The 113865-nt window shown below is 72.9% G+C and carries 109 protein-coding genes and 1 riboswitch (2 of these 110 cut by a window edge); of the genes, 55 read left to right on the forward strand and 54 right to left on the reverse strand.

Annotated features, from left to right (window positions below; genetic code table 11):
• From E4622_RS06690 to E4622_RS06715, 6 genes are all read left to right on the forward strand, one after another.
• Nucleotides 1–952, forward strand: the 3' portion of a protein-coding gene (locus E4622_RS06690) for a lysine 5,6-aminomutase subunit alpha (RefSeq protein WP_134739239.1). Its footprint begins 623 nt before the window's first position; the window shows 952 of its 1575 coding nt (coding positions 624–1575); its start codon lies beyond the left edge, outside the window; it ends in the stop codon at nt 950–952.
• On the forward strand, nt 949–1752 hold the full coding sequence (locus E4622_RS06695; RefSeq protein ID WP_245155910.1) for an OAM dimerization domain-containing protein: 804 nt from the start codon (nt 949–951) through the stop codon (nt 1750–1752). The genes E4622_RS06690 and E4622_RS06695 overlap by 4 nt, the downstream gene beginning before the upstream one ends.
• The gene (locus E4622_RS06700) at nt 1752–2147 is read left to right on the forward strand and encodes a hotdog domain-containing protein (protein WP_134739240.1); all 396 of its coding nucleotides are present in this window, start codon (nt 1752–1754) and stop codon (nt 2145–2147) included. The genes E4622_RS06695 and E4622_RS06700 overlap by 1 nt, the downstream gene beginning before the upstream one ends.
• Before the next feature lie 404 nt (nt 2148–2551).
• Nucleotides 2552–4090: an apolipoprotein N-acyltransferase gene (lnt, locus tag E4622_RS06705; RefSeq protein WP_134739241.1), complete on the forward strand. Its 1539-nt coding sequence runs from the start codon at nt 2552–2554 to the stop codon at nt 4088–4090.
• Nucleotides 4087–4857 carry a polyprenol monophosphomannose synthase gene (locus E4622_RS06710; RefSeq protein WP_209021799.1) on the forward strand — a complete coding sequence of 257 codons (771 nt, stop codon included), beginning with the start codon at nt 4087–4089 and terminating at the stop codon, nt 4855–4857. Before lnt ends, E4622_RS06710 begins: the two co-directional genes overlap by 4 nt.
• Nucleotides 4854–5363, forward strand: a complete 510-nt coding sequence (locus tag E4622_RS06715; RefSeq protein WP_134739242.1) for an FxsA family protein — start codon at nt 4854–4856, stop codon at nt 5361–5363. The genes E4622_RS06710 and E4622_RS06715 overlap by 4 nt, the downstream gene beginning before the upstream one ends.
• Before the next feature lie 106 nt (nt 5364–5469).
• Here E4622_RS06715 and E4622_RS06720 read toward each other — a convergent pair whose 3' ends face one another.
• The 3 genes from E4622_RS06720 to E4622_RS06730 all read right to left on the reverse strand — a co-directional run bounded on the left by E4622_RS06720 (nt 5470) and on the right by E4622_RS06730 (nt 8354).
• Complete coding sequence (locus E4622_RS06720; protein ID WP_134739243.1) at nt 5470–5856, reverse strand: RNA polymerase-binding protein RbpA; 387 nt, start codon at nt 5854–5856, stop codon at nt 5470–5472.
• Between the two features lie 297 nt (nt 5857–6153).
• Nucleotides 6154–7545, reverse strand: a complete 1392-nt coding sequence (locus E4622_RS06725; protein WP_134739244.1) for an MFS transporter — start codon at nt 7543–7545, stop codon at nt 6154–6156.
• Nucleotides 7542–8354 (reverse strand): glycerophosphodiester phosphodiesterase, encoded by an 813-nt coding sequence (locus E4622_RS06730; protein WP_134739245.1) that lies wholly within the window; start codon nt 8352–8354, stop codon nt 7542–7544. The genes E4622_RS06725 and E4622_RS06730 overlap by 4 nt, the downstream gene beginning before the upstream one ends.
• 191 nt (nt 8355–8545) lie before the next feature.
• On the opposite strand from E4622_RS06730, the gene E4622_RS06735 reads away from it, so the two are divergent.
• The gene (locus E4622_RS06735; RefSeq protein ID WP_167735988.1) at nt 8546–8800 is read left to right on the forward strand and encodes a zf-TFIIB domain-containing protein; all 255 of its coding nucleotides are present in this window, start codon (nt 8546–8548) and stop codon (nt 8798–8800) included.
• A 120-nt stretch (nt 8801–8920) separates the two neighbouring features.
• On the opposite strand, the gene E4622_RS06740 is transcribed toward E4622_RS06735, so the two are convergent.
• The gene (locus E4622_RS06740) at nt 8921–10447 is read right to left on the reverse strand and encodes a UDP-N-acetylglucosamine 1-carboxyvinyltransferase (RefSeq protein ID WP_134739247.1); all 1527 of its coding nucleotides are present in this window, start codon (nt 10445–10447) and stop codon (nt 8921–8923) included.
• Between the two features lie 104 nt (nt 10448–10551).
• Between E4622_RS06740 and E4622_RS06745 the strand changes: the two genes are divergently transcribed.
• Together E4622_RS06745 and E4622_RS06750 are read left to right on the forward strand one after the other, a co-directional pair.
• The gene (locus tag E4622_RS06745; protein ID WP_134739248.1) at nt 10552–11568 is read left to right on the forward strand and encodes a zinc-dependent alcohol dehydrogenase family protein; all 1017 of its coding nucleotides are present in this window, start codon (nt 10552–10554) and stop codon (nt 11566–11568) included.
• A 52-nt stretch (nt 11569–11620) separates the two neighbouring features.
• Complete coding sequence (locus tag E4622_RS06750; protein ID WP_134739249.1) at nt 11621–11878, forward strand: DUF3072 domain-containing protein; 258 nt, start codon at nt 11621–11623, stop codon at nt 11876–11878.
• A 4-nt stretch (nt 11879–11882) separates the two neighbouring features.
• On the opposite strand, the gene E4622_RS06755 is transcribed toward E4622_RS06750, so the two are convergent.
• Nucleotides 11883–12335: a VanZ family protein gene (locus tag E4622_RS06755; protein ID WP_134739250.1), complete on the reverse strand. Its 453-nt coding sequence runs from the start codon at nt 12333–12335 to the stop codon at nt 11883–11885.
• Nucleotides 12336–12508: 173 nt separating this feature from the next.
• Between E4622_RS06755 and E4622_RS06760 the strand changes: the two genes are divergently transcribed.
• A complete protein-coding gene (locus E4622_RS06760) occupies nt 12509–14866 on the forward strand; it encodes an excinuclease ABC subunit UvrA (protein ID WP_134739251.1) in 2358 nt (785 codons plus the stop codon).
• A gap of 87 nt (nt 14867–14953) precedes the next feature.
• Here the strand turns inward: E4622_RS06760 and E4622_RS06765 are convergent, their stop codons facing one another.
• The gene (locus E4622_RS06765) at nt 14954–15673 is read right to left on the reverse strand and encodes a VOC family protein (RefSeq protein ID WP_134739252.1); all 720 of its coding nucleotides are present in this window, start codon (nt 15671–15673) and stop codon (nt 14954–14956) included.
• Between the two features lie 214 nt (nt 15674–15887).
• Between E4622_RS06765 and E4622_RS06770 the strand changes: the two genes are divergently transcribed.
• From E4622_RS06770 to E4622_RS06800, 7 genes are all read left to right on the forward strand, one after another.
• Nucleotides 15888–16916 (forward strand): LacI family DNA-binding transcriptional regulator, encoded by a 1029-nt coding sequence (locus tag E4622_RS06770; protein WP_209021800.1) that lies wholly within the window; start codon nt 15888–15890, stop codon nt 16914–16916.
• Nucleotides 16917–16989: 73 nt separating this feature from the next.
• On the forward strand, nt 16990–18270 hold the full coding sequence (locus E4622_RS06775; RefSeq protein WP_134739254.1) for an extracellular solute-binding protein: 1281 nt from the start codon (nt 16990–16992) through the stop codon (nt 18268–18270).
• Between the two features lie 10 nt (nt 18271–18280).
• A complete protein-coding gene (locus E4622_RS06780) occupies nt 18281–19216 on the forward strand; it encodes a sugar ABC transporter permease (protein WP_245155911.1) in 936 nt (311 codons plus the stop codon).
• A 1-nt stretch (nt 19217) separates the two neighbouring features.
• Entirely contained in the window at nt 19218–20132 is a 915-nt protein-coding gene (locus tag E4622_RS06785; RefSeq protein WP_167735989.1) for a carbohydrate ABC transporter permease, read from the forward strand.
• Nucleotides 20133–20161: 29 nt separating this feature from the next.
• Nucleotides 20162–22264: a hypothetical protein gene (locus E4622_RS06790; protein ID WP_134739255.1), complete on the forward strand. Its 2103-nt coding sequence runs from the start codon at nt 20162–20164 to the stop codon at nt 22262–22264.
• Between the two features lie 33 nt (nt 22265–22297).
• Nucleotides 22298–23284 (forward strand): glycoside hydrolase family 130 protein, encoded by a 987-nt coding sequence (locus tag E4622_RS06795; RefSeq protein WP_134739256.1) that lies wholly within the window; start codon nt 22298–22300, stop codon nt 23282–23284.
• Nucleotides 23285–23325: 41 nt separating this feature from the next.
• On the forward strand, nt 23326–23892 hold the full coding sequence (locus tag E4622_RS06800) for a hypothetical protein (protein WP_134739257.1): 567 nt from the start codon (nt 23326–23328) through the stop codon (nt 23890–23892).
• A 21-nt stretch (nt 23893–23913) separates the two neighbouring features.
• Here the strand turns inward: E4622_RS06800 and E4622_RS06805 are convergent, their stop codons facing one another.
• The 3 genes from E4622_RS06805 to E4622_RS06815 all read right to left on the reverse strand — a co-directional run bounded on the left by E4622_RS06805 (nt 23914) and on the right by E4622_RS06815 (nt 26541).
• Entirely contained in the window at nt 23914–24660 is a 747-nt protein-coding gene (locus tag E4622_RS06805; RefSeq protein ID WP_134739258.1) for a DinB family protein, read from the reverse strand.
• Nucleotides 24661–24703: 43 nt separating this feature from the next.
• The gene (locus E4622_RS06810; protein ID WP_134739259.1) at nt 24704–25552 is read right to left on the reverse strand and encodes a class I SAM-dependent methyltransferase; all 849 of its coding nucleotides are present in this window, start codon (nt 25550–25552) and stop codon (nt 24704–24706) included.
• Nucleotides 25553–25692: 140 nt separating this feature from the next.
• Nucleotides 25693–26541, reverse strand: coding sequence for an alpha/beta hydrolase (locus E4622_RS06815; protein ID WP_134739260.1), 849 nt, complete (start codon nt 26539–26541; stop codon nt 25693–25695).
• Nucleotides 26542–26680: 139 nt separating this feature from the next.
• Between E4622_RS06815 and E4622_RS06820 the strand changes: the two genes are divergently transcribed.
• Both E4622_RS06820 and E4622_RS06825 read left to right on the forward strand, forming a co-directional pair.
• Nucleotides 26681–28948: a helix-turn-helix domain-containing protein gene (locus tag E4622_RS06820; protein WP_167735990.1), complete on the forward strand. Its 2268-nt coding sequence runs from the start codon at nt 26681–26683 to the stop codon at nt 28946–28948.
• Nucleotides 28949–28957: 9 nt separating this feature from the next.
• Complete coding sequence (locus tag E4622_RS06825) at nt 28958–29719, forward strand: hypothetical protein (RefSeq protein WP_134739262.1); 762 nt, start codon at nt 28958–28960, stop codon at nt 29717–29719.
• Between the two features lie 6 nt (nt 29720–29725).
• On the opposite strand, the gene E4622_RS06830 is transcribed toward E4622_RS06825, so the two are convergent.
• A complete protein-coding gene (locus tag E4622_RS06830; RefSeq protein WP_134739263.1) occupies nt 29726–31765 on the reverse strand; it encodes a galactose oxidase-like domain-containing protein in 2040 nt (679 codons plus the stop codon).
• A 286-nt stretch (nt 31766–32051) separates the two neighbouring features.
• Between E4622_RS06830 and E4622_RS06835 the strand changes: the two genes are divergently transcribed.
• Nucleotides 32052–33152, forward strand: coding sequence for an endonuclease/exonuclease/phosphatase family protein (locus tag E4622_RS06835; RefSeq protein ID WP_134739264.1), 1101 nt, complete (start codon nt 32052–32054; stop codon nt 33150–33152).
• On the opposite strand, the gene E4622_RS06840 is transcribed toward E4622_RS06835, so the two are convergent.
• Genes E4622_RS06840 through E4622_RS06880 form a run of 9 tightly spaced genes read right to left on the reverse strand, consistent with a single transcriptional unit; the run spans nt 33082 to nt 41204 of the window.
• Nucleotides 33082–33942 (reverse strand): phosphatase PAP2 family protein, encoded by an 861-nt coding sequence (locus tag E4622_RS06840; protein ID WP_134739265.1) that lies wholly within the window; start codon nt 33940–33942, stop codon nt 33082–33084. The genes E4622_RS06835 and E4622_RS06840 overlap by 71 nt on opposite strands.
• Complete coding sequence (locus tag E4622_RS06845) at nt 33939–34424, reverse strand: hypothetical protein (RefSeq protein ID WP_134739266.1); 486 nt, start codon at nt 34422–34424, stop codon at nt 33939–33941. The genes E4622_RS06840 and E4622_RS06845 overlap by 4 nt, the downstream gene beginning before the upstream one ends.
• Nucleotides 34424–35578: a glycosyltransferase gene (locus E4622_RS06850; protein ID WP_167735991.1), complete on the reverse strand. Its 1155-nt coding sequence runs from the start codon at nt 35576–35578 to the stop codon at nt 34424–34426. Before E4622_RS06850 ends, E4622_RS06845 begins: the two co-directional genes overlap by 1 nt.
• The gene (locus E4622_RS06855) at nt 35575–36960 is read right to left on the reverse strand and encodes a cytochrome P450 (RefSeq protein WP_134739268.1); all 1386 of its coding nucleotides are present in this window, start codon (nt 36958–36960) and stop codon (nt 35575–35577) included. The genes E4622_RS06850 and E4622_RS06855 overlap by 4 nt, the downstream gene beginning before the upstream one ends.
• Nucleotides 36957–37289 (reverse strand): lycopene cyclase domain-containing protein, encoded by a 333-nt coding sequence (locus E4622_RS06860; protein WP_134739269.1) that lies wholly within the window; start codon nt 37287–37289, stop codon nt 36957–36959. Before E4622_RS06860 ends, E4622_RS06855 begins: the two co-directional genes overlap by 4 nt.
• Nucleotides 37286–37639: a lycopene cyclase domain-containing protein gene (locus tag E4622_RS06865; RefSeq protein ID WP_209021801.1), complete on the reverse strand. Its 354-nt coding sequence runs from the start codon at nt 37637–37639 to the stop codon at nt 37286–37288. The genes E4622_RS06860 and E4622_RS06865 overlap by 4 nt, the downstream gene beginning before the upstream one ends.
• A 39-nt stretch (nt 37640–37678) precedes the next feature.
• The gene (gene crtI, locus E4622_RS06870; protein WP_134739270.1) at nt 37679–39289 is read right to left on the reverse strand and encodes a phytoene desaturase family protein; all 1611 of its coding nucleotides are present in this window, start codon (nt 39287–39289) and stop codon (nt 37679–37681) included.
• Nucleotides 39286–40164, reverse strand: a complete 879-nt coding sequence (locus E4622_RS06875; RefSeq protein ID WP_134739271.1) for a squalene/phytoene synthase family protein — start codon at nt 40162–40164, stop codon at nt 39286–39288. The genes crtI and E4622_RS06875 overlap by 4 nt, the downstream gene beginning before the upstream one ends.
• Nucleotides 40161–41204, reverse strand: a complete 1044-nt coding sequence (locus E4622_RS06880) for a polyprenyl synthetase family protein (RefSeq protein ID WP_134739272.1) — start codon at nt 41202–41204, stop codon at nt 40161–40163. The genes E4622_RS06875 and E4622_RS06880 overlap by 4 nt, the downstream gene beginning before the upstream one ends.
• Nucleotides 41205–41284: 80 nt before the next feature.
• On the opposite strand from E4622_RS06880, the gene E4622_RS06885 reads away from it, so the two are divergent.
• Nucleotides 41285–42139 carry a DICT sensory domain-containing protein gene (locus E4622_RS06885; protein ID WP_167735992.1) on the forward strand — a complete coding sequence of 285 codons (855 nt, stop codon included), beginning with the start codon at nt 41285–41287 and terminating at the stop codon, nt 42137–42139.
• Nucleotides 42140–42256: 117 nt separating this feature from the next.
• Nucleotides 42257–42601: a hypothetical protein gene (locus E4622_RS06890; protein WP_134739274.1), complete on the forward strand. Its 345-nt coding sequence runs from the start codon at nt 42257–42259 to the stop codon at nt 42599–42601.
• A 152-nt stretch (nt 42602–42753) separates the two neighbouring features.
• Here the strand turns inward: E4622_RS06890 and E4622_RS06895 are convergent, their stop codons facing one another.
• The 3 genes from E4622_RS06895 to E4622_RS22675 all read right to left on the reverse strand — a co-directional run bounded on the left by E4622_RS06895 (nt 42754) and on the right by E4622_RS22675 (nt 44984).
• Complete coding sequence (locus E4622_RS06895) at nt 42754–43599, reverse strand: hypothetical protein (protein ID WP_134739275.1); 846 nt, start codon at nt 43597–43599, stop codon at nt 42754–42756.
• A 226-nt stretch (nt 43600–43825) separates the two neighbouring features.
• On the reverse strand, nt 43826–44446 hold the full coding sequence (locus E4622_RS06900; protein WP_134739276.1) for a hypothetical protein: 621 nt from the start codon (nt 44444–44446) through the stop codon (nt 43826–43828).
• A gap of 367 nt (nt 44447–44813) precedes the next feature.
• Nucleotides 44814–44984 (reverse strand): hypothetical protein, encoded by a 171-nt coding sequence (locus E4622_RS22675; RefSeq protein WP_167735993.1) that lies wholly within the window; start codon nt 44982–44984, stop codon nt 44814–44816.
• A 334-nt stretch (nt 44985–45318) separates the two neighbouring features.
• Here E4622_RS22675 and E4622_RS06905 point away from each other — a divergent pair, with 334 nt between their 5' ends.
• Nucleotides 45319–45699 carry a DUF6281 family protein gene (locus tag E4622_RS06905; RefSeq protein ID WP_134739277.1) on the forward strand — a complete coding sequence of 127 codons (381 nt, stop codon included), beginning with the start codon at nt 45319–45321 and terminating at the stop codon, nt 45697–45699.
• 153 nt (nt 45700–45852) lie between these two features.
• On the opposite strand, the gene E4622_RS06910 is transcribed toward E4622_RS06905, so the two are convergent.
• The 5 genes from E4622_RS06910 to E4622_RS06930 all read right to left on the reverse strand — a co-directional run bounded on the left by E4622_RS06910 (nt 45853) and on the right by E4622_RS06930 (nt 51584).
• Entirely contained in the window at nt 45853–46302 is a 450-nt protein-coding gene (locus E4622_RS06910) for a hypothetical protein (protein WP_134739278.1), read from the reverse strand.
• 96 nt (nt 46303–46398) lie between these two features.
• The gene (locus E4622_RS06915; RefSeq protein ID WP_134739279.1) at nt 46399–48522 is read right to left on the reverse strand and encodes a BTAD domain-containing putative transcriptional regulator; all 2124 of its coding nucleotides are present in this window, start codon (nt 48520–48522) and stop codon (nt 46399–46401) included.
• A 52-nt stretch (nt 48523–48574) separates the two neighbouring features.
• Entirely contained in the window at nt 48575–49936 is a 1362-nt protein-coding gene (gene chrA / locus E4622_RS06920) for a chromate efflux transporter (RefSeq protein WP_134739280.1), read from the reverse strand.
• Between the two features lie 22 nt (nt 49937–49958).
• Entirely contained in the window at nt 49959–50711 is a 753-nt protein-coding gene (locus E4622_RS06925) for a sortase (protein WP_245155912.1), read from the reverse strand.
• Nucleotides 50712–50714: 3 nt separating this feature from the next.
• The gene (locus E4622_RS06930) at nt 50715–51584 is read right to left on the reverse strand and encodes an LLM class F420-dependent oxidoreductase (RefSeq protein WP_134739281.1); all 870 of its coding nucleotides are present in this window, start codon (nt 51582–51584) and stop codon (nt 50715–50717) included.
• Between the two features lie 75 nt (nt 51585–51659).
• Between E4622_RS06930 and E4622_RS06935 the strand changes: the two genes are divergently transcribed.
• Nucleotides 51660–52346, forward strand: coding sequence for a peptidylprolyl isomerase (locus E4622_RS06935; RefSeq protein ID WP_134739282.1), 687 nt, complete (start codon nt 51660–51662; stop codon nt 52344–52346).
• Nucleotides 52347–52445: 99 nt separating this feature from the next.
• Here the strand turns inward: E4622_RS06935 and E4622_RS06940 are convergent, their stop codons facing one another.
• From E4622_RS06940 to E4622_RS22680, 3 genes are read right to left on the reverse strand one after another with little or no spacing between them, the layout of a single operon-like run.
• Complete coding sequence (locus E4622_RS06940; protein WP_134739283.1) at nt 52446–53333, reverse strand: oxidoreductase; 888 nt, start codon at nt 53331–53333, stop codon at nt 52446–52448.
• Entirely contained in the window at nt 53333–53800 is a 468-nt protein-coding gene (locus E4622_RS06945) for an OsmC family protein (protein ID WP_134739284.1), read from the reverse strand. Before E4622_RS06945 ends, E4622_RS06940 begins: the two co-directional genes overlap by 1 nt.
• 55 nt (nt 53801–53855) lie before the next feature.
• Nucleotides 53856–54005: a hypothetical protein gene (locus tag E4622_RS22680; RefSeq protein WP_167735994.1), complete on the reverse strand. Its 150-nt coding sequence runs from the start codon at nt 54003–54005 to the stop codon at nt 53856–53858.
• Nucleotides 54006–54188: 183 nt separating this feature from the next.
• Here E4622_RS22680 and E4622_RS06950 point away from each other — a divergent pair, with 183 nt between their 5' ends.
• Nucleotides 54189–55184: an NADP-dependent oxidoreductase gene (locus E4622_RS06950; protein ID WP_134739285.1), complete on the forward strand. Its 996-nt coding sequence runs from the start codon at nt 54189–54191 to the stop codon at nt 55182–55184.
• A gap of 182 nt (nt 55185–55366) precedes the next feature.
• On the opposite strand, the gene E4622_RS06955 is transcribed toward E4622_RS06950, so the two are convergent.
• Complete coding sequence (locus tag E4622_RS06955; protein ID WP_134739286.1) at nt 55367–57133, reverse strand: SpoIVB peptidase S55 domain-containing protein; 1767 nt, start codon at nt 57131–57133, stop codon at nt 55367–55369.
• Nucleotides 57134–57279: 146 nt separating this feature from the next.
• On the opposite strand from E4622_RS06955, the gene pepN reads away from it, so the two are divergent.
• The 4 genes from pepN (at nt 57280) to E4622_RS06975 (ending at nt 64678) form a co-directional block, all read left to right on the forward strand.
• Complete coding sequence (gene pepN, locus E4622_RS06960; protein ID WP_134739287.1) at nt 57280–59739, forward strand: aminopeptidase N; 2460 nt, start codon at nt 57280–57282, stop codon at nt 59737–59739.
• Nucleotides 59740–59741: 2 nt separating this feature from the next.
• On the forward strand, nt 59742–60587 hold the full coding sequence (locus tag E4622_RS06965; RefSeq protein WP_134739288.1) for a formate dehydrogenase accessory sulfurtransferase FdhD: 846 nt from the start codon (nt 59742–59744) through the stop codon (nt 60585–60587).
• Between the two features lie 69 nt (nt 60588–60656).
• Complete coding sequence (locus tag E4622_RS06970) at nt 60657–61826, forward strand: exonuclease SbcCD subunit D (RefSeq protein ID WP_134739289.1); 1170 nt, start codon at nt 60657–60659, stop codon at nt 61824–61826.
• The gene (locus E4622_RS06975) at nt 61826–64678 is read left to right on the forward strand and encodes an SMC family ATPase (RefSeq protein WP_134739290.1); all 2853 of its coding nucleotides are present in this window, start codon (nt 61826–61828) and stop codon (nt 64676–64678) included. Before E4622_RS06970 ends, E4622_RS06975 begins: the two co-directional genes overlap by 1 nt.
• An 85-nt stretch (nt 64679–64763) precedes the next feature.
• Here the strand turns inward: E4622_RS06975 and E4622_RS06980 are convergent, their stop codons facing one another.
• Nucleotides 64764–65240 (reverse strand): pyridoxamine 5'-phosphate oxidase family protein, encoded by a 477-nt coding sequence (locus E4622_RS06980; RefSeq protein WP_134739291.1) that lies wholly within the window; start codon nt 65238–65240, stop codon nt 64764–64766.
• A gap of 96 nt (nt 65241–65336) precedes the next feature.
• Here E4622_RS06980 and E4622_RS06985 point away from each other — a divergent pair, with 96 nt between their 5' ends.
• The 6 genes from E4622_RS06985 (at nt 65337) to E4622_RS07015 (ending at nt 70699) form a co-directional block, all read left to right on the forward strand.
• Nucleotides 65337–66875: a TldD/PmbA family protein gene (locus E4622_RS06985; protein WP_134739292.1), complete on the forward strand. Its 1539-nt coding sequence runs from the start codon at nt 65337–65339 to the stop codon at nt 66873–66875.
• A complete protein-coding gene (locus E4622_RS06990) occupies nt 66875–68269 on the forward strand; it encodes a TldD/PmbA family protein (RefSeq protein ID WP_134739293.1) in 1395 nt (464 codons plus the stop codon). The genes E4622_RS06985 and E4622_RS06990 overlap by 1 nt, the downstream gene beginning before the upstream one ends.
• Before the next feature lie 95 nt (nt 68270–68364).
• Nucleotides 68365–69099, forward strand: coding sequence for a hypothetical protein (locus tag E4622_RS06995; protein WP_134739294.1), 735 nt, complete (start codon nt 68365–68367; stop codon nt 69097–69099).
• 47 nt (nt 69100–69146) lie between these two features.
• Nucleotides 69147–69707 (forward strand): hypothetical protein, encoded by a 561-nt coding sequence (locus E4622_RS22685; protein WP_167735995.1) that lies wholly within the window; start codon nt 69147–69149, stop codon nt 69705–69707.
• Complete coding sequence (locus tag E4622_RS07010; protein WP_134739296.1) at nt 69704–70081, forward strand: hypothetical protein; 378 nt, start codon at nt 69704–69706, stop codon at nt 70079–70081. The genes E4622_RS22685 and E4622_RS07010 overlap by 4 nt, the downstream gene beginning before the upstream one ends.
• 69 nt (nt 70082–70150) lie before the next feature.
• Nucleotides 70151–70699, forward strand: coding sequence for a hypothetical protein (locus E4622_RS07015; protein ID WP_134739297.1), 549 nt, complete (start codon nt 70151–70153; stop codon nt 70697–70699).
• On the opposite strand, the gene E4622_RS07020 is transcribed toward E4622_RS07015, so the two are convergent.
• From E4622_RS07020 to E4622_RS07080, 13 genes are all read right to left on the reverse strand, one after another.
• Entirely contained in the window at nt 70689–71939 is a 1251-nt protein-coding gene (locus tag E4622_RS07020; RefSeq protein ID WP_134739298.1) for a serine hydrolase domain-containing protein, read from the reverse strand. The genes E4622_RS07015 and E4622_RS07020 overlap by 11 nt on opposite strands.
• A complete protein-coding gene (gene gcvP, locus E4622_RS07025) occupies nt 71936–74803 on the reverse strand; it encodes an aminomethyl-transferring glycine dehydrogenase (RefSeq protein WP_134739299.1) in 2868 nt (955 codons plus the stop codon). Before gcvP ends, E4622_RS07020 begins: the two co-directional genes overlap by 4 nt.
• Before the next feature lie 86 nt (nt 74804–74889).
• A riboswitch (glycine riboswitch) is annotated at nt 74890–75024 on the reverse strand.
• A gap of 246 nt (nt 75025–75270) precedes the next feature.
• Nucleotides 75271–75870, reverse strand: a complete 600-nt coding sequence (locus tag E4622_RS07030) for a MerR family transcriptional regulator (protein ID WP_134739300.1) — start codon at nt 75868–75870, stop codon at nt 75271–75273.
• A gap of 174 nt (nt 75871–76044) precedes the next feature.
• Nucleotides 76045–76521: a bifunctional nuclease family protein gene (locus E4622_RS07035; protein WP_134739301.1), complete on the reverse strand. Its 477-nt coding sequence runs from the start codon at nt 76519–76521 to the stop codon at nt 76045–76047.
• A 62-nt stretch (nt 76522–76583) separates the two neighbouring features.
• Entirely contained in the window at nt 76584–77282 is a 699-nt protein-coding gene (locus E4622_RS07040) for a MerR family transcriptional regulator (protein ID WP_245155913.1), read from the reverse strand.
• A 53-nt stretch (nt 77283–77335) separates the two neighbouring features.
• The gene (locus tag E4622_RS07045) at nt 77336–77884 is read right to left on the reverse strand and encodes an FHA domain-containing protein (RefSeq protein WP_134739302.1); all 549 of its coding nucleotides are present in this window, start codon (nt 77882–77884) and stop codon (nt 77336–77338) included.
• A gap of 124 nt (nt 77885–78008) precedes the next feature.
• A complete protein-coding gene (gene gcvH / locus E4622_RS07050; protein WP_134739303.1) occupies nt 78009–78395 on the reverse strand; it encodes a glycine cleavage system protein GcvH in 387 nt (128 codons plus the stop codon).
• A gap of 63 nt (nt 78396–78458) precedes the next feature.
• Nucleotides 78459–79196, reverse strand: a complete 738-nt coding sequence (locus E4622_RS07055) for a DUF881 domain-containing protein (protein ID WP_134739304.1) — start codon at nt 79194–79196, stop codon at nt 78459–78461.
• Entirely contained in the window at nt 79189–79521 is a 333-nt protein-coding gene (locus tag E4622_RS07060) for a small basic family protein (protein ID WP_134739305.1), read from the reverse strand. The genes E4622_RS07055 and E4622_RS07060 overlap by 8 nt, the downstream gene beginning before the upstream one ends.
• Nucleotides 79518–80405: a DUF881 domain-containing protein gene (locus E4622_RS07065; RefSeq protein ID WP_134739306.1), complete on the reverse strand. Its 888-nt coding sequence runs from the start codon at nt 80403–80405 to the stop codon at nt 79518–79520. The genes E4622_RS07060 and E4622_RS07065 overlap by 4 nt, the downstream gene beginning before the upstream one ends.
• On the reverse strand, nt 80398–81012 hold the full coding sequence (locus tag E4622_RS07070; protein ID WP_134739307.1) for a CDP-alcohol phosphatidyltransferase family protein: 615 nt from the start codon (nt 81010–81012) through the stop codon (nt 80398–80400). The genes E4622_RS07065 and E4622_RS07070 overlap by 8 nt, the downstream gene beginning before the upstream one ends.
• Before the next feature lie 73 nt (nt 81013–81085).
• Entirely contained in the window at nt 81086–82171 is a 1086-nt protein-coding gene (locus tag E4622_RS07075; RefSeq protein ID WP_134739308.1) for a hemolysin family protein, read from the reverse strand.
• Nucleotides 82168–83523: a hemolysin family protein gene (locus tag E4622_RS07080; RefSeq protein ID WP_134739309.1), complete on the reverse strand. Its 1356-nt coding sequence runs from the start codon at nt 83521–83523 to the stop codon at nt 82168–82170. Before E4622_RS07080 ends, E4622_RS07075 begins: the two co-directional genes overlap by 4 nt.
• Before the next feature lie 237 nt (nt 83524–83760).
• Between E4622_RS07080 and E4622_RS07085 the strand changes: the two genes are divergently transcribed.
• The 3 genes from E4622_RS07085 to E4622_RS07095 are packed head-to-tail and all read left to right on the forward strand — an operon-like array spanning nt 83761 to nt 87657.
• On the forward strand, nt 83761–85335 hold the full coding sequence (locus E4622_RS07085; RefSeq protein WP_134739310.1) for a DUF1800 domain-containing protein: 1575 nt from the start codon (nt 83761–83763) through the stop codon (nt 85333–85335).
• 7 nt (nt 85336–85342) lie between these two features.
• Nucleotides 85343–86593, forward strand: coding sequence for a DUF1501 domain-containing protein (locus E4622_RS07090; protein ID WP_134739311.1), 1251 nt, complete (start codon nt 85343–85345; stop codon nt 86591–86593).
• 8 nt (nt 86594–86601) lie between these two features.
• Entirely contained in the window at nt 86602–87657 is a 1056-nt protein-coding gene (locus tag E4622_RS07095) for a dihydrodipicolinate reductase (RefSeq protein ID WP_134739312.1), read from the forward strand.
• Nucleotides 87658–87775: 118 nt separating this feature from the next.
• On the opposite strand, the gene E4622_RS07100 is transcribed toward E4622_RS07095, so the two are convergent.
• Complete coding sequence (locus E4622_RS07100; RefSeq protein WP_134739313.1) at nt 87776–88234, reverse strand: GAF domain-containing protein; 459 nt, start codon at nt 88232–88234, stop codon at nt 87776–87778.
• Nucleotides 88235–88305: 71 nt separating this feature from the next.
• Here E4622_RS07100 and E4622_RS07105 point away from each other — a divergent pair, with 71 nt between their 5' ends.
• Both E4622_RS07105 and E4622_RS07110 read left to right on the forward strand, forming a co-directional pair.
• The gene (locus E4622_RS07105; RefSeq protein WP_134739314.1) at nt 88306–88683 is read left to right on the forward strand and encodes a nuclear transport factor 2 family protein; all 378 of its coding nucleotides are present in this window, start codon (nt 88306–88308) and stop codon (nt 88681–88683) included.
• On the forward strand, nt 88680–89384 hold the full coding sequence (locus tag E4622_RS07110) for a hypothetical protein (RefSeq protein WP_134739315.1): 705 nt from the start codon (nt 88680–88682) through the stop codon (nt 89382–89384). Before E4622_RS07105 ends, E4622_RS07110 begins: the two co-directional genes overlap by 4 nt.
• 27 nt (nt 89385–89411) lie before the next feature.
• Here E4622_RS07110 and E4622_RS07115 read toward each other — a convergent pair whose 3' ends face one another.
• The 6 genes from E4622_RS07115 to E4622_RS07140 all read right to left on the reverse strand — a co-directional run bounded on the left by E4622_RS07115 (nt 89412) and on the right by E4622_RS07140 (nt 94230).
• The gene (locus E4622_RS07115; RefSeq protein WP_134739316.1) at nt 89412–89651 is read right to left on the reverse strand and encodes a hypothetical protein; all 240 of its coding nucleotides are present in this window, start codon (nt 89649–89651) and stop codon (nt 89412–89414) included.
• Nucleotides 89652–89660: 9 nt separating this feature from the next.
• A complete protein-coding gene (locus E4622_RS07120) occupies nt 89661–90290 on the reverse strand; it encodes a 3-oxoacid CoA-transferase subunit B (RefSeq protein ID WP_134739317.1) in 630 nt (209 codons plus the stop codon).
• Complete coding sequence (locus E4622_RS07125; protein ID WP_134739318.1) at nt 90287–90952, reverse strand: 3-oxoacid CoA-transferase subunit A; 666 nt, start codon at nt 90950–90952, stop codon at nt 90287–90289. The genes E4622_RS07120 and E4622_RS07125 overlap by 4 nt, the downstream gene beginning before the upstream one ends.
• Nucleotides 90949–92130, reverse strand: coding sequence for a thiolase family protein (locus E4622_RS07130; protein WP_134739319.1), 1182 nt, complete (start codon nt 92128–92130; stop codon nt 90949–90951). Before E4622_RS07130 ends, E4622_RS07125 begins: the two co-directional genes overlap by 4 nt.
• Nucleotides 92131–92195: 65 nt before the next feature.
• Entirely contained in the window at nt 92196–92972 is a 777-nt protein-coding gene (locus E4622_RS07135) for an IclR family transcriptional regulator C-terminal domain-containing protein (RefSeq protein WP_134739320.1), read from the reverse strand.
• A 64-nt stretch (nt 92973–93036) separates the two neighbouring features.
• The gene (locus E4622_RS07140) at nt 93037–94230 is read right to left on the reverse strand and encodes an alpha/beta fold hydrolase (protein ID WP_134739321.1); all 1194 of its coding nucleotides are present in this window, start codon (nt 94228–94230) and stop codon (nt 93037–93039) included.
• A 232-nt stretch (nt 94231–94462) separates the two neighbouring features.
• Between E4622_RS07140 and E4622_RS07145 the strand changes: the two genes are divergently transcribed.
• From E4622_RS07145 to E4622_RS07185, 10 genes are all read left to right on the forward strand, one after another.
• Nucleotides 94463–97402 (forward strand): response regulator, encoded by a 2940-nt coding sequence (locus E4622_RS07145; RefSeq protein ID WP_134739322.1) that lies wholly within the window; start codon nt 94463–94465, stop codon nt 97400–97402.
• A gap of 151 nt (nt 97403–97553) precedes the next feature.
• Entirely contained in the window at nt 97554–97799 is a 246-nt protein-coding gene (locus E4622_RS07150) for a hypothetical protein (protein ID WP_134739323.1), read from the forward strand.
• A gap of 2 nt (nt 97800–97801) precedes the next feature.
• Nucleotides 97802–98932: a cupin domain-containing protein gene (locus tag E4622_RS07155; protein WP_245155914.1), complete on the forward strand. Its 1131-nt coding sequence runs from the start codon at nt 97802–97804 to the stop codon at nt 98930–98932.
• Complete coding sequence (locus tag E4622_RS07160) at nt 98929–99837, forward strand: sucrase ferredoxin (RefSeq protein WP_134739325.1); 909 nt, start codon at nt 98929–98931, stop codon at nt 99835–99837. Before E4622_RS07155 ends, E4622_RS07160 begins: the two co-directional genes overlap by 4 nt.
• A 58-nt stretch (nt 99838–99895) precedes the next feature.
• Nucleotides 99896–100963 (forward strand): 3-oxoacyl-[acyl-carrier-protein] synthase III C-terminal domain-containing protein, encoded by a 1068-nt coding sequence (locus E4622_RS07165; protein WP_134739326.1) that lies wholly within the window; start codon nt 99896–99898, stop codon nt 100961–100963.
• Entirely contained in the window at nt 100960–101496 is a 537-nt protein-coding gene (locus E4622_RS07170; RefSeq protein WP_134739327.1) for an isoprenylcysteine carboxyl methyltransferase family protein, read from the forward strand. The genes E4622_RS07165 and E4622_RS07170 overlap by 4 nt, the downstream gene beginning before the upstream one ends.
• Complete coding sequence (locus E4622_RS22690; RefSeq protein ID WP_167735996.1) at nt 101489–102511, forward strand: NAD(P)/FAD-dependent oxidoreductase; 1023 nt, start codon at nt 101489–101491, stop codon at nt 102509–102511. Before E4622_RS07170 ends, E4622_RS22690 begins: the two co-directional genes overlap by 8 nt.
• Nucleotides 102508–103092 carry an isopentenyl-diphosphate Delta-isomerase gene (gene idi, locus E4622_RS07175; protein WP_134739460.1) on the forward strand — a complete coding sequence of 195 codons (585 nt, stop codon included), beginning with the start codon at nt 102508–102510 and terminating at the stop codon, nt 103090–103092. Before E4622_RS22690 ends, idi begins: the two co-directional genes overlap by 4 nt.
• Complete coding sequence (locus tag E4622_RS07180) at nt 103089–103868, forward strand: UbiA family prenyltransferase (protein WP_134739328.1); 780 nt, start codon at nt 103089–103091, stop codon at nt 103866–103868. Before idi ends, E4622_RS07180 begins: the two co-directional genes overlap by 4 nt.
• A gap of 35 nt (nt 103869–103903) precedes the next feature.
• Nucleotides 103904–104566, forward strand: coding sequence for an HAD family hydrolase (locus E4622_RS07185; RefSeq protein ID WP_134739329.1), 663 nt, complete (start codon nt 103904–103906; stop codon nt 104564–104566).
• Between the two features lie 11 nt (nt 104567–104577).
• Here the strand turns inward: E4622_RS07185 and E4622_RS07190 are convergent, their stop codons facing one another.
• Nucleotides 104578–106179 (reverse strand): phospholipase D-like domain-containing protein, encoded by a 1602-nt coding sequence (locus E4622_RS07190; RefSeq protein ID WP_245155915.1) that lies wholly within the window; start codon nt 106177–106179, stop codon nt 104578–104580.
• Between the two features lie 67 nt (nt 106180–106246).
• On the opposite strand from E4622_RS07190, the gene E4622_RS07195 reads away from it, so the two are divergent.
• The 5 genes from E4622_RS07195 (at nt 106247) to E4622_RS07215 (ending at nt 112192) form a co-directional block, all read left to right on the forward strand.
• The gene (locus E4622_RS07195; protein ID WP_134739331.1) at nt 106247–107386 is read left to right on the forward strand and encodes a glutamate--cysteine ligase; all 1140 of its coding nucleotides are present in this window, start codon (nt 106247–106249) and stop codon (nt 107384–107386) included.
• An 80-nt stretch (nt 107387–107466) separates the two neighbouring features.
• Nucleotides 107467–108480: an SGNH/GDSL hydrolase family protein gene (locus tag E4622_RS07200; RefSeq protein WP_134739332.1), complete on the forward strand. Its 1014-nt coding sequence runs from the start codon at nt 107467–107469 to the stop codon at nt 108478–108480.
• A gap of 345 nt (nt 108481–108825) precedes the next feature.
• Complete coding sequence (locus E4622_RS07205; RefSeq protein WP_134739333.1) at nt 108826–109755, forward strand: MBL fold metallo-hydrolase; 930 nt, start codon at nt 108826–108828, stop codon at nt 109753–109755.
• Between the two features lie 98 nt (nt 109756–109853).
• Nucleotides 109854–111305, forward strand: coding sequence for an SDR family oxidoreductase (locus E4622_RS07210; RefSeq protein WP_134739334.1), 1452 nt, complete (start codon nt 109854–109856; stop codon nt 111303–111305).
• Between the two features lie 53 nt (nt 111306–111358).
• Nucleotides 111359–112192, forward strand: a complete 834-nt coding sequence (locus E4622_RS07215) for a hypothetical protein (RefSeq protein WP_134739335.1) — start codon at nt 111359–111361, stop codon at nt 112190–112192.
• 7 nt (nt 112193–112199) lie between these two features.
• Here the strand turns inward: E4622_RS07215 and E4622_RS07220 are convergent, their stop codons facing one another.
• Nucleotides 112200–113865 carry the 3' portion of a GAF domain-containing sensor histidine kinase gene (locus tag E4622_RS07220; protein ID WP_134739336.1) on the reverse strand. The gene runs 65 nt beyond the window's last position, so 1666 of the gene's 1731 nt are visible here — the last part of the coding sequence; its start codon lies beyond the right edge, outside the window — the gene reads right to left on this strand; the stop codon is at nt 112200–112202.

Below are 113865 nucleotides of genomic sequence, written 5' to 3' on the forward strand. Positions count from 1 at the left end.
CTTCGCCGGCACCTACGCCACGCAGGAGAACTTCCGCCTGATGCGCGCGGCGCTCGACCAGTCCGGCAAGGAGCTGGGACGCTACATCCGGCTGACCAACTACGCCTCGGGGCTGTGCATGCCCGAGATCGCGGCGCTCGCCGGCATGGAGCGCCTCGACATGATGCTCAACGACTCGATGTACGGGATCCTCTTCCGCGACATCAACCCGGTCCGTACCTTCGTCGACCAGCGCTTCAGCCGCCAGGTCCACGCCCGCGCCGGCATCATCATCAACACCGGCGAGGACAACTACCTCACCACCGCCGACGCGATCGAGGCCGCCCACACGGTCACGACCAGCCAGCTGCTCAACGAGTACTTCGCCAAGGAGGCCGGGCTCGAGGACTGGCAGCTGGGGCTGGGCCACGCCTTCGAGATCGACCCCGAGGTGCCCGACTCCTTCCGCATGGAGCTCGCCCACGCCCTGCTGGCGCGCGAGCTCTTCCCCGACGCGCCGCTGAAGTGGATGCCGCCGACGCGCCACATGACCGGCGACGTGTTCCGCGGCTACCTCCTCGACGGGTTCTTCAACCTGGTCGGTGCCCTCACCGGGCAGGGGATCCTGCTGGTCGGCATGATGACCGAGGCCGTCGTCACGCCCTGGATCTCCGACCGTGACCTGGCGCTGCAGAACGTCCGCTACGTCATGAACGCCGCCGGCGAGCTGCACCGCGACTTCCGCCCCGAGCCGGACGGGTTCATCGTCACCCGCGCCAACCAGGTGCTGGGGGAGTCGCTGGAGCTGATGGGCCGCATCCTCGAGCACGAGCACGGGCTGCTCGACGCGATCGCCGACGGCACCTTCGGGCTGATGAAGCGCCCCGCCGACGCCGGTCGCGGCCTCGACGGCGTCGCCAAGAAGTCCAGCGTCTACTACAACCCGGCGTCCGAGATCCTGGAGGAAGCGTGAGCGAGCCCGTGCCTACCGCTGGTTTCGAGACAGGCGCTAGCGCGCCTTCCTCAACCACCGGCGAGATCGTGCGGCCCTACGGCGACACCACGGGCGACGGGATGGTGCAGATCAGCTTCACGCTGCCGATTCCACACTCCAAGGTCGCCGAGGGCGCGGCGGCGCAGCTGGCCAACAAGATGGGCATGGACCCCGCGCTCGTGGTGCACGCCAAGCCCATGGGACCCGGCTTCACCTTCTTCGTCGTCTACGGCCGGGTCCACCACCTCGTCGACACCAGCAAGGTCGTGGTCGTCGAGCGCGACTACCCGTTGCTCACGCCCAAGGAGGCCAACGCCGCGATCAAGCGCGCGCTGCGCCGCCGGCTCACCGTTGTCGGCGCCTGCATCGGCACGGACGCCCACACCGTCGGCATCGACGCGATCCTCAACATCAAGGGCTTCGCCGGCGAGAAGGGCCTGGAGTACTACCGCGAGCTCAAGGTGGTCAACCTCGGCGCGCAGGTCTCCGTGCCGCAGCTGGTCGAGCGGGCCCGGGCCGAGAAGGCCGACGCCGTCCTGGTCTCCCAGGTCGTCACCCAGCGCGACGCCCACTTGCTCAACACCCGCGAGATGTCGGCGGCGTTCCGCGAGTCCTACCCCTCCGACCGGCGCCCGCTGCTGATCGTGGGCGGCCCCCGCTTCGACGAGGCGATGGCCGGCGAGCTCGGCGTGGACCGGGTGTTCAGCCGCGGCACGACGCCCGGCGAGGTGGCCTCCTACCTCGTCCACCAGCTCACCACCCAGCGGAAGGCCTCCTGATGACCGAGTCCCACGACGACCGGGTGGGCACCCGCGTGGTGCACCGTCGCTACGTCCCGTACTCCCACGCCCACTACGCCGGCAACCTCGTCGACGGCGCCTACAGCCTCGGCCTGTTCGGCGACGTGGCCACCGACATGTGCATCCGCACCGACGGCGACGAGGGCCTGTTCGCCTCCTACACCGACGTCCAGTTCCGCGCGCCCGTGCGCGCCGGCGACGTGCTGGAGGTGACCTGCGAGCTGGTGCGCGCCGGCACCCGGTCGCGCGTCATGGACTTCGCCGTCCACGTCGTGGCCCGCGGCGCGGCCACCCTGGACAACCCGGGCGCCGCCGAGGTGCTGGTCCCGCCGGTCGTCGCCACCACGGCCACCGGCACGGTCGTCGTCCCCTGACCGGCGTGCCGCCGCACGACACGCCGTGCGCCGGTGAATTTTGCACAAGTTCTGCCGCGCGTGGTCGTCACTCCTGACCTGCGAATTCTCGCGTTCCCGCAGGTCACAGGCCGCTTGACACCTACCGGCTCCGGAGCCAGAGTCGCTGCGTCCGCCCACGCAGTCGTGGCCGGCGTACCGACGTCCGAGTGGCCGGGTCGGAGGGTGAAGGCGCCACTCACCTGTCCGACGTGGTTCGCGGAGGTCGGTACGCCCCTACGAGGGCGGACCCGGAAGGGCCCCTCGCCCCCTAGACAACGTCCTGGCCCCGGCAGCCGGTCGTGACGGGGACGGCCGACGGGGCCGGGGGCCCCTCCGGACCTGCTCGGCGGCGGCGCCTCGGGGGACCCGGTAGTTTTCACCCTGTGCTGCAGCGGACCCTCCTTGCGCTGGCCGCCGGCCTGCTGCTCTCCGTGGCGTTCGAGCCCGTGGCCTGGCCCGTCGTCGTCCCGGTGGCCGTGGCCGGCTTCGTCCTGAGCACCCGCGGGCTGCTGGCCCGCTCGGGGTGGGTGCCGGGCCTGGCCTTCGGCGTCGCCTTCTACTTCACCCACATCTGGTGGATGCGCGACTCCATCGGCCCCGACGCCTGGGCGGCGCTGTCGGGCATCGAGGCGCTCTTCTACGGCGCCCTCGGCTCCGTGACGGCGGTGCTGCACCGCCGGCGCCTGTGGCCGCTGTGGGCGGCGTGCGCCTGGGTGAGCATGGAGGTGGTCCGCAGCGGGTGGCCCTTCAGCGGCATGCCGTGGGGCCGGCTGTCGTTCGCGGTCGTCGACACCCCGGTGGCACCCGCGCTGGCCTACGTCGGCGCGGTCGGGGTCAGCCTGCTGCTGGCGGCCCTGGGCTGCCTGCTCGCGTGGACCGTCCAGGCCCCCGGGCGCACCCGGCTCGCCGCCGGCGGCGCGGCCGTCGGGCTGCTGGCGCTGACGCTGCTGCCCGCGCTCGCGCCGTACGAGCTGGAGCGCTCGGGCTCGGCGACCGTGGCCGCGGTGCAGGGCGACGTGCCCGGGCCCGGCAACGACATCCTCTACGACTTCGAGCAGGTCACCCAGAACCACGTCGACGCGACCGTCGACCTCGCCGAGCAGGTCGCCTCCGGGGCCGCGCCCCAGCCGGACTTCGTGCTGTGGCCGGAGAACTCCACCGCGAGCGACCCGTTCTCCGACGCCACGGTCAACGCCGGCATCCGGGAGGCGACCACCGCGATCGGGGTGCCGGTCGTGGTCGGCGGCATCGTCGACGCCGGGCCCGACCACGTGCTCAACCAGGGCATCGTGTGGGACCCCGAGACCGGGGCGGGGGAGCGCTACACCAAGCGGCACCCGGTGCCGTACGGCGAGTACATCCCCTTCCGCAAGTACCTCTCCGGCACGTTCGGCAAGCTGGCGATGATCCCGCGCGACATGCTCAGCGGCACCCGCGTGACCCCCCTGGACGTGGCCGGCATCCGCATCGCGGACTCCATCTGCTTCGACATCGCCTACGACGACGGCATCTACGACCAGGTGACGCGCGGCGCGGAGCTCCTCACGGTGCAGACGAGCAACGCCAGCTTCATCTTCACCGACCAGATCGACCAGCAGTTCGCGATGACGCGGCTGCGCGCGGTCGAGACCGGCAAGTGGCTCGTGGTGGCGTCCACCAACGGGATCTCCGGGATCATCTCGCCCGACGGTGACGTCGTGGCCACCGCCGACCCGCGCACCAGGGCGGTGCTGCTGGAGGAGGTCGGCCTCATGGACGGCGTCACCCCCGGGGTGCGCCTGGCGCCGTGGATCTCGCGGGCGTGCGCGGTGCTGACCGTGGTGGGCGTCCTCCTGGGCCGGCTCCCGTATCGTCGGAGGCCCAGCACCGCGGGCGCCCTGCCCGCGCCGGTCGAGCCCACCAGGGACGAGGTACTGACATGAGCGTCGACGACCTCGGACGCGTCGTGATGGTCGTGCCGACCTACAACGAGGCCGACAACCTGCCCTGGATCATCCAGCGGCTGCGCCGCGCGCAGCCGGACGTGGACGTGCTCGTGGTCGACGACCGCTCCCCGGACGGCACCGGCGAGATCGCGGACGCCCTCGCCGCGCAGGACCCGCAGGTGCGCGTGCTCCACCGCGCCACCAAGGCGGGCCTGGGGGCGGCGTACGTCGAGGGCTTCGGATGGGCCCTCGAGCAGGGCTACGACGTCATCGGCGAGATGGACGCCGACGGCTCGCACCAGCCCGAGCAGCTGCACCGGCTGCTGGCGGCGCTGCGCGAGGCGGACCTGGTCGTGGGCGCCCGGTGGATCCCGGGGGGGTCGGTGGTCAACTGGCCGTGGACGCGCCAGGCGCTCTCGCGCGGCGGCAACCTCTACGTCCGGCTGCTGCTGGGCATCCCCGTGCGCGACGCGACGTCGGGCTTCCGGCTCTTCCGGCGCAGCACCCTGGAGAAGATCGACCTCCGCGCGGTGCGCTCCACCGGCTACGTCTTCCAGACCGACCTCGTGACGCGGGCCCTGCACGCCGGCCTGACCGTGCGCGAGGTGCCCATCGAGTTCGTGGAGCGGGTGCGCGGTGACTCCAAGATGACCGGCGACGTGGCACGGGAGTCCCTGCTGCGGATCACGCAGTGGGGTGTGGCCGAGCGGACCCAGCAGGTACGCCGTGCCGTGCGGCGTCGTCCTCGGGGGGCGGGCCGATGAGCCCGCAGCGCCGCCGCGGCCTCGGCGGGCTGCTGGTCCTGGCGCTGGTCGTCGTGCCGCTGCTCGAGATCTTCGTCCTGATCCAGGTGGGGCAGGTCATCGGCCCGTGGTGGACGATCCTGCTGCTCGTCGTGGACAGCATCATCGGCGGCTGGCTGATCCGGCGTGAGGGCGCGCGCGCCTGGAGGTCGCTGAACGCCGCGATCGGGAGCGGCAAGATGCCCGCCCGCGAGCTCGCCGACGGGGCGTTGATCCTCATCGGCGGGACCCTGATGCTCAGCCCCGGCTTCGTGACGGACCTCCTCGGCATCCTGCTGATCCTGCCCGTGACCCGCCCCGCGTTCCGCCGGCTGCTCACCACCTTCGCCACCCGCCGGGTCGTCGTGGCGACCACGCGCCGGGCCGCCACGCGCGGCACGGGTGCCGGTCCGCAGGGACCGGGGGCGCCCGGCGGAGCGGGCGGTGACGTCGTCCAGGGTGACGTCGTCGACGACCCGCCCCGCTGACTCACCCCGCTGGGCTCGCCTCGTGGTGTGGCCGGTGCGGACGGCGGCGTACATGAAACGCCCCGACCCGGCAGTGCCGGATCGGGGCGTCACGTGCGTCGAGCCGTCAGGCCGTGGCCTTGCGCTTCTTCGCGTTGGCGCGGTGGAGATGGGCAGGGCCGATCTCGCCTCCGCGCAGCAGGTCCAGGCGCTCCTTGAGGATGTCCTCGAGCTCCTTCTCGGAACGACGCTCGAGGAGCATGTCCCAGTGGGTGCGCGCCGGCTTCTCGGCCTTCTCGACCTTCTCGATGCCGTCGGTGCTGAGCCCCTCGGCGCCGCAACGCGGGCACTCCCAGATAGCCGGCACGTCGGCCTCGACCGACATGGTGATCTCGAACACGTGCCCCTGAGGGCACCGGTAACCGACCTGCTGCCGGGCAGCGAACTCGATCCCGCGCTCGTCCTCGAAGCTCTGGCCTCCGAGCCGTGCGCCACGCAGTGTGCGCTCCGCCATTGAGGCACCTCCAAACTAGTGTTTCCCCCGTGGAATTTCTTATGGGCCTTATACCCACTACGCAGGCCGGTGAATCCCGGTCTGGACCGTGGGGGGTCGGGTCCGTATCTGTTCAACGTTAGCGAGGGGCCCAAAGATTCCGGCAATTGCCGCCGACCCCGCCTCGCTCCGCCGGGGGCGCTGTCACGTCTCCTGGGGGCCTGAACCCTTGCGGTTTGGTCACCAACCGCACGTTCGGGAGCCTCGAACCTGCGGTCTGTGACCAAACCGCAAGGGGTGTGAGCCGAGCCGAGGGGCTCAGACCACCTGCGGGACGACGTTGCCGGCGTCCTCGATGCCGCGGCGCGGGTCGACGCGGTAGAGCAGGGCGCCGCCGACGACGAAGAACAAGATGAGCGCGAAGATCGCCGGCCGGTAGGAGTCGGTGACCTGGTGGACCACACCGAACACCAGCGTGCCCAGCCAGCTCGTGCCGCGCTCGCAGGCCTGGTAGAGCGAGAAGTACTCCGCCTCCCTCCCGCGGGGGATGAGCTGGCTGAAGAAGGAGCGCGACAGCGCCTGGGTGCCGCCGAGCACGATGCCGATCCCCACGGCCAACCCGAGGAACATCGCGAGGTTCTTCTCGGGGATGAAGTAGCCGACGGTCACGATGACCATCCAGATCACGAGGCCGACCAGGATGATCTTGCGGCTGCCGCTGCGCGCGGCGAGCCTGCCGAAGAGCAGAGCGCCGAAGAAGGCCACGAACTGCACCAGGAGGATCGTCGCGATGAGCACCGAGGTGCCGAAGCCGAGCTCCTTGTCGCCGTAGATCGACGCCGAGGCGATGACGGTCTGGATGCCGTCGTTGTAGAAGAGGTAGGCCAGCAGGAAGGTCAGCGTCATCGGATAGTTGCGCATGTCCTTCAACGTGGCGCCCAGCTGCCCGAAGCTCTGCCGCACCAGCCCGCCCGGCTCGCGCTCGACGGCCACCGGCTCGCGGTTGCGGATGACGCGGTAGGGGATGAAGGTGAACGCCGCCCACCAGATCGCCGCGGAGAGCATGCTGACCCGCACGGCCATGCCGGTGCTCATGCCCAGGGAGTCGTGCAGGGTCACGACGGCGAGGTTGACGGCCAGCAGCAGCCCGCCGCCGAGGTAGCCCATCGCCCAGCCGCGCGACGACACGCGGTCGCGCTCGTCGGGCTCGGCGATCTGGCACAGGATCGCGTCGTAGACGACCAGCGACGAGCCCAGGCAGATGTTGGCGATGAAGAGCAGCAGCACCCCGAGCTGCCAGTTGTCGCCGGCGACGAAGAACATGCAGCCGGCCGCCAGGCTGCCGGCCCAGGCGAAGCCCGCCATGATGTTCTTCTTCTTGGCCGACCGGTCCGCCATCGCGCCCACGATCGGCAGCAGCAGGGCCGAGAAGATGGTCGCGACCGTGACGACGTAGAAGACCAGCGAGCCCGGCGAGATCCCCAGGCCGAGGACCTGCAGGTTGTCGGTGCACTTCAGGCCCTTGTCCTCGTCGGTGACGAAGCCGCAGGCGGCCTGCTCGGCGACCGAGGTGAGGTACGGCGCGAAGAGGACCGTGGCGATCGTGGTGACGTAGGCGCTGTTGGCCCAGTCGTACCAGTACCAGGCCCTCTGCTCCCGGGCGCGGTTGAGCGGTCCGAGATCGGCGACACCGCTGGTCTGGGTCGTCATGTGGTCTCCCTCCATTGGCCGCGCTGCTGGAGCACGGTCTTGAGCAGATCGGTGCGGTCGGTGAAGAGGCCGTCGACGCCGCGGTCGAGCAGCTCGGTCATCTCGGCGGGGGCGTCGACGGTCCAGACGTGGACGTGCCGCCCGGCGGCGTGCGCGCGGCGTACGAGCCCGCGGGTGGCGATGACCACCCGACGCCGACGGTGCGGGATCTGCAGGGCGGCCACGCGGCGGCGGGTCAGCAGGTGCGCGAGACGGCCGCTGGGCAGCAGGCGGAACGCCACGACCTCGAACGGGTGCGCCGAGGTGGGCACCCGGCCGTGGGTCAGCTTGCGGAAGTGCTGCAGCCGGCGCGCCTTGAAGGAGCCCACGAGGACGCGGTCCCAGGCGTCGTGCGCCGCGACGAAGTCGGCCAGCGCCGGCACGGCCGCGTCGGACTTGAGGTCGATGTTGAACCGCGCGTGCGGAAACTCCTCGAACAGCATCTCCAGCGTCGGGACCTGCTCACGACCGCCGACCAGTGCCTGGCGTACCTCCTCGTACGTCGCCGAGGCGACGCTGCCCGTGCGGTCGGTGACCCGGTCGAGCACGTCGTCGTGGAAGGCCAGGAGCACGCCGTCGCGGGTGAGGTGCACGTCGGTCTCGAGGTAGTCGTAGCCGAGCGCGACGGCGTGCCGGAAGGCCGCGGCGGTGTTCTCCAGGCCCTCGATCTCCGGGTGGTAGACCCCGCCCCGGTGCGCGAACGCCAGCACGGACCCTGGCTGCGCCTGGACCTCGTCGAGGAAGGCGAACCCCGTCAGCGGTGACGTCACGGGGTGCAGTATCCACCTCGCGGCTGCAATTTCGTGGCGGCTCGTGAGACCTGGTCGAGATCGCCTCCCGGCGGCCTCGCGTCCCCGCTGTCGGAGGGGCCTTCCGCGGCAGGTGTCTGGACCGGTGCGAGGGCCGCGGCGCGCGTCCGCCACCGTCGTGCGTGGAGGTCTACGGTCGGAGGATGGAGTCCATGAGCTGTCCTCGTTGCGGCGCCGACATGGTGTCGCGTGCGCTCGGCGGCGGTGAGGTGAGCCAGTGCCCCGAGGGGCACGGCGTCTTCCTGTCGCGCCTCGACCTCGGTGCGCTCACCGAGGCCGAGCTCGACTGGCACCGGCACGCCGGCCAGCACACCGCGCCCCTGCCGCGGATCACCGCCGACATGACCGAGGCGCCGCCGACCACGCGCGCGCCTGCCCGGGCCTGGGTCGAGACCCTCTTCGACTGAGCCTGGGCTCGTCACCCCTGCGGTTTGGTCACCAACCGCACGTTCGAGGCGCTCAGACGTGCGGTCTGTGACCAAACCGCAGGGGTCGCCGACCGACGGCCGGCGACCCTGCGGCCGACGTCAGATGTCGCGGAACGTCTCGATGGAGGCACCCAGCTGGTTGAGGCGCTCGGCGAGGTCCTCGTAGCCGCGGTGGATGACGTAGGTGCCGCGCAGGACCGAGGTGCCGCGCGAGGCCAGCATCGCGAGCAGGACGACCACCGCCGGCCGCAGGGCGGGCGGGCACATGAGCTCGGCGCCGGTCCAGTGCGTCGGGCCCTCGATCATCACGCGGTGCGGGTCGAGCAGCTGGACGTGCCCACCGAGCTTGTTGAGGTCGGTGAGGTAGATCGCCCGGTTGTCGTAGACCCAGTCGTGGAGGTAGGTCTGCCCCTCGGCCGTGGCCGCGATGACCGCGAAGAACGGCAGGTTGTCGATGTTGAGGCCGGGGAACGGCATCGGGTGGATCTTGTCCAGCGGCGCGTGCAGGTCCGAGGGACGGGTGGTCAGGTCGACCAGGCGCGTGGCGCCGTTGGCGGCGACGTACTCCTCGGTGCGGTCGTAGCTCAGCCCCATCTCCTCCAGCAGCGCCAGCTCGATCTCGAGGAACTCGATGGGCACCCGGCGGATCGTGATCGACGACTTGGTGACGATCGCGGCCGCGAGCAGCGACATCGCCTCGATCGGGTCCTCGCTGGGGGAGTAGTCCACGTCCACGTCGATCACCTCCTTGCCGGTGACGGTGAGCGTCGTGGTGCCGATGCCCGCAACCTCGACGCCGAGGCGCTGGAGGTAGAAGCACAGGTCCTGGACCATGTAGTTGGACGAGGCGTTGCGGATGATCGTCGTGCCGGGGTGCAGCGCGGCGGCCATCAGCGCGTTCTCGGTGACGGTGTCGCCGCGCTCGGTGAGCACGATCGGCCGCCCCGGCTCGATCGCCCGGTTGACCTGCGCGTGGTAGGAGCCCTCGGTCGCCTTGACCTCGAGACCGAAGGGCCGCAGCGCCGACATGTGGGGCTCGACGGTGCGGGTGCCGAGGTTGCAGCCGCCGGCGTAGGGCAGGTCGAAGGCGTCCGAGCGGTGCAGCAGGGGGCCCAGGAACATGATGATCGAGCGCGTACGGCGGGCAGCCTCCTCGTCGATGTGGCCCAGGTCGAGCTCCTTGGGCGGGACGATCTCGAGGTCGTTCTGGTCGTTGAGCCACTTGGTCTGCACGCCGAGGCTGTTGAGCACTTCGAGCAGGCGGTTGACCTCCTCGATGCGCGCGACCTTGCGCAGCGTGGTGCGCCCGCGGTTGAGCAGGGTCGCGCACAGGAGGGCGACGCCGGCGTTCTTGGAGGTCTTGACGTCGATGGAGCCCGAGAGCGTCGTGGGACCCGTGACCCGCAGGTGGGTGGGTCCGGCGCCGAGCGCGACGATCTCGGAGTCGAGGGCCTCGCCGATGCGGGCCAGCATCTCCAGGGAGAGGTTCTGGTGGCCCTTCTCGATCCGGTTGATCGCGCTCTGGCTGGTGTTGAGCAGCGAGGCGAGCTGGTGCTGGGTGAGTCCGCGGTGCTTGCGCGCGTCGCGGATCAGGTGACCGATCCGGCCCTTGTAGTCCAATGCCATATCTTCACGGTAACTCACATGTGAGATAAGGCAAACACGCTGGCCGCGGGCGCGTCGCGCCGCCCCAGCGGGGCCGCGGCGGCACGGGTGGGAGGATGGATCGCATGCGCGCCACCACCCTCCACGGCCCCGGTGACATCCGCGTCTCCGAGGTGCCCGACCCGGTCCTGCAGAGCCCCACCGACGCCATCGTCAAGGTCACCGCCGGCTGCGTCTGCGGCTCGGACCTGTGGCCCTACCGGGGCGAGAGCGACTTCGAGGCTGGCAGCACGATCGGGCACGAGTGCCTCGGCGTGGTGGAGGAGGTCGGCTCCGAGGTGACGTCGTTCCGGCCGGGGGACCACGTGATCGTGCCGTTCTGCCACTGCGACAACACCTGCGCCCACTGCGTCGCCGGAGTCCAGTCCGCGTGCACCAACCTGGGCATGACGACCAGCGGGCAGGGCGAGTACGCCCTGGTGACCCAGGCCGAGGGCAGCCTGGTCAAGCTCGACGGCGCCCCCGACCCCGCGCTGGTGCCCTCCCTGCTCGCGCTCTCCGACGTCATGCCGACCGGCTGGCACGCCGCGGTCGCGGCCGGCGTCCCGGAGGGCGGCACGGTCGTCGTCGTCGGCGACGGCGCCGTGGGCCTCTGCGGGGTGCTCGCTGCCTCCGTCATGGGCGCGGAGAAGGTCATCGCGATGTCGCGACACGAGTCGCGCCAGCAGATCGCGACGGCCTTCGGCGCCACCCACCTGGTCGCGGCACGCGGCCGTGAGGGGGCCGCCGAGGTCAAGGAGATCACCGGCGGCATCGGCGCCGACGCCGTCCTCGAGTGCGTCGGCACCGGGGAGGCGATGGGCACCGCCTTCGCCGTGGCGCGACCCGGCTCGACCGTCGGCTTCGTGGGCGTGCCCCACGGGGTGGAGCTTCCGGTGGGGCGGATGTTCCAGAAGAACGTCGGACTGCGCGGCGGCATGGCCCCCGTGCGCCGCTACCTGCCCGAGCTGCTCGACCACGTCCTCGCGGGGCGGATGGACCCGGGCCGGGTCTTCGACCTCACGCTGCCGCTCGACCAGGCCGCCGAGGCCTACCGCGCCATGGACGAGCGGCGGGCGATCAAGGTGCTCCTCGAGCCCTGACCGGCGCCGGATCGGCACTTGACCTGTCGGCACCGCGCGCTACGGTGGGACCATGACTGATTCGAACACACATTCGACCGCGGCCGCCGAGCCCGGCGAGACCGACGTCCTGGGCGGCGACTCCGGCAACACCACCGAGAAGGACCCCTCCGACTGGGTCACCGGCGACGAGCCGATGACCGGTGCGCAGCGCAGCTACCTCGACAAGCTGGCGCGCGACGCGGGGGAGACGCTGACCGCCGACCTCACCAAGGCCGAGGCCTCCGAGCAGATCGACCGCCTCCAGGACGAGACCGACCAGACGTCGTAGGTCCTCAGCGAGCCGTGGCCGGCACCCTGCGGCGTCGTCGTCGCCGCAGGGTGGCGGGCGCCGTCAGCACGAGCGCCACGGCGATGCCGATGAGGCCGCCGACGGTGTTGGCGAGCAGGTCCCGGTCGTCGGAGACGCGGCCGGGGATCTGCCGCTGCGCGGTCTCGATGGCGACGGTCAGCGCGAAGGAGCCGATCCCGGCCAGCCACCACTGCCCGGCGCCGAGGAGCAGCAGCAGGAACATCCCGATCGGCACGAACAGCGCGATGTTGGCCAGGAACTCCAGGCGGGCGTAGTCGACCGACTCGGCGTACCCGCGGCGGTGCAGTGCGTCGAGGGCGCGGAGGATCAGCTGCTCGTCGTCGGCGCCGATGGGCTGCGGGGTGAGCGTCAGCCACGCGACGAACGCGAGGTAGCCGCCGGTCAGCAGGCTCAGGAACGGGTGTCGGTGCAGCATCCCGCCAGTGTGCCGGTCCGGGCGCAGAACGCCGTGCTCCTGCGCGCGCCACTCGGCGGGGCGGATGTCACACTCCGCCGCGCTCAGCCGTCGGCGATGAGGACGACCGGCGAGGGCGGTCAACAGCCCTAGTCTGGGCGCCGCGCCCCGGAGAGCACCACGGATGGAGACCCATGAGCACGCACCCCGCCGACCGCCACCACCTGATCCGAGTCCAGGGAGCCCGCGTCAACAACCTGCGCGACGTCAGCGTCGAGATCCCCAAGCGGCGCCTCACGGTGTTCACCGGAGTCTCGGGGTCCGGGAAGAGCTCGCTGGTGTTCGCGACGATCGCCGCGGAGTCGCAGCGGATGATCAACGAGACCTACAGCGCGTTCGTGCAGGGCTTCATGCCCTCGCTGTCGCGTCCGGAGGTGGACCTGCTCGAGGGCCTCACCACCGCGATCATCGTCGACCAGGAGCGCATGGGCGCCAACCCGCGCTCCACCGTGGGGACGGCCACCGACGCCCATGCGATGCTGCGGATCCTGTTCAGCCGCCTCGGCACGCCGTACGTCGGACCGCCCACGGCGTTCTCCTTCAACGTGCCCACCCGCAAGGCCAGCGGGGTCATGTCGACCGACAAGGGCGGCCGGGTCGAGAAGAGCGTGGTCAAGGACGCGGTCTACCTCGGCGGCATGTGCCCGCGCTGCGAGGGCATGGGCAACGTCAGCGACATCGACCTGACCGCGCTCTACGACGAGACGAAGTCGCTGAGCGAGGGGGCGTTGACGATCCCGGGGTACTCCATGGACGGCTGGTACGGCCGGCTCTTCGAGGGCGTCGGACTGCCGATGGACAAGCCCCTCGCGTCATTCAGCAAGAAGCAGCTCGACACGATGCTCCACGCCGAGCCGACCAAGATCAAGGTCGAGGGCATCAACCTGACCTTCGAGGGGATCATCCCCAAGATCCAGAAGTCGATGCTGTCCAAGGACCCCGAGGCGATGCAGCCCCACGTACGCCGGTTCGTCGAGCGGGCGGTCGCCTTCCAGACCTGTCCCGAGTGCGAGGGCACGCGGCTGACGAAGGAGGCGCTCGGCTCGCGCATCGGCGGTCGCAACATCGCCGAGCTGAGCCGGATGCAGATCAGCGACCTGGCCGCGTGGGTCCGCGAGCTGGACGAGCCGTCCGTGGCGCCGCTGCTGCAGGGCCTGCGCCACCTGCTCGACTCGTTCACCGACATCGGTCTGGGCTACCTCTCGCTGGACCGACCCGCGGGGACGCTGTCCGGGGGAGAGGCGCAGCGCACCAAGATGATCCGCCACCTCGGGTCCTCGCTCACCGACGTCACCTACGTCTTCGACGAGCCCACCATCGGCCTGCACCCCCATGACATCGAGCGGATGAACCAGCTGCTGCTGCAGCTGCGCGACAAGGGCAACACCGTGCTGGTGGTCGAGCACAAGCCCGAGACGATCGCGATCGCCGACCACGTCGTCGACCTGGGACCGGGGGCCGGCTCCGGTGGCGGCGAGGTGTGCTTCGAGGGCACCGTGGAGGCCCTGCGCGGCAGCGACACGATCACCGGGCGGCACCTGGACGACCGGGCGACGCTCAAGGAGGTCGTCCGCGAGCCGTCGGGCTCGCTCGAGGTGCGGGGCGCGGCCACCCACAACCTGCGCGACGTCGACGTCGACGTGCCGCTCGGGGTGCTGTGCGTCGTCACCGGGGTGGCTGGCTCGGGGAAGAGCTCGCTCATCCACGGCTCCGTGGCCGGCCGCGAAGGCGTGGTGGTGATCGACCAGGGCGCGATCCGCGGCTCGCGGCGCAGCAACCCGGCGACGTACACGGGACTGCTGGAGCCGATCCGCAAGGCCTTCGCCAAGGCCAACGGCGTCAAGCCGGCGCTGTTCAGCTCCAACTCGGAGGGCGCGTGCCCCACGTGCAACGGCGCGGGGGTGATCTTCACCGAGCTGGGCGTCATGGCGACGGTCGAGTCGCCGTGCGAGGAGTGCGAGGGCCGGCGCTTCCAGGCGGCCGTGCTGGAGTACACGCTGGGTGGGCGGAACATCGCCGAGGTGCTGGCGATGTCGGTGACCGAGGCGGAGGCCTTCTTCGCCGACGGCGAGGCCCGGACGCCGGCCGCCCACAAGGTCCTGGAGCGCCTCGAGGACGTCGGTCTGGGCTACCTCAGCCTCGGCCAGCCCCTCAACACGCTCTCCGGCGGCGAGCGTCAGCGCCTCAAGCTGGCCACGCAGATGGCGGAGAAGGGCGACGTCTACGTCCTCGACGAGCCCACCACCGGCCTGCACCTCGCCGATGTCCAGAACCTGCTCGGCCTGCTCGACCGGCTGGTCGACTCCGGCCGGTCGGTGATCGTCATCGAGCACCACCAGGCGGTCATGGCCCACGCCGACTGGATCATCGACCTCGGCCCCGGCGCCGGCCACGACGGCGGCACCGTCGTCTTCGAGGGCACCCCCGCCGCCCTCGTCGCGGCCCGCTCGACGCTCACCGGCGAGCACCTGGCGGCGTACGTCGGCGGGTGACGGACGTTGCGGTTTGGTCACCAACCGCAGGTTCGCGGGCCTTCGGCGTGCGGTCTGTGACCAAACCGCAGGGGGTTGGGCCTCCGCCTAGGCGGAGGCGAGGACGCAGAGCTCGTTGCCGTCGGGGTCGGCCAGGACTACCCAGTCGACGTCGCCCTGGCCGATGTCGGCGTGGGTGGCGCCCAGAGAGAGCAGGCGCTCGACCTCCGCCTGCTGGTCGCCGTCGGCTGCCACGAGGTCGAAGTGGAGCCGGTTCTTGCCCATCTTGGTGCGCACCGGAGGGCCGCCCCAGGTGATCTTGGTTCCGCCGCGGGGCGACTGGATGGCGGTCTCCTCGTCCTGATCCCACACCAGCGGCCACCCAAGCGCCTGGCTCCAGAAGTAGCCGACCTGCTGGGTGCCGTCGCTGGAGATCGCGCCGATGAACCCGCAGCCGGCGAGGAAGTTGTTGCCCGGCTCGATCACGTCGAACTCGTTGCCCTCGGGGTCCGCGAGCACCACGTGCGTGGCGTCCGGCCCCTGCCCGATGTCGAGGCGGCGCGCGCCCAGGGCCAGCGCGCGCCCGACCGTCTCCTCCTGCTGCTCCAGCGACGTGCTGGTCAGGTCGAAGTGCATCTGGTTGGGCAGGGTCTTGGGCTCCTGGGTGCGCAGGAGCTGCAGTCGGAACCCCGCATCGTCAGGTGGCGTGAGGCTGACCAGGTCGGGGGAGGAGTGGCCGGTCTCCCACCCCAGGAGCCCGGCCCAGAACCGCCCGAGCGCCTGCGGGTCCAGTGCGTCGATCGAGAGTGCCGCCAGCCGCGCCGTCATGTCGTTGCTCCCATCCGGAGCCTGACTGGCTCCTGCCCGAGGGCGGACCGTCGCCGCCCCGAGGTGAGCCGCGAACCCTGCGGTTTGGTCACAGACCGCACGTTCGGAGGCCCGAGACGTGCGGTTGGTGACCAAACCACACGTCGACGGGAGACGGCAAAGGAATTGATGTGACCCTTGACACTCCCACCACTAAACCGGTTTAGTGACGAGCGTGACACGGCCGACGATCAACGACGTGGCCCGCGCGGCGGGGGTGTCGAAGGGTGCGGTGTCGTTCGCGTTCAACAACCGCCCGGGGATCGCGCCGGACACCCGCGACCGGATCCTGGAGACCGCCCGGTCGATGGGGTGGACGCCGAGCTCACGGGCCCGGGCGCTGTCGGTGTCGCGGTCGCTCGCGCTCGGCCTGGTCATCGCGCGGCCGCCCGAGACGCTGCGGTCCGACCCCTTCTTCCCGTCGTTCATCGCCGGGGTGGAGAGCGTGCTGGCCGAGGCCGGCTACGCGCTGCTGCTGCAGATCGTGCCCGCCGACGACGCCGGGCACGCGTCCTACCGGCGGCTGGCCGAGCAGGGGAGGGTCGACGGTGTCCTGCTCACCGATCTCCACGTCGACGACGACCGCCCGGCCCTGCTGGCCGAGGTGGGCCTGCCCGCGGTGATCGTCGGTCCCGACCTGGGTGAGGCGTTCTGGCCCGCGGTCGGGGTGGACGACGGCCCGGGCATCACCGCGGTCGTCGAGCACCTGGTGGGGCTGGGGCACACCAGCATCGCCCACGTCGGGGGCCCGTCGGCGATGGTGCACGGTCGCTCGCGGCGTACGGCGTGGGCCGCGGCGCTGGAGGCGGCCGGGCTCGAGCCGGGCCCGTTCGTGGAGGCCGACTTCTCCGCCGAGGCCGGGGCGAGCGCCACCACGCACCTGCTCGACCTCGCCGAGCCACCGACCGCGGTCGTCTACGCCAACGACCTGATGGCGATGGCCGGCCTCGCCGTGGCCGTCGCGCGGGGGGTCGACGTGCCCGGACAGCTGTCCATCGCCGGGTACGACGACACCGAGCTCGCGGCGCACCTCCAGCCGCCGCTCACCACGGTCACCACCGACGTCATCGGCTGGGGCCGGGCGGCCGCGACCCGGCTGCTCGACCTGGTCGAGCAGCGGCAGTCCGCGGACGTCCGCCTGGATCCGCCGCGCCTCGTCGTCCGGGGCTCCACCGGCCCCGCGCCCGCTCGACCCACCACCTGATCTCGCACCACGACACGCACCACCTCACGCACAGCCACCGCGCCGCGACAGCGACGCACTGATGGGAGACACCATGAGAACGAAGGCAATGGCAGCCGCGCTCGGCGCGCTGGCGCTCACGGTCGCGGCCTGCGGCGGCGACGGAGGCGGCTCCGGCGGGGCCGAGGACCACGGCGAGATCAAGGTCTGGCTCTCCAACAACCCCGAGGAGATCGCCTGGGGCCAGGCCATGGTCAAGGCCTGGAACGCCGACCACCCCGACGAGAAGATCACCGCCCAGGAGATCCCCGCGGGTCAGAGCTCCGAGGAGGTCATCGGCGCCGCGATCACCGCCGGCAACGCCCCCTGCCTGGTGTTCAACACCTCGCCGGCGGCCGTGCCGCAGTTCCAGAAGCAGGGCGGGCTCGTGTCGCTGGGGCAGTTCGACGGCGGCACCGACTACGTCGAGGAGCGCTCCGGCGACGTGGCGGAGCAGTACCAGTCGCCCGACGGGGAGTACTACCAGATCCCGTGGAAGGCCAACCCGGTCATGATCTTCTACAACAAGGACCTGATGAAGAAGGCCGGCGTCGACCCGGAGAACCCGCCGCTGGCGACGTACGACGAGTTCCTCGCCACCAGCAAGAAGATCGTCGACAGCAAGGCTGCGCAGGCGGCGATCTGGCCGGCGCCCACCAGCGAGTTCTTCCAGTCCTGGTTCGACTTCTACCCGCTCTACGCCGCCGAGACCGGCGGCACCCAGCTGGTCGAGGACGAGAAGGCGACGTTCGACTCCGACGAGGGCAAGGCCGTCGCCGACTTCTGGGCCACGATGTACAGCGAGGGCTACGCCCAGCAGGAGCCGTACAACGGTGACTCCTTCGCCGACGGGAAGGCCGCGATGTCGATCGTCGGCCCCTGGGCGATCGCCGTCTACGGTGACTCGGTCAACTGGGGCGCGGTGCCCGTGCCGACCTCCCAGGGCACGCCGGCCGAGGAGACCTACACCTTCTCCGACGCCAAGAACATCGCCCTCTACTCCGCCTGCGAGAACCAGGGCACGGCCTTCGACGTCCTGAAGTTCGCGACCAGCGAGGAGCAGGACGGCGCGCTGCTGGAGACCACCGGCCAGATGCCGATGCGCGAGGACCTGGCCGGCACCTACCCCGAGTACTTCGAGTCGCACCCCGAGTACGCCGTCTTCGCCGACCAGGCGTCGCGCACGGTCGAGGTGCCCAACGTGCCCAACTCGATCGAGATCTGGCAGGCCTTCCGTGACGCCTACAGCTCCTCGGTGATCTTCGGCGAGGAGTCCGTCGACGACGCCGTCGGCGCGGCGTCCGACGACGTCACCGAGCTCGCCGGCCAGGGCTGAGGCGGGCCGGGTGAGCACGCTGCAGGCGCCGCGGAGCACGGCGCGGACGCGGAAGGGGGCACCCGCGTGGGTGACGGCCGTCGTGGGCCGTCACCCGGTGGGGATGCTGCTGTCCGCGCCGTACGCCGTCTTCCTCGCGCTCGTGTTCGCCTGGCCGCTCGGCTTCGCGGTCTGGATCAGCTTCCACGACTACTTCTTCGCGGCGCCCGGGGCCCAGGTGGACCGGCCGTTCGTGGGGCTCGACAACTACCGCACGGTCCTGGCGGACCCGGACGTGCGGGAGTCGATGGTCAACGTCGGGGTCTTCCTCGTCATCAACGTCCCGCTCACGGTCGTGCTGTCCCTGGTGCTGGCCACCGCGCTCAACGGCGCGATCCGCGGCCGGACGTTTCTGCGGGTGGCCTACTACGTCCCCTACGTCACCGCCAGCGTGGCGCTCGTGGCCGTGTGGCTGTTCCTCTTCAGCGACGGCGGCATGGTCAACCAGATCCTGGGCCCGCTCGCGCCGGACCCGTCCTGGCTGGTCAACAGCACGCTGGCGATGCCGGTGATCGCGCTGTTCGTGACCTGGAAGCAGCTCGGCTTCTTCATCCTGCTCTACCTCGCCGCGCTGCAGAACGTGCCGAAGGAGCTCTACGAGTCCGCGGAGACCGACGGCGCCTCCAAACTGGGGGTGTTCCGCCACGTGACGGTGCCCGGTGTGCGACCGGCCACCCTGCTCGTGGTCATCCTGGCCACGATCACGGGCGCCAACCTCTTCACCGAGCCCTACCTGCTCACCAACGGCGGCGGGCCCAACGGAGCCTCCACATCACCGGTGCTCCTGATGTACCAGCGCGGCATCGAGCAGGGCAACCCCGACACCGCCTCCGCGATCGGCGTGATCCTGGTGATCCTCGTGCTGCTGATCTCGCTGGTGAACCGCCGACTGCTGGAGAGGGACTGACATGGCCGTCCACGACGTGCGAGACGTACGAGACGCGCCCGACGTGCCCGAGGAGCAGCACCACGCTTCCGCAGCCGAGAGGAAGCGCCTCGGCGTGAGGGGGGTCCTGCGCTACGTCGGGCTGTTCCTGGGCTCCGCGGTCTTCCTCTTCCCCTTCTACTACATGATTGTCGGCTCGCTGCAGAGGAAGCCGGACACCTCGGTGAAGGGGGCGTTCCCCACCGGCGGCTTCACTCTCGACAACTACACGCAGATCAACTCCCGGGTCGACCTCGTGCAGTCCCTGGTCAACTCGGGGATCTTCACCGGCGGCGTGCTCCTCGGCACGGTCGTGTTCGGCGTCCTGGCCGGCTACGCGCTGGCCCGTCTGGAGTTCCGCGGTCAGGGCACGCTGTTCGCCACGATGCTGCTGGTCCAGATCATCCCGTTCCAGCTGCTGATCATCCCTATCTACGTGATGATCGTGCGCACCTACGGCCTCGCCGACAGCTACCTCGGGATGATCCTGCCGTTCGCCATCAACTCGACGGCGGTGTTCATCTTCCGCCAGTTCTTCCGCCAGCTGCCCGAGGACCTGTTCTCGGCCGCCCGGCTCGACGGCGCCAGCGAGCTGCGGATCCTCTGGTCGGTGGCGCTGCCGCTGGTCCGCCCGGCGCTGGTCACCGCGGTCCTGCTCACCTTCATCGGGCCGTGGAACGAGTTCCTGTGGCCGTTCCTGGTCACCAAGGACACCAGCATGCAGCCGCTCGCGGTATCGCTGGCCAACTACATCAGCAACGTCGCCGGCCGCGCGGCCAACCCGTACGGCGCGATCCTCGCCGGGTCGGTCGTGCTGGCGGCACCCGCGGTGGCGCTGTTCATCGCCTTCCAGAAGCGGTTCACCGCCTCCGACATCGGCTCCGGGGTCAAGGGATGACCGCGGACCGCTCGCCCCGAGGAGCTCACATGTCCCACCCCACCACGGTCGCGGCAGCGCTGGCGACCATGACCGCGCTGGTCGGACTGGTCGTCGCACCGCCCGCCCCCGCCGCCCCGGCGACGCCGGCACCCAGCTCGGCCACGGCCGCGCAGGCCGCGTCCACCGGCCTGCCGGACGCCCCCGCCGCCGGACGGCTGACCAACCTGGCCCACCTCGACTGGCTCGGCGACGACGTCGCTCCGCCCACACAGGCCGGCCACACGACGTACCGCCTCGACAGCGAGCCCGAGATCGGCATGCTGTGGACCTACGCCGAGCCCAACGGCGACGGGACCTACCGCCACGTCGGCGGCGGCGCCTACGACCAGGCGACCGACACCTGGGGGCAGGGCGCCTTCAACGCCGACGACATCAGCCGGGCCGCCGTGGTCTACCTGCGCCACTGGCGGGCGACCGGGGCCACCACCAGCCGCGACCGCGCCTACGACCTGCTGCGCGGGCTCACCTACCTGCAGACCACGACCGGCCCCGACGCCGGCAACGTGGTGCTGTGGATGCAGCCCGACGGCACCCTCAACCCCAGCGCCGAGCCCGTCGAGCTGCCGGACCCCTCCGACAGCGACGCGTCCTACTGGGTGGCCCGCACCCTGTGGGCGCTGGGGGAGGGGTACGCCGCCTTCGCGCGCACGGATCCGGCCTTCGCCGCGTTCCTGCAGGAGCGGCTGCTGCTCTCGCTGGACGCCGTGCAGCGGCAGGTGCTCGACAAGTACGGCGAGTACCTCGACATCGACGGCCTGCGCCAGCCGGCCTGGCTGATCGCGGACGGGGCCGACGCCACGTCCGAGGCGATCCTCGGCCTGGCGGCGTACGTCGAGGCCGCCGGCCCCGGCCCAGGCGCCACGGTGCGCCCCGCACTCGCCCGGCTCGCGCGCGGCGTCGCGATGCTGCGCGGCGGAGACGCCCGCACCTGGCCGTTCGGCGGCGTGCGTCCGTGGGCGCTGTCCCGCTCGCTCTGGCACGCCTGGGGCTCGCAGATGCCTGCCGCCCTCAGCCGCGCCTCGCAGGCGCTGGACAAGCTCGCGCTGGCTGCGGTGGCGGCCGCCGACTCCTTCGTCTTCGACCCGTGGCTGCTGACCTCGGGAGGTCCCGACAACGGCCGAATGCCGACGCGTGGAGACACCTCGCAGATCGCCTACGGCGCCGACTCCCGCCTGCAGTCGCTCCTCGCCACCCACGACGCCACCGGCAAGGCGGCCGCGCGCGACCTCGCCGGGCTCGTCGCTGCCTGGTACTTCGGCGCCAACCCCGCGGGCACCCCGATGTACGACCCCGCCACGGGGCGCACCTTCGACGGCATCTCCGCGACCGGCGAGGTCAACCGCAACTCGGGGGCCGAGTCGACGATCCACGGGCTGCTCTCCATGATCGCCCTCGACACGCACCCGCGGGTCGCCGCAGCGGCGCGCGTGGCCCGGGTCGCGGTCCGTCGGGGCACCCGGACCCTCCAGGCCGAGGACGCGACCCTGTCGGGACGCGCCTCGGCGCAGCGGCCCACGGACTTGTGGACGGGGGAGTCGCTGTACGGCGGCACCGGCTACGCCACCCTCGGTCGCGACGGTGGGGCCGGCAAGGCCACCTTCGACGTCTCGGGGCTCGGCCGCTCGCTGGTGATCCCGGTGCTCGACCTCGAGCCGGGCAGCCGCGCGGTCACGACGTTCGCCGCGCGAGGCCGCGTGCTCGGCGCCGTGCGCTCCGGTCGCATCGGCGCCCAGGGTGACTCACCGGCGCCCGGGGCACTCCTGCCCGTGACGGTGCGCCGGCTGCTGCCGGCCGGCGCCCGGCGGCTGACCGCCCGCACGACGACGCCGGCAGGACCCGCGAAGCTCGACGCCGTCATGGTCGAGCCGGTGGTGTCGCGCCTCGTGTTGCGGGGCGCGGGCCACGGCACCGCGCTGCTCTCGAGCGTCTCGGGTCGCGTCGAGCGGACCGCCGTACGCCTGGCGGGCCGCGGTCGCGCCACCGTCCGCACCTACGACCGCCGCGGCCGCCTGGTCGCGCAGCACCGTCCCCGGGGGCGAGTGGTCCCGGTCTCCGTGCCTGCCGGAGGCTTCGCCCTGGTCACCCGCTGAGCCATCGCCCCCGACCCCGACGAGAGGCAACCCATGAGCACGCAGCAGTCCGACCCGCACTCCCGCCCGCACGCCCAGTTCCCGCTCGGTCCCTTCACGCCGTACGAGCAGAACCCGATCCTGCGCCCCCAGGGCGACGGCTGGGAGTCCAGCAGCGTCTACAACCCCGCCGCGGTGGTGAAGGACGACCAGGTCGTGCTGCTCTACCGCGCCCACGCCGACGACATCGTGTCGCACGTGGGGCTGGCGACCAGCGACGACGGCATCCACTTCGAGCGGCACCCCGAGCCGGTCCTGTCGCCCACCGAGGACTACGAGCGCTACGGCGCCGAGGACCCGCGCGTCACCGAGATCGACGGCACCTACTACCTGACCTACACCGGCTGGGACCGCGTCAACGCGAGGCTGTGCCTGGCGACCTCGACCGACCTGCTCACGTGGACCAAGCACGGGCCGATGTTCCCCGACTTCAACACCTTCCTGCCCCAGGGCAACGGCATCGACGGACCCTGGAGCAAGGCGGGCGGGATCCTGCGGGAGAAGGTCGACGGGCGCTACCTCATGTACTTCGGGGAGGGCTCGATCTACCACGCCTGGTCCGACGACCTCATCCACTGGGAGCCCTGTTCCAACGAGGAGCCGGTGATGGTGCCGACGCCGGCCGGGACGTTCGGCGACTTCCTCGTCGAGGTCGGTCCGCCTCCGATCGTCACGGACAACGGGCTGATCCTCCTGGTGAACAACGCCGCCGTCAGGTTCGAGGACGGCACGGTGCGCTACACGGCCGGGCAGCTGCTCTTCGACCCCGCGGACCCCGCACGGATCCTCGCCGAGATGAAGCGCCCGTGGCTCGAGCCCTCGACCTACGAGGACCAGCACGGCCTGGTCTCGAACGTCACCTTCGTCGAGGGGCTGGTGCACTTCAAGGACACCTGGTTCGCCTACTACGGCCAGAGCGACTCGACCCTCGGCGTCGCGACGTACCGGGTGGGGGAGAGGTACTCGACCCTCGGCTCGTGACGGTGCAGGCGATGGCACCGCCCGACGGCTAGATTGGGGGGATGGACTCGGAGACCTCCCGCAAGCGTGGATCCCGCACGACGGTGCTGTTCGCGGTCCTGGCCGTCGCGGCCGTGATCGTCGGTGCCGTCGCGGTCACGCAGCTGACCGGTGACGACGACGACAAGGGCACGGCCGGCTCGGGGGCCTCGGCCACGTCGTCGGGCGACCCGGGAGACGACCGGCTGCTGGTCTCGCCAGCCGCCGAGGGCTGGGGGAGCCAGACGGTCGAGGACTGCGCCTCCTACGAGCCGGCGGCGGGGCCCGAGGTCGTCTACGTCCCGGACTTCGCCTACGAGTGCGTCACCAAGGTCCCCGAGGACGCGAGCGTGATCTTCTCCTCGACGTCCGCGCAGGAGCTCGGCGGCCTGAGCTGGGAGAAGGGCTCGCAGCCGTGGGTCGAGCTGTCGGGCCAGCAGGTCATGAAGAAGATCGAGGGCGACGAGTTCAACATCACCGACCGGGTCATCCAGGGCGTGTGGGTGCAGGACGGCAGCGAGTACGCCGTCTACGTCGGCCCCGAGAGCCCGGCCGCGCTCGACGCGCTCGAGGCGTCGGCCGCGTCGTAGTCGCCCAGCTCGGCCGCGGCGTCACGGAGCCTCCAGGACCTCGAGGTCACGCACGGCGTAGCGGTGGTGCTCGGCCTCCTCCTTGAGCACGACGGTGAGGCAGCGCCGGACGACGTACTCCTGGTCGGGGTAGGACGCCGCGGGCTTGCGACCGCACACCCGGTCGAGCTCGGCGTCGGTGAGGCCGTCGACGAGGCGGCGCGTCGTGGCCATGCGCTCCAGGCGCGGGCTCAGCACCTCGTCAAGGGACGGAGTGGCGTCGAGGATGAGGCCCAGGGACGCCGACTCGTCGGGGGACATGCCGTCGTGCGGCAGGCCGAGGGGGTGGACGGGGGAGTCCTCCTCGAGCACGGCACTGCCGAGCCAGGCGTCGGAGGCCATCAGCAGGTGACGTTGGGTCTCCACGAAGGACCACTCGTCGGCGACCCGCTCGTGGAGCATGCTCTCGGGCAGCGATCGGGCGCGGTCGAACGTGCGTCGCCACATCGTCTCGACCGCGTCCCAGGCGGAGCGGTAGTCGTCGACCGACGTGGCGGAGCGGGCCAGGACCCGCACCGGGTGCTGCCGGTCGAGCTCGGCCTCGACGTAGGCGGTCACGTCGACGTCGTTGACCACGACGCGATCGAAGCCGCCGGCCACGTGGACGTCGCTGCCGTAGCAGTCGACGATCCTCAGCCCGCTGACCTCGCAGTCGCGGATCTCGAGCCCGGTCAGCTCCCGGTGGTGGAGGCGTCCGCCTCGGAGGTCGTCGCTGTGGGGGAGGTCCATCGGCTCAGTGTGCGGCACGCGGGGCGGGACGTCATGCGGCTCCTCAGCCGGTCGGGGTGCGGCCCATGGCGAGCAGGTGGGGGCTGAGGTCGCGCAGGCCGGGCCGCGACTCGTAGGCGCGCGCCAGGGTGCGGGCGGCGTCGAGGAGGTCGGGGTCGTGTGACCGGCTGATGTCGAGAGCCTGGCCGCCCGGACCCTCGACGCCGATCACGCGCACGTCCACGAGACCGGCGTCGAGCACCTCGCGCTCCAGCTCGTCGGCGACGTGGAAGTGGCCACCGGGGAAGCCGCGCGGCCCGAGCTCGCCGGCGCCGTCGGCCACGAGCCGCCCCCACTTCTCGGGCAGTGGAGCGGTCGCCGTGGTGACGCCGGTCGCCGCCAGCGCGACGGACGGCTGGATCACCGTCACCCAGGCGATGGCGGAGAGGCGCGAGACGCCGGCGGCGAAGACCCAACCACCCGGGCGGACCACCCGGGCGGCCTCGGCCAGGGCGCGGAGCCGGTCGGCGCGGTCCACCAGGTGGTAGAGCGGTCCGAGGAGCAGCGCCGCGTCGAAGCGGTCGTCCGGCGTCGGGAGGGCCCGGGCGTCGCCGCGCACGGCGACGAAGGTGCCGTGCGCCGCAGCGGCCTCGACGTGCCGAGGGACCGGGTCGACGAGCAGGACGTCGTCGCCCCGCTCGGCCAGCGCGGCGGCGTACACGCCGGAGGCGCCGCCGACGTCGATGACCCGGGAGCCCGACGCCACCCGCTCACGCACGAGCTCCAAGGTCCGCTCGAGCTCCAGCACCCCCTGACCCGACCGGCCGACGAGGCGGTCGCTCTCGTCGAACTCCGTGCCGTAGTAGGCCAGCACCCGGCGGTCGACGTGCTCCTGGGGCGACGGCTGCGACATGGACGGATTCTCACCCGGTCCGTAGTGGCGGCGCACCCCCTTTCGTGGCGCACTGACGTCGCGTCTCTTGGGCTCCGAGAGCGCGCCCTGGGGCCGATGCGGCTCCCGGGACGCGCTCGCAGGTCAGTGCGTCGGGCCTGTCAGGACGCGCTGGAGTCGTGGGTGGATGCGCGGATGAAGTCCAGGATGTCGGCGTTGATGACGTCGGCATGGGTGGTGGGCATCCCGTGAGGGAAGCCCGGGTAGGTCTTGAGCGTCCCGTTCGGGAGCAGCTTGGCGGACAGCTCCGCCGAGTCTGCGATGGGCACGACCTGGTCGTCCTCGCCGTGCAGGACGAGGGTGGGCAGGGTGATCGCGCGCAGGTCCTCGGTGAAGTCGGTCTGGGAGAACGCGACGACGCCCTCGTAGTGGGCCTGCGCGCCGCCGGCCATGCCTTGGCGCCACCAGTTGGCGATGACGCCCTCCTTCGGCTCGGCGCCGGGGCGGTTGTAGCCGTAGAAGGGACCCTCGGCGAACTCGCGGAAGAACGCGGCGCGGCGGGTCGCGACCTGCTCCTGGATGCCGTCGAAGACGTCCTTGGGCAGGCCGCCGGGGTTGGTGTCGGTCTGGACCATGAGAGGCGGGACGGCGCTGATGAGGACGGCCTTGGCCGCCCGGTCCTGTCCGTGGCGGGCCAGGTAGTGGACCACCTCGCCACCGCCGGTGGAGTGGCCGACGTGCACGGCGTCGCGCAGGTCGAGGTGGCTGACGACGGCCGCGAGGTCGTCGGCGTAGTGGTCCATGTCGTGACCGTCCGCGACCTGCTCGGAGCGACCGTGGCCGCGACGGTCGTGGGCGACCACGCGGAAGCCCTGGCTCAGGAAGAACATCAGCTGGGCGTCCCAGTCGTCGGAGGACAGGGGCCAGCCGTGGCTGAAGACGACGGGCTGGCCGTTGCCCCAGTCCTTGTAGAAGATCTCGACGCCGTCGGTCGTGGTGAGGGTGGGCATGGGTGGTCCTCGTCCTTCTCGTGGGTGGGCCGACTCGCGAGCGCCAGCCGGCCCTACCATTCAAGGGTCTGGACGGCTCTGGTGACCACGAAGGAAGCACGCAGAAGTGAAGCCTGTGAGTGAGCCGTTGGGCCCCCTCGTGCGCAGGTTCAGGCTCGCCCGCGACCTGACCCTCGAGGCACTGGCCGCGCGCTCCGGGATCAGCGACCGGACCGTCAGCGACATCGAGCGAGGGGCCAGCCTGGGCCCCCAGCGCCGCACGGTGGAGCTCATCGCGGACGGCCTGGCGCTCGGCGAGGACGAGCGTGAGGCGCTCCTGGCCGCGGCGCGGGCCGGCCGGCACCGAGGACCCGACGGTCCACGCGGACGAGCCCCTCTGCCGCGCGGGATCGCCGACTTCACCGGCCGGGAGACCGAGCTCGCCCGCCTGGCCGAGGGGCTCAGGGCTCCTGAGGGTGGGCCCGCACCCGTCGCGCTCGTCCACGGACCACCTGGGCTGGGCAAGACCGCGCTGGCGGTGCGTGCGGCGTCACTCCTCGGCGACTCGTTCGAGACCTGCGTCTTCGTCGACCTGCGTGGGTTCGACGCCACCCCGGTGACGCCCTTGCAGGCGCTCACCCGACTCATCAGCACGGTCGACCCGTCGGTCGGGAGGGTCCCGCACCGGGAGGCCGACGCCGTCGACATCTGGCAGGAGCTGATCGCCCACCGTCAGGTCCTCGTCGTGCTCGACAACGCGGCCAACGAGAGCCAGGTGCGGGCGCTGCTGCCGCGACTGGCACCCGCAGCAGCGATCCTCACCAGCCGCCGACCGCTTGCGGGTCTCGAGTCCATCGTGCGCGTGCTCCTGGTCCGGCTCCGGCCCTCGGAGTCGGTCGAGCTGCTGCGGCGGATCGTGCCGCTGCGCCGGTTCGGGGACGACGGTCGGCTGCGCGACGACGCGATCGACCGGCTCGCTGCCCTGTGCGACCACGTCCCTCTCGCCCTGCGCATCGCAGGGAACCGGCTGGCCAGCCGCGAGGCCTGGTCTGCTCGCGACCTCATCGACCGGCTCGCCGTGGAGGACCGGCGCATCGACGGACTGCGCGCCGGCGACCTCGACCTGCGCGCCACGATCGCCCCGTCCTACGAGCAGCTCTCCCCGCCGGCCCGGAGGGTCTTCCGACGACTGGCCCTCCTGCCGGCAGCCCCCTTCGGCGACGCCGTGTGCGCCCAGCTCAGCGAGACGAGCCTGCTCGACGCCCAGGACCTGCTCGACGAGATCTCGGACCTCGGTCTGCTCCAGGGTGCGGCGCAGGGCCGGTTCGAGCTGCACGACCTGCTCCGGCTCTTCGCCCGGGAGCGTCTCGTGGCCGAGGAGGACGAGGCGGCCCGTGAGCGGGTCGCGCTCGCCCTGCGGCACTGGCTGCTCCACGTCACGATCCAGGCGGGCCGACGCTTCGAGCCGGAGTACGAGAACGCGCCGGCCGATGTCGGCGACCTGGTCCGGCTCGAGACGCCGGGCTCCGCCCACGCCTGGCTGGAGACCGAGGCGGACCACTGGTTCGCCGCGTTCCAGGCGTCCGCATGGGCCGGGGAGCACCGGCTGGTGGCCGAGGTCGCGGAGTCGCTGCACTGGTTCTCCGATCGCTGGACGCACTGGGGACACTGGCACGAGGTGTACGCCGCCGGCGTGGCCGCCGCACGAGCCCTGAGTGACGACGACCTGCTCGCCACCCAGCTCGGCTACCTCGCGTGGGCCGAGCTGGTGACCCGCGCCGACCCGGACACCGCGCTGCTCCTGGCGGGCGAGGCGCGGGAGGTCGCGGCACGGGCGGGCAACCCCCGGCAGGAGGGCTGGGCGTGCTTCTACGAGAGCTGGGCCCACCTCACGACGGGCTCCCTGGACCAGGCCTGGTCCGCAGCCGAGCGCTCCGCTCCGCTCCTCGAAGCCGCGGGTGACCGTGAAGGTGTCATCACCGTCCGTCACCACACCGCCGAGATCCTCCAGGACCTCGGTCGACCCGAGGAGTCGATGGCCCAAGGCCAGCTCGTGCTCGAGCTGGTCGACCGAGCCGGCCCCGAGCTGGGACACCAGGTGGCCGGGGTGACGCGCATCGGGGTCCTGGTCAACATCGCGACGAGCCTGGCCCTGCTCGGTCGTCACGAGGAGGTCGTCCTGCGCGCGTCCCAGTCGATCACCCTGCAGCAGGAGTATCCGTCCGCGATCCTCCACGTCCGCGCGCTCAGGATCCGCGCGCGGGCGTCGCGAGAGCTCGGACTGACCCGGGAGGCGGAGACCGACCTCCGGGCCGCCCTCGACCTGTGCCGGGACACCGGTGACGCGTCCCGCGCGGACCAGGTGGAGGCAGAGCTGCGCAGCCTTCGCGACGGCGCGGCCGGCGACGGCACCTCGCCCTCGGCCTAGGGTCGCCGCATGCCGCGCAAGAGACTGTTCCGACGTGTGCGTCGGGTCCGTCTCGCCCTCCGCGTCGGCCTGGGCGCCGTGGCGCTGGGCCTGGGTCTCGTCTCCGCAGCGGCTCCCGACGTCGTCCTCCACGGTGAGGCAGGAGGTTGGCTGCTCCTGCTGACGGGCCTGGTGCTCGTCGCCGTCGGTGCGGGGGGAGCGGCCCGCGTGGGCCGCGCGGGCAGTGAGGCACTGGCGCGCGACCGACGAGACCTGGTCGCCGCGGACCAGGAGGACGGTCTGCCCATGGGTGCGTTCGTCCAGGACGGTCGCCTCGGGCTGGAGGCGGCCGACCGTTGGTGGACCTGGGGGACCGTGGCCGTGGGCCTGGGGCTGATGATCGGTGGCGCCGCCGCGGCCGCTCCGGACAGCGACTGGTGGTGGGGGCCGGTGTTCTCCTCGGTCGGGCTGGTCCCGGCCGTCCTGTGCCTGCGGGCGGCCACCGGGACGAAGTACTGGCTGACGCCGGAGGGGATCGAGACCGCGCGCTGGCCACGCCGCTCGGTGCGGTGGGCGGACGTGGAGCGAGTGGTGCCGCTCAGGGGCGGTGTCCCCGAGCATCCCCCCGACGACTTCAACGCCCTGGAGCTCCAGACGTCCGGATCGGTCCGCGGCGCACCTCGCCGGTGGGGGAGCGACCTCGTCCTGAGGCTGGCGCTCGTCGAGGCGGATCGGGACGAGGTGCTGGGCATGGTCCACGAGCGCGTGCGCGCGGCCAGGGAGCTCAGCTGAGCGCGGTCACCGCACCGGCACCCTGACGAGGCGCGACCGGCTGGGCGTGCCGTGGCGGTCCATCGCGAAGAGCATGTAGTTGCCCGGCAGGAGGACGCTGGCGTCCGCCGGCAGCCGCAGCGTGGAGCGGGCTCCCGCGCGGCGTACGACGCGCAGCGGGATGCGACGCTGGCTGTTGTTGACGGTGTGTGTCGCCTCCGCCATGCGCACGAGCGAGAACGAGCGCGCCCCCCTGCGGGTCCGCACGGTGATCTGCGAGCCGAGCCGTGCGGTGCGAGGAGCTCGGGTGATGCGCGGCCGGGCTCGGAGGCGGCCGTCGTCTCGCAACAGGTAGCCGGGGGTGTAGATCTGGCCGTTGAAGTGGTTGGTCTCGCAGTCGCCGCAGAGACCGCCGCCCCCCGAGAAGACCCGGCCGTCGGGCAGGAGCACCGCGACGCTGTGGTAGTTGCGCGGCACAGCCATCGAGGCGCCGAGGTGGAAGCGGCCGGTGCGGGGGCTCCAGATCTCGGGCCGGTAGCGGGACTCCACGTCGGAGAAGGCCAGGGGTCTGGCCTGGCCGCCGACGGCGACGACCTGGCCGTCGGGGAGCACGACGCTGTTGGCGAACGTGCGCGGCTCGATCATCGAGCCGGTCCGCCGTACGCGGGGCCGCTTGCCCCGGATGTCGATGGTGAAGGCCTCCTTGACCGAGGGTGTCTCGTCGTAGGCGGGAGCACCGCCGAGCACCAGGATCCGGTGCGGGGCGTACATGACGGCGTTGCCGTTCATCTGGGCGCTGCCGGGGCGCTTGCCGACGGTGCGCACCGAGCCGCGGCCGCGCAGGGAGATGACGTTCATCTTCTGGCTGGGTCCGACCTGGAGGACCTTGCGGTCAGCCACCGGGTAGAGCCACATCTGGTTGTCCTGGCGGAAGATCCCGGCGGGGTCGTCGGTGAGCATCTTCTTCGGGGAGACACCGGCGAGTCGCCTCCAGCCGGCGCGCTGCGACCAGACCTCGCCGACCTTGCCCCCGAGGCCGCCGGGGCCCCAGGAGCCACCCACGGTGAAGACCCGGCCGTCGGGCATCGTCGTCATCGCGTGGTAGCCGCGGCCGACCTTCATCGGCGGGCCGGCCTTCCACGTGTCGCGCTTCGGGTCGTAGATGCTGGTCTGGTTGGCGTTGCTGCCGCCGGTCACCATGATCCGGCCGTCGGGCAGCATGGCCACGCCGGGGCAGAACATGTCGTGCCGGGTCTTGGTGACCAGGCGTCGGCTGACCTTCATCGTGTCCAGGTCGAGGATCGCGGTCTGGGTGTAGCCCATCGCCTGCGGGTCGTAGTCGTCGGTCGCGTACGCCGACCACGTGAGCAGCCGGTTGCCCGGCAGCGCCGCCACGGCCACCGGCACCAGCGGGAAGGCGATCGTGCGGCTCCAGCGGCCGACCACGGACGGCCGGCCCTCCGGCGCACGAGGGGCGGGGGCGCCGCGCCGGGCCTCGTGCTTCGGCGTGCGCAGGTCGAGGTCGGCGACGGCGGGGGACCGTCCGTCACGCGTCTCGAGGGCGGTGAGCCGCACGAAGCGCGCCTCCACCTGCTCGAACTCCGTGGGGACGGCCCGGCCGTCGTCGGGCCACCGGCCGTCGGCCACGGTCCTCCACGAGGTGCCGTCGGTGCTGACGGCGACCTCGAACTGCGTGATCGCGCCGACCCCGTCGCCCGGGGCCACGTAGTCGAGCCCGAGGACGAGGCCGGAGGAGCCGAGGTCGACGGTCAGGACCGCCGGCGTGCCGGTGCTCGCGCGCCACACGCTCGCCGGGTCGTCGTCGACGGCCTCGTCGGCGGAGAGGAAGCGGGTGCCCTCGGGACCCGCGCCGACCTGCTCGGTCGCCGTCCAGGCGCGGCGCTCCAGCGACCGGTCGTCGGCGACGTACGCCGCGGGTGAGGGCGCCACCATGCCGGCCATCTCGTGCCCGGACGCGGCATGGTCGCCGTGCTCGTCCGAGTGCGACCCGGCAGAGCCGTGCTCGTGCGAGTCGGCTGGGGGGCCCTGGTCAGAGGGGGCGGCCACGGCCAACAAGGTCGTGACCAGGGCGAGGCTCGACCATCCGACGCCTCTGCGGACCCACGTGACCCGTCGCCGCAAGCTGTCCTGACTCGTCGAGCTCTCCTGCACGACACCCCCCAGTGTCTCGTGAACGCCCCAACCTAGGTCGCCCAGCGGCAGATGTCCCCTCTTCGGCCAGATCCGGAGTCCCGAGACGTGGGCGACCTCGACCTCGCGGAGGAGCCGTCCCCCCCGGCTCGGCCTCGTAGGCTGCGGAGGACAACCTCATCGACGGGACGGAGTGGGCAGCATGGCGGCTGGCGGCGGGCTCAGAAGACGCCTGTCAGGGCGCTCGAGGGTCGTCGCCTACCTCGCCTCGCTCGCGGCGGTCGGCGCGATCTCCGCGGCGGTCGTGGCGCTGGTGGTGCCGTCCGCCTTCGACATCGTCAGGTCCTCCCGCTCCGACCCCGGGACGTCACCGTCAGCCTGCGGCTGCCCTCCGGCCCGCGCAAGCCGCCTGCCGACCGTCGCGCGCCTGGACCGCGTGATGAGCACGCAAGGGCTGGAGCGTGTGCCCACGAGGCTCGGGAAGGGCCCGTCCATCACGGTGGCGTCGTTCAACGTCCTCGGTGCGACGCACACTCGCGGACCCGGCCGACGCAAGGGCTACGCCGTCGCCGAGAAGCGCCTGCCGGCCCAGCTGGACCTGCTGGCCGACAAGGGCGTAGGCGTGGTGGGCCTGCAGGAGCTTCAGTACCCCCAGGTGGCACAGCTGCACGAGCTCACGGGCGGGGAGTGGGGCATCTACCCCGGGACCGAGCTGGGGGACTGGCTCTCGGACAACTCGATCATCTGGCGCACCGCGCAATGGAGGCTGGTGAGGACGGGGACCGTCAAGGTGCCCTACTTCGGACGCAGGATGACGCCGATGCCGCACGTGCTCCTCGAGCACGTCGCGTCGGGCCGCCAGGTCTGGTTCGCCAACTTCCACAACGCCGCCGACGTCGCGGGGGACGCGCGCAGGCTGCGGGCCCGTGCCACCAAGATCGAGATCGCGCTCGTCGCACGCCTCGGTGCCGACGGGACCCCGGTCGTCGTGACCGGCGACATGAACGACCGTGAGGAGTTCGCCTGCCCGTTCGCGGGCGGCACCGGGATGCACTCGGCCGACGGGGCCGTCAACGACGGGTCCGGCTGCGTCCTGCCGCACGACATGGAGATCGACTGGATCTTCGGCACGCGTGACCTCACGTTCTCCGGCCACGCTGCCGACGACAGCACCCAGGACCGCAGGCTCAGCGACCACCCGCTGGTCACCGCGACCGCGACGCTGCCCGGCGTCAGGGACCGCCCCGGCTGCCGGGGGCGACAGTCGAGAGATGGCGTCGCCTGGTACTGCCCCGTCGCCTGAGAGCCCGGCTCGCCGCGACCGCCACGCCCGCCGTGAGCCAGCCGACGACCACGTCGACGACGTAGTGCTCCCCGGTGTAGACGAGCACCAGGGCCATCAGCCCGGCGTAGAGGAGCAGCGCGGTGCGCACCCTGTTGCCCACCGAGGTCCACAGGAAGAGTGCGACGAGCAGCGCGGCCCCGGCATGCAGCGAGGGCATGGCCGCCACCGGGTTGCTCCGTCCTTGGCTGAACTCGGTCAGCCGAGCGATGGGTTCGAGGTTCAGGTAGTGCCAGCCGATGCCGGAGATGCGGTCCACGACGCCGATCCGGTCCTGCTCGGAGGCCCACCAGGGAGGGGCGGCCGGGTAGACGACGTAGCCGGTCACCCCGACGACGGTGAAGGTCAAGATGGCCGCCAGCCACGCACCGAACCGGTCCCGCATCCGGAACCACACGAGGCCGGTGACGAGGGGGATGGCCACGAAGTGGGTGACGTAGATCAGCGCCGCGACGCCGTCGTACCAGTGCGGTGCCCCGTCGACCAGCTGCTGCTGGAGGGACACGGTCGGCACCGCTCCGAAGACGGCCTCGTCGACGCGCGGAGGTCCGGCGACGTGGAGGGGGAAGCCGAGCCGGTTGGTCTCCCCGACGCCGCTCGGATCGGCCAGGGGAGAGCTGATCCACTGGGCGATCGCATAGGCGACGAGGATCCCGCTCAGCGGGGCCCAGGCGATCAGCAGCTGCGCGATGGGGCCATGACGAGACTCCGCGGGTCGCGACGGCGCCCGGTCGCTGTCGACGCTCGTCATCGGCGCAGACGCCCGATCAGCGTCTCGATCCGGAAGCGGTTGTAGCGCTGGATGAGGATGAACGGGAGGTTGACCAGGACTCCGTAGGTGAGGAGCAGGGCGGAGGCGAGCGGGGGGTTCCACAGGACGAAGAGCGGGCCGCAGAGCAGCGCCCACCAGTGCGCCAGCTCGGCGCGGCGGGTCTCTCGGGCGAAGACCCGCAGCCCCTCGGCGTCGTACGTCGGGAGCTGGCGCTTGCTCATCCCGCCCGGGAAGAGGGCACCCGCCTCGGGGAGACGGTCCTTCCAGCGGTGGATCCGGAGCCGGCGTCGGTACCAGCGTCCGCCGTCCTCGAACGCGCGCTGTCGCAGCAGCCAGCCGTCCCGGACCAGCCGGCGCTCGTCCAGCCGGTGGGCGGCGAACCCGGTGAGGCTGTGGAAGGCCCCCCAGGCGACGATGTCGACGGCGATGGTCACCGTCTGCGGCATCAGCAGGCGGAGCATCAGGCGCCGTCCTCCACCGGTCCGTCGTGATCGAGCCGCACCTCGCGCCCCCGCCACCGCACCGAGCGGCCGACGACGGTGTCGGCCAGGGACCGCGCGAAGATCAGGTCGAACGCCAGCAGGGGCACGGGGAACAGCAGCCAGGTCCACCAGCGGAACGAGCCGACCGACCTCAGGACCGACCTCAGCTGCCAGGCCACGACCAGCCAGGCCACGACCCACAGGGCGAGATGGCCGTGCACCATCGGCACGTGCTGCCCGGAGAGGGTCTGGGCCAGGGCCAGCGCGGCGCCGACGGCGACGGCGTGGTGCGCGCCGACCCATGCCACGGCACCGACGGTCGGAGCGGGCGCGGCGGCCGACGCCCCGGAGGCGAAGTTCTTGATCCACCCGTCGGCCAGCTGCCGTAGCCCACCGGGGTAGCTGCGCATCCGCAGCGCCTCGCCGCCCACCAAGCACCTCACGGGCAGGTCGGCGCGGCGGTAGGCCGCCGCCAGTCGTACGTCGTCGAGGATCTCGCTCCTGACGGCGGCGTGCCCGCCCGCGCGCTCGTAGTCGGCCCGGGACGTCAGGAGGCACGGCCCGAAGGCCATCGGGTGGGCTGCGGGCCGACGGCCGAAGACGCCACTGGCCAGCACCGCGACCGCGTTGAAGTACGCCGAGAGCTGCTCGTAGGGGCGAACGACCGCGTGGAAGGGTTGCACCGACACGAGACCGCGGTACCCCTCGTGGACCTCCAGCAGTCCACCCAGGCACTCCGGCGCCAACCTCGTGTCGGCGTCGAGGAACAGCAGGAGGTCGCCGCTCGACGCCTCGGCCCCGACGTGGCAGGCCCAGGCCTTGCCCGTCCAGCCCGGCGGCGGGTCCCCGGCGGGGAGCACGGTGGCGGACGAGGCCCGGGCCACCGCGGCGGTCGCGTCCCGGGAGGCGTCGTCGACCACGACGACCTCGCGGACACCGACGCTCAGGGCGCGCAGGGACTCCAGCAGCCCGGGCAGGGTGGCCTCCTCGTCGCGGGCCGGGATGACGACCGAGACCGAGGCGGCCCGGTCGCGATGCGGTCCGGCAGCGGGGAGCGTGCGGAGGTCGCGCAGGAGCCAGGCGGCTCCGGCCACGGCCGCCAGCAGCAGGACGGCGACGACCAGGTCGGTCACGACCCGGTCCGGCCCAGCCGGGTCACGACCAGGGGCATGCCGCCGTGGGGGTGGACCGCGACCTTCGCCTCCGCTCGGGGCCGTGACCAGCCGTCCGGCACGTCGACCTGGTAGGTCGTGAGCAGCCGGCTGAGCACGACGACCATCTCGCCGAGCGCGAACTCGCGGCCGATGCACAGGCGCGGTCCCTGTCCGAACGGCAGGTAGCCCGGCGGTGTCCCGGTCGCGCCGAGGAAGCGGTCGGGGCGGAACGTCAGGGGATCGGGCCAGGACTCGCTGCGTCGGTGGACCAGCCAGGGGCTGATGATCGCCAGGGTGCCCGCGGGGACGGGATGCCCCGCGATGACGTCCTCGCCGCGCGAGCGTCGGGACAGGGCCCAGGCCGGTGGGAAGAGGCGCAGCGACTCGTCCACGACGGCCCGCGTCCACGGCAGCGTCTCGCGGTGCCCCATCAGCGACACCGGGCCGCCGTGCTGCGTCAGCTCGGCGCGCAGCCGGTCCTGGACGGCCTGGTCCTCGGCGAGCAGCATCAGGGTCCAGGCCAGCGCCGCGGCCACGGTCTCGTGCCCGGCGATGACCATGGTGACCAGCTCGTGCCTGATCTCGGCGTCGCTCATCCCGCTGTCCAGCAGCAGACCGAGGAGGTCGTCGCCGTGCGATCCGCCGGCCGCCGGACGCCCCCCTCTGCGCTGCGCGACCAGGTCGGCCGAGATCGCGTCCAGGCGACGGTAGGTCGAACGCAGCCGCAGGTTCGTCGGCGTCGGTGCCCACGCTGCCGTCTGCAGGACCGAGCGTCCGAGGCGGTAGACCAGGGTCGCCGCGTCGCTGGTCGCGTCCAGCAGGCGCTGGGCGTGGCCGGACAGGTCGGTGGAGAACAGGGCCCGTCCGACGGCGTCCAGACCGATGCGGTGCGTGAGCGCGGCGACGTCCACGAGCGCTCCGCCCGCGGCGACGTCGCCACCGAGCCGCTCCGCGATGGCCGCGTCGGCCGCCGCCCGGACCTGGTCGGCCACCGCCTCGAGCCGCTGGTGGTGGAACGCCGGTGCGGCGACGCGTCGGTGCTCGATCCAGTTGGGCTCGGAGGAGGCCAGCAGTCCGGGGCCGGTCACCCGGGAGAGCGCGGCGTACTGGATCGTCTGCTTGCCCCAGTTGCGGGCCGAGGTCTGCAGGACGTGGCGCACGTCGACCGGGTCGTTCAGCAGCAGGGCCGGCGCACCGGGGACCGGGAACGCCACCAGGTCGCCGTACTGCTCGGTCACGGCGGAGAGGAAGGAGAGCGGGTCGGCACGGATCGACCGCAGCTCCCGGGCCATGTCCAGCGGGGTCGGGCCGGGCACCCCGATGTCCAGCGGCTTGCTCGCCCAGGACCGGGTCGCGCTCACGCCTCTCCCTCCTGGGTGCGCCGTCCGAGCCGGACCCAGGTCACGCACGACGTCAGCACGAGGGCGAAGCCGAAGGCGAGGTCCTCGACGGGCGCGTAGACCAGGCGTCCGTCCCCGACGAAGGTGACGCGCTCGCTGCCGATGATCTCGGCGGCGTGGTAGCGGACGATGCCCCGGCCGGTGAGCCAGCCGTTGGTCAACAGCTGGAAGAACACGATGATGCCGTAGGCCGCCCACCAGCTCCTGGTGCTGGTCAGGCGGGTGCCGACCAGCCGGTCCAGGGCGAGGGCCGCCAGCACCGCCACCACGGCGATGGCGGTGTAGCTCATGTCGGCTCCTTGCGCCCACGCCGTGGGGGCACGCGGTCGCGTGAGGCGGTGGCCCCCACGGCCTCGTAGGTCAGCACCGCGACCAGGGGGATGACGACGAAGAAGCCGATCTCCTCGAGCGGGAGGTCGGCGACCCTCCACGGCAGCGTCTGGGCCGCGTCGAAGGTCCAGTGGTCCGAGGCGGTCGCGTAGAGGTCCCAGACGAGGAACGGAGTGCCGGCCAGGAGGATGGTCAGCAGCAGCCGCCCGGGCTGGCGCAGCACGTCGAGCCGGAACACCGCGACGAGCGGCAGGGTGCCCGCGAGGCAGAAGGCCAGCATGGCAACGTACGACCAGTGCGGCAGGCTCATCGTGGGCTCACTCCGGCCGCCGGCCGAGCGAGGCGACGGTCATCGCGCCACCGGCACGGCGGAGCGGTCGTCGGTGAGCCGCTTGAGGACCAGCTCGGCGCTGATCAGGCACATGGGCAGCCCCACGCCGGGGACGGTGCTGGCTCCGGCGTAGAGGAGCCCGTCGACCTTGGCGGAGGTGTTGCTCGGGCGGAAGAACGCGCTCTGACGCAGGGTGTGCTCCAGGCCGAGCGCCCCGCCCTGCCAGGCGTTGTAGCGCCGGGCGAAGTCCTCGGGTCCGACGGTGTGCCGCACCCGGATCCGGTCGCGCAGGTCCGGGATCCCGGCCCACGCCGCCACCTGGTCGATCGCGGCGTCCGCGGCCCGCTCCACCAGCGGCGAGCCGGCCCCGTCGTCGCCTCCGGAGCCGATCGAGACGTCGGCCGGCACCGGGACCAGCACGAAGAGGTTCTCCGAGCCCTCGGGGGCGACGCTCGGGTCGGTCTCGGAGGGCTTGCAGACGTAGACCGACGCCGGGTCCGGCACCCGGGCCTCGGGGCCGAAGATGTCGCCGAAGTTCTGCAACCAGTCGGAGGTGAAGAACAGGGAGTGGTGGGGCAGCTGCGGCAGCCGGCCCTCCACCCCGAGCATCGCGAGCACCGCGCCGGTCCCGGGGGTGCGCCGCGCCCACGTCCGCTCGGGGTGGGTCTGCAGCGCCGGGGGGAGCAGGGTCGTCTCGACGTGGTGAAGGTCCGCGGCGCCCACGACGATGTCGGCGGCGAACGTGTGGGGCTTCCCGTCCACCGACGCCTCGACGCCGGCCACCCGCGCCCGGCCTGCCTTGGCGCTCTCGTGGGTAAGGATGGCGGTGACCGGCGTGGCGGTGTGCAGCCGCACTCCGTGGCGCTGGGCGAGCGCGGCGATGGCGTCGATGAGGTGCGTGAAACCACCCTGCGGGTAGAGCACCTGGTCGCCGAGGTCGAGCCGGCTCATCAGGTGGTACATGCTCGGTGCCCGGCTGGGGGAGGAGCCGAGGAACACCGCGGGATAGCCCAGCACCTGGCGGAGCCGGTTGTCGGAGAACCGCGCCGCGACGTGGCTCTCGAGGGACCGGGTCAGCAGCCGGCCCAGTCGGGGGATCCGGCGGACCACCTCGGGGTGCAGCAGCGTCGACGGGGCGGCGAAGTTGTTGTAGAGGAAGCGGCGCAGCGCGACGTCGTAGGTGTCCTCCGCGGAACGGAGATAGGCGTCGAACCGGTCCCCGGCGCCCGGCTCCAGCGACTCGAAGAGCGCGCGGTTGTGCTCGCGGTCGGGGCGGATGTCGACCGGCTCGGTGTGCCCCTCGAAGAAGACGCGGTAGCTCGGGTCGAGCACGGTGAGGTCCAGCTCCGCCTCGACGGAGGTGCCGAGCAGGGAGAAGAAGTGCTCGAAGACCTCGGGCATGAGGTACCACGACGCGCCGGTGTCGAAGCGGAAGCCGTCCCGCTCGATGCTGCCGACCCGACCGCCGAGGTCGTCGTTCTGCTCGAGGAGGTCGACGCTGTAGCCGCGCGACGCCAGCAGGGCGGCGGTGGCCAGGCCGGCGATGCCGCCCCCGATCACGACGACCCGACCGGAGCCGGACGAGGCGGGGGAGGAGTCCACACCCGCGTCGTCGAGCACGGAGCTCATGCTCGCCTGCCGTAGAGCGCTCCGGCCATGACCCTGATCTTAACGGGGTCGGGAACGCGGACCCGGGTGAGCCGGATCCGGTCCGCCGGCGTGGCCTGGAGCCGGGAGGCGAGCTCGGCGAACGTGGCGTGCGCGACCCTGACGGCCCGGCGGCTGCCGGGCGGCAGGTCGGGGATCACCGCGTCGGCCGCGGCCAGGTCGGCGTCGATGTCGTCGAGGATCCGGTCACGGTCGGCGTCGTCGAACCGGTCGACGTCGAGCCCCGGGAAGTAGCACCGGTGCAGGGTGTCGTGGTCCTCGGCGAGGTCGCGCAGGAAGTTGAGCTTCTGGAACGCGGCGCCGAGACGCTGCGCACCGGGGGCGAGCCGTGCGTAGGCCCGGTCGCGCTCCGGCTCCTCGGCCAGGAAGATCCGCAGGCACATCAGCCCGACCACCTCGGCCGAACCGTAGACGTATCGCTCGAAGCTCTCGGCGGTGTGCACCGTGGTGTCCAGATCCATGCGCATCGACGCGAAGAACGGGTCGACGAGGTCCGAGCCGATCCCGCACGCGATCGCCGTCCTGGCGAAGGCGTGCACGGTCAGGTTGGCGCTGTAGCCGGTGCGCAGCGACTGGTGCACGTCCTCCTGGAGCGCGGTGAGCATCAGGTCGCGAGAGTCCCGCCGCAGGCCCGGGTCGGGGTTGTCGACGATCTCGTCGGCCACCCGGACGAGCGCGTAGGCGTTGCGGACGTGGGTCCGGACCGGCGGGGCAAGCAGCAGAGACGCCAGCCCGAAGGAGCTGGAGTAGCGACGGATGACCAGCGCCGCGCTCTTCTCGGAGACCGAGTCGTAGAGGGTGTGGCCGGCGCGGCGACGTACGAGGAAGGGGCTCACGCCGCCACCTCCTTGCGGCGGGCGAGCCCCGGGAGGCAGGCGCTCAGGGCCGGGACGATGGCCGAGGGGATGCCCAGGTCCTCGACGACCTTCCGTGCCTCGGCGAGGTAGGTGTCGACGAGCGCCTCGACGAACCCGCGAGACCCGCAGGAGGTGAGGAGCCGTTTCGCTTCGAGGAACTCCTCGTCGGTGAGGTCACGGCCGACGTAGGAGCGGATCTCGGGCCACTCGGGGGCGGTGGTCGCGTGGATCAGGAGCGGTGTCTGCTTGCTGGTGCGCAGGTCGCCGGTGGCGCTCTTGCCGGTCTGCGCGGGATCGCCGAACACGCCGATGAGGTCGTCGACGAGCTGGAAGGCGACGCCGAGCATGCGCCCGGCCCTGCCCAGCCGGTCCACCGTGTGCTCGTCGGCGCCGGCGAGCACCGCCCCGGCCTGGAGGGGGAGGGCGAAGGAGTAGGCGCTCGTCTTCTGCTCCTCCATCGCCAGGCTGTCGCGCAGCGACGCGGACCCCGGGTGGAGCGCGAGCGTCACGTCGGCGAGCTCTCCCGCCGCCGTCGTGTGGAGCGCGGCGTCGAAGAGGTCGAGCAGTCGGCCCACGACCTCGGTGGCGGCGCCGCACGTGGCGACCGCCCGGATCGCGGCGGCCAGGGCGAGGTCACCCGCGAGGATGCCCGCGGCCAGACCGAGCTCGTCGGCCCCCTCGGGCGAGGCCCCGGCCTCTCGTGCCTGCGCGCTGAACGTCCCGCTCACGTTGAGCCGGCCGCGACGCACCTGGTCGCCGTCGATGACGTCGTCGTGGATGACGAACGCCGTGTGCAGCAGCTCCACGGCCGCCCCGACCTGCGCCGCCGCCGCCCCGCAGGTGCCGCCGAGGGCCTCGTGGGCCGCGCCCACCAAGGCGGGGCGGAACCTCTTGCCGCCCTGGGTGGCCTCCACCACGCACTCCCAGAGACGTGCGTGGGCGGGGTCGACCTGGGCCGCGCGCGCCCGGCCGTCCGTCAGCAGTCGGTGCAGCGCATCATCGGTGCTTCCTGATGTCACGTCTGTCTCCTGGTGCCGGGGCGTGGGGGAGGGTTGTGCAAGACTCGGAGTCTAAACTACGCAACCTGAAGAGGTTAGTCATGGAGCGCTCAGCCCAGGGGCACCTGCTGACGATCAGCGACCTCTCCGAGCGCACGGGCGTGCCGGCGGGCACGCTGCGCAGCTGGGAGTCGCGCTACGGCTTCCCACGCCCGGTCCGGATGGCCGGGGGACACCGCCGCTACGCCGCCTCCGACGTGGTCGCCGTCCAGGAGGTGCTCCGCCACCGCGACGCCGGGCAGATGCTGGGCGCCGCGATCCGGCGGGTGAGCGCCGAGTCGCTCCAGTCGCGGTCGATCTTCGCCGAGCTGCGCCGCTCGCACCCCGGCCTCACGGCCCAGGCGCTCTCGAAGTCCAGCGTCCTGGCGCTCAGCCGGGCCATCGAGGACGAGTGCTGCGCGCGGGCGCAGTCGCCGGTGATCTTCGGGGGATTCCAGCGCGACCGGTTCCTGCGCGCGTCCCGAGCGCGCTGGGTCGAGCTGGCGCGTACCGCCGAGGCCGCCGTCATGTTCGCCAACCTCGCGGAGCCCGGAGACCTGGAGCCTGGTCAGCCGATCGAGGTGGCGCTCCCGCGCGAGGCACCACTGAACCGTGAGTGGGTCGTCGTGTGCGACGCCCCCGACCTGCCGGCCTGCCTGGCGGCGGTCGAGCGACCCGGACAGCTGGACGTCGCCGACGACGACCGCCGCTTCGACGCCGTGTGGACCGTGGACCCTCGAATGGTCCGCGACGCGAGCCGCGTGGCAGCGGCCCTCGCCGACGAGTACCGGCCCGGCTGGCGCAGCTCTCACCACCTCGCCGTCCTCCACGAGGAACCGCCCGCCGCCTCCGCCGACCTGCGACGGGCCTCCGACCTCATGAACCGGACCCTGGGGTACCTCGACGCTGCGCATTGAGGTTCGGTACCCCTTCTGGCCCTCCTCACCGAACTGGCAGGCACGGGAGTTGATCAGGCGGGAGTAGCCAGGGGGAGGGCGGCGGCAGTGAGCGCGTTCGCTGGCAAACTGAGACACGTGGGCTGGAAGACGTACGACGCGATGAGCCGGATCGAGAAGAAGATGTATTGGGCTGTTCGCGAGGAGACGATGCTTCAGGAGCTGCCCTGGCCTGAAATCGACGATCCCCGTAGTCCACGTGAGGTCCGCTGGCCCGCAGAGGATCCCGACGACTGCGCCACCGTCCTCCTCGGTTGGTTCGACGCCGGACTGATCACTGTCATGACGACGGGCGGCCACGACTACCTGGGATCGTCCGAAGCGCGCGCACTTCTGACGGGACCAGCAGGATGGAGCCCGTCGCATTCGCTCGTACTCACCGACCGCGGCGAGGAGCTGCTCGAACATGCTGGCCTCGCTTGAGGTGCGTCTCGTCTCCCCGCCGGTGACGCGTGCGATCCTCGTGGCATGGACCTTGCCACTTCGAAGAGAGTCCTCGGCTCGTAGGTCCTCTGATGGGGGACTACCGGTTCGTGGCTGGCGTGCTTGAGACCGAGTTCTCTCGCCATGGCTGATCACGCATCCGCCGCTGGCGCTAAGACCACTCCGTCCTCACGAGCGGCAGCGAGGGAGAAGTAGACGCGTATCTCGTCCGCCCCGTAGAGCGTGACGACCGTTGTCCGCGTGTCGTTCCCGATCAGTTGAATGGCAGTCAGGCTGAGCTGTGATTCCTCTGCCTCAGTGACCTTGTTGCCGTGACGGTCGTAGCCGGGCCCTGCATGGATCACCGCCCATCCCAGCCTCACCTCGGCCAGCACTCCCGGGCCGAGCTCGAGCCAGCGACTTGACACGTCCCGAATCGCCGATCCCTCGGCCCGGACCGATTCCGGGACGAGTGAGCCGGGCCTTACGTTGAGCCCTTCGTTGAGGTTGAACTGTTCCCAGACGATCGACCACGTCTCGCCGTTGTCTAGATCGAGTTCGAGTCCGTAGTCGAGCTCGTCGCGGCTCGGTCCGCGCCAGCCCTCCTTGCCGCCTTCGTAGTCGATCTCGACATAGCGGCATCCTGTGATCGCACGGCCGATGAACCGATTGAGCGTGGTCTGGACGGCGCCCTTCTGCGTGTCACCTTTGACCCAGGCCGTCCACATGTAGGGCCGGGTCTGCTTCAAGAGTCGCAGGGCGCGGTGGCGAACAGGCTGCGGCAGGCTTCGGTCGTGGCCCGCGTCGTCCAGGATGAACTCCAAGCCGGCGGTTGGGGCTCCGGCGTCGAGCCACTCCAAAGCTAGGTCTGCCCAATAGCGCCCAGATCGAAGCGCAAACCGAATGAGTTCCTGCGGCTCATATGGGCGAGCGACTCCGGAATCGAAGGGACGTTCCAGATCGGTGAGGTACTTGGTCAACTCCGGCGGTTCGCTCATGAGGTCATCCTCTGGTCGCGTGCGGCCGCCATGCCAGGAGGCGGCAGCGTCTTTCGATGGTCTGGGCGGTCAGTCTCGGGCCAGCGGGAGTAGTTGCCTCTAGTTCTACTCCCGTTCTTTGAGTGCCGATAACTGACATTATGTCAGGTAGTATATCGTTCCTCCTGCCCACGGGTCACCCGACGGGTCTTCGTCGGCAGACCCCCCGTCCCCCACCCGGGAGCAATCAGCGGACAGTCCTCACGGCCAGCTTGGCCAGCTTGACGGTCTTCTTCCTGCTCGGCCACGGGCCGTTGTAGGAGCTGATCGCCACGAGGATGACGAACTTGCCCCGGCGCACCAGCACCGTCTGGCTGGCGTAGGTCTGGCCGGGGAACGCGGCGGTGGAGGTGTAGCCCCGGCCCTCATCGCCGAACGCGACCTTGAACTTCTTGGTCCTGATCTTGTAGTCACCGCGACCGGGCCTCGTGCACTTCATGGTCTTCATGGTGCGCCTCAGGTAGCGCGCGGCGCTCGCGGCGCTGGCGAACTTCGCACCCACGAGGCCCAGGGACGGCGGGTAGGGCGTCCCGGGCGGGATGGGCTTGGGAGCGGGCGAGTATGCCACCGCCGTCTTGGTGGCTCCCTTGATCGTCTTGCCGGACTTGCAGTTCTTGCGGACCTGGCGGACCTTGTCGGTCGCTTCGAACGCGGAGCCACCGGCGAGGTAGGGAAAGATCTTGGCGACCTTGTCGAACGAGGGCACCGCTACGCCCTTGCCGGCCACGGCAGGGGTGCTGAGGGCAGGCAAGATCAGAGCGGAGACCGCGAGGACGACGAGCGCGCGGGACATGAGGCGACGAGACATGGGACGCAGGGTTCCTTTCGGGACGAAAGTGCCTTCCAGACGATGGGATCTGGCACACCCCTGACGCGCCAACGCCGTCAAAGGTTGCCTCCCCCGGCATCGTCGCTTCATGTCGCCGGCGTCGCGCGCACGAGCGCTGACATCAAGAGCTCGTCGGTGGCGGTCGTCTCTGCCCGGCGACTGGCGCGGAACCTACCGTCGCCTTCCGCGGCATGCTGGCCGGACTGCGCCCGCGGATGCTGTGGTTTGGTCACCAACCGCATGTCTCAGCGCCTCGATCGTGCGGTTTGTGACCAAACCGCACGACACAACGTGACGGGCGCACCCAGCCGTCCCGACCAGAACCTAAGCCTGACGACGGTCGGGCTCAGTCGTCGAGAGGCGCGGGCGCCGTGGCCCGGCGCTGGTGGTAGGCCGTGCTGATGACCGTCATGCTGGCAACCAGAGCGCCCAAGAAGATCCCACGCCAGTCGAGCGCGAGGAAGCCCAACGCGACGAGGACCAGGCCTGCGTAGTAGCCGAGGGGAACGGTGGACACCCCGCGAGTATCGGGCACGGCGGGAGTCCCTCGCAGGGGTTCGAGGGCTGTGGACCGGGGCGACGCAGGTGCCGACGCCGGCGACGCGTCGCATCTGCGAGCTAGGAGCCGGCCTGCACGGCGAAGACAAGGAGGACGAACCAGGCCCCGACCAGCAGCAGCGCTGCGTAGAGCGCCCAACGCAGAGCGCGCCAGGACCTGGTCAACCAGTCATCGTCGACGTGTGCCACTGGCCAGCCGCCGGGAGGCTCCTCCATGGCCGCACGGTACCTCCCCACTCTCCAGAAGCCGGTTCACGAGCGCGCCGAACATGCGGGGTGGTTGGCTCTGCGGCATGAGCCGGCGGTCCTGCGTTGCCATGGGGTTGGTCCTCGTCGGGGTCATCGCTGGGCTGCAGGGATGCTCTGATGGCGATGATGGCGGTGACTGCCACGTGCGACTCGCCTTCGAGGGCGAGCGGTACGCCGTCAACACGGACCTCGTCGCGCCTGTGCCCGTCGGCGTGAGTGTCGGCACCGCTGACGAGGTGTCCTGCGACGGCACCGACGACGTTCTCGGACACGTCGACGTGCACGGGATCGAGGGGGTGGCGACGAGTACCGCCCTCGCGGTCGTCGAGGCGGGCGAGACGCAGGAGGTCACGGTGTACCTGCGTGTCGGCCTGCCGCGAGACGCGACTCCCCCGGGTTGGCCGTCGACGACTCCGAGCGGCTGATCCGTGCGGTTTGGTCACAAACCACATGTTTTCGGGGCTGGGACGTGCGGTTGGTGACCAAACCGCGGGGGTGACGACGACCCGCCGGCCGCAGTCGAGCAGCGGCGGGGCGAGGGTGGAGGGGGCAGCGGCGACGCCCGCCCGCCGCGGGACTCAGGGCGCGACGCGGCCGCAGGTGACGTCCACGATCAGGGTGTCGTTGGCGCCGGTGTTGTTGCTGCCGAAGGCCATGCCGATCGTGCCGGCCGTGTTCAGCAGCGTCTGCGGGCCCGCGAAGCTCAGCTGCCAGTGGGACGCGACGCCGAGGACCATCGAGCCGGCGGCACACGCGGCGGCGATCTGACCGTTGTCGCCGGGCGCGACGACGGCCTGCTTGGTGATGCGCTGGAAGGCGCCGACGCGCTGCAGTTTCCGCGTGGCGGTGGGGCTCAGGTCGGCCGGCTTGACCGTCTTGTTCTTCACGTCGGCGGAGGTGACGGTGCCGTCCTTGATCTGGGCGCCGGTGATCATGGAGCCGGCGACGGCCCCTCCGGAGCCGGCGAGCAGGACGGCGCCGCACAGGAGCAGGGCGGCGGGCGTGGAGCGGACGAGCTGGGACTTCATGGCGACTCGCTTCTGCTGGGGGTCGGTCCGACCCGGGCTGACTGACCCGTGCAGTGTCGGGCGGCGCCCTTCGAGAAGCCTTCGGGAAACCTTCGCTCAGGCGGAGCGGTCGTCCAGGAGCTCGGCCAGCTCCGCGGGGGCGGCGTCGATCTCCTCCATGCGGGTCACGTAGGTGCGGTAGCAACGACGGGCCTCGCCGTGTCGGCGGGTGAGGTGCAGCGACCGGACGAGCGCGTGGTGGGCGGGCTCGTCGTAGGGGTCGTCCGCCACGAGCCCCACCAGCCACGGGACGGCCCGTTGGTGCTCGCCCCGGCTCGCGAGCTCGGCGGCCAGCTGACGACGTACGTCGAGGGCGAGGGCGAGCAGCTCCTCGCGGGCCTCGACGCTCCAGTCGGCGTAGGGGTCGTCCTCGAGGAAGTGGCCGGTGTACATGGCGGCCGCGCGCTCCAGCTCCTCGACGGCGCCCTGTCCCCCACCAGCCCGCTCCCCCGTGCGGATCGCCCGCAGCGCGGCGCGCGCGGTGTCCTGGAACGTCACCGCGTCGATCTCGACCGCCCCGACGTCGAGCCGGACCGACTGACGGTCGGCGGCGAGGTAGTGGTCGGAGGGCAGCCGCTTGTCGGGGTCGAGCACCGCGCGCAGCGTGGACAGGACGACCGAGAGCCGGTTGCCGGTGTTGGCGGTCTCGGGCCACAGGTGCTCGCACAGGGCGTCGCGGGAGATGGGTCTTCCCCGGCGACCGACCAGGATCTTGAGCGCGTCGCGCGACTTGCGTGACTGCCACTCGGAGGCCGGCACCGGCTCACCGCTGCGGTGGACGGCGAAGGAGCCCAGCGCGCAGATCGTCACCCCCGCCGGCTCGGTGGAGCCGATCGCCTGGAGGGCTCCGGCGATGCGCGTGGCCCCGTCCCGTACGCCGAGCGCACGCAGCCGGCGACGGGCGGACTGCTCCGCGACGTGGTCGCCGGTGGCGCGGCCCCTCAGCACCCCGTTGGTGGCGAGGCCGATGACGTGCCCCGTCTCGGTCCACAGGGTCGCGGCCTCGTCGACCAGGTCGAGGCGGTGCGGCATCGGGGCCAGCATCGACTGGAGCTCGAGGGCCTCGGCCAGGCCCCGCGCGTCGTGGCGGCGTCCGGCCTCGCGCGAGGCCTGGCGCGCGTGCTCGCCGGCGCGCTCGGGCTGGCCGGACATGAGCGCCACCCACCCGGCGGCGAGCAGCGCCGTGACCTGTCCGAGGGCTGCAGGCTGGTCCAGGGCCCGCTTGATGACGCCCTTGGCCTCCTCGAGGTCCTCCCCCACCGTCGCCCGGGCGAGTCCCGCGAGCGCCGGCACCAGGACCTGCGCGTCGCCCGTGCGCTCGGCGAAGCCGATCGCCTCGCGGTAGGCCGCGGCCGCCTGGCTGGCGTTGCCGCGGGCGGCGTTGGCGTCCCCGGACCCGAGCACGGCGTAGCCCAGCAGCGGCGACAGCTCGTCGCGCGTCAGGTCGCGCGCCTGCTCCAGCTCGGCGAGCGCCTCCTCGACCCGGCCGAGCCCGAGGAGGGACTCGGCGCGGTTGATGCACGTCAGGGCGCGTACGGCGGACGGTACGTCGTGCAGCCAGAGCGCGACGGCCTCGTCGAGGTGCACCAGCGCCGAGGCGTAGCGGCCCTCCTCGTTCTCGAGGGAGCCCAGGTTGTTGTGGACGCGCACCTGCGTGAGGACGTCGTCGGCTCGGACCGCGGCCTGCAGCGCCTTGTCGTAGGCGTGGCGGTTGGCGTGGCGGTCGCCCTCGAGGGCGCTGACCAGCGCCTGGGCCACCCACGCCGAGCCCAGGGCGCTGTCATCACCTGAGGCGGTGGCGCTCTCCAGGGCCAGGTCGGCGCTGACGCGGCTCGCGGCAGCGTCCCCGCGGGCCCACCTCGTCGACGCCTCCGCGGCGTGCAGCTGGGCCAGGTCGGCGAGCGCGGTGCGGTCGGGGTCGCGGTCGGCGCGGGCGTAGCAGTCCAGGGCCTCGTCGAAGCGTCCCCGCTGGTGCAGGGCGTAGCCGAGCCGCCAGGCCACCTCGGGCGGGAGCGCTCCCCCGTCGGGCGACACGACCCGCGCCGCGTCGCGCAGCAGTGCGAGGTCGCCGGCGCGCAGCAGCTCGGCGGAGTGGGCCGCGAAGGCGGCCACGACGGCGTCCGGCTCCCCCGCGGCGACCGCGGCCGACAGCGCGGCCGACCCGGCTCCCGGAAGCTGCATACGGCCAAGTTAGTACGCCGGTCCCACGATCGTGGCCGGTTCCGGCCATCGGTCACAGCCGTCCGGTGGCCACGCTCCACACCAGACCTGCCGCCGTGCACACCGCGAGGGTGGGCAGCACCGACCATCTCCGGCCGATCACGAGCGCGCAGGCCAGCGCCGTGATCGCCACCGCGGACCACTCCAGCGAGTCCAGGACGGGCAGGTCCAGGAACAGCGGGCCCGAGGTCTCGCGCCGTGTCTGCGCGAACAGGGTGTGGACCGCGAAGTAGGACGCCAGGCTGGCGATCACCCCCACCACCGCGGAGGTGATGCCGGTGAGCGCGGAGGCGAGGGCGCGGTTGCCGCGCAGCCGCTCGACGTACGGCGCGCCCAGCAGGATGAACAGGAAGCACGGCACGAAGGTCACCCAGGTCGTGAGCAGCGCGGCCAGCGTCGCCGCCACCCACGGGTCGAGGCTGCCGGGGTCGCGGTAGGCGCCGACGAAGGCCACGAACTGCACGACCATGATCAGCGGGCCCGGCGTGGTCTCCGCGAGCGCCAGGCCCTTGACCATCTCGCCGGGCGCCAGCCACCCGTAGACCGAGACCGCCTGCTGGGCGACGTAGGCCAGCACGGCGTAGGCACCGCCGAAGGTGACGACCGCGGCGCCGGAGAAGAACAGTCCCTGGTCGACGTAGACGCTGTCGCGCCCGGCGAGCAGCCCCGCGACGAGCACGGGCAGCAGCCACAGCGGCAGCCCGACGGCGAGGACGAGAGCCGCCCTGCGACCCGAGGGTCGCTCGTGGTGGAGGGCGTCGTCGCTGACCAGGGGGGCGGGCCCGCCGTCCGCAGGGGCGGGCCGCGGCGCGCCGATCTCGGGCACCGTGCGCCCCAGCGCCCACCCCGCGAGCGCGCCGACCAGGACGACCAGCGGGAACGGCACGCCGAAGACCGTCAGCGCCACGAACGCCACCACGGCCACCGCCACGAGGGCGGGGTGGGTCAGGCCCTTCGTGCCGAGGCGCACCACGGCCTGCAGCACGATCGCGATGACCGCCGGGGCCAGGCCGAGGAAGACGGCCTCCACGACCGAGGTGTCGCCGTAGCCGACGTAGACCGCCGACAGCGCGAGCAGGGCGACCACCCCCGGGAGCACGAACAGCACGCCCGCGACCAGGGCCCCGCGCACGCCGTTGAGGAGCCAGCCGACGTACGTCGCCAGCTGCTGGGCCTCGGGGCCGGGCAGCAGGGTGCAGTAGGACAGCGCGAACAGGAAGCGCTGCTGGCCGATCCAGCGGCGCTCCTCGACGAGGGTGCGCTGCATGACCGCGATCTGGCCGGCCGGGCCACCGAAGGTCTGCAGGGAGATGAGGAACCACGCGCGGGTGGCCTCGCGCAGAGGCACGACATCGCGGGGGCGGGCCTCGGACATGGGCGAGACGCTAGCGGGCGCCTCAGGCCGCCGGTCGGGTGTCCACCAGCACGCCGATCTTGTCGATGCGGTGCTCGGGGTTGTCGAACTCGTCGGCCCAGTAGTTGCCCTCCGCGTGGTCCTCGGCGGTGGCACACGTGGAGAGCGTGATCATCGCCCGCGTCGGGGCGACGCCTGGCCTGCCGGGCACCGCCGCCCGCTGCTCGCGCAGCGACCGCGGGGAGCGGAACGACGTCTCGCGGGTCGCGACGATGCGGTAGACGTACTCCACGCCGCCGGCGCTCACCACCACCCGGTCGCCGCGGCGCAGCTCCGGCAGCCGCTCGAAGGCGCGGGTGGAGGAGGTCCGGTGGGCGGTGACCTGGTAGTTGCCGATGCCGCCCGGCCCCACTCCCCCGCGCGGCCCCGACGGGCTCGCGGCGCGACCGCCGTTCTGGATCTCCGTGCCAGGCGCGTCGTCGGTGAACCCGCGGTAGGACACGACGCGGAGGTCGCGCAGGCCCAGCTCGGCGATGGTGAGCGCCGCGTCGCGCGGGCGGCCGTCGCTGACCTGGTACGCCGGCGGGACGGTGATCGGGGAGGAGCTCGGCGTGGACGTCGGGGTCGGTGTGCCGGTGGGGGTGGGCGTGGACGAGGGGGTGCGGCTCTGACCGGTCGGCCCCGGCCCGGGCCCGCGAGGCCTGCGGTCCTCGGAGGACGATGCGTCGGCGCACGCGGCCAGCAGCGACGCCGCGATCAGCAGGCCGCTAGCGCGGGCGAGCGTCCGCTGCCGCACGACTCACACGTCGGCGAGGCGGGGCAGCACCCGCTCGCAGGCCTCGGTGGTCCAGGCGACCGGGTCGTCCCCGCCGGGCACCAGCGTGACGAGCTCGATGCCGAGGGCGGCGTACTCGGCCATGCTCGTCAGGAACGCGTCGGTGTCGGCGAGCGGGTCGCCCATGGCGATCATCGTCTTCTCGATCGTGTCGTAGTCGCGGCCGAGGTCGTCGCAATGGCGCCTCAGGACGTCGAGCTTGTGACCCACGACCTCGGGCGACTCCCCGAAGAGGTTGCAGGCGTCGGCGTACTGCGCGACCAGGCGCAGCGTCTTGCGCTCCCCCGAGCCGCCGATCAGCACGGGGACGCCGGAGGGCCGCACCGGTGGCGGGACGCAGTAGGTCTCGGCGAGGCGGTAGTGGGAGCCGTCGTAGGGGCCGTCGTCGTCGCTCCACATCTGGCGGCACACCTGCAGCGTCTCCTCGAGGCGCTCGAAGCGCTCGGCGGTGGACGGGAACGGGACGCCGAGGCCGGCGTGCTCGCGGTCGTACCAGGCGGCGCCGATCCCGAGCACGGCGCGGCCGCGCGAGAGCCGGTCGACGGTGGTGACCGTCTTGGCCAGCAGGCCGGGGTGACGGTAGGTGACGCCGGTGACGAGCAGGCTGAGCCGGACCCGCTCGGTGACCGCGGCGAGGTAGCCCAGCGTCGTGTAGCCCTCGAGCATCGGCTCGGAGGGGCCTCCGAGGTCCTCCATCTGGAACCAGTGGTCCATCACCGTGAGCAGGGAGACCCCGCCCTGGTCGGCGACGCGCGCCGTCTCGGTGAGGCGCTCCTCGAGGCGGTCGGACCACTGCGGATGGCTGAAGCTCGCGTAGTGCACTCCCAGCTGCATGCCCCCAACCTAGGTCGGACCGCCCAACCGCGGGGTCCCGATGCCGCTGCCGGGGCCTCCCCTACGATCGTGCCCATGCTCAAGCGACCCCTGGCCGCGCTCGCCGCCGCCGTCCTCGTGCTCGGTCTCGCCGGCTGCAGCGACGACGAGTCCTCCACCGCCAAGGACCCGTCGTCGGCCTCGACGTCGAAGCAGCCGTCGGACCCCGACGGGGCGCCCTGCACCTACGTCGAGCAGCCCTCGGACGACGCCCCCGAGCCGCCGCCCGACACGGCGGCGTACACCGGCGAGGTCGCGGCCACGGTCTCGCTCTCGGCCGGCGATCTGGCGGTCACCCTCGACGCCGACGCCGCGCCGTGCACGGTCAACTCGTTCACGTCGCTGGCCGCCCAGGGCTACTTCGACGACGTCGACTGCCACCGGCTCTCGCAGGCCCCCGAGGTGCAGGTGCTGCAGTGCGGCGACCCGACGGGCACCGGCAGCGGCGGCCCGGGCTACAGCTTCGCCGACGAGCTGACCGGGTCCGAGACCTACGACGCCGGCACGCTCGCGATGGCCAACGCGGGTCCGGACACCAACGGCTCGCAGTTCTTCTTCGTCTACGGCACGTGGCAGCTGCCCTCGGACTACACCGTCTTCGGCCACGTCGACGCGGCCGGCGTCGAGGTGCTCGCCGGGATCGCCGCCAAGGGCGTCACCGGCGGTGCCGTCGACGGCCCGCCCGCGGAGCCGGTCACCATCGAGGGCATCACCGTCGGGTAGTCGCTGGACGGCTCGGCGGGCTCGGACCCCCTGCGGTTTGGTCACCAACCGCACGTTCTGGGTTCTCAGACCTGCGGTCTGTGACCAAACCGCAGGGGTTCAGCCCAGCGGGAAGGTCACGCCGCTGAGCGACTCCGAGGCCGCCCAGAGGGCCTGGGCGAGGTCGGGGTCGGTGGCGCTGCGGCTGCGGCCGACGCTGACCGGCCAGCCGTTCATCTCGCGAAGGCGGTGCGGGCCGACGTAGGTGTTGCCGGGCACGTCCATGGTGGCGGCGTAGAGCGTCGGGAGGGCGCCCTTCCAGGCCGGCATGCCGACGAGACCGTGGCCCCAGGACCCCACCCAGGTCGTGAGGCGGTTGCCGGTGTTGGCGGTGATCGCGGTCGCGGTGGAGCCGGGGTGCCCGCCCGTCACCCGCAGCGTCGAGCCGACCGCGGTCAGGCGGCGCTGCAGCTCGGCGAGGAAGAGCATGTTGGCCAGCTTGGACTGCGCGTAGGCGGCGTACGGCGCATAGCCGCGGCGCTCCCAGCGCAGGTCGTCGAGGTCGAGGACCCCGGAGCGGTGCGACTGGGAGCTCACCACCACGACCCGGTCGCGCAGGCGCGGCAGGAGCAGGTTGGCGAGGGCGAAGTGGCCGAGGTGGTTGGTCGCGAGATGGAGCTCGACGCCGTCGGGGCTCAGGCCGTAGGGCACGCCCAGCACGCCGGCGTTGTTGACCAGCACGTCGACGTCGCCGATCTCGCCTGCGAAGGCACGCACCGAGGAGAGGTCGGCGACGTCGAGGAGGCGCACCTCGACCTCGCCGCGGATCCGACCTGCGGCGGCCTCGCCCCTGGCCCGGTCGCGGACGGCGAGGACCACGTGGGCCCCGCGCTCGGCCAGCGCCTTGGCGGTCTCGAAGCCGATGCCGCTGTTGGCGCCCGTCACGATGAAGCGCCGGCCGTCCTGGCGCGGCACCTCGGTCCAGGGACCGACCTTCGGTGCGCTCATCAGGGCGCGGGCTGCGGAGGCTCGGCGACGGTGTAGTCCACCGGCGTCCCGAGCTCCACGGTGCGCGAGACGGTGCAGATCCGCTCGTGCGTCTGCTGCACCGCTCGCGGAAGGAACGCCCGCGCGGCGTCGCCCGCCTCCCCCTCGGGGAAGGTGACGTCGAAGGTCACCTTGATCCCGGTGAGGTGCTGCCCGCCGTCGTCGCGGACCTTGTGGCCCTCGGCGGTCATGTCGAAGGAGAGCGGCTCGGCCCGCCGGCTCGTGAGCTCGTCGACCGTGACGGCCGCGCACCCGGCCAGCGCGGCGAGGAGAAGCTCGACCGGGGTGAAGTCGGGGTCGTCTCCCCCGCTGCCGATCGGCACCAGCCCACCACGCGCGTTGGTGGCCTTGTAGCGGCCGTCCCCGATGCGGGTCAGGTCGATCCCTCGCCAGGTGTCGGGGCGGTCCTCAGGAGTCGGCTGCGTCATGGGCACAGACTGCCAGAACGCCGAGCGTCCTGGGCGTCGCCTCAGGGGGCGGGCGTCAGCGCCGGCGGCCGGCGCGCGCGGCGCTGCGACGCGCGCGGCGCGCGTCCAGCAGAGCGAGCTCCACGTTGCGCAGCAGGGCGCGGTCCTGGTCCGAGTGGCTCCGTCCCTTGACGATTCCGGTGGCCAGGTGAAGCTCCATGGGCATGCTGGTTCATCCTCTCGACCCGGACCCCCGGGTCGTGCTCGGTAACTGGTAGTGCCGCTGAGGCGACCCTTACAGCCTAGTGACCGTCGAGACCGGCGACGGCATCCACGACGACGTGATCTCGACCACCGCTCGCGGCCGCTGTCCGCACCGGCGAAACCAGGCACTGGCAGGATCGAACCCATGGCGACCACCCGCGAGATCCATCTGTCCGCCCGCCCCTCCGGCCTGCCCGGCCACGAGCACTTCAGCACCGTCGACGTCGACCTGCCGGCCCTTGGCGAGGACGAGGTGCTGGTGCGCAACACCTTCCTGTCGGTGGACCCCTACATGCGGGGCCGCATGAACGACGTGAAGTCCTACACCCCGCCCTTCGCGCTGGACGCCCCGCTCGAGGGCGGCGCCGTCGGTGTCGTGGAGGACTCGACCTCCGACCGGCTCCAGGTCGGCGACACGGTGCTGCACATGGCCGGCTGGCGCGAGCACGCCGTGGTGCCGGCGCGACACGCGCGCCGCCTGGACACCGCGCAGGTGCCGGCCTCGGCCTACCTGGGAGTCCTCGGCATGCCCGGGCTGACGGCGTACGTCGGTCTCACCCGGGTCGCGCAGATGAAGGAGGGCGACACCGTCTTCGTGTCCGGCGCGGCCGGCGCGGTCGGCTCGGTGGCGGGGCAGATCGCCCGCCGCCTGGGCGCGGCGAGGGTCATCGGGTCCGCCGGGTCGGCCGAGAAGGTCGCGTGGCTGGTCGACGAGCTGGGCTTCGACGCGGCGTTCGACTACCACGACGGGCCGGTCGCCAAGCAGCTCGCGCCGCACGGCCCGGTCGACGTCTACTTCGACAACGTGGGGGGCGAGCACCTCGAGGGCGCGATCTTCCACATGGCCGACTTCGGCCGGATCGCCGCCTGCGGGGCGATCGCGGGCTACAACGCCGAGGCGCCGGAGCCGGGGCCGCGCAACCTGATGATGGTGGTGGCGAAGCGGCTCACCCTCCGGGGCTTCATCGTCAGCGATCACCAGGAGGCGGCGTCGGACTTCTACCGCGACGCCGGGGCCTGGCTGGCCGCCGGCAAGCTGGTCCACCGCGAGACGTTCGTCGACGGCCTGGACTCCATGATCGACGGCTTCCGAGGCCTCTACTCCGGCGACAACGTCGGCAAGATGCTGGTCCGGCTGTAGCCGACCCGTCCGCAATCCGGTCTGCGGTTTGGTCACCAACCGCAAGTACCGGCCGGTAGAACCTGCGGTTGGTGACCAAACCGCAAGGGTCCGGACCCAGCGGCCCCAAGCCGGCGCACGACATCCGGACGCACAGGTGGGCCGGGAGCAGCGCTCCCGGCCCACCTGTCAGACGAGCGGGGTCAGCGGACGACCACGCGGACGGTGCGCTGGCCCTTGACCACCTGGTCGACGGGGCCGAGCACGTGGGTGCGCTCGAGGTTGATGCGGCGTCCCTGGAAGGTCACCGAGGCGCGCAGCTCGTCGTTGCGGACGAGCTCCTTCACGGCCTTGACGATGTCGGCGAGGGTGAGCTCCGCCTCCTCCTCGTAGAACTCCTCCTCCTCCGCGTAGTCCTCGCCGCCGTAGTAGCCCGAGGACCCGCCGCTCATCGACAGGTAGCCACGCGTGCTCTTGGCCCGCTTGGGCACCTTGAAGCTGGTCGGCACGAGCTTCTGCCCGGTGGGGCTGGTGAGGACCGTGCGCAGTCGCAGCGTGCCGCCGGCCCTGACCTGCGCCGGGTTCTTGCGGTTCAGCGACACCCACTTGCCCGCGCGGAGCTGCTGCACCGCGGCCACCCGGTACGTCGACGTGCTGGACGTGACGACGCCGTCGGCCGTGATCGAGTCGATGGTGACGCCCGGCAGGTCGCTGAGCGCGTAGACCACGTCGGGCAGGGTCATCGACGCCTCGAACGTGAGGTCGCTGCGCGAGGTGATGCGGTCGCTGTGGGCGAGGGTGAACGCCTTGCCGGTGGCGTCGGTGCCCTTGATGCTCCACGTCTGGGTCTCGGTGCCGCCCGAGTTGCCGTCGACGACGCGGTCGTGGTTGCCCACCAGCTGGTAGAAGGTCATCTCGGCCGCAGCGGTCGGGACGCTCACCTGGGTGCTGCCCGTGCGGGAACGGCTGCCCATCGTGAGGTTGGACGTGACGGTCGTCGTGTCGGGCAGCTCGTCGAAGCTGCCGGTGATGCCGGTCAGGCGGTCGTCGGTGATGGTCCCCGCGGGCGCGGAGATGTTGGCGACCTTGAACGGCGAGCCGAGGGAGTCGGGCTGCACGTAGAGCGCCTCGGCGGGGTGCATCGACATGGTCGCCGGGCCGGTGAAGGCCATCGGGTGACCGAAGGCCACCACCCGGCCGTCGCACACCGTGGTCGCGGTGCCGATGCCGCCGGCCGTGACGTCGCCGTAGGCGAGCGTGGCCGCGATGTTGCCACCGGCGACGATGTCGGTCGGGACGGCGACCGAGCTGGCCCGGCCGACGGCGTAGGCGCCCTTGGTGACGTAGGGACGGGACTTCGCGGCGGCCAGCCGGCGCGCGCTGACCCCGGAGACCCCCAGCGGCATGGGCAGCTGGCGAGCACCCTGGGCGGCGTCACGCGCACTGACGTCGCTGGCCTTGGCGATGTGCTGCGCCATGGAGCGGCCGATGTCGACGCGGCGCGGTGCCCGCGCGGCGGTGGCGAGGTAGTCGTCCATGTCCTCGATCGGGGTGATGCCCGCGATCGGCGAGGGACCGTAGGACAGGCCGTAGGCGACCGCACCGATGAGGCGACCGTCGCCGGAGTCGTAGACCGGCGAGCCCGACATGCCCTGCCAGATGCCGCCGGCAGCCTGGATGGCGGGCGAGTCCAGCTCCATGATGATCATGTCGACGCCGGCGGCGATGCCGTCGTCGAGGACACCGATGACGTCACCGGTGAAGGGCTCCGGCGTGACGCCCGAGTCGACGGTCAGGCCCTCGACGGTCTGACCGGCGGTCACCTCGGCGAGCGGGAAGGCGGGGGTGCAGTCGCCGGCCGGCGGCGCGGAGCCGGCCGGTGACGAGGTGAGGGCCGTGGTGCCGGCCAGCAGGCCGACGGAGGAGGCGAGCGCGACGAGCGCACGCCGGCGGGCGAGGGGACGAGACATGTGGGGGACCTTCCTCCCGAGAACGGCGTGCGCGGTCGCTCGCCTGTCCATACGACGCCCCAGCATGCCGTCTGGTTGCCCTCGCGTCCTGGGAATCGCAGGACCTGAGAGGGAGTCCTACTTCTGCGGCCTCCTAGGCTGGGCGGGTGACGAGCCAGAGCCAGAGCCTCCAGCACTCCGAGGCCCGGGAGCGGCGGCGGATCCTCGACGTGACGTCGTACGACGTGCGCCTCGACCTCGCCTGCGACGAGGCGACCTTCGGGTCGGTGACCACCGTGCGCTTCACCAGCACCGGCGAGGCGACGTTCCTCGACCTCAAGCCCGTCAGCGTCGCGGCGATCACCCTCGACGGCCTGCCCCTGGACCCCGACCTGCTCGACCGCGGCCGGCTGCCCCTGGACCCGGGCGCCGGGGAGCACGAGCTCGTCGTCGACGCGGTGATGCCCTTCCGCAACGACGGCGAGGGGCTGCACCGCAGCGTCGACCCCGCCGACGGGCGCCACTACGTCTACGGGATGTCCTTCATGGACGCCGCGCCCACGATCTTCGCCTGCTTCGACCAGCCCGACCTCAAGGCGCCCTACACCTTCCACGTGCGCGCCCCGCGCGACTGGGTCGTCGTCGGCAACGGTGCCGCCACGCGCACGGAGACCTTCGCCGATGGGTCGGCGCAGTGGGAGCTGGCCACGACGCAGCCCCTGTCGACGTACTTCGTCACCCTCGTCGCCGGGCCCTACCACCTGGTCAGGGACGAGCACGACGGCATCCCGCTGGGCCTCAGCGCCCGCGCCAGCCTGGCCAACGACCTCGACAAGGACGCCGACGAGCTCCTGACGATGACGAAGCAGTGCTTCGACGAGTTCCACCGGCTCTTCGGGATCCGCTACCCCTTCGGCGACTACCACCAGGCGTTCGTGCCGGAGTTCAACGCCGGCGCCATGGAGAACCCCGGCTGCGTGACGTTCCGCGACCCCCTCGTCTTCAGCTCGCGCGTGACCCGTGGCGCCCGGATCACCCGGGCCACGACCGTCGCCCACGAGATGGCGCACCAGTGGTTCGGCAACATCGTGACCCCGGCGTGGTGGGACGACCTGTGGCTCAACGAGTCCTTCGCGGAGTACCTCGGCAACCGCGTCACCGCCGACGTCACCGAGTACGACGACGCGTGGGTGCACCAGGCCTACTCCCGCCGCCAGTGGGGACTGGTCGCCGACCAGCGGCCCACCACGCACCCGGTCGCCGGCAACGGCGCGGTGGATGCCGTGGCCGCGCTGCAGGACTTCGACGGCATCTCCTACTCGCGCGGCTCGAGCGTCCTCAAGCAGCTCAACGCCCGGCTGGGCGACGAGGTGTTCTTCGCCGGTGTCGTCGACCACCTCACCCAGCACCGCTTCGGCAACGCGACCATGCAGGACCTCTTCGCCAGCTGGGAGCGGGCCGGGGCCGCCGACCTCGGCGCCTTCACGACGTCCTGGCTGCGCACCGCCGGCCCCGACACCGTCGCCCTGGACCGCGAGGCCGGCGTCCTGCGTCGCACTCCCCCGGCGCAGCACCCCGCCGACCGCACCCACGTCCTGCGGGTCGCGCGAGCGGTCGCCGGCACCTGGGAGACCTCCGAGGTCCGCATCGACGGCCCCGAGACGCCGTACGACGCTGGCGACGACCCCGTCCTGGTCGATCCGCACCAGGACAGCTGGGGGCTGTTCCCACCCGACCCGACCACGGTGGAGGCGCTGACGTCGCTGCTGCCCGAGATCGAGGACCCGCAGCTGCTGGCGGCCGTGTGGAACTCCGTGCGCAGCGCCTTCCACAACGCCGCGATCGACCCGGCCGACGTGGTGGACCTGCTCGAGGCGCGGCTGCCGGTCGAGGACACCGAGCTCGCGCCGCGCCACACCCTGCCCTGGGTGCTGACGAGCGTCGTGCCCCTGGCCGGCGAGGGCGCACTGGGGCGGGTCCACGACGCGGCCCTCGCTCGGCTCGCGAGCGCGCCCGAGGGCTCCGAGCTCCAGCTGGCGGCGTTCCGCACGGCCCTCGCGACCAGCGTCGACGTGGCACGTCTGGAGGCCTGGCTGACGGATGCTCCGTCGGGCATCGAGCCGGACCTCGAGCTGCGCTGGCAGGTGCTGGTCCGGCTGGCGACCCTGGGGGCCACGGACGCGGCCGCGCTCGACGCCGAGCTGGCGCGCGAGCCGACCGCGGTGTCGCGCGTCGAGCACACCCGGGCCCGCGCCTCGCTGCCGACGGCCGAGGCCAAGGAGTTCGCGTGGGCGCGCCTCACCGGCGCGGTCGACGCCCCCAACTACGAGCTGCTGGCGGCCGGGGAGGGCATGTGGCGCGGGGGCCAGGAGGAGCTGACGGCGCCGTACGTCGAGCGCTACTTCACCGAGCTGCCCGAGATCGTCGCCGCCCACAGCGGGTGGGTACTGGCCGACGTGACCGACGCGTTCTTCCCGGCAGGCAGCCTCGACCCGGCCGTGCTCACCGCCGTCCACTCGCTGACCGAGCACCCGGCGATCCCCCTGTCCGTACGCCGCCGGCTCCTCGACCGGGCCGACCAGCTCGAGCGCATGCTGGCCGTGCGGGCCGCCTACCCGGAGGCCTGAGGATGCGCGAGCTCGCCCGTCGTCCCGGCCCCTCCACCCGCACCCGGGTCGAGGAGCTCACCGGCGACGCCGTCCGCCGCCACGAGGACCGCCTCGCCACCGAGGAGCCGCTGGAGATCCGGCTGGCCTGGCCCGGCTCCCCCGCGCGCCGCGTCTGGGTGACCATGCGCACCCCCGGGCACGACTTCGAGCTCGCGGCCGGGTGGCTGCTCCACGAGGGGCTCGCGGGTCCGGGTCAGGTCTCCGGCGTCGCCTACTGCACCGACGTCGACCTCACCCCGGACCAGGAGTTCAACGTCGTCACGGTGACCCTGGGCGGGGCGCCGCTGTCCGACCCCGGCCACCGTCACGACGCCCGGTCGGCGGGGTCGTCGGCGTGCGGGGTCTGCGGCAAGGACAGCGTCACCGAGGCGCTCGCGGTGACCGCCGGTGAGCGGTGGGTCGGCCCGGTGCCCTCCCCCGACGTCGTACGCCGCCTGCCGGGTCTGCTGCGCAGCCGTCAGCCGCTCTTCGACCGCACGGGAGGGGTCCACGCCGCCGGCCTGTTCACCGCCGACGGTGAGCTGCTGGTCGTGCGTGAGGACGTGGGGCGGCACAACGCCGTGGACAAGGTGGCCGGCGCCCGGCTGCTCGCCGGCGCCTCGCCGGCCGGCGCCTGCCTGGTCGTGAGCGGCCGGGCCGGCTTCGAGCTCGTGCAGAAGGCGATCTCCGCGGGGGTGGGCTCCCTGGTCGCCGTCGGCGCGCCGACGAGCCTGTCGGTCGACCTGGCTCGGCGCGCGGGGCTGGTGCTCTACGGCTTCACCCGCGAGGGCCGGACGGTGCGCTACACGGGCGATCACGCCGGCTGAGACCGGGCTCTCGGCCGCCCTGCGGCGTGGGACGCCGGGGGTGTCGGCGGCGCCGAATAGGTTCGACCCGTGCGCATCCTCCACACCTCCGACTGGCACCTGGGCCGGTCCTTCCACCGCGAGGGGATGCTCGCGCACCAAGCCGTCTACCTCGACCACCTGCTCGAGGTCGTGGCCTCCGAGCGGGTCGACCTCGTGGTGGTCTCCGGCGACGTCTACGACCGGGCGCTGCCGGGGGTCGACGCGGTGCTGCTCGCCGACGACGCGCTGGTCCGGCTGGCCGCCTCGCGGGCGGCCGTCGTCCTCACCAGCGGCAACCACGACTCCGCCCGGCGCCTGGGCTTCAGCTCGCGCCTGATCGACGCCGCCGGCGTCCACATCCGCACCGACGCCTCCGCCTGCGGCACCCCGGTCCTGCTGCGCGACGAGCACGGGCCGGTCGCGGTCTACGGCCTGCCCTACCTCGACCCGACGGCGCTCAGCGAGCCGTGGCAGCTCCCCCGCAGGTCCCACGAGGCGGCGCTCGGCCACGCGATGGCGCAGGTCCGCGCCGACCTCGCCGGTCGTCCCACCGGCACCCGCTCGGTGGTGCTGGCGCACGCGTTCGTCGCGGGCGCCGCGCCCAGCGACTCCGAGCGCGACATCTCCGTCGGGGGCGTCTCCCGGGTGCCCACCGACGTCTTCGCCGGCATGGACTACACCGCGCTGGGCCACCTCCACGGCGCCCACACCCTCACCGACGCGATCCGCTACAGCGGCTCGCCGCTCGCCTACTCCTTCTCCGAGGCCGGCCACCGCAAGGGCTCGTGGCTGGTGGAGCTCGACGAGCGAGGTCTCGCCGGCGCCCACTTCCTCGAGGCCCCGGTCCCCCGCCGCGTGGCCCGCCTGCGCGGCGACCTCGAGGCCCTGCTGGCCGACCCGGCGCTCGTCGAGCACGAGACCTCCTGGGTGGAGGCCACGCTGACCGACGCGTCCCGCCCGGGCCGCGCGATGGAGCGGCTGCAGCGCCGCTTCCCGCACACGCTGCTCCTGCGCTTCGACGGCCCCGCCCACCGTCTGGGCGCCGCCCCGGCGCAGGCCACCCGCGCCCGCACCGACCGCGACATCGCGCTGGAGTTCATGACCGACATGCGCGGCGGACCGCCCGCCGGGGCCGAGGCGGCGCTGCTCACCCGCGCGGTCGACGCCTGCTGCGACGACACCGACGTCGACTCCCTGGTGCGGGAGGGCAGCGGCTGATGCGGCTGCACCACCTGAGCGCCACCGCGTTCGGCCCGTTCGCCGGCACCGTCCGGGTCGACTTCGACGAGCTGTCCGAGGCCGGCCTGTTCCTGCTCTCCGGGGCCACGGGCGCGGGCAAGACCAGCGTGCTCGACGCGGTCTGCTTCGCCCTCTACGGCGACGTGCCGGGCGACCGCAACACCGCGCGCCGGCTGCGCTCCGACCAGGCCGAGCCGGGCGTCGCCCCCGAGGTGACGCTCGAGGCCACCCTCGCCGGCCGCCGCTTCCGCCTGGTCCGCTCCCCCGCGTGGGAGCGCCCCAAGAAGCGCGGCACCGGCACCACCCCCGAGCAGTCGCGGGTCGCGCTGTTCGAGCGCGTCGGGGGCGAGTGGCGCCACCTGTCGGGTCGCCTCGACGAGACCGGCCACCTGGTGACGCGGCTGGTCGGCATGAACGTCACCCAGTTCACCCAGGTCGCGATGCTGCCCCAGGGCCGCTTCCAGACCTTCCTGCGCGCCCGCTCCGAGGAGCGCCACGCCGTCCTGCAGCAGCTCTTCCGCACGGGCCGCTTCGCCGACGTGGAGCGCTGGCTGCGCGACCGGCGCGTGGAGCTGCGCCGCGCCTGCGACGTCGCCCACCAGGACGTCGCCGACCTCGTCAGCCGCGTGAGCGAGGCCGCGGCCACCCCGCTGCCCGCCGACTGGGACGTCCGCGACCTCACGGACCCCGCCGCCGAGGGGCTGCTCGGCGCCTGGACCGACGAGCTCCTGCGTGAGGCCACGCTCGCCACCGAGCAGGCGGCCGCCGAGGCCACCGCCGCGGCGGGCGACGAGTCCGCCTCACGACGTGAGGTCGAGGCGGCGCGCGCCACGCACGAGCGGCTCGCGCGTCACCGCGCGGCGCGCCAGGAGCACGACGCCCTGGTCGCCCGGGCCGACGACGTGACGGCGGCCCGGGTGCGGCTCGACGCCGCACGGCGGGCCGCGGCCGTCGCCCCGGTGCTGCGGCTGGTCGCGCAGGCGCGGTCCCAGCGCGACGGTGCCGCGGAGGCCGTGGCCCGGCTGGAGGCCCACGACCGCGACCAGGTCGCGGAGGCGGTCCAGGACGCGGTGGAGGCGGTGGCCCGCATCCAGGCGCTCCGGCCGGCCGCGACCCGCCTGGTCGAGGCCACGCGCGAGACCGCGAGCCTGGAGTCACGGGTCACGCGGCTCGGCACCGAGCTGCGGGCGGCCGAGGCGCGCGAGCGGCTGCGTGCCGTCGACGTCCAGGTGACCGTGCACGAGCTGCTGGCCGCCGTGGAGGCACAGCTCCTGGTCGCCCACGCCGCGTGGAACGACGCCCGTGAGACCGCCCTCGGCCTCCAGGAGCACCTGCTCACCGTGCGCGAGGCGCGCCTGGAGAGCATGGCGGGCGAGATCGCCGGGGCGCTGGCCGTGGGCGCGTGCTGCCCCGTCTGCGGGTCGGCCGACCACCCGCAGAAGGCGGCGCAGCAGCCCGGCGCCCCCGACGCCGCCGCCGAGAAGGCCGCCCTGCGCGCCGTCGACGACGCCAAGTCCACCGAGCACCTGCGCGACGTCGAGGTCCGCGACCTGTCCACCCGCCGCGCCTCGTTGGCGGCGCAGGTGGGCGAGACCTCCCTGGTCGACCTGCGCGCGAGCCGCGACGCCGCGCTCGCCGAGCTGGCGAGGCTCGGGACCGCCTCCCGTGCCCCGCGCGGGGTCGACCCCGCCGACCACCTCGAGCACCGTCGCGCGCTGGAGCGCGAGGCCGCCGACGCCGGGGCGCGCCTCGAGCAGCTGACCCGCGAGTGCCAGGAGCTGCGCACCACCCTCGACGAGGTGCTGCTCGGCAGCGACCACGACAACCTCGACGCGCTGCTGGCGGCGCAGACGGCCCGCACCCAGGCGCTGCGGTCGGTCCTGGCGACCCTCGACGCGCTCGAGCGGGCCGAGGCTGCGCACGCCGAGGCCGCACAGGCAGCCGACGACGCCGCGACCGAGGCGGGCTTCGCGAGTCCCGCGGCTGCCGCGGAGGCGTTCCTGGAGCCACGACGAGCGGTCGACCTCGAGTCCTCGCTGGCGGCCCACGACCGCCGCCTGGCCGCCGTCCAGGAGGTGCTCGCCGCGCCCGGCGCCGCCGAGCTCGACACCCTGACGGCCCCCGACCTGCAGCCGCTCGAGGCCGCTCACACCGAGGCCATGACGCGCCTCTCCCGCAGTCGCGCCGCCCAGGAGCAGTGGACCCGGCGCGGCGGCCGGCTGACGGCGCTGAGCGCGCAGCTGGAGGAGGCGCTCGCCCGGTGGACCCCGCTGCGCGAGGACCATCAGACGACCGCCGCGTTGGCGGCGTTCGTCGAGGGCAAGTCCGCCGACAACCGGCTGCGGATGCGCCTGTCCGCCTACGTCCTGGCCTACCGCCTCGGCCAGGTCGTCGCCGCCGCCAACGAGCGGCTGGCCTCCATGAGCGACCAGCGCTTCTCCCTGGTGCACACCGGTGACCGCGGCGCGGGCGAGACCCGCGGCGGCCTGAGCCTGCTGGTCCGCGACGACTGGTCCGGGGAGACCCGGGACCCCGCCACCCTCTCGGGCGGCGAGACGTTCGTGGTGTCCCTGGCCCTGGCCCTCGGCCTGGCCGACGTCATCACCCAGGAGGTCGGCGGCGCGGCCCTGGACACCCTCTTCGTCGACGAGGGCTTCGGCAGCCTCGACGCCGACACCCTCGACGACGTCATGGACACCCTCGACTCCCTGCGCGACGGCGGCCGCGTGGTCGGCGTCGTCAGCCACGTCGCCGAGCTGCGCGACCGGATCCCGACCCAGCTGGTCGTCACCAAGTCCCGGCTCGGCTCCACCGTCGCGCTGCGTCGCTGACGGCGGCGGTGTCGGGATCCTGGTCGAGTCCAGGCGATGACGCCCTGACAAGCATGCGACCGGGCCGAGGCCCGGTCGCGCCAGGTCAGGTCGTGACGGCCCCGTGCTCGGTGTCGTAGGTGTCGCCGCCCAGCTTGGTCTTGGCGAAGCTGACCAGCGAGGCGATCTTGCCGCCGGGGGTGTCCCAGTACTCGCCGCGCTCCACGTCGACGCGGATCAGGGTCGCGTTGGGGTCCTCGGGACCCTCCGGCAGCCAGGCCTCGGCGAAGGTGTTCCACAGCTCCTTGAGCTTGTCGAGGTCGTCGACGACGTAGGCGCGCCCCGTCACCGCGACCCAGGTGTCGCGGGCGGAGAGGGTCACCGCGACGCGCGGGTCGTGCTGGATGGCGCGCACGTGGTCGGTGTCGCGACCGGTGATGAACCACATCTCGGCGCTCGCCTCGGCCTCCTGCTTCGCCATGGGCAGGCTGCGGGGCCCGTCGACGCCGAACGTCGTCAGCATGGCGATCGGGATGTCGTTGATCAGCTCGACCAGCCGCTGCTGGTCACCGTCCTGGGTCATGGTGCTCCTCGTCTGGTGGGAGCCCTCCGGTACCCGTGCCCCTGGGGGCAGAAACCGGTGGCCCACGGGGGTGGGTTCAGTGGGTAGGTTCAGTCCATGACTGGCACCAGCCGACCGGGCGGCGACGCCGCCCGCCTCGACCCGACCTTCACCGCGCTCCCCTACCGCAGCCTCGGCGACGCCGCGCTCAGCCGGGCGCGCGAGCTCGGCGCCGGGCACGCCGACTTCCGCTTCGAGCGGGTGCGCTACCAGCGCATCGGGGTGCGCGACGGGGCGTTGCAGGGTGCCAGCGACACCGAGGACCTGGGCTTCGCGGTGCGCGTCGTCCACGAGGGCGCGTGGGGCTTCGCCTCCGGCGTCGACCTGACCCCCGAGGGCGCCGTGCGCGTCGCCGAGACCGCGGTGGCGGTGGCCCGCGTCGCCGCGGCCATGACGACCGCCCCGGTCGAGCTGGCCCCGGAGCCGGTCCACGACGACGTGACCTGGGTGTCGTCCTACGTCACCAACCCGCTCGACGTGCCCGTGGCCGAGAAGGCCGCGCTGCTGGCCGACTGGACCGAGCGGCTGCGCACGGGCGCGGCGGTCGACCACGCGTCGGCGTACCTGCTGCAGGTGCAGGAGAACAAGTACTACGCCGACCTGGCCGGCACCCGCACCACCCAGCAGCGGGTCCGGATGCAGCCCGGCTTCGAGGCGATGGGAGCCGGCGCCGACACCTTCGACTCGATGTCCTCGATCGCGCCGCCGGTCGGGCGCGGCTACGAGTACCTCACCGACGGCGGCTACGACTGGGACGCCGAGATCGAGGAGGTGCCCGAGCTGCTGGCCGAGAAGCTCAAGGCGCCTAGCGTCGAGGCCGGCACCTACGACCTGGTGATCCACCCCTCCAACCTGTGGCTGACCATCCACGAGTCGATCGGGCACGCCACCGAGCTCGACCGGGCGCTTGGCTACGAGGCCAACTACGCCGGCACGTCGTTCGCGACGTACGACAAGCTCGGCACGCTCCAGTACGGCTCCCCGGTCATGCACGTCACCGGGGACCGCACCGTCGAGCACGGGCTGTCGACCGTCGGCTACGACGACGAGGGGGTCCAGACCCAGGCCTGGGACATCGTCCGCGACGGGGTGCTCGTCGGCTACCAGCTGGACCGGCCGATGGGGCAGATGAAGCCCGAGCTCAACGGCGGTCGCTCCAACGGCTGCGCCTACGCCGACTCGCCGGGTCACATCCCCATCCAGCGCATGGCCAACGTGTCCCTGCAGCCGGCCGCCGACGGCCCGTCCACCGACGAGCTGATCGGGCGCGTCGAGCGCGGGCTGTACGTCGTCGGCGACAAGTCCTGGTCGATCGACATGCAGCGCTTCAACTTCCAGTTCACCGGCCAGCGCTTCTACCGGATCGCCGACGGCGAGCTGGTCGGCCAGGTGCGCGACGTGGCGTACCAGGCGACGACCACCGACTTCTGGGGCTCGATGGAGGCGGTGGGCGGCCCGCAGACCTGGGAGCTGCACGGCGCCTTCAACTGCGGCAAGGCCCAGCCCGGGCAGGTCGCCGCCGTGAGCCACGGCGCTCCCACGTCGCTGTTCCGCGGCGTCCGGATCCTCAACACCACCGACGAGGCAGGCCACTGATGACCACTCTCGCCACCCCGCAGTCCCTGGTCGAGCAGGCCCTGGCGGTCTCGGTCGCCGACGACTGCCTCGTGATCGTCCACGACCACACCAGTGCCAACCTGCGCTGGGCCAACAACACCCTCACCACCAACGGGGTGATGCACGGGATCTCGGCCACGGTCGTCTCCTTCGTCCGGACCGCCGAGGGCACGAGCACCGGCTCGGTCAGCGGCAGCGCCAGCACCCAGGCCCAGGTCACCGCGCTCGTCGAGAAGGCCGACGCCGCGGCCCGCGCCTCCTCGCCGGCCGAGGACGCCGCCGACCTCGTGCGCGACACCGTCTCGTCCGACTGGGGCGACGCCGCCGTGCCCACCGACATCCACGTCTACGACGCCTTCGCCCCGGCCCTCGGGGAGGCCTTCGGCCGCGCCGGCTCCGCCGACCGGGTGCTCTACGGCTTCGTCAACCACGAGGTGACCACGACCTACCTCGGCTCGACGACCGGGTTGCGCCTGCGGCACGTGCAGCCCACGGGCCACTACGCCTGCACCGGCAAGAACGCCGCGCTCACCGAGAGCGCCTGGGTGGGCGGCGCGACGCGCGACTTCGCCGGCGTCGACGCGCTCGCGCTCGACGCCGAGCTCGAGCGGCGCCTGGCGTGGGGCTCGCGCCGGGTCGACCTCCCCGCCGGACGCTACGACACGATCCTGCCGCCGACCTCCGTCGCCGACCTGATGGTCGACGCCTACTGGTCCGCCGGAGCGCGCGTGGCCTGGGAGGGCCAGTCGGTCTACAGCCAGCGCGGCGCCGGCACCCGGATCGGCCAGCGCATCACCTCGCCGGGCGTCCACCTCTACTCCGACCCGACCTACCCCGGCCTGGAGTGCGCGCCGTTCAACGTCGCCTCGTCCTCCGACAACGAGTCGTCGGTCTTCGACAACGGGCTCCCGCTCTCGCGCACCGACTGGATCCGCGACGGCGAGCTCACCGCGCTCCTGCAGACCCGGCACAGCGCCGCGATGACCCAGCAGCCCGTGACGCCCGGCATCGACAACCTCGTCCTCGACGTGGACGGCGGCCAGGGGACGGTCGAGGACCTCGTCGCCGGCACCGAGCGCGGGCTGCTGCTCACCTGCCTCTGGTACATCCGCGAGGTCGACCCCCAGTCGCTGCTGCTCACGGGCCTGACCCGCGACGGCGTCTACCTCGTCGAGGACGGCGAGATCACCGGCTCGGTCAACAACTTCCGGTTCAACGAGAGCCCGGTCGACCTGCTGCGGCGCTTCAGCCACGCCTCCGCCACGGTGCCGAGCTTCAGCCGGGAGTGGGGCGACGACTACTTCTCGCGCACCGCCACGCCCGCCCTGCGGGTCCCGGACTTCAACATGTCGAGCGTGTCCCAGGCGACCTGAGGGTGAACCTCCGGCGGTTCGCCGGACGCCCGCGCCGCTCCCGACGTAGCCTCACCTCGGCTCACGACCCCGTGGCCACGGACAAGGAGCCACGCATGACCCCGACACGCCACCACGTACGACGCTGGGCCACCGCGACCGTCGTGAGCCTGGGCCTGGCGCTCGGCACCCTCGCCGCCTCGCCCGTCGCGCCGGCCTCGGCCGACGAGGCCAGCGACGCCCCGGTCACCGGGCCGGACGCCGCCACGCTGTGGGCGGGGCCCGACGGTGGCATCCAGTCCGTCAACGTCCTCGCCAACGACAGCGACCCCCAGGGCGACGAGCTGCAGGTCTGCCGCGTGGCCGAGACGTCCTCGAGGAACCTGCTGGCCGTGGCGTCGGGAGGGGCCCTCGCGGTCGGGGCCATGCCTCGCCTCAAGCCGGGCACCTACCAGGTGACCTACTACGCGTGCGACCTCGACTACCTGACGCCGGGCACGCTCACCGTGACGGTCAAGAAGGTCAAGCCGGTGCGCGTCACCAAGATCGCCGGCCGGCCCGGCAAGCTCCGAGTCGTCAACCCCAACGAGCGCAAGGTGGTCGTCCTGTGGGGCGACCAGGGCCGGAAGCGGCCCGACGGCCGTCTCGGCCTCGCCGGGCGCAAGCGCGCCGTGATCACGGTCAAGCGGGAGCGCGTCGACTGGATCGCCTACCTGCCCCGCATCTTCGTGCTGGCCGGCGAGGGCACCGTCCGCAACATCACGCTGCCCCAGGGCGCCGGCCGAGCGGTCCCCGAGCGGACCGTCCCGCTCGCCCCGCGCGTCGAGAGGCTCTGGAGCGCACAGCGCTGAGGGTTCCCCGCGTTTGAGGTGGGCCGGGAGGCGGCACCATGCCAGTCATGTCCGACTCCCGGCCTCCCGGCCCGCCGCCCGCTGGTCCCCCGTCTCCTCCTGCCGGACCTCCCTCGGGACCGCCCGCCGGGCCTCCGGGCGCCGGATCCCCGACCGACGGCAGGCAGTCGCGCCTGGGCTGGTACGTCGCCGGGGGCGTGCTGCTGCTGATCCTCGCGATCGGCGGGGCGGTCTTCGCGTTCACCGGCGGTGACGCGACCAGCGTGCAGGACGTGGCGGACCAGGCGGTCGAGGCGGCCGAGGACCTCGACGTCGACGCCGGCATCGACCTGCTCTGCACGGCGCCGACCAAGAAGCAGCGTGCGGACCTGGACGCGCTGATCTCGGAGGGCCGCGAGGAGGCCGGCGGCGAGGACCCCCAGGTCGACTACGAGGTCAGCGACGTCGAGGGCGACGCCACCGGCAGCTTCCGCGTCCGCGCGACCAGCGACGAGGACGCCCTCGAAGGCAAGGAGCTCGACGTCGTCGTGCTCGTGGAGCAGGACGGCGACCGCTCGTGCATCGCCGGCATCGAGGACGGCGAGCGCGTCGGCGAGGACGGCGATTGATCTTCCGCGTCACGGCGGCCGCGTTCGTGGCGGTGGCGGCCCTGACCGCGGTCGCGGTCCTGGCTCAGGGCGCCGACGCCCTGGGGCTGGCGGCGTGGCTGCGCGAGCACGGCCACCCGGTCTACGTCGCGTGGCTGGCCTGGGTGGTGGCTGCGCCGCTGGTGCTCGCCGCGGCGGCCGCGAGCGTGCGCCGTACGCCCTGGGCGTGGGTGGCCGCGGTGACGGTGCAGCTCGGGAGCCTCGTCGCAGCGCAGGCGCGGCTGGGTCACCTCGTGAGCGACTGGTCGTGGGCCGCCGTCGTCGTCGCAGTGGGGATGGGCCTGGTCTCGGTGGTGGCCGCCGTGGACGGCCGGTCTGGACCGGCGCCCGGCTGACTGCAACCCTGGGGGCGCTCCTCGCGTCCTGCTCCTGTACCGACCACACCACTCACAGGAGCTCCTCGCATGCGCAGCACCCGCACCACCCGGATCACCACCGCCACCGCCACGGTCGCCACCACTCTGTTGGCGTTGACCGCCTCGAGCGCGAGCGCCCTCACCCCTGCCACCGATGCCTCCCCGCGCGCCTCAGAGGCGGTCGTGGAGAAGGGCGTCGTGCTGGAGTGCACCGGCGAGGCCGACGGGCTCTCGGCCTACGTGAACCTCTACGAGAACGACACCTACAGCAACTACCTCCAGGTCGTGCTGGACGACGACCCGAAGCGGGCGGCCTCACGTGAGCCGAAGGACATCCTGAAGGGCCGCAAGGTCCGCGCAGCGATCACCGTCGACGGGAAGCGGGCCCGGATCGTCGGCACCGCCACGCGGGTGGGGCCGCGCACCCGGGTGCACGAGGAGCTCGACGACGCCGGCCAGCACGTGGTGATGCACGGCTACCACCGGCGTCTGGCCCACCGCCTCGTCCTGCGCTACGACGGCGCCACAGTCCCCCTCCGCTGCGACCCCGCGTTCTTCTACCGGCTGAGGGTGACCAAGACGCCGGTCAGCGAGTGACGCCCACCGGGGCGTAGGGCGCGCGGGTGTAGACGAACGTCGCGCACTCCAGGTGGTCGAGGCGGCCGTCCTCGCGGCGTACGGCGTGCAGCGTCTCGCCGCGGTGGTAGCCGGCCGTGCCGACGACGGCGTCGCCGCGGGCCTCGAACACGTCGGTCACCTCGCCGGAGGCCAGGCCGCACAGCTGGAGGGTCTCGTGGTGCCAGCGCAGCTCGAGGGCGGTGTTGCCCCAGAACCACAGCCCGAGCAGGTCGGCCACCGCGTCCGGGACCCCGGTCGAGGGCACCCACGGCTCGACGTCGGGGACGGGACCACTGCCCAGCAGCAGCTGCGGCAACCGGCGGGTGTCCAGGCCTGTGGTGGCGGCGGCCAGCGCCACCGCGCCGTCGCCGGTCTCGGGGTCGACGAACAGACCGGCCTGGAAGCCCGGCATCGAGCCGGGGTGCCCGACCCAGCGGCGGCCATCGAGGTCGCTCAGCCACAGGCCGAGCCCGTAGGTGTCGCTGGTCGGCTCGGCCATCTCGCGCACCGTCGCTGCCGCGAGCACGTCGGGGTGGCCCCGCACCAGGAAGCGGCCCAGGACGGCCAGGTCGGCGACGGTGCTCCACAGCTGACCGGCCGGCGCCATCGCCACCGTGTCGTGGTGGGGCTCGGCGGTGAGGGTGCCGGCGAAGTGGTCGACGCTCCAGCCCTGCGCGGCGGGGGCGTCGTCGGCGTACGACGTGCGGTCCATGCCCAGCGGCGCGAGCACCCGCCGCGAGGCGACCTCCCACCAGCTCTCGCCGCGCAACCGGGCGACGAGCTCGCCGAGGAGGGCGTAGCCGAGGTTGGAGTAGTGGAACTCCCCCGGCGGCAGCACGGCGCCCGAGCCGTCGTTGGCGGCGACCAGGGTCGCGAAGTCGACGCCGGGCGAGCGCTCCCACCACGAGCCCACCGGCTCGCTCTGCATCCCGGAGGTGTGCGCGAGCAGCTGGCGCACCGAGGCGGCGGCGTACCCGCTCTCCGGGACCCCCGAGCCGAGGGGGTCGTCCAGCGAGAGCCGTCCCTCGTCGCGCAGCTGGAGCACGGCCACCGCCGTCAGCGTCTTGGTGATCGAGCCGATGCGGTAGCGGTCCTCCAGCGAGCCGCCGACGGCCCCGGTCCAGACGAGCTCACCGCCCCGCAGGACGCCCGCCACGACCGACGGCAGCCGGCCGCGCGCCTGGAGCGCGGTGAGGCGGGCTTCCCAGGGACCGCTCACTCGGCGAAGGCCTCCAGCGGCGGGCAGGAGCACTGCAGGTTGCGGTCGCCGTAGGCCTGGTCGATGCGGCCGACCGGCGGCCAGTACTTGTCGGGGTCGATCCCGGTGGGGAACACCGCGAGCTCGCGGGAGTAGGAGCGGTCCCACTCGCCGACCAGCGCCCGCGAGGTGTGCGGCGCGCCGCGCAGCGGGGAGTCTTCCGGGGTCCACTCCCCCGCGCCCACGCGGTCGATCTCGCCCTTGATGGCGATCATCGCCTCGCAGAAGCGGTCGATCTCGGCCAGGTCCTCGGACTCGGTCGGCTCGACCATCAGCGTCCCGGCGACCGGGAACGACATCGTCGGGGCGTGGAAGCCGTAGTCGACGAGGCGCTTGGCCACGTCGTCGACGCTGACTCCGGTGTCCTTGGTGATGCCGCGGACGTCGAGGATGCACTCGTGGGCGACGAGGCCACCGTGGCCGCGGTAGAGCACCGGGTAGTGCTCGCCGAGTCGTGCGGCGACGTAGTTGGCCGACAGCACGGCGGTCGCGGTCGCCCGCGTCAGTCCGGGACCGCCCATCAGGCGGATGTAGGCCCACGAGATCGGCAGGATGCCGGCGGAGCCGTACGGCGCCGCGCTGATCGGCCCGATGCCGTGACGCTTCTCCTCCTCGGGGTGCATGGCGTGCGAGGGGAGGTACGGCGCGAGGTGCGCGCGGACCGCGACGGGCCCGACGCCCGGGCCGCCGCCGCCGTGCGGGATGCAGAACGTCTTGTGCAGGTTGAGGTGCGAGACGTCCCCGCCGAACTCGCCCGGCTTGGCGTAGCCGAGCAGCGCGTTGAGGTTGGCGCCGTCGACGTAGACCTGGCCACCGTGGGCGTGGACGATCTCGCAGAGCTCGGAGATCGTGTCCTCGTAGGCGCCGTGGGTCGACGGGTAGGTCACCATGATCGCCGCGAGGTCCTCGGCGTGCTTCTCGCACTGCGCGCGCAGGTCCGCGAGGTCGACGGTGCCGTCGTCGGCGGCCTTGACCACGACGACCTTCATGCCGGCCATGACCGCGGACGCGGCGTTGGTGCCGTGCGCCGAGGACGGGATGAGGCAGACGTCGCGGCCGGTGTCGCCGCGGCCGTGGTGGTAGCCGCGGATGGCGAGGAGCCCGGCGAGCTCGCCCTGCGAGCCGGCGTTGGGCTGGATCGAGACCCGGTCGTAGCCGGTGACCTCGGCCAGCCAGCCCTCGAGCTGGTCGACGAGCTTGCGGTAGCCCAGCGCGTCCTCGGCCGGCACGAACGGGTGCAGGTCGGCGAAGCCCGGCAGCGACACCGGCTCCATCTCGGTCGTGGCGTTGAGCTTCATCGTGCAGGAGCCCAGCGGGATCATGCCGCGGTCGAGCGCGTAGTCACGGGCCGAGAGGGTGCGCAGGTAGCGCAGCATCTGGGTCTCGCTGTGGTGCGCGGAGAAGACCTCGTGGGTGAGGTAGGGCGTCGTACGGCGCAGGGCGTCGGGCAGCGCGTCGCCGGTGGCCTGGTCGACCGCGTCGACGTCGACGGTGACGCCGAAGGCCTTGAGCAGGCCGCCGATCGTGGAGCCGGTGGTGCACTCCGAGGTGGAGATGCCGACGGTGTCGGCGTCGACGAGCCGGAGGTGGATGTTCATCGCGCGGGCGGCGGCCTGGATCTCCGCGCCGCGCCCCGGGACCGAGACGGTGAGGGTGTCGAAGAACTGCTCGTGCGTGACCTCGATCCCGGCGGTGCGCAGGGCGCCGGCGAGCACGGCGGCGTAGCGGTGCGTGCGGGTCGCGATCGCGCGCAGCCCCTCGGGGCCGTGGTAGACGGCGTACATCGACGCGACGACGGCCAGCAGGACCTGGGCGGTGCAGATGTTGGAGGTCGCCTTGTCGCGGCGGATGTGCTGCTCGCGGGTCTGCAGCGCGAGCCGGTAGGCCGGGCGGCCCTCGGCGTCCACGGACACCCCGACCAGCCGACCGGGCAGGTGACGCTCGAGGCCCTGGCCGACGGCCATGAAGCCGGCGTGCGGGCCGCCGTAGAACAGCGGGACGCCGAAGCGCTGCGAGGAGCCGACGACGACGTCGGCGCCCATCTCGCCCGGTGACTCGAGCAGGGTGAGCGCGAGCAGGTCGGCGGCGACCACCGCGAGCGCGCCGCGCTCGTGGGCGGCCTCGACCAGCGGCCGCGGGTCGACGATGCGGCCGGACGCGCCGGGGTACTGCACCAGCACCCCGCTCAGCTCGCCCTCGGGCAGGCCCTGCGCGAGGTCCGCCACGACGACCTCGATGCCGAGGCCCTCGGCGCGGGTGCGGACCACGTCGATGGTCTGGGGCAGCGCGTCGGCGTCGACGACGAAGGGGCCGCTGGCCTTGCGGTTGGCGCGGCGTACGAGCGTCATGGCCTCCGCGGCGGCGGTGCCCTCGTCGAGCAGGCTGGCGTTGGCGGTCGGCAGGCCGGTGAGGTCCCCGACGACGGTCTGGAAGTTGAGCAGCGCCTCGAGCCGGCCCTGGGAGATCTCGGGCTGGTAGGGCGTGTAGGCGGTGTACCAGCTGGGGTCCTCGAGCACGTTGCGCCGGACCACCGGCGGCGTGATCGTGGCGTGGTAGCCCAGGCCGATCATCGCCTCGCCGGGCCGGTTGGCCGCGGCGATCTTGCGCAGCTCCTTGGCCGTGGCCTCCTCGGTGAGCGCCGAGGGCAGGTCCAGGTCGGCCGCCGCGCGGATCCCGCCGGGCACCGCGGAGGCCATCAGGTCGTCGAGCGTGTCGAACCCGAGCCGCTCGAGCATGACCCGCTCGTCGGCGGGCCGCAGCCCGATATGCCGGTCGACGAACGGCAGCGCGCCGTCGAGGTCGGTGAGGCTGGGGTGGTCGGACACAGGGGTCTCCTCAGGCAGCGGGGGTCGGGCTCGTCAGCACCTTCACCCTCCCCCTCTGTCGGACCGGAAGGGTCCTTCAGAGTCGCCTGCTCCGCACGGTCCTGGCGCCTGAGAGGTTCCGGGGAGGAATTGCCCCTTCGGCGCTTCGTTCCCGTCGGGCCTCGCACCCTGGTGGAGGCGGCGCGGTGTCCGGCGAGCGAAGACTCTCCCGTGCGGGATCAGTCAGCGTCCTCAGCCTAGCAACCGCCCTCTCCCCGCCCGAGTCCTCGTCTCGTGTCCCGGCGTCTGCCGGCCCTCAGGCCTGCGGTTTGGTCACAGACCGCACGTTTCGGGCACTCAGAGGTGCGGTTGGTGACCAAACCGCAGGGGTCAGCGGCGCCGCACGCCGAGCGGCAGCGCCGAAATGACGACGGACCCGCCACCTCGAGGGTGACGAGTCCGCCGGAGCAGGAGCTGGTGGAGCCGGGTCAGCCGGTCTGGCGGGCGGCGCGGCGCGCCGCGAGCTCGTCGTTGGCCGTCTGGGCGGGGGTGGAGTCCTCGGCGCGCTCGCTGGGGAGCTCGGCGAGGGTGCCCTCGATCTCGCGCCAGACGCCGCCGATGGCGATGCCGAAGACGCCCTGGCCACCCTGGAGCAGGTCGATGACCTCGTCGTTGCTGGTGCACTCGTAGACCGAGGCGCCGTCGCTCATCAGGGTGACGCGGGTCAGGTCGTCGGTGCCGCGCTCGCGCAGGTGGGAGACCGCGGTGCGGATCTGCTGCAGCGAGATGCCGGCGTCGAGCAGGCGCTTGATGACCTTGAGGATCAGGATGTCGCGGAAGGAGTAGAGCCGCTGCGAGCCGGAGCCGGTCGCGCCACGCACGGTGGGCTCGATCAGGCCGGTGCGCGCCCAGTAGTCGAGCTGGCGGTAGGTGATGCCTGCGGCGTTGCAGGCGGTCGGACCGCGGTAGCCCAGGTCGCTGGGCAGCGGCGAGACGTCGTCGGTGAAGAGGAGGCCTTGCTCCTCGGCGGCCTCGACCGCCTCGACGGTGTCGGCGCTCGTGCCGGCTTCGGGCTGGTGCTCGTTCACACGGTCCTCCGTGGGTCTACTCCGTTGGACGTAGCTCCGGGGAAGGACGGGCACTCCCGGGAGGGAGCAACCACAGCGGTGGAGTTACAACAGAGACATCTCAAGGTAGGCCCGATCCCGAGGGGCGTCAAAGACGCCGGCGGCGTGTCGCAACCCTCAATCTCAGGTTGAGAGTCACTGTTCGGGCGTGGACTCGAAGTCCTCGGGGGTCACCTGGTCGAGGAACTCGCGGAACTTCTCGACCTCGTCCTCCTGCTCGGCCGGCACGGCCAGCCCGGCCTCGTCGAGGACCTCCTCGGCGCACAGGATCTTCGTGCCGGTGCGCAGCGCGAGCGCGATCGAGTCGGACGGGCGCGCGCTCACCTCGGTGCCGGAGTCGAAGACCAGGGTCGCGAAGAAGACGCCGTCCTTGACGTCGGTGATGCGCACCTCGGTCAGCTCGTTGCCGGTGGCCTCGAGGACGTCCTTCATCAGGTCGTGGGTCAGCGGGCGCGGCGGGACGACGCCCTGCTGCGCGAACGCGATGGCCGTGGCCTCGACCGCACCGATCCAGATCGGCAGGTAGCGCTCCCCCGACACCTCCCGCAGGAGGACGATCGGCTGGTTGGAGGGCATCTCCACCCGGACTCCCATGACATCGACTTCCCGCATGCCTCAACCCTACTCCGCGGTCCCGGACGCGGACACCGCCCGCGCAGCCGGCGGTACGGCGGTCAGGAGGGGCGCAGCCCGGCCTTGACCAGCGTCGCGTGCAGCCGCACCGACAGCGCGGCGATCTCGGAGACGGCGTCGTCGGCGCGACCTCGCGCGGCGGCGTCGCGGCCGTTGCGCAGCGGCGCCACGACCTGCTCGACGAGGCCGACCTCGCGGTCGGCGGAGGTCTTGAACGCGCGCAGGTGGCGCGGCTCGAAGCCGAACTCGGCCAGCTCGCGGGCCGTCTGGGCGATGACGAGGGCGTCGGTGTCGAAGTGCCCGGTGCCCGCGCGCGGGGTGACCAGGCCGTACTGCTCGAGCTGGACCAGCAGCTCCTCGGTGATGCCGGCGATCTTGACCAGCTCACGGCGCGAGAGACGCAGGTGGTCGCGGCGGGAGAAGGACTCCGCGCTGGGCAGGCCGTCGGGGGCCAGCGCCACCTTCGGCACGGTCGGGACGACGGCCTCGATCGGCGGCGGCTCGAGGCCGCGGTCGATGGCGTCCAGGTGCTCGCCGATGACTTTGAGGGGGAGGTAGTGGTCGCGCTGCATGCGCAGCACGTAGCGCAGGCGCTCGACGTCGTCGGTGGAGAACTTGCGGTAGCCCGACGGCGTCCGCTCGGGCTTGATCAGCCCCTTGTCCTCGAGGAAGCGGATCTTGGGGATGGTGATCCCCGGGTAGTCGGCACGGAGCTGGTCGAGGACCTGCCCGATGTTCATCCGCGCCCGAGAGCCTCCCGCCGGGCTGCCCGGCATCGCGGAGCCGGCCACGCTCAGGTGCTCTCGTGCCCGGAGAAGAAGACCAGCCGGTACTTGCCGATCTGTACCTCGTCGCCGTCGTTGAGCTGGACCTTCTCGATCCGGTCGCGGTTGACGTAGGTGCCGTTGAGGCTGCCCGCGTCGCTCACCGTGAAGCCGTCGGCGGAGCGCTCGAAGACCGCGTGGTGCCGCGAGACCGTCACGTCGTCGAGGAAGATCTCGCTGTCGGGGTGGCGCCCGGCGTTGATGACGTCGGCGTCGAGCAGGAAGCGGCTCCCGGAGCCGGGGCCCTTCTGCACGACGAGCAGCGCGTGCCCGGTGGGCAGCGCGTCGACCGCCGCGGCGTCGACCGGGTTGAGCTGGCGGTCGGAGGTCTCGACGCGGTCGCCCGCGGTGCCGATCTGGATCGTGGCCGTGGACTCACCGATCGAGTCCCCCGGCCCCGGGAAGGAGTCGGTCGAGATGCCGCCGGAGTCGTCGGCGCGCACCAGACGGGTGCCGCACTGGGCGCAGAAGCGGGCGTCGGCGGGGTTCTGCGTGCCACACGCGGTGCAGAACGGCATCGAATTCATCCTCCGGTCAGGGTCCACCCAGCAGAACCCTCAAGGCAGGGCTGAGGGTGACGGTTGCTCCGAACCTATCAGTCACGGTCGGCGGATCAACACCGATCCGCGCGACCGCTCCCGCTCACCCGTCGAGGGTGGCGACGTAGGCGTCGACCTCGAGGAGGTCGTCGAGCTGCGCCGGGTCGGAGGCGACGACCTCGAACAGCCAGCCGCCGGCGTAGGGGTCGCTGTTGACGAGCTCGGGGGTGGCGTCGAGCGTCTCGTTGCGGGCCACGACCTCGCCCGTCACCGGGGCGTAGATGTCGCTGACCGACTTGGTCGACTCCAGCTCGCCGCAGGTGCTGCCGGACTCGATCGTGTCGCCGACCTCGGGCAGGGAGACGTAGACGATGTCGCCGAGCGCGTCCTGGGCGAAGTCGGTGATCCCGACCCGCACCGAGCCCTCGTGCTCGCCCGGGGAGCGGACCCACTCGTGCTCGACGGTGTACTTCAGGTCATCGGGGTACAAAGCGAGATCTCCTCCGGTCGACGCCGAGCCGCGCTCGGGCGGGTACAGCCTGGCTCGTGAAGGCTACTGCCCACCGTCGGGCTGGGCGTACTCAGGCTGCTGCGGCTCCACGACCGCCTCGATGTCGAGCGAGGCGAGCTTCTCCACGCGCAGCTCGGCCCCGTCGGCCAGGAGCTTGGCTCGGGGGCCGAGCGGGAAGGTGATGGCCCCCGCCAGGACGTCGGGGTCGCCGATGACGTCGATGACGTACGGCGACTCCACGGTCACGCCGTCGATGGCGATGGCGTCGGTGACGTCGGTGAACGAGGTCTGGGCGATGACCCGGACCTCGCCGTTGACCTGCATGGCCTCGGCGCCCACGGTGCGCAGTTCCTGGACGGTGTCGATCAGGGAGGCGACCTTCACCTGGCCGTCGACCTCGGTGACGGTGATGCGGATGCCGGGGCCGGTCACCGGGACGAGCCCGGCGAGGATCGAGAGGGTGTCGACCTCGGTCTCGGCCTGCTCCAGCGCCGCCTGCCGACGGCTCGTCTCGGACTGCAGGTCCTCGCGGGTCGCCTCGAGCCGCGCGATCTGCGTCTCGGTGCGCTGGGTGGTGCCGAAGAGGCCGTCGAGCACGTCGATGAGGTCCTGCTGGCGCAGGGTGGAGTAGTCGTCGCGCTCGTCGGTGGTGCGCACCTGCGTGACCACCGCGAAGCCGACGAGCCCCAGCAGGACCGCCACCACGAGCTGGCGTCGCGAGGCCGTGGTCAGCGCCCGGCGCAGCCGGTCCCGGCCGGTCGGCGCGCCGGCCTCAGGCATGGAAGAGGTGCCGCCGGATGGCGGCGACGTTGGAGAAGATCCGGATCCCGAGCACCACGATCACGCCGGTGGAGAGCTGACCACCGACGCCGAGCTTGTCGCCGACGTAGACGATGCCGGCGGCGATGACGACGTTGCTGAGGAACGAGACGACGAAGACCTTGTCGTCGAAGATGCCGTCGAGGTAGGCGCGCAGGCCGCCGAAGACCGCGTCCAGGGCGGCGACCACCGCGATCGGGAGGTACTGCTCCAGGCCCAGCGGCACGTCGGGCTTGAGGAAGACGCCGAGCAGCACACCGACGGCCAGGCCGAGTACGGCGATCACAGCGGCTCCTCCTCGAGCTTGGGCGGGACCTGCTCGTCGGACCGGCGCTGCTCCGCGGAGCGGAGCAGCAGGAACGACCGCGGGCCGGCGGGCAGGGACATGCGGTCCTCATTCTGCAGCTCGTAGGTGAAGCCGAAGCGTCGCGACAGGCCGTCGAAGGCGATCCCGCTGCTGGTGTCCATCAGGGCCGCCTGCATCGTGGCCCGGTCGCCGATCGCGAAGACGGTGTAGGGCGAGGCGATGCCGACCCCGTTGACCTCGATGGGCACGCCCGAGGTCCGGATCGCGCTGAGCGCCGTCAGTCGCTGGCCGTTGATCGAGATCGCCTCGGCGCCGGCGGCCCACAGCCCGTCGGCCAGCAGCGCGAGGTCCTCGTCGCGCACCGTGCCGTCGAGGTCACCGGACGTGGCGTCCTTGACCGTGACCCGGATGCCCTCGCCCCGGGTGGGCGTGAAGCCGGTGCGCACCCCGAGCCGGCGCAGCCGCGGGGTGAGGGCCTGCTCCCCCTCGTTGAGGCGGCGCACCCGGTCCTCGGCGTCGGCGTTGGCCTCGCGCAGGTCGGCGATGCGGGCCTGGAGCCGCGAGACGCGCGCGCCCTGGTCGTCGATGCGCGCCACCAGGCTCGCGCGACCCTCGTCGCGCACCTCCGCGTCCCGCTGGGTCTGGACCGCCGCGGTCGCGGCCATGACCCCGAAGACCGCGACCGCCACGGCCGCGATGCGCCTCGGGTGCCCGCCCGAGCCGGGCGGGACCGGCTCGCCCGCGGCGGTCCTGGCGGCGCGGCGCTCGGCCGCGATCAGATAGTCCTCGTCGAGGGACTGGCGCTGGATCAGGTCCAGCAGCGGCAGGGTGACCCGCGGCGGCAGGTCCGGGGACTCAGGCATCGCGCACTGCCACCCGTCGCTCGGTCGTCATCAGCAGCTTGCGCACCTGCCAGGCGTAGAGGACCCCGGCCCACCAGTAGAGGCCGATCCCCCAGAAGGCGAACGCCCACCCGAAGACCCGGGCGAGCAGCGCGACGGTGCCCTCGCCGTCGCCGAGCAGCAGCAGCGGGAAGGCGTAGAGCAGGTTGAACGTCGCCGCCTTGCCGAGGAAGTGCACGGGCAGCGCGCTGTAGCCGCGCGTGCGCAGCAGGGGCACCAGGCCCCACATCAGGGCGTCGCGCAGCGGCAGCGAGACCGCCATCCACCACGGGATCACGTCGCGCAGCGCGAGCCCGACCACCACGGCCAGGATGTAGAGGCGGTCGGCGACCGGGTCGAGGATCTGCCCGACCAGCGACTGCTGGTTCCACCGGCGGGCCAGCCAGCCGTCGAGGAAGTCGGTGAACCCGGAGACCATCAGCAGCGCCAGCGCCCAGCCGTCCTCCTCCGGTCCGAGGACCAGCCACAGGAACACCGGCACCCCGGCCAGCCGGAGGGCGCTCAGCAGGTTGGGAACCGTCCAGACGCGGTCCTCGCGCGCCGAGTCGTCCGCCACTGATGCCTGCATTCCGGGTGTTGAGGTGCTGCTCCGAGCCTGTGGCCGACACTTTAGCGGCCGGGACGGCCCGAGTCGGGGAGGGTCAGGCGTCGTCCTGCCGTGCCGTCTCGAGGACCGCCTCGTGGGGGGCGTCGTGGTGCGCGGCGTCCCGGATCTCACCGACGAGCTCCTCGATCACGTCCTCCAAGGTGGCCAGCCCGAGCGTCGCGCCGTCGGCGTCGACGACGCGGGCCATGTGGGCGCCGCGACGCTGCAGCGTCTCGAGGGCCTCCTGCAGCTGGTCGTCGGCGGTGACCGGCGCGAACGGGCGGATCCACTTGTCCTGGATGGGCTGCTCGCGGCGGGCCTCGTCGGGCTCGAGCACGTCCTTGATGTGCAGGTAGCCGATCAGCTCCCCCGAGACGTCGGCCACCGGGAAGCGGCTGAAGCCCGTGCTGGCGCACAGGGCCTCGACGTCGGCCGGGCTCGATCCCCGCAGCACGGTCGTCAGCGTGTCGGGCGGGAGCACCACCGTCGCCACGGTCTTCTCGGTGAAGCCCAGGGCGCCGGACAGGCGGTCGTACTCCTCGTCGGCGAGCAGCCCCTCACCGCGGGACTCCTCGACGAGCGCCGCGACCTCCTCACGCGTGAACGTCGAGGCCACCTCGTCCTGGAGCCGGACCCCGAAGAGCCGGAGGATGAGCGCTGCCACCCCGTTGATGACGACGATCACCGGCCGCAGCACCGTGACGAAGCCCCAGATCGCCGGCGCGAGGATGACCGCGACCCGGTCGGGCCCGGCCAGCGCGATGTTCTTCGGGATCATCTCGCCGAGCACGACGTGGAGGTAGACGACGACGAGGAGGGCGATGGCGAACGCGATCGGGTGGAGGAGTGAGTGCGGGACGTGGGCCGCGTCGAGCACCGGCTCCACGAGGTGACTGACCGCGGGCTCGCCCACGGCTCCGAGCACGAGGGAGCACACGGTGATCCCGAGCTGGTTGACCCCGATGACCAGCCCGATGTTCTCCATGGCCTTCAGGGTGTACTTGGCTGCGCGCGACCCGGCCTCGGCCCGGGGCTCGATCTGGCTGCGCCGCGCGGAGATCATCGCGAACTCCGCGCCCACGAAGAAGGCGTTGCCCAGGAGCAGGAGGAGCGCGACCAGCAGCGCTACGACGGGGCTCATGGCGCGACCTCGTCAGCGTCCCGGTCGTGGAGGCGCAGGGACAGACGGTCGATCCGCAACCCGTCCATGTGCTCGACCGTGAGCACCGCCAGCTGCTCGCGCGGCTCGTCGGGGTCGCTCCGGTCGGGCACGGGCACCTCGGCGATGTCGCCGGTCTCCGGCACCCGGCCGACGACCTTGAGCACCAGCCCGGCGATCGTGTCGTAGTCCTCGTCCTCCGGCAGCCCGACCCCGGTGAGGTCCTCGACCTCGTCGGGGCGCAGCAGCCCGGACAACGACCAGGCCCCGTCGCGGCGCTGCCGCGCGCGGGCGCCCAGCCGGTCGTGCTCGTCGGCGATGTCGCCGACGATCTCCTCGACGACGTCCTCGAGGGTCACGATGCCGGCATGACCGCCGTACTCGTCGAGGACCACGGCCATCTGGAAGCCGTCCTCGCGCAGCAGCGCGAGCAGCGGGTCGAGGCGCAGGGAGTCCGGCACCACGATCGGCTTGGCCATCAGGTGCTTGACCTTGGTGGTGGACCGCTCGTGGAGCGGAAGGGCCACCGCATTCTTGACGTGCACCGTCCCGACGACCACGTCCTCGTGGTCGAGCACGGGGAAGCGGCTGTGCCCGGTCTGCCGGGTCAGCTCGATCACCGCGCTCGCCCGGTCGTTGACCTCGAGGCTGCGGGTGCGCACCCGGGGCGTCATGATCTCGCCGGCGTTGCGGGTGCCGAACTCCACCGAGCGCTCCATGAGCTCGGCAGTGTCGGCGTCCAGCGTCCCGATGTCGGCGGAGCGCTGGATCAGCGAGGCGAGCTCCGTGGAGCTACGGGCGGAGCGCAGCTCCTCCTGCGGCTCCATGCCCAGACGGCGCACGACCGCGTTGGCCGAGCCGTTGAGGAACTTGATCGGGTAGCGGTTGACCGCGGTCCACCAGCGCATGGGCAGCTGCGTCGCCCGCGCGGTGGCGAGCGGAAGCGCGATCGCGAGGTTCTTGGGAACGAGCTCACCGAAGATCATCGTCAGGACGGTTCCGACGACCAGGCCGATGCCGATGGCGAGCGGGGCGACCACGCCGTCCGGAATGCCGACGGCGCGCAGCGGGTCGTCGATGAGCTCGGCGATGGCCGGCTCGGCGAGGAAGCCGACGCCGAGGTTGGTGACCGTGATGCCCACCTGTGCGCCGGACAGCTGGGTCGACAGGGACCGCAGGCCGCTGAGCAGGCCCTGGGCCGAGGCGTCACCCTCGGCCGCGAGGCGCTCGACCTGACCGCGGTCGACGGTGACGAAGGCGAACTCGGCCGCCACGAAGACGCCGGACATCACGATCAGCACGAGGGCCGTCGCGAGCAGGAGGAGGGGGGTCACGGGCGCTCTCCGCGGTGGGAGAGCGGGCTACTTTGAGAGCCGTCCATGGCGGGGGCTGAGGGTCCTATCGGGTCGGGTGCCGGTGAGCCGACAATCCTAGACGCACGGCCCGACGGGGCCGCGATCGGCGGCGGGCACCGCTCGCCCGCGACTCGGTCGCCCGATCGGCATCGCGCAGCCTCTGGTCGTCGTACCCTGGGGCGTCCCGATCCTCGGTAGGGAACCCCTGGAGCCACGATGAGCACCTCGTCCCCCACGCCCACCCGGCGCGCACTGCTCGGCGGAGCCGGCGCGGCCGGGCTCGCCGGCCTGGGCGGACTGGCCGGCGCCGGACCGGCGCACGCCGGGCACTGGACACCGGCGCGCTACCGCGGGGCCCGCCTGCTCTCCCCCGCCGAGCGTCACCTGGTCGGCCGCTTCTCCTACGGCGTGACGCCGGCCCTCACCGCCGGCGTCCACCGCCAGCGCGGCGCGGCACGCTGGTTCGAGCAGCAGCTGGCTCCCGAGCGGATCGCCGACCCGGGCGGGACCGCCGTCCGCACCTGGTGGTCCGGCCTCCACCGGTCTCCCCAGGAGCTGTGGACCCGGCAGGTCCAGGACATCGAGGGCGGCTGGGAGGTGATGGCCGACTACCAGCGCTACGTCCTGCTGCGCCGGATGCACAGCAAGCGGCAGGTGCTGGAGGTGATGACGGAGCTGTGGGAGAACCACCTCCACGTCCCGGTCAACGGCGACGCCCAGTTCACCCACCGGGTCTCCTACGGCGACACGGTGCGCCGCAACGCGCTCGGCACCTTCGAGGCGCTGCTGCGCGAGACGATCACCCACCCGGCGATGCTCGTCTACCTCAACCAGGCCGTGTCGACGAAGCGCCGCCCCAACGAGAACCTCGGCCGCGAGCTGCTCGAGCTGCACACCGTGGGCCGCGGCGCCTTCACCGAGGACGACGTGAAGTCGTCCGCGCGCATCCTGACCGGCTGGATGGTCGACATGTGGCGCACCTGGGCGCCGTCCTACAAGCCCGAGCAGCACTGGACCGGTCCCGTGCGGGTCCTGGGGTTCACCGACCCCAACGCCGCCGCCGACGGCCGCGACCTCACGCGCCGCTACCTGCGCTACCTCGCGCACCACCCGGCCACCGCCCAGCGGATCGCCCGCAGGCTCGCCACCAAGTTCGTGCGCGACGACCCGCCGCAGGCGCTCGTCGACCACCTCGCGCGGGTCTACCTCGCGAACGGCACGGCGATCAAGCCGGTGCTGCGGGCGCTGGTGGCGCACCCGACGTTCCGCGCCTCGGCGGGCCTCAAGGTCAAGGACCCCGGCGAGGACGTGGTGTCGACCTACCGCGCGCTGCAGGTGGCGACGGCCCGGCCCACGGGCGCCAAGGCCGAGCAGTACGCCGCCAACGCGATCATCTGGCAGGCCTCGAGCCTGGGCGCGCTGCCCCTCGCCTGGCCCCGTCCCGACGGGCAGCCGGTCGACGACGACTCCTGGTCCTCGCCCGCGCGCATGGTCGCGTCGCTGGAGATGCACTACTCGATGAGCGGGGGCTGGTGGCCGCGCGCCGGCACGACGTACCGGCGCCCCGCGCAGTGGCTGCCTCGTCGACGGGTGCGCTTCGACGTGCTCGTCGACCACCTGTCCCAGCAGCTGCTCGGGCGCCGCTCCGACGCGATGCTGCTGAAGGCCTGCTGCGAGGCGGTGGGGGTCCCGCGCCGCCAGGTGATCACGCGCAGCCACGGGCTGGTCCGGTGGAACATGCCGCGCCTGCTGACCACCCTGCTCGACTCCCCCCACCACCTGACGAAGTGACGACGCGATGACCCGGCCCGCCGACACCGACTGCTGCGACGAGTTGCGCGCGATCTCGCGACGCGGGCTCCTCACCGGCGCGGTCGCGCTGGCCGGCGCCACGACCGCGGTCGGGTCCGCGGTCGTCACGGCCGCGCCCGCGTCCGCGGCTTCCGCGTCCTCGGTGCTGGTCGTTCTATCGCTTCGCGGCGCCGCCGACGGGCTGTCGCTGGTCGTGCCCCACGGCGACCCGGTCTACTACCAGGCCCGACCGCGGCTCGCCATCGCCAAGAGCCAGCTCCTCGCACCCGACGCGATGTTCGGGCTGCACCCCAAGCTCGCCCCGCTGCTCCCGCTGTGGACCTCCGGACGCCTCGCGGCCGTGCACGCCACCGGGCTGCCGGCGCCCAACCGCTCCCACTTCGCCGCGATGGAGGAGGTCGAGGACGCCGACCCCGGCTCCGCCAAGCGACGGGGCTGGCTCAACCGGCTCATCGGCGCCCGGCCCGGCAGCTCGCCCCTGCAGGGCTTCAGCGTCGGCACCGGGGTGGTGCCCGGGTCGCTGTTCGGCAGCGAGCCCGTGATGTCGACCGACTCGGTGCAGGACATGACGCTGCCCGGCGACGACAAGTGGGTGGTCCGCGACGGGCGCAAGCGCTCGCTGCACACGATGTGGGACGGCAACCGCACCCCACTCGGCACGGCCATGCGCTCGACGTTCGGCGCGCTCGGCGCGTTCCAGCCGGTGCTGCGTGCGGCCGACCACAGCGCGTCGTACCCCTCGAGCGACCTGGGCAAGGCGCTCGCGTCGGTCGCCCGGATCATCCGCGGCGACGTGGGCGTCGAGGTGCTCACCGTCGACCAGGGCGACTGGGACATGCACAGCGACCTCGGCACGCTGGCCTGGGGACGGATGATCGACAACACCGACGACCTAGCGCGCTCGGTCGCGGCCTTCATGGGCGACCTCGGCACCCAGGCGACCAAGGTGACGCTGGTGGTGCTCAGCGAGTTCGGGCGACGGACCGTGGAGAACGACAACTACGGCCTGGACCACGGCTACGGCAACGTCATGCTCGTGGCCGGCGCCGGGGTCAAGGGCGGCAAGGTCTACGGCACCTGGCCGGGGCTCACCCTCGCCGACGACGCCGACCTGCGCGTGACCACCGACTATCGCAGCGTGCTGTCGGAGGTCGTCTCCTCCCGCTTCCGCGCCTCGACCGCTACGGTCTTCCCGGGCTTCACCCCGTCGCCCGTAGGACTCATGTCGAGCCTGTAGGAGCACTCGTGGCCGTGCGCGTCGTCCAGTGGGCCACCGGCGGCGTCGGCCGCGCCGCGATCGAGGGGGTGCTGCTGCATCCCGACCTCGAGCTGGTCGGCTGCTACGTGCACTCCCAGGACAAGCACGGCGTCGACGTCGGGACCATCATCGGCGCCGGACCGACCGGCGTGCTCGCCACGACCGACGTCGACGAGATCCTCGCGCTGGACGCCGACTGCGTCATCTACACGCCGCTGGTGGGGGTCACCGAGGAGGTGACCGCGCTGCTGCGCTCGGGCAAGAACGTCGTGACGCCGGTGGGCTGGATCTACCCCGGCGAGCGGCAGCGCGCGATCCTCGAGGAGGCCTGCCAGGCCGGTGGCACCAGCGTGCACGGCACGGGCGTCAACCCTGGCGGCGTACCGGACCTGCACCCGCTGATGTTCTCCTCGCTGTCGTCGGCGGTGACCTACGTGCGCGGCGAGGAGTTCTCCGACATCCGCACCTACAACGCCCCCGACGTCGTGCGTCACGTCATGTGCTTCGGCGGCACCCCCGAGGAGGCGCGGTCGGGGCCGATGCTCGAGCTGCTGTCGGCCGGCTTCGTGCGGTCGGTGCGGATGTGCCTGGACGTGCTGGGGTTCTCCCCCGACGCGCAGGTGCGCTCCACCCTGGACCTCGCGGTCGCGACCTCGCCGATCGACTCGCCGATCGGCGTCATCGAGCCCGGCCGCGTCGCCGGCCAGCGCTTCGTGTGGGAGGCGCTCGTGCGCGACCAGGTGGTGGTGCGCGTGGCCGTCAACTGGCTGATGGGCGAGGAGCACCTCGACCCGGCCTGGGACTTCGGGCCCGAGGGCGAGCGCTTCGAGGTCGAGGTCAGGGGCGACCCCGACACCTTCGTCTCGATCAAGGGCTGGCAGCCCGACACGGTCGCGGAGGGTCTCGTGCGCAACCCCGGGATCGTGGTCACCGCGATGCACTGCGTCAACTCGGTGCCGTACGTCGTCGCCGCGCCCCCGGGCGTGCGCACCTACGTCGACCTGCCGCTCGTCGCCGGGCGGGCGCACCCTGACCTGGCGTAGGGACGTCGGCGCCGCGGTGCCGTTTCCCCAAGGTATGCAGGGAAGCTGTCACTTCCCTCGCGCTGCACACCGAGGGAAGTGACGCTCGGGCTGCATACCTTGGGGAAACGGCAGCGCGTCAGCGCGGCTGGTACGCCGCCGCGCGGATCCGCTGGAAGTTGCGGCCGCCGCGGCGGAAGGTGTGGGCGACCGCGGCGGGCAGGCGGTGCTCGTCCCAGGGCTCGGGGTCCCAGTCGCAGGGCCGCACGTGGGCCAGGTCGAGGGTCGCCGCCGCGCTGCTGCCGTCGTAGGACCAGGGGCCGGTGAGCCAGCCGCGGTGGAACGGGCCGCCCGGGGTGCGGGTCCAGACCTGCGCGCCGTCGGGGACGGCGGCGAAGCGCTCGAGCCGGCGGGCCACGCGGTCGCCGTGGAGCTCCTCGGTCTCGGCCAGTGCCTCCGCCAGGGCCTGCGGTGGACGGGGCAGGACCCCGCCGACCCCGCACAGCCCGCGCGACAGCGCCCGTTCGACCGCCGCCTCGTGGTCGACGTCGTCGCGCCGCGAGCGCAGCGGGGCGCGGTAGACACCCGGGTCGTCCATGGCGCCGAGCCTAGGCCCGTCGCAGCCGACGACCGACGGCCGGCAGAACTAGAACCTGTTATAAAGACCTCGTGGTCGCCTCCAACGAAGACATCCGCTCGACGGTCCAGCGCTATCTCGACCTGGTCGCCACCGGCACCGCGGCCGAGATCGTGGCGCTCTACGCCGAGGACGCCACGCTCGAGGACCCGGTCGGCTCCGACGCCCTGCGCGGGACCGAGGCGATCCGGGCGTTCTACGCCGGCCTCGAGGGCCTGACGATCACGACGAACCTCGTGACGCTGCGCGCGTGCGCCGGCCAGGCGGCGTTCCACTTCGAGATCGTGACCGAGGCGGGCGGGATGAAGTACCGGATGGCGCCCCTGGAGGTCATGACCTTCGACGACGCTGGCAGGATCCTCAGCATGCGCGCCTTCTGGTCCGACGAGGACCTCGTCGTCGAGTCGTGACCTCCGACGACCTCCGACCCCTCACCCAGGACGACCTCGACTGGGCGGTCGAGCACACCCGCGTCCGCCGCGAGCGGCTCGCCCCGCACGCGCCGCGCTTCTGGCGCCCGGCCGCCGACGCGGTGGAGCGGCACCGTGCCTTCCTCTCGCACCTGATCGACGACTCCGCGACCCTGAGCCTGCGCAGCGAGCACGGCTACCTCGTGGCCATGCATCCCGGCGCCTACCTGCTGGTCGACGACATGGTCGTCGAGCCCGCGGAGCACTGGGCCACCGAGGGCGTGGCGCTGCTGCGGCAGGCGACCGCGCTGGCGCCGGTGCGGTTCGTGGTGCCGGCGTGGGAGTCCGAACGCCTCGACGCCGCCCTGGACCTGGGGCTCGAGGCCGCCGAGATCTGGTGGCACCGCGACCTGGAGCCCGGCACCGGCCTCAACGTCGTCTCGGAGGAGCACCGCCTCAGCGTCGAGGGGGCCGAGGCGCAGCTGGTGCCCTCTCCCCCGGTCTACGACCCGGGCGGGCCGGTCCTGCTGGTGACGTCGCTGGAGTCCGTGGACGGGCTGCGCGCCGCCGAGCAGTCGGCCGCGCGCCGCGGAGCGCGGGTCTCGGTGGTCACGCAGCAGCCGTCCGACCAGCCGCTGGCCGAGCTGCTCACTGCGGCCGGCTACACGCTGACGACGTACTTCTTCGCCACTCCCGCCTGAGCGACGGGAACGGCGCGAGCCGAGGGTCTAGGAGTCCCGCTCCGCCTCGGCGGCCGCCTCGGCCTGGTGCCCGGGCGTGGCCTCGGGCGCATCGGGCGTCTGCACGGAGTCGTGGCGGGTCTCCTCGGGCGCGTTGGTGCGCTCGTCGGACTCGGCGAGGATCGCCTCGGCCTGCGCGTGCGGGTCGGCGCTGCCGGCCTCCTGCTCCTCCGGGAGCAGCTCGGCGCGGGTGTCGATGCGGGACTCGTCCGCGGAGGGATCGCTCATGGCTCGAACCTACTCCGTGATGTCGACGTCGAGTCGCGCGGCCAGCTCGTCGGTCGTGATCCCGAAGGTCTCGCGGACCCGCACGCCGTCCGGGGTGATGTCGAAGACCGCGAGGTCGGTGTAGACCCGGTCCACGCACCCCAGGCCGGTGAGCGGGTAGGTGCACGCCGGCACGAGCTTGGGCGAGCCGTCCTTGGCGAACAGCGTCATCATCACCAGCACCTGCTTGGCGCCGATCGCGAGGTCCATGGCGCCACCGACCGCCGGGATCGCGTCGGGCGCTCCCGTGTGCCAGTTGGCGAGGTCGCCCGCGGCCGAGACCTGGAACGCGCCGAGCACGCAGACGTCCAGGTGGCCGCCGCGCATCATGGCGAAGGAGTCGGCGTGGTGGAAGTAGGCGGCGCCGGGCAGCTCGGTGACGGGGACCTTGCCGGCGTTGGTCAGGTCGTGGTCGACCGCGTCGCCGGTGGCGGCCGGGCCCATGCCGAGCATGCCGTTCTCGGTGTGGAGCACCACGCCCGAGCCGGCGTCGAGGTGGTCGGCCACGGTGGTCGGCTGGCCGATGCCGAGGTTGACGAACGAACCCGGGGCGATGTCGCGGGCCACGAGCGCGGCCATCTCGTCCTTGGTGAGCGTCATCGTGAGACCACCCTGTCGACGTAGATGCCGGGAGTGACGACGGCCTCGGGGTCGAGCTCGCCGGTGTCGACGACGTCGCTCACCTGCGCCACGACGGTCGTGGCCGCGGTGGCCATGACCGGCCCGAAGTTGCGGGCGGTCTTGCGGTAGACGAGGTTGCCGGCGCGGTCGGCGCGGTGGGCGCCGATGAGGGCGACGTCGCCCTTGATCGGGTACTCGAGGACGTAGGTGCGCCCGTCGATCTCACGGGTCTCCTTGCCCTCCGCGAGCGGAGTGCCGACCCCGGTCGGGCAGAAGAACGCCCCGATCCCGGCGCCGGCGGCGCGCATGCGCTCGGCGAGGTTGCCCTGGGGCACGACGTCGAGCTCGATGCGGCCGTCGCGGTAGAGCCCGTCGAACACCCACGAGTCGGACTGGCGGGGGAAGGAGCAGACCACCTTGCGGACCCGGCCCTTGGCCAGCAGCGCGGCCAGGCCGGTGTCGCCGTTGCCGGCGTTGTTGGAGACCACGGTGAGGTCGGTGGCCCCCTGGCGGATCAGCGCGTCGATGAGGTCGACCGGCATCCCGGCCATGCCGAAGCCGCCGACGAGCACGGTGGCGCCGTCCGCGACGTCGACCAAGGCCTCCTCGGCCCCGGTCGCCCCCTCGAAGAACGCCGTCACGCCTGGTTCTCCAGGACCACCGCGAGCGCCTGGCCGACACCGATGCAGATGGCCGCGACGCCCCAGCGGTCGCCGGACTCGCGCAGGCGGTGGGCGAGGGTGCCGAGGATGCGCGCGCCGGAGGCGCCGAGCGGGTGCCCGATCGCGATGGCTCCCCCCTTGGCGTTGACGATGGCGGGGTCGACCTTCCAGGCGTCGAGGCACGCGAGCGACTGCACCGCGAAGGCCTCGTTGAGCTCGACCGCCGCGACGTCGTCCCAGCGGATCCCGGCGCGGGCCAGTGCCTTGTCGGCCGCCTCGACGGGGGCGAACCCGAACTCCTGGGGCGCCAGCGCGTGCACGCCACGGCCCGCGATCCGGGCGAGCGGGGCCACGCCGATCGTGTCGGCGGCGGCCTCGGACCCGATGACCAGCGCCGAGGCGCCGTCGTTGAGCGGGGAGGCGTTGCCCGCGGTGATGGTCCCGTCGGAGCGGAACGACGCCTTGAGGCCGGCCAGCTTGCCGGCGGTCGAGCCAGCTCGGATGCTCTCGTCGCGGGTCAGCTCGGCGCCCGGCACGGGCACCACCAGGTCGTCGTAGAAGCCGGCCGTCCAGGCCTCGTCGGCGCGGCGGTGGGACAGGGCCGCGAACTCGTCCTGCCGCTCGCGCCCGATGCCGAACCGGTCGGCGAGCTGCTCGTTGGCCTCGCCGAGCGAGACCGTCCACTCGGCAGGCATGCGCTCGTTGACCAGGCGCCAGCCGAGCGTGGTGGACACGGCGGTGACGTTGCCGGCGGGGTAGGCGCGCGACGGCTTGGGCAGCACCCAGGGGGCGCGGGTCATCGACTCCACACCGCCGGCCACGACGACGTCGGCGTCGCCGGACTCGACCTGGCGCGAGGCGGTCATGGCCGCGTCCAGCGAGGAGCCGCAGAGGCGGTTGACGGTGGTGGCCGGGACGGAGGTCGGCAGGCCGGCCAGCAGCACGGCCATCCGGCCGACGTTGCGGTTGTCCTCCCCCGCGCCGTTGGCGTTGCCCCAGACGACGTCCTGGATGCGCTCGGGGTCCAGCTGCGGGGTCTTGGCCAGCACCCCCTGCAGCGCCACGGCCGCCAGGTCGTCGGGCCGGACCTCGGCCAGCGCGCCGCCGAAGCGGCCGAACGGCGTGCGGGCGGCGGCGTACACGAAGGACGAGGTCACGGTGCTCCTGTTCGGTGTGCGAACGCGTGTGCGGTTCACGAACGAATCGTAGCAAGCCGGCAGGGTCAGCGGGCGGCGTGGGCGAGGTCGTCGGAGACGGCGCGGGCGGCGGCAACGACGTGGCCGACGTAGTCCTCGGGCAGGGACCCGGTGCGGGGCGTGGAGGTGGAGATGTTGATCGCGGCGACCACCGCGCCGGAGCGGTCGCGCACCGGCGCCGCGACCGAGCACAGGCCGGCCTCGAGCTCCTGGTCGACGACCGCCCAGCCCTGCTCGCGCACGCGGGCCAGCTCGGCGCGCAGCGCGTCGGGCTGGTGCAGGGTGCGTTCGGTGAGGGCGGTCAGCGGCGTCGCGGCGAGGTAGGCGTCGACCTCCTGGGGCGCGAGGTCCGCGAGGAGCACCCGTCCCATCGAGGTGGCGTCGGCCGGGAAGCGGGTGCCGACGGTGATCCCCACGGTCATGATCCGACGGGTCGCGACGCGGGCGACGTAGACGATGTCGGCGCCGTCCAGCACCGCGGCCGAGGTCGACTCCCCCACGAGCGCCGTGAGCCGCTCGAGGTGCGGCTGCACCAGCTGGGGAAGGCCCAGGCCGGAGAGGTACGCCGTCCCGAGCCGCAGCACCTGCGGGGTCAGCGTGAAGAGCGCGCCGTCGAGCCGCACGAACCCGAGCTCGCGCAGGGTGTGCAGGAGGCGCCGTGCCGTCGCGCGGCTGAGACCGGTGCGGCCGGCCACCTCGCTCAGCGTCATCGAGGTGTGCTCGGCGTCGAAGGCCGTGATCACCTCCAGCCCCCGGGCCAGCGACTGCACGAACATCTCCCCCGGAGGCGGCCGCTCGCTCATGGGCGCGAGCCTAGGGGGTCGCCGACCGCAGCGGTCCTGCCCTGCCGTCGGTCTCGCCAGGCCGCTACTGCTTCCTGCCCTCGTCGAGGAGCACCTGCTGGACGACGCGGAAGGCGGCGTCGGCGTCGGGGACGCCGCAGTAGACCGCGGTCTGCAGCAGCAGCTCCTTGATCTCCTCGACCGTCACCCCCAGCGTGAGCGCGGCGCGCACGTGCGTCGCCAGCTGCTCGTGGTGGCCGCGCGCGACGAGGGCGGTCAGCGTGACCAGGGAGCGGCTGCGGCGGTCCAGGCCGGGGCGGCCCCAGACCGCGCCCCACTCGTACTCGGTGACCAGCTCCTGGAAGTCGCGGGTGAAGTCCGTCGTGCCGGCCAGGGCGCGGTCGACGTGGGCGTCGCCCAGGACCTCACGGCGTACGGCGAGGCCGACCTCGTGCCACGAGCCGGACGCCTGCTCGGGCTCACCCAGCACGTGCTGGCGCACGAGCCGCGCCACCTGCTCGGGCGCCTCGGCCGGCGCCAGGTGCGCGACGTCGTCGAGCACCACCAGGCGGCCGTCGCGCACGCCCTCGGCGACCTCTTGCAGCCGGCCCACCGGTGCGGCCTGGTCCGCGTCGCCCGCCACCGCCAGGACGGGGGCCGTGACCTCGCCCAGCCGGGCGCGCACGTCGAAGCCGGCGACCGCCGCGCACGCCTGGCGGTACCCGTGGTCGTCGGTCCCGGCCAAGGCGTCCAGCAGCGACGCCACCACCTCGGGCCGGCGCTCGACGAAGCCGGGCGCGAACCACCGCTCGCGGGACCCCGCGACCATCACGCGGGTGCCGGACATGGCCACCTGTGCCATCCGGCCCTCCCACATCGCCCGCTCGCCGAGCACGGCACCGGTGCACAGCAGCACCGCGTCGCGCACACGCCCCGGGGCGTCGAGCAGCAGCTGCAGGCCGACCGCCCCGCCGACCGAGTTGCCGGCGTAGGAGAAGCTGCCGCCCACCTCGTCGCGCTGGAGCAGGACCTCGTCGACGACGGCGAGCACGCCGGCCGCGAGCTCGGCCATGTCGTAGGGCTCCTCGGGCACCGAGCGGTTGTGCCCATGGCCCGGGAGGTCCCAGGCGAGGACGTCGAAGACGTCGGCGAGGTGGCCGGCCGCCTCCGCCCAGAGCGCGGTCGCCGAGGTCCCGAGCGAGGGGCCCAGGACCAGCAGCGGCAGCTCGGCGCGGTCGCGGGCGCCGCTCATGCGGACGGCGGTGACGGCGGGGATCATCGGCGGTGCCTCCTGGGAGCGGGCGCGGTACGTCGTCGACCAGCGTGCCCGCCGCCCCCCGGCGTCCGCCGGCCGGGTGGTCCCTGGCTGCGGCTCCGGAAGCCGTCCACCCGGCGACACCCGGACCGACCAGACCCCGAAGGGTGAACGCCTTTCGCGCCCCGACCTGCGACGATGGGTCCTGCGCGGTGCCGGGACCCCGCTCCACACGACCCGTGTCCAGGACCCAGAGGTGCGCTTGAAGCTCGTCCGTCCGGCCGACGACCCCGCGCGCACCCTCCTGCTGACCGGTGCGGTGGTCCTCCTGGTCGTCCACGCCGTCTTCGCCACCGGCGTCGTCGGCGACACGACGTACCTGCTCGCGGTCTTCGGCGCCGCCGTGGTCGCCGGGGTGGCCTTCCTGCGCGCACCGGAGGGCCGTCGGCTCGTGCCCGGGCTGATCGCCGCCGGTCTCACGTCCTCGGCGATCGGCGAGGTCGCCTGGTACTCCTACTACTGGCGCGGGGTGGAGCCGGACGTCTCGGCCGCCGACGTGCCGTACTTCCTCAGCTACGTCGCGCTGGGCGCGGCGATGTTCGTCGCCACGCTGGTGCGCACCCGCGAGGGACGCCGGCGCATCGACGCCGACGCGGTCCTCGACGCGCTGAGCATCCTCACCGTCAGCATCCTGGTCTTCTGGAGCACCTCCATCTCCGGCCTGGTCGACGACCAGAGCATCTCCCCCTTCGAGACCGCGGTCCTCGGCGCCTACCCGGTCGCCGACGCGATCCTGCTCGCGCTCGTGCTGCGCGCGCTCGCGACGCCGCGCACGCGCGCCGCCATCGGCCGCACCTTCGCCGCGGGTGCGCTGTGCTGGCTGGCCTCGGATCTGGGCTACCTGCTGCTCTCCCTGAGCACCCCGGTCTCCACCGTGCTCGACCTCGGCTGGATGCTCGGCGGGCTGCTGATGGCCGCCGGCGCCTGGATGGGCACCGGCACCGCCGGGGCCGAGCTCGACGAGGAGGCCGACGCCGGCCGCACCGAGGCGTGGCAGCTGGCCATCGCGATCCTTCCCCTGGCCGTGCCGCCGCTGCTGGAGCTCCAGAGCGACCTGCGCGGCGGCGACCTCTCGCCGTACCTGTCGATCATCGGGATGGCCGCCCTGCTGGTGCTCGCCTTCGCACGCACCGCCCGGCTGCTCGCCTCGGAGCGACGGGCCCGCGCGGTCGTACGCCGCAGCCGCCGCCACTACGAGCGACTGGCCGAGAACAGCTCCGACGCCGTGATCGTCATCGGCACCGACGGCACGATCCTGCGCGGCTCCCCCCACCTGCCCCGGCTCCTCGGCCTGGCCCGGATCGCGCCGGACCTCGACTGGACCAGCTACCTGCTGGCCGAGGACGCCGAGCGCCTCACCGAGCTCTTCTTCCGGTCGCTGGAGCAGCCCGGCGTGCCGTTGACCTCCGAGGCGCGCGTCGACCACGACGCTGACAGCACGCGCTGGCTCGAGGTCCGGCTGGTCAACCTGGTCGACGACCCCGACGTCGGCGGCGTGGTGGTCGCGCTCTCCGACATCAGCCCCCGCAAGGCCGTGGAGGCCGAGCTGGAGGGCTCACGGGACGCCGCGCTCGAGGGCTCGCGCGCCAAGTCGGCCTTCCTCGCGACGATGAGCCACGAGATCCGGACCCCGATGAACGGCGTCATCGGGCTGACCGGGCTGCTGCTCACCACCGAGCTCGACGCACGCCAGCGCCAGTACGCCGAGGGCGTGCGCGGCGCGGGCGAGGCCCTGCTCACGCTGATCAACGACATCCTGGACTTCTCCAAGGTCGAGGCCGGCAAGCTGCAGCTCGAGACCCTCGACTTCAGCCTGGTGCAGGTCGTCGAGGACGCCGCCGAGCTGGTCGGCGAGAGCGCCACCGCCAAGTCCCTGGAGCTGCTCGCCTACTGCTCCCCCGAGCTGCCCGCCCACCTCCGCGGCGACCCCGCCCGGATCCGGCAGGTGCTGCTCAACCTCGCCTCCAACGCCATCAAGTTCACCGCGGAGGGCGAGGTCGTGGTGCGCGCCCAGCTCGACGACACGACCGACGAGGGCGTCGTCGTGCGCTTCGAGGTCAGCGACACCGGCGTCGGCATCGCCGAGGAGGACCAGGAGCGGCTCTTCGACCCCTTCTCCCAGGCCGACTCCTCGACGACCCGCAAGTACGGCGGCACGGGCCTCGGCCTGGCCATCTGCCGTCAGCTGGTGACCGCGATGGGCGGCTCGCTCGGGGTGCGCAGCCGGCCCGGCGCCGGCAGCACGTTCTGGTTCACCCTGCCCCTGGAGCGCGCGGAGGGCACGGACCTCGTCGCTGCGGCGCGCCCCGGCGGACTGTCCGGCGTGCGGGTCCTGGTCGTCGACGACAACCAGACGAACCGGCTGATCCTGGAGGACCAGCTCGGCGCCTGGGGCATGCGGCCCGACTGCGTCGCCGACGCCGGGACCGCGCTGGTGCGCCTCGCCGAGGCCGAGCGCGACGGTGCGCCGTACGAGCTGGGCGTGCTGGACCTCTGCATGCCCGAGGTGGACGGCCTGGAGCTGGCCCGGCGGATCCGCGCAGAGGCCGCCTCGGCGCCGGGGCTGGTGCTGCTGACGTCCGGCGGCGACCTGGCCAGCGCCGACGTGATGGCTGCCGGCATCGACCGCCTGCTCTCCAAGCCCGTGCAGCTGTCGCGCCTGGCGACCGCGCTCGAGGAGGCGATGGCGGCCAGGCGAGACCCGGAGGCGCCGCCTGCAGCGCCGACCGAGACCCCGACCTCCACGCGACCCGGAGGGCGCGGCCACGTGCTGGTCGTCGAGGACGGCGTCACCAACCAGCTCGTGGCGGTGGGCATCCTGGAGCACCTGGGCTACACGACCGAGGTGGCGGAGAACGGGCTCGAGGCGCTGGCCGCGATGGAGCAGACGACCTTCGACGCGGTCCTGATGGACTGCCAGATGCCGGAGATGGACGGCTACCAGGCCACCACCGAGATCCGTCGGCGCGAGGGCTCCGAGCGTCACACGCCGGTCATCGCGATGACCGCCAGCGCGACCGCCGGCGACCGGGAGCGGTGCCTGCAGGCCGGCATGGACGACTACGTCGCCAAGCCGGTGCACCCCGACGAGGTCGTCATCGCCCTCGACCGTTGGGTGTCGGCCGCGACCGCGTGACCACCGCTCGCGGAGGGCGTGAGGTCGGGCGGGACCGGGTACCGAGGCGCACGCCGTGGTGGACCGCCCTTGTCGGGCCGGGATCGCCCCAGCAGACTGCACGAGGGCCGTCCCTCCGGGGCGGTCAGCCACTTCGGACACAGGAGGACGCATGACGACCACCCCGGAAGAGCCGCTCGGCGACGACGACATGACCACCGCCCCGGCGGGTGACCCCACGCCGCCCGCGGGCGACGCGGACGGCACCGACGGCGGCGACGCCGACGGCACGGACGGCGACGCCACCGACACCACCGACGGCGACACGACCGACTCCGACGGCACCGACAGTGACGGCACCGACACCGACGGGACCGACGGCGACGCGACCGACACCACGGACGGCGACGCGTCCTGACCGTGCCCGGATCCGCGCTCGACCTGCTCAGCGGTGACGCCCAGACCTTCCTCGCGAAGGTCTGGGCGTCGCGGGTGCACCTGCACCGCACCGACCCCGAGCGGCTGGTCTCCCTGCTCTCGCTCGACGACGTCGACACCCTGCTGACCTCGTCGGCGATCCGCACGCCGTCGGTCCGCATCGCCCAGGACGGCGCGGTGCTCCCCGAGTCGTCCTACACCCGCGGCGCGACGCTGGCCGGCAAGCCGCTCACCGGGCTGGTCGACTCCCGCAAGGCGCTCGCGCTGTTCGCCGGCGGCGCCACCATCGTCCTGCAGGGGCTGCACCGCTACTGGCTGCCGATCACCCGGCTCGTCGCCGAGCTCGAGCTCGAGTTGGGCCACCCCTGCCAGGCCAACGCCTACCTCACCCCGCCGGGAGCCCAGGGCTTCGCGGTGCACTCCGACTCCCACGACGTGTTCGTGTTCCAGACCGCCGGCTCCAAGCAGTGGGAGGTCCACGGCACCGACGGCCCCGAGCAGGTGCTCCTGGAGCCGGGCGTGTCGATGTACCTGCCGACCGGCACCCCCCACGCGGCCCGGGCGCAGGAGACCGTCTCCCTGCACGTCACCCTCGGCATCAACCAGCTGACCTGGCGCGGCCTGGTGGAGCGCAGCGTCGCCGACGTGGTCGGGCGCGTGCCCGACGAGCACCTGCCTGCGGGCTACCTCGACGACCCCGCCGAGCTCGCCGCCGGGCTGGCCCAGCGGCTGGAGTCGCTGGCCGCCGACCTCCGCGGGGTCTCCGCGGAGGCCGCGGTCGCCGCCGAGGTACGCCGCTTCCTCACCACCCGCAGCCCCCGACTCGCAGGCGGGCTGCACGACGTGCTCGCGGTCGCGACCCTGGACGACCACACCCTCCTGCGCCGCCGGCCCGGGCACCCGTGCGTCCTGCTGCCCCGCGGCGACCGGCTCGAGGTGCTCCTGGGCGACCGCTCCGTCGACGTCCCGGCGTGGCTGGGTCCCGCCCTGGAGGACCTGCGCGCGCGCCGGGAGCTGACCCCGGGCGACCTTGCCGAGCACCTGGACCCCCAGAGCCGCCTCGTGCTCTGCCGCCGCCTCGTCCGAGAAGGGCTCCTCGAGGTCGCCACGTGACCTCCCGCGACCCCGCCTTCCGCTGCTCGGTCGCCAGCGGGCTGCGCGACGAGCCCGTCGGCGGCACCGCCTCGACCGTGCGCGCCTTCCTGCTCGTCGAGCACCCCGGACCGTGGGGCGTCGACGCCCTGCGCGACGCCCGCCTGCCCGACGGGCTCGGCGACGCCGTGGCCCGAGCCGCAGCCGCGGCGCGGGTCCGCCCGCTGCTGGTGCGGCGACCCGACCGCCGTACGCACCAGGACGGGATGCGGGTCTTCGCGGCCTTCGCCCACCCGTCGCGGCCGTGGCTGGAGACCACGGTGCTGCCCGACCCCCACCAGCTGCTCGACCTGGACCTGGTCGCGCTCGGCGCGGGCCGCTCGCCCGGCCTCACGCCGTACGACGGGACGCTGCTGTGCGTCTGCACGCACGGACGCCACGACGCCTGCTGCGCCGAGCAGGGCCGGCCGGTGGTCACCGCGCTGGCCGCAGGGCACCCGGAGGAGACCTGGGAGGTCTCCCACATCGGGGGCGACCGGTTCGCCGGCAACATGCTCGTGCTGCCCCAGGGCCTCTACTACGGGCGGCTCGACCCGGTGTCGTCGCTCGCGGTGGCCGACGGCCTCGCCGTCGGGGAGCTCGAGCTCGACCACCTGCGGGGACGCTCGTCCTACGCGATGCCCGTGCAGTTCGCCGAGATCGCCCTGCGCCGCCAGCTCGGTGAGACCCGCGACGACGCGGTGCGCCTGGTCTCGCGGCGCGCGGCGGACGGGGTCACCGACGCGGTCTTCACCGCGGGCGGCGCCCAGTGGGCCGTGCAGGTCCGCACCGCCCCGGGCGCGGAGCTGGTCCAGCTCACCTGCAAGGCCACCCGCGACAACCCGGCGCCGGCGCACGAGCTCCTGGGGATTCTTCGCACCGGGTGACATCGTGGGTGCCGGGGTACCGGCCAATCCGAGGACGCACCTGCATCGAAGGAGTCACATGGAGATCCTCTCGGTCCGCGGGGTGCTTCCGGCCCACACCTACCCGCAGCACGAGATCACCGACGCGTTCGCCCGCTTCATCGCGACGGCCGGTGGCCTCGACGAACGGCTGCTGCGGCGCTTCCACGGCAACGCCGGGGTCGACCAGCGTCACCTGGTGCTGCCGCTCGAGGCCTACGCCGAGCTGACGGGGTTCGGGCAGGCCAACGACCTGTTCATCGAGCACGCGGTCGAGCTGGGGGCGCGGGCCCTGGTCGACGCCCTCAAGGCGGCCGACCTGACGCCGTCCGACGTCGACGTCATCGTCTCGGCCACCGTGACCGGCCTGGCGGTGCCGAGCCTCGACGCCCGCATCGCGGCGCTGGTGGGGCTGCGACCCGACGTCAAGCGGGTGCCGATCGTGGGCCTCGGCTGCGTGGCCGGCGCGGCCGGCATCGCCCGGCTGCACGACTACCTCGTCGGGCACCCCGACGAGGTGGCCGTGCTCGTGGCCGTGGAGCTGTGCTCGCTGACCGTGCAGCGTGACGACGTGTCGATGCCCAACCTCGTGGCCAGCGGGCTGTTCGGCGACGGCGGCGCCGCCGTGGTCGCGCGTGGCGGCTCCGACCGCGGTGGTCGGGCCGAGGTGCTGGCCACGCGCAGCCGCCTCTACCCCGACTCCGAGCGCACGATGGGCTTCGACGTCGGCGACGGCGGGCTGCGCATCGTCCTGGACGCCCACGTGCCCACCATCGTCGGCCGCTACGTCCGCGAGGACGTCGACGGCTTCCTGGCCGACCACGGCCTGACCCGTGCCGACATCGGCTGGTGGGTCTGTCACCCAGGCGGTCCCAAGGTGATCGAGGCGCTCGAGCAGGCGCTGGAGCTGCCCCGCGACGCGGTCCAGCTGACGTGGGACTCCCTCGCCCGCATCGGCAACCTCTCGTCGGCCTCCGTGCTGCACGTCCTCGGGGACACCCTGAGGGACCGTCCGCCGGTGCCCGGCTCGTATGGGATGGTCCTCGCCATGGGTCCCGGCTTCTGCTCCGAGCTGGTGCTGGTGCGCGCGACCGGAGATCCGGAGTGACCACGCTGACGGCGTTCACCGTCCTGGTCGCGCTGGTCGGCCTCGAGCGTCTCGCCGAGCTGGTGGTCTCGAAGCGCAACGCCGCGTGGAGCTTCGAGCGGGGCGGGCGCGAGTCGGGGCAGGGGCACTACCCGTTCATGGTCGTCCTGCACAGCGGCTTCCTCGTGGCGATGCTGGTCGAGGCGTGGGTACGCCGCCCCGACGTCGCCGCCGGGCTCGCCTGGTCGATGCTCGCGCTGGTCGTCGCGTCGCAGGCGCTGCGCTGGTGGTGCATCACGACGCTGGGGCGCCGGTGGAACACCCGGGTGATCATCGTGCCCGGGCTCGCCCCCGTGACGTCGGGTCCCTACCGGCTCCTGCCCCACCCCAACTACGTCGCGGTCGTCGTGGAGGGCGTGGCGCTGCCGCTCGTGCACGCCTCCTGGATCACCGCGCTCGTCTTCACCGTCGCCAACGCCGCCCTGCTGACGGTGCGGATCCGCACCGAGGACGCAGCGCTGCGCACCCTGCCGCGGGAGCCCGTCGATGCGTGACCTCCTGGTCGCCGGCGGCGGTCCCGTCGGCCTGGCCACCGCGCTGTACGCCGCCAGGGCCGGGCTCGACGTCGGCGTCATCGAGCCGCGGGAGGGCGTCATCGACAAGGCCTGCGGCGAGGGGCTGATGCCGGGGGCGGTCGCCGCGCTCACCGACCTCGGCGTGACGTTGGACGGGCACCCGATCACCGGCATCCGCTACGTCGACGGGGCCCGCACGGCCGAGGCGTCGTTCCGCCACGGCCCGGGTCGCGGCGTGCGCCGTACGGCCCTGCACCGGGCGATGGGCGAGGCCGTCCTGGCGGCCGGGGTCAAGACCGACCCCCGCGCCGTGCGCGAGGTCGTCGACCGGGGCGACCACCTGCTCGTCGACGGCGAGCCCACGCGCTACCTGGTCGCGGCGGACGGCCTGCACTCCCCCGTGCGCCGGATGACGGGCCTCGACGAGCCGGCGACGACCGCCCGCCGCTACGGCCAGCGCTGCCACGTCGACGTGGCGCCGTGGACCTCGTTCGTCGAGGTGCACTGGGGACCGACGTCGGAGGCCTACGTGACCCCCGTCGGGCCCGACCGGGTGGGCGTCGCGGTCCTCACCGGCCAGCGACGCGGCCTCACCGACCTGCTCGGCGACTTCCCGGCCCTGGCCGAGCGGCTGGGCGGCGCCCCCGCCGCCGACGTCCGCGGAGCCGGTCCCCTGCGCCAGCAGGCCCGGCACCGCGCGGCCGGCCGGGTGCTGCTGGTCGGCGACGCCGCGGGCTACGTCGACGCCCTCACCGGCGAGGGCATCGCGCTGGGCGTCGCGCAGGCGCGCGCCGCGGTCGAGGCCGTCGTCGCCGGCGACGTCACCCGCTACGACCGGGACTCACGCTGCCTGAGCCGGCGCCACGAGCTCCTCACCCGCGGCCTGCTGGCCGCGACCCGCCACCCCGCCGTACGCCGCCGGGTCGTGCCGGCCGCCGCCGCCCTGCCCTGGGTCTTCGGCGCCGCCGTCGACCAGCTGGCGAGGCCGGCATGAGCGCGACCACCGAGGAGCTCGTCGTCCTCCTCGACGAGGCCGGCCAGGCGATCGGCACGACCCCCAAGCAGGGCGTGCACCACCGGGAGACGCCGCTGCACCTGGCCTTCTCGTGCTACCTCTTCGACGCCGACGGGCGACTGCTGATGACACGTCGGGCGCTCACCAAGAGCACCTGGCCGGGGGCCTGGACCAACTCCGTGTGCGGGCACCCGGGACCGGGTGAGCCCATGGCCGACGCCGTACGCCGCCGGGTGCTCGACGAGGTCGGGGTGGAGGCGTCCGGGGTGCGTCTGATGCTGCCGGCGTTCCGCTACCGCGCGGTGATGCCCAACGGCGTCGTCGAGAACGAGATGTGCCCGGTCTACGTCGCCACGACCTCCGGCGCGCTCGCCCCGGACCCCACCGAGGTCGACGACGTCGCCTGGGTCGACTGGTCGCACTTCCGCGCCGGCGTGCTCGACGGCAGCCGCGAGATCAGCCCCTGGTGCCGCGAGCAGGTGGCGCTGCTCCCCGAGGACCCGCTGGCCGCACCCGGTCAGGACGACTCCGCCCTCCCACCGGCCGCCCGGACCGCGTGACCGCGCTGCTGCGCGCCGCCCACGGCGGCCCGGCCGTGGCGGTCACCGCCCTGGCCGTCCTGCTGGGCGTGGCCGAGGACCTCGACCCGGGGCGGCTGCTGCTCGTGGGGCTGGCCGTCATGGCGGGGCAGCTGAGCGTGGGCTGGTCCAACGACCTGCTCGACGCCCGGCGCGACCGCGCCGTGGGGCGCACCGACAAGCCCCTGGCCTCCGGCGAGCTGAGCGAGGGCACGGTGCGGGCCGCCTGTGTCGTCGCCCTGGTCGCCGTCGTCCCGCTCTCGCTCGCCTGCGGGTGGGAGGCGGGCCTCGTCCACCTGGGGATCGTCCTGTCCGCCTGGACCTACAACCTCGGCCTCAAGGCCACGGCCTGGTCCTGGGTCCCCTACGCGGTCTCGTTCGGGCTGCTGCCGGTCTTCGTCGCCCTGACCGACGACGACCTCCCGCCCTGGTGGGTCCCGGTCGCCGCGGCCCTGCTGGGGGTCGGCGGCCACCTGGTCAACGTGCTGCCCGACCTCGACGACGACGCCGCCACCGGCGTCCACGGCCTGCCGCACCGCATCGGGCGTCGCCGTCTCCCCGCCGCGGCGACCGGCGTGCTGGTGCTCGGCTCGGCCGTCGTGACCGTGGGGGCGGGGTTCTCGGCCGTGTCGCTCGTGGGGCTCGGCGTCGTCGCCGCCCTCGCGCTCGTCGCGCTGACCGGCCGCGGCCGCACGCCGTTCCTCGCCGCCATCGGCATCGCTCTCGTCGACGTCGTGACGCTCGTCGCAGCGCGCTGAGAGGTGAGCGTCGCGCGGGTGGGTACCGCCAGGCCATGGCCGACACCGCGATCTTCGACGTCGACGGCACGCTCGTCGACAGCAACTACCAGCACGCGCTCGCCTGGTCCCGCGCGTTCCTGCGCCACGACGTGGTGGTCCCGATCTGGCGCATCCACCGCGCGATCGGGATGGGCGGGGACAAGCTCGTCGCCGAGGTGGCCGGCGACGACGTGGAGAAGGAGCACGGCGACGCGCTGCGCGACGCCTGGGTCGAGGAGTTCGACGAGCTGATCGGCGAGGTGCAGCCCTTCGAGGGCGCCCACGAGCTGCTGGCGGAGGTCAAGCGCCGCGGCTTCCGGCTGGTGCTGGCGAGCTCGGGCAAGAAGAAGCACGTCGAGGTCTTCCTCGACCTCGTGGACGGTCGCCCGCTGGCCGACGCGTGGACCACGTCCGAGGACGCGGAGGAGTCCAAGCCGTCGCCGGACCTCGTCCAGACCGCGCTGGCCAAGGTCGACGGCGCCTCCGGGGTGATGATCGGGGACTCCGTGTGGGACGTCGAGGCCGCCGGACGCCTCGACGTGCCGACCATCACGGTGCGCACCGGCGGCTTCTCCGTCGGCGAGCTCGAGGACTCCGGGGCGGCCCAGGTCTTCGAGTCGCTGGTCGAGCTGCGCGAGCGCCTCGACGACACCGCGCTGGGGCGCCCCTCCGCCTGAGCCGGGTCCCGTCAGAAGCCGTCGGACCGCTTGAGCGAGCGGGGCCGACCGTCGGGGTCGTGCATCAGGAGGTACGGCGCGAGGGCGAGGACGCGCTGCACCGGACCCAGCCGCGGCGGCTCGAGCCGCCGCAGCCGACCGGTCGGCTTGGGGCCGACCCGCCCGGCGGCATACCACGCGTCGAGGCGGGCCGCGCTCTCCTCGAACGCGGCGTACATGCCGTCGGTGTCGGCGCAGTCGTCCATCGGGTCGTCGGCGTCGCGGTCCAGGTGCTCGCGAGCCAGCTCCAGGCGCAGCGAGCGGGCGTAGCGGCGCTGGTCGTCGGGGTCGGTGTCGACGACCACCGCGGACAGCTCGGAGTCGTGCGTCCAGGAGCGGCGGTTGAAGTTGTCGGAGCCGATCGTCGCCCAGGTGTCGTCGATCAGGCAGCACTTGGCGTGCACGTAGACCGGGGTTCCGGCGCGGTTCTCGATGCCGTAGACCGAGACCCGGTCGGGCGCCACGCGCATCATCTCCAGCATCGCCCGGCGTCGGCCCAGCATCTCCGGGACCCGGGACATGCCGTCGAGGTCGGGGTGCAGCGGCAGCACCGCGAGCACGTGCAGGTCGGGGTGCGCGCCCAGGGCCTGCACGAAGGCGTCGCCGATGTGCCTGCCCCAGAGGTACTGGTCCTCGACGTAGACCAGCCGGCGCGCCTTCGTCAGGGCCTTGGTGTAACCGCGGGCCACGCTGCGCTCGCCGCCCTGCGCGAACGGGTAGTCGCGGTTGAGGCGCAGGTCGGGGTAGGTGCGCAGCAGCTGCACCGCGTGCGTCCCGCCGTCGACCGGCGGCGGCGGGAGCGCCTGCTCGGGCAGCGGGTCCGGGCTGAGGTCCAGCCGCAGGATCTTGTCGCGCAGCCAGAAGAACGGGCTGCGGCTGAGCGGGGTGGGGTCCTCCCAGCGCTCGCGGAAGACGGTCTCGACGTCGTGGACGGCCGGCCCGCTGATCGCTGCCTGGATGTCGTGCCACGGCGGGGTCTCGCCGTACTCGTCGGCCATGGAGTCCAGCGCCTGCGGGTCCCCGTGGTGGTCGGCGTCGTCGCGGCGGGAGTGGCACAGGTCGATGCCGCCGACGTAGGCCACGTCGCGCGAGCTGTCGTCGTGGTGACGGATGACCAGCATCTTCTGGTGGTGCGAGCCTCCGTGGCGCACGCGCATGTCCAGCAACGCCTCCGCGCCGCGCTTCTGCAGGTCCTCGCCGAGACGGAGGTTCTCCCCCGCGGTGAAGCCCAGCGCCGCGCTGTGGGAGCGCCACACGAGGCCGCGCACGTCCACGCCGCGCTCGTCCGCGCGCCCGAGCACGTCGACCACCTCGCTGCCGGGCTCGCCCGTCAGGCGCTCGTCGGCGTCGCCCTGCCAGTCGGTGAAGAAGATCAGGTCGCCCTCGACCGTGGCCTCGATGCGCTCGAAGAGCTCGGCGAAGTACGTCGCCCCGTGCACGAGCGGCCGGACCCGGTTGCCCAGCGACCACGCCTCGTCTCCGGGATGGACGTCGTCGAGGCGGGTGCTGGGGTTGCCGCGCTCGATCTTGCCGAGGAACCAGTCGGCGGGGCGGACGTCGCGCGAGAGGGCCACGCGCACACCCTGCCACGCGCGGGTCCCCGACGAGGGCGAGGGTGAGTGGTGGTGGGTACCCGGAGCCATGACACCCCGCACCGTGGGCGTCGAGGAGGAGCTGCTCCTCGTCGACCCCCAGACTCGCGCCGCCTCCCCGCGCGCGCACCAGGTCCTCAAGCGATTCCGCGAGCACGGGAAGGGGCAGCCGACGGACCTCCCCGGCCCCCGCGCCTCCACCGACGAGCTCGACCAGGAGCTGTTCCGCCACCAGCTCGAGACCCGGACCGACCCGGCCACCGACCTCACCGACACCCTGGCGCAGCTGCGCCTCGCCCGGCGTACGGCGGGCCAGGCCGCGGCCGACCTCGGCCTGGCACTGGTGGCGACCGGGGTGTCGCCGTTGCCCCTGGACGACCCCCAGGTGACGCGCAACGACCGCTACCAGGACATGGTGCAGACCTACGGCGAGATCGCCCGCACGGCCGGGACCTGCGGGATGCACGTGCACGTCGCGATCTCCTCCGACGAGGAGGGCGTCGCGGTCATCGACCGGATCACGCCGTGGCTGCCGCTGGTCCTGGCGCTCACGGCCAACTCCCCCATCGCCCAGGGACGCGACACCGGCTACGCCTCGTGGCGCTCGCGCACCTGGTCGAGCTGGCCGAGCGCCGGCACGACCGAGGCGTTCGGCGACCTCGCGACCTACCGGGCGGTCTCGCAGGCGCTCATCGACTCCGGCGCCGCTCGCGACCCCGGGATGCTCTACTTCGACGCCCGCCTCGCCACCGACCACCCGACGGTCGAGGTGCGCGTGGCCGACGTCTGCACCGACCCCGCCGACGGCGTCCTGGTCGCGGCGATCGTGCGGGCCCTCGTCGAGCGCTCGGCGCGCTCCTGGTCCGAGGGGCAGCCGCTCGTGCCCTGGCGCTCCGAGCTGCTCCGGGCCGCGCACTGGCGCGCCGCGCGCTACGGACTGAGCGGGACCCTGATGCACCCGGTCGAGCACGGGCTCATGAAGGCCGAGGACGTCCTGCGCGGCACCGTGGAGGACCTCGCGGACGTGCTGGCCGAGCACGGGGACCTGGCCCTCGTGCGCGACGGCGTCGACCGGGTGCTCCAGGGCACCGGCGCCTCCCGCCAGCGCACCGCCTTCGAGCGGGAGGGCCACGTCGAGGGCGTCGTCGACGACCTCGTCGTCCGGACCGAGCGAACGTGGGCGCCCTAGCCTTGTGGGCGCCGTCACATAAGGTCACAGCACTCGTCGGCAGGCCGCCCCGGCCGCGCCGGCTCCTCTGGGAGGCTCACATGTCCACTGCTCGACCCCACCGGCTCCGCGCGGCCCTCGTCGCCGCCGCCGCCCTCGCGCTGACGCTCGGCGCTGCCCCCGTGACGGCCGCGACCGCCCCGGCGGGCGCCGCCCCCGACGGGGCGGTGACCAAGGACGTCGTGACCGGCGACGAGCCCATCGACTACGTCGCCCTCGGCGACTCCTACAGCGCCGGGCCGCTGATCCCGGCGCAGCGGCTCGACCCGGTGGGCTGCCTGCGCTCGACCAACAGCTACCCGGCGTTCCTCGCCGGCTACTTCGGGGTGCGCAGCTACGTCGACGTGACCTGCTCCGGCGCCCAGAGCGTCGACCTGACCAAGCGTCGGCAGACCACGATCGTCCCCGGCCCCAGCCCCGCGCCGCAGGTCAGCGCGCTGAGCAGCGGCACGGACCTGGTCACGGTCGGCATCGGCGGCAACGACCGCACGCTGTTCGGCTCGATGATCGAGGTCTGCGAGAAGGTCGCCCCGACCGCACCCAAGGGCGCTCCCTGCCGCCGCCACTTCACCAACCGCAAGGGCGTCGACACCAAGCTGCGTGACGCGACGCGCATCCAGGCCAACGTCGGCCGGGTGCTGCGCACGGTGGCGCGCCGCGCGCCCGCCGCCGAGGTCTACGTCATCGGCTACCCCCGGCTGCTGCCCCAGCGCGGCACCTGCCAGCAGGTGGCCTTCGCGGCCGGCGACTACCGCTGGGGCAACCGCGTCGAGCGCCGGCTCAACCGCTCGCTGCGGCGGGCCGCCGCCCGCAACGGTGCGACGTACGTCGACCTCTACCCCGCCTCGCGCGGCCACGACGCCTGCGCGGGACGCGAGGCCTGGATCAACGGCAGCAAGCTCAAGCCGCTGCGCGCGGCCAACTTCCACCCCTTCCTGAGGGGCATGCGCGGCGCCGCTCAGGAGATCTACCGCAGGCTCACCGACGGTGGCACCGCCCCGGCCAACGTCTACGCCCAGCCCCCGCTGGGCTCGCAGACGCCGCGCACCGACTGAGCGCAGATCTGAGCGAGGGCCGGTCCACTCCCCCCAGTAGTGGACCGACCCTCGCGGATGGCGGCCCCGGAGGGCCGCAGCGTGCGCCTCGGCGCACGCGGACTGTGACGACCTTCGACTCGCACCGGTCTCGCTTCTTCGAAGGCTGACAGGACGACACTGGCAGCCCACAGCCACCTCAAGAAGACCTTTGCGGGCACCTTGCGGTGGTCCGTCCAGAACCTTGAGGCTCCCTTGAGGAACCCGCGGCGAGACCGGGGTCGAGGCGCCTGCGGACCTCCGCCCCCGCCGGCTCCGCTACCGTCGCCCGGACACCGCCCGCCGCTCGCCCGAAGGGGTCCTCCCGTGCGCCTGAAGCCCGGTCGTCCCGACCTGTCCCGCTACGCCGACCGCTTCGACGTGCCGCCGGCCTCCGGGCCGTTCGGCGTGACCTTCCTCGGGGTCGCGAGCCTCCTGCTCGACGACGGGGAGTCGGCGGTGCTCACGGACGGCTTCTTCTCGCGCCCGTCCCTGCCGAGGGTCGCCCTGGGCAGGATCGCGCCCGACGCCGCCCGGATCGACGCCGCGCTGCGCCGGGCCGGGGTCGACCGCCTGGAGGCGGTCCTGCCGGTGCACACCCACTTCGACCACGCCATGGACTCCGCGGTGGTCGCCGGTCGCACCGGCGCCGTCCTCGTCGGCGGTGCCTCCACCGCGCACGTCGGCCGCGGCGGTGGCCTGCCCGAGGACCGGATCCGCCTGGCCGTCCCGGGCGAGCCGATGACGTACGGCGGATGGACGCTGACCCTCGTGGAGTCGCACCACTGCCCACCGGACCGCTACCCGGGCGTCATCACCGAGCCCGTCGTCCCCCCGGTGCGCACGGCCGCCTACCGCTGCGGCGAGGCCTGGTCGATCCTGGTCAGCCACGCGAGCGGCCGCACGGCGCTGCTGCAGGGCAGTGCCGGGTTCCGCCGCGGCGCCTTGGCGGGGCGTCGTGCCGACGTCGTCTACCTCGGCGTCGGTCAGCTGGGCGTCCAGCCCGAGGAGTACGTCCGCACCTACTGGGCCGAGACGGTGGAGGCCGTCGGCGCCCGGCGGGTGGTGCTGACGCACTGGGACGACTTCTTCCGCCCGCTCGACCGTCCGCTGCGCGCCCTCCCCTACGCCGGCGACGACCTCGACGTCACCTTGCGGGTCCTCGGCGGTCTGGCCGCCGACCAGGGCGTCGCGCTGCACCTGCCCACGCTCTGGCGACGTGAGGACCCGTGGTCGGACCTTCCTCCCGCTGGTTGAGGAGGTCGCAGGGGGTGTCGGGACAGGACTTCGTCCTTCCTCGGCCTCCGGCAGGCGTCGATCGTGGTGGCGGAGAGGTCGCGCCGTAGCATTCGCCGGTGACCACCGGCATCGACCCCGACGACCTCGCGACGACCGTGCGGGTCCTCGGCCAGCTGCACCAGCTGCCGGACGGTCATCCGGACATGACCACGGTGAAGCACGCGGCGTCCCACATGTACAAGGCGCTCAAGCACGAGCGGCGGGCCGCCAAGCGCGCCGCGGAGCTCGCGGCCGACCGTGCGGTCACCGAGCTGACGGCGACCGGCTCGGCGATGCGCATCGACGACGAGACCGAGGGCATCCCGCTGGTCTCGCAGGCCACCGGCGCGTTCGCCGGCGAGCTGATCAACCCGCGCGGCTGCTACATCTGCAAGAACGACTACACCCTGGTCGACGCGTTCTACCACTGGCTGTGCCCGGAGTGCGCGGCGTTCTCGCACGCCAAGCGCGACCAGCGCACCGACCTCACCGGGCGCCGGGCGCTGCTCACCGGCGGGCGGGCGAAGATCGGGATGTACATCGCCCTGCGCCTGCTGCGCGACGGGGCGCACACCACCGTCACCACCCGCTTCCCCAAGGACGCCGTGCGCCGGTTCGCCGCGATGCCCGACGCGGCCGACTGGATCGACCGGCTCGTCGTCGTGGGCATCGACCTGCGCGACCCCACCCAGGTCATCTCGCTCGCCGACGAGGTGGCGGCCGCCGGGCCGCTCGACATCCTGGTCAACAACGCCTGCCAGACCGTACGCCGCTCGCCCGGCGCCTACGCGCCCCTGGCGGAGGCCGAGCTGGCCCCGCTGCCCACCGACCTGGCACTGCCCGAGATGGTCACCTTCGACCGGGTCTCCGAGCTGCACCCCGCGTCGATCGCCGGCACGCTGCGCGACCACCCGATCGCCCACCACCTGGGCGAGTCGCCCGCCTCCATGACCGCGCTGGCCCTCAGCGCCGGGCACGCCTCCCTGGAGGCGCACCTCGCCGGCACGGCGGTCGACGCCGGCGGGCTCCTCCCCGACCTCCAGCGGGTCAACTCCTGGACCCAGAAGGTCGAGGACGTCGACCCGCTCGAGCTCCTCGAGGTGCAGCTGTGCAACTCGATCGCGCCGTTCCTGCTGATCTCCCGCCTGCGACCGGCCATGCGCGCCTCCCAGGCGCGCCGCCGCTACGTCGTCAACGTCTCGGCGATGGAGGGCCAGTTCTCGCGCCGCTACAAGGGGGCCGGGCACCCGCACACCAACATGGCGAAGGCCGCGCTCAACATGCTCACCCGCACCAGCGCCGGCGAGATGTTCGAGACCGACCGGATCCTGATGACGGCGGTCGACACCGGTTGGATCACCGACGAGCGACCCCACCAGGAGAAGCTCCGGATCGCCGCCGAGGGGTGGCACGCGCCGCTGGACCTGGTCGACGGCGCGGCCCGCGTCTACGACCCGATCGTGCGCGGCGAGGCGGGCGAGGACCTGTACGGATGCTTCGTGAAGGACTACCGTCCCAGTCCCTGGTGAGGGGTTTGGTGGGTGCCGGGCTTAAGGTCGACCATGTGCCCGACTTTCCAGCAGTGACCCGCGACCACGTCCTAGACGCCCTCTCCGAGTACGACGAGCGTGGTGGGGAGGCCTTCCTGCGGACCTACGGGTTCGGCGGAAGCCGCGACTACGTCGTCTGGCACGAGGGCAACAGCTACGACGCCAACGCCGTCCTGGGCGTCGCGCACAAGTACGCCACCGGCAAGGCCGCCTCGCGCGCGCACCTCGCCGGGAGCCTCGACGGCGCCGGTCGGCTGCTGTCACACCTCGGCTTCGACGTCACGCAGGTCGACGCCTCCGGGCTGGTCGACCAGCCCGTCAACGGGGAGTGGCGCGACGCCGCCGACCTCGAGCTCGACGAGTCGCGCAACGCCTGGGCCGAGGCGGCCCACGCCACGCTCAAGGAGACCGCCGCCCACTACCACCGGGTGCTGACGACCAAGGAGCTCGCGGTCCAGGTGCAGAACCGCACCGGCATCCGCACCTCCCAGCAGACCCACTACTGGCTGGGCGACGTGCTGACCCGCGTCGCCGCCGAGTGCGCGCGCAACGACGAGCCGCTGCTCACCGCCTTCTGCGTCAACGCTGACGGCAGCGTCGGCGCGTCGTACGCCCCGGCCGTCCAGGCCGCGACCGGCACCCTGCCCGAGGACCCCGACGAGCACGCGGCGCAGCAGCGCCTGCTCGCGCACCAGCAGTTCGGCGCCGACCTCCCCGAGGGCGGCGGCGTCGCCGCGCTGACGCCGAAGCTGGCCGCGGCCCGCGGTCGCGAGCGCAAGATCCGCTACCAGGAGCGCGAGATCCCCACGTGCCCCACCTGCCACATGCAGCTGCCCGCCACCGGCGAGTGCGACAACTGCGCCTGAGCCACGGCTAGCTCCCGGCCGGGACCCACCACTCCACGGTGGTGCCCTCGCCGGGGGCGGAGCTGACCACGCACCGGCCGCCGAGGCGGTCGGCGCGCTGGCGCATGTTCGACAGCCCGCTCTCCAGCACCCCCTCGGGGAGGCCGCGACCGTCGTCGCGCACGGTCAGCCGCAGGTCGTCGACCGCGCTTAGCTCGACGTCGACGGCGTGGGCGTCGGCGTGCCGCGCCGCGTTGGAAAGGGCCTCCCCCAGCACCGCGAGGACGTCGGGCACGACGCTCGCGGGGATGCGGGTGCGCACGGGGCCGGTGAAGCGGAGGGTGGGGCGGAACTTCAGCGTCGTCGCGGCGCGGTCGACGATCCGCTCGACCTCGGCCTGGACGTCGGTGGACTCGTCGAGGCTGCCGAGCGCGAAGATGGAGCGCCGGATGTCTCTGATCGTGGCGTCCAGGTCGTCGACGGCCTGACCGAGCCGGTCGCGGACCTCCGGCCGGTCCGTCAGCCGCGAGACGCTCTCCAGGCCCAGCCCGACCGCGAAGAGCCGCTGGATGACGAGGTCGTGGAGGTCGCGGCCGATCCGGTCGCGGTCCTCGAACAGCACCAGCCGCTGCTGGTCCTCCCGCGCCTCGGCCACCTGCAGCGCCAGCGCCGCCTGCTCGGCGAAGCTCGCCGGCAGCGCCGGGTCCACGGCGTGGAAGGCGGCCAGCCGCTCGGGCGACCAGGCCAGCACGAGCGCGCCCTCGACGCCCTGGGCGCTGCCGAGCGGCACGGCGAGGGCCGGCCCGACGACCGGCCAGCCCAGGCGGGCGGCGACGTCGACGGCGCGCGGCTCGGCGCCGATGTCGGCGACCGTGAGTGGCGTGCCGGTGCGCACCACCTCGCTCGCCAGGGAGCGGCCCAGGTCGACCTGGGCCATGGCCGGGGCGTCCGCCGCGGCACCGGACACCGCCTCGAGGTGCAGGCTCTCACCGTCGGCGCCGGAGGCGACCCAGGCCAGGTCGGCGCCGGAGACCTCGCGCGCCCGGTCGGCGATGACCTGGACGGCGTCCGCGACGACGGCCATGCCGGAGACCATCGAGGCCACCTCGGCGGACGCCGCGAGCCAGCGCTGCCGGTGACCCGCCTCCTCGTGCAGGCGGGCGTTCTCCAGGGCCACGCCGGCCGCCGCGGCCAGGGCCACCACGATGGCCTCGTCCTGCTCGGTGAAGTCACCCCCGCCGACCTTCTCGGTGAGGTAGAGGTTGCCGAAGACGATGTCGCGGATCCGCACCGGCACGCCCAGGAACGACGCCATGGGCGGGTGGTGCTCGGGGAAGCCGTACGACGCCGGGTGCTCGGCGATGTCGTGCAGCCGCAGCGGCTCGGGCCGGTCGATGATCAGCCCGAGCAGCCCGTGGCCGGTGGGCAGGTCGCCGATCTCGCGCACCCGCGTCTCGTCGATGCCGTGGGTGACGAACAGCCGGAGCCGCTTGCCCGGCCCGTCGCCGAGGACGCCGAGGGCGGCGTACTGCGCGCCGGCGAGGTCGCTGGCGATCCGCACGATGCGCGTCAGCAGCCCGTCCAGGGTCAGGTCGGCGGCCATCGTGACCACCGCGTCGAGCAGCAGCTGCCACCGGGCCTGCTCGTCCAGGACGCCGTGGACGCGGCTGAGGACCTCGCGCAGCAGGTCGTCG

The sequence above is a fragment of the Nocardioides sp. 503 genome, from assembly GCF_004522095.1.
In the GTDB taxonomy this organism is placed as follows: Bacteria; Actinomycetota; Actinomycetes; order Propionibacteriales; family Nocardioidaceae; genus Nocardioides.

Bases quoted from the DNA above. Each gene is read 5' to 3' on its own strand.
- E4622_RS07065 (WP_134739306.1), bottom strand. From the start codon at position 80,405: ATGCCTGAGTCCCCGGACCTGCCGCCGCGGGTCACCCTGCCGCTGCTG.
- E4622_RS06775 (WP_134739254.1), top strand. From the start codon at position 16,990: ATGAGAACGAAGGCAATGGCAGCCGCGCTCGGCGCGCTGGCGCTCACG.
- E4622_RS06805 (WP_134739258.1), bottom strand. From the start codon at position 24,660: ATGGACCTCCCCCACAGCGACGACCTCCGAGGCGGACGCCTCCACCAC.
- E4622_RS07035 (WP_134739301.1), bottom strand. From the start codon at position 76,521: ATGCGGGAAGTCGATGTCATGGGAGTCCGGGTGGAGATGCCCTCCAAC.
- E4622_RS06945 (WP_134739284.1), bottom strand. From the start codon at position 53,800: ATGACGCAGCCGACTCCTGAGGACCGCCCCGACACCTGGCGAGGGATC.
- E4622_RS06845 (WP_134739266.1), bottom strand. From the start codon at position 34,424: ATGCTCCGCCTGCTGATGCCGCAGACGGTGACCATCGCCGTCGACATC.
- E4622_RS06745 (WP_134739248.1), top strand. From the start codon at position 10,552: ATGCGCGCCACCACCCTCCACGGCCCCGGTGACATCCGCGTCTCCGAG.
- E4622_RS07140 (WP_134739321.1), bottom strand. From the start codon at position 94,230: ATGATCCCCGCCGTCACCGCCGTCCGCATGAGCGGCGCCCGCGACCGC.
- E4622_RS06740 (WP_134739247.1), bottom strand. From the start codon at position 10,447: ATGGCATTGGACTACAAGGGCCGGATCGGTCACCTGATCCGCGACGCG.
- E4622_RS06965 (WP_134739288.1), top strand. From the start codon at position 59,742: ATGCGCGAGCTCGCCCGTCGTCCCGGCCCCTCCACCCGCACCCGGGTC.
- E4622_RS06710 (WP_209021799.1), top strand. From the start codon at position 4,087: ATGAGCGTCGACGACCTCGGACGCGTCGTGATGGTCGTGCCGACCTAC.
- E4622_RS22690 (WP_167735996.1), top strand. From the start codon at position 101,489: ATGCGTGACCTCCTGGTCGCCGGCGGCGGTCCCGTCGGCCTGGCCACC.
- E4622_RS06725 (WP_134739244.1), bottom strand. From the start codon at position 7,545: ATGACGACCCAGACCAGCGGTGTCGCCGATCTCGGACCGCTCAACCGC.
- E4622_RS07150 (WP_134739323.1), top strand. From the start codon at position 97,554: ATGACGACCACCCCGGAAGAGCCGCTCGGCGACGACGACATGACCACC.
- E4622_RS06795 (WP_134739256.1), top strand. From the start codon at position 22,298: ATGAGCACGCAGCAGTCCGACCCGCACTCCCGCCCGCACGCCCAGTTC.
- E4622_RS06760 (WP_134739251.1), top strand. From the start codon at position 12,509: ATGAGCACGCACCCCGCCGACCGCCACCACCTGATCCGAGTCCAGGGA.
- E4622_RS07185 (WP_134739329.1), top strand. From the start codon at position 103,904: ATGGCCGACACCGCGATCTTCGACGTCGACGGCACGCTCGTCGACAGC.
- E4622_RS06895 (WP_134739275.1), bottom strand. From the start codon at position 43,599: ATGAGCGAACCGCCGGAGTTGACCAAGTACCTCACCGATCTGGAACGT.
- E4622_RS06930 (WP_134739281.1), bottom strand. From the start codon at position 51,584: ATGCAGCTGGGAGTGCACTACGCGAGCTTCAGCCATCCGCAGTGGTCC.
- E4622_RS06910 (WP_134739278.1), bottom strand. From the start codon at position 46,302: ATGAAGTCCCAGCTCGTCCGCTCCACGCCCGCCGCCCTGCTCCTGTGC.
- E4622_RS22685 (WP_167735995.1), top strand. From the start codon at position 69,147: ATGTCCGACTCCCGGCCTCCCGGCCCGCCGCCCGCTGGTCCCCCGTCT.
- E4622_RS06765 (WP_134739252.1), bottom strand. From the start codon at position 15,673: ATGACGGCGCGGCTGGCGGCACTCTCGATCGACGCACTGGACCCGCAG.
- E4622_RS07045 (WP_134739302.1), bottom strand. From the start codon at position 77,884: ATGCCGTTCTGCACCGCGTGTGGCACGCAGAACCCCGCCGACGCCCGC.
- E4622_RS07090 (WP_134739311.1), top strand. From the start codon at position 85,343: ATGACCCGGCCCGCCGACACCGACTGCTGCGACGAGTTGCGCGCGATC.
- E4622_RS06800 (WP_134739257.1), top strand. From the start codon at position 23,326: ATGGACTCGGAGACCTCCCGCAAGCGTGGATCCCGCACGACGGTGCTG.
- E4622_RS07135 (WP_134739320.1), bottom strand. From the start codon at position 92,972: ATGAGCGAGCGGCCGCCTCCGGGGGAGATGTTCGTGCAGTCGCTGGCC.
- E4622_RS07015 (WP_134739297.1), top strand. From the start codon at position 70,151: ATGCGCAGCACCCGCACCACCCGGATCACCACCGCCACCGCCACGGTC.
- E4622_RS06715 (WP_134739242.1), top strand. From the start codon at position 4,854: ATGAGCCCGCAGCGCCGCCGCGGCCTCGGCGGGCTGCTGGTCCTGGCG.
- E4622_RS06975 (WP_134739290.1), top strand. From the start codon at position 61,826: ATGCGGCTGCACCACCTGAGCGCCACCGCGTTCGGCCCGTTCGCCGGC.
- E4622_RS06835 (WP_134739264.1), top strand. From the start codon at position 32,052: ATGGCGGCTGGCGGCGGGCTCAGAAGACGCCTGTCAGGGCGCTCGAGG.
- E4622_RS07200 (WP_134739332.1), top strand. From the start codon at position 107,467: ATGTCCACTGCTCGACCCCACCGGCTCCGCGCGGCCCTCGTCGCCGCC.
- crtI (WP_134739270.1), bottom strand. From the start codon at position 39,289: ATGAGCTCCGTGCTCGACGACGCGGGTGTGGACTCCTCCCCCGCCTCG.
- E4622_RS07085 (WP_134739310.1), top strand. From the start codon at position 83,761: ATGAGCACCTCGTCCCCCACGCCCACCCGGCGCGCACTGCTCGGCGGA.
- E4622_RS06860 (WP_134739269.1), bottom strand. From the start codon at position 37,289: ATGAGCTACACCGCCATCGCCGTGGTGGCGGTGCTGGCGGCCCTCGCC.
- E4622_RS06755 (WP_134739250.1), bottom strand. From the start codon at position 12,335: ATGCTGCACCGACACCCGTTCCTGAGCCTGCTGACCGGCGGCTACCTC.
- chrA (WP_134739280.1), bottom strand. From the start codon at position 49,936: ATGTCCGAGGCCCGCCCCCGCGATGTCGTGCCTCTGCGCGAGGCCACC.
- E4622_RS06935 (WP_134739282.1), top strand. From the start codon at position 51,660: ATGCTCAAGCGACCCCTGGCCGCGCTCGCCGCCGCCGTCCTCGTGCTC.
- E4622_RS06980 (WP_134739291.1), bottom strand. From the start codon at position 65,240: ATGACCCAGGACGGTGACCAGCAGCGGCTGGTCGAGCTGATCAACGAC.
- E4622_RS06700 (WP_134739240.1), top strand. From the start codon at position 1,752: ATGACCGAGTCCCACGACGACCGGGTGGGCACCCGCGTGGTGCACCGT.
- E4622_RS06985 (WP_134739292.1), top strand. From the start codon at position 65,337: ATGACTGGCACCAGCCGACCGGGCGGCGACGCCGCCCGCCTCGACCCG.
- E4622_RS06900 (WP_134739276.1), bottom strand. From the start codon at position 44,446: ATGTCTCGTCGCCTCATGTCCCGCGCGCTCGTCGTCCTCGCGGTCTCC.
- E4622_RS06735 (WP_167735988.1), top strand. From the start codon at position 8,546: ATGAGCTGTCCTCGTTGCGGCGCCGACATGGTGTCGCGTGCGCTCGGC.
- E4622_RS06995 (WP_134739294.1), top strand. From the start codon at position 68,365: ATGACCCCGACACGCCACCACGTACGACGCTGGGCCACCGCGACCGTC.
- E4622_RS07195 (WP_134739331.1), top strand. From the start codon at position 106,247: ATGACACCCCGCACCGTGGGCGTCGAGGAGGAGCTGCTCCTCGTCGAC.
- E4622_RS07165 (WP_134739326.1), top strand. From the start codon at position 99,896: ATGGAGATCCTCTCGGTCCGCGGGGTGCTTCCGGCCCACACCTACCCG.
- E4622_RS07055 (WP_134739304.1), bottom strand. From the start codon at position 79,196: ATGCCTGAGGCCGGCGCGCCGACCGGCCGGGACCGGCTGCGCCGGGCG.
- E4622_RS06840 (WP_134739265.1), bottom strand. From the start codon at position 33,942: ATGACGAGCGTCGACAGCGACCGGGCGCCGTCGCGACCCGCGGAGTCT.
- E4622_RS06825 (WP_134739262.1), top strand. From the start codon at position 28,958: ATGCCGCGCAAGAGACTGTTCCGACGTGTGCGTCGGGTCCGTCTCGCC.
- E4622_RS06750 (WP_134739249.1), top strand. From the start codon at position 11,621: ATGACTGATTCGAACACACATTCGACCGCGGCCGCCGAGCCCGGCGAG.
- E4622_RS07120 (WP_134739317.1), bottom strand. From the start codon at position 90,290: ATGACGCTCACCAAGGACGAGATGGCCGCGCTCGTGGCCCGCGACATC.
- E4622_RS06865 (WP_209021801.1), bottom strand. From the start codon at position 37,639: ATGAGCCTGCCGCACTGGTCGTACGTTGCCATGCTGGCCTTCTGCCTC.
- E4622_RS07040 (WP_245155913.1), bottom strand. From the start codon at position 77,282: ATGAACATCGGGCAGGTCCTCGACCAGCTCCGTGCCGACTACCCGGGG.
- E4622_RS07070 (WP_134739307.1), bottom strand. From the start codon at position 81,012: ATGCAGGCATCAGTGGCGGACGACTCGGCGCGCGAGGACCGCGTCTGG.
- E4622_RS06720 (WP_134739243.1), bottom strand. From the start codon at position 5,856: ATGGCGGAGCGCACACTGCGTGGCGCACGGCTCGGAGGCCAGAGCTTC.
- E4622_RS06990 (WP_134739293.1), top strand. From the start codon at position 66,875: ATGACCACTCTCGCCACCCCGCAGTCCCTGGTCGAGCAGGCCCTGGCG.
- E4622_RS07075 (WP_134739308.1), bottom strand. From the start codon at position 82,171: ATGAGCCCCGTCGTAGCGCTGCTGGTCGCGCTCCTCCTGCTCCTGGGC.
- E4622_RS07100 (WP_134739313.1), bottom strand. From the start codon at position 88,234: ATGGACGACCCGGGTGTCTACCGCGCCCCGCTGCGCTCGCGGCGCGAC.
- E4622_RS06790 (WP_134739255.1), top strand. From the start codon at position 20,162: ATGTCCCACCCCACCACGGTCGCGGCAGCGCTGGCGACCATGACCGCG.
- E4622_RS22680 (WP_167735994.1), bottom strand. From the start codon at position 54,005: ATGCCCATGGAGCTTCACCTGGCCACCGGAATCGTCAAGGGACGGAGC.
- E4622_RS06815 (WP_134739260.1), bottom strand. From the start codon at position 26,541: ATGCCCACCCTCACCACGACCGACGGCGTCGAGATCTTCTACAAGGAC.
- E4622_RS06955 (WP_134739286.1), bottom strand. From the start codon at position 57,133: ATGTCTCGTCCCCTCGCCCGCCGGCGTGCGCTCGTCGCGCTCGCCTCC.
- E4622_RS06905 (WP_134739277.1), top strand. From the start codon at position 45,319: ATGAGCCGGCGGTCCTGCGTTGCCATGGGGTTGGTCCTCGTCGGGGTC.
- E4622_RS06810 (WP_134739259.1), bottom strand. From the start codon at position 25,552: ATGTCGCAGCCGTCGCCCCAGGAGCACGTCGACCGCCGGGTGCTGGCC.
- idi (WP_134739460.1), top strand. From the start codon at position 102,508: ATGAGCGCGACCACCGAGGAGCTCGTCGTCCTCCTCGACGAGGCCGGC.
- E4622_RS06785 (WP_167735989.1), top strand. From the start codon at position 19,218: ATGGCCGTCCACGACGTGCGAGACGTACGAGACGCGCCCGACGTGCCC.
- E4622_RS06950 (WP_134739285.1), top strand. From the start codon at position 54,189: ATGGCGACCACCCGCGAGATCCATCTGTCCGCCCGCCCCTCCGGCCTG.
- E4622_RS06915 (WP_134739279.1), bottom strand. From the start codon at position 48,522: ATGCAGCTTCCGGGAGCCGGGTCGGCCGCGCTGTCGGCCGCGGTCGCC.
- E4622_RS07115 (WP_134739316.1), bottom strand. From the start codon at position 89,651: ATGAGCGATCCCTCCGCGGACGAGTCCCGCATCGACACCCGCGCCGAG.
- E4622_RS06940 (WP_134739283.1), bottom strand. From the start codon at position 53,333: ATGAGCGCACCGAAGGTCGGTCCCTGGACCGAGGTGCCGCGCCAGGAC.
- E4622_RS06885 (WP_167735992.1), top strand. From the start codon at position 41,285: ATGGAGCGCTCAGCCCAGGGGCACCTGCTGACGATCAGCGACCTCTCC.